Annotated in this window: 100 protein-coding genes and 2 pseudogenes (2 of these 102 only partly in view); 49 read left to right on the forward strand and 53 right to left on the reverse strand. The window is 71.7% G+C overall.

What is annotated here, in order from left to right; genetic code table 11:
- Window positions 1-419 carry the 3' portion of a PepSY domain-containing protein gene (locus ACFYV1_RS25340; protein WP_389397865.1) on the forward strand. The gene continues 352 nt to the left of window position 1, outside the view, so only the last 419 of its 771 coding nucleotides appear in the window; its start codon lies off the left edge, out of view; the stop codon is at window positions 417-419.
- A 269-nt stretch (window positions 420-688) separates the two neighbouring features.
- Entirely contained in the window at window positions 689-1,939 is a 1,251-nt protein-coding gene (locus ACFYV1_RS25345; protein ID WP_389397866.1) for a D-alanyl-D-alanine carboxypeptidase family protein, read from the forward strand.
- Between the two features lie 264 nt (window positions 1,940-2,203).
- Here the strand turns inward: ACFYV1_RS25345 and ACFYV1_RS25350 are convergent.
- Window positions 2,204-2,383: pseudogene (locus ACFYV1_RS25350) on the reverse strand (aldehyde dehydrogenase (NADP(+))); the annotation flags it as partial.
- A 108-nt stretch (window positions 2,384-2,491) separates the two neighbouring features.
- Between ACFYV1_RS25350 and ACFYV1_RS25355 the strand changes: the two are divergent.
- From ACFYV1_RS25355 to ACFYV1_RS25365, 3 genes are all read left to right on the forward strand, one after another.
- A complete protein-coding gene (locus ACFYV1_RS25355; RefSeq protein WP_389397867.1) occupies window positions 2,492-3,652 on the forward strand; it encodes a mandelate racemase/muconate lactonizing enzyme family protein in 1,161 nt (386 codons plus the stop codon).
- Entirely contained in the window at window positions 3,649-4,677 is a 1,029-nt protein-coding gene (locus ACFYV1_RS25360; protein ID WP_389397868.1) for a zinc-binding dehydrogenase, read from the forward strand. Before ACFYV1_RS25355 ends, ACFYV1_RS25360 begins: the two co-directional genes overlap by 4 nt.
- Window positions 4,678-4,786: 109 nt before the next feature.
- Complete coding sequence (locus ACFYV1_RS25365) at window positions 4,787-5,752, forward strand: hypothetical protein (RefSeq protein ID WP_389397869.1); 966 nt, start codon at window positions 4,787-4,789, stop codon at window positions 5,750-5,752.
- Window positions 5,753-5,869: 117 nt separating this feature from the next.
- Here ACFYV1_RS25365 and ACFYV1_RS25370 read toward each other — a convergent pair whose 3' ends face one another.
- From ACFYV1_RS25370 to ACFYV1_RS25400, 7 genes are all read right to left on the reverse strand, one after another.
- Entirely contained in the window at window positions 5,870-6,763 is an 894-nt protein-coding gene (locus ACFYV1_RS25370) for a carbohydrate ABC transporter permease (RefSeq protein ID WP_389397870.1), read from the reverse strand.
- Window positions 6,760-7,722 carry a carbohydrate ABC transporter permease gene (locus tag ACFYV1_RS25375; protein WP_389397871.1) on the reverse strand — a complete coding sequence of 321 codons (963 nt, stop codon included), beginning with the start codon at window positions 7,720-7,722 and terminating at the stop codon, window positions 6,760-6,762. Before ACFYV1_RS25375 ends, ACFYV1_RS25370 begins: the two co-directional genes overlap by 4 nt.
- Window positions 7,719-9,059 carry an extracellular solute-binding protein gene (locus ACFYV1_RS25380; protein ID WP_389397872.1) on the reverse strand — a complete coding sequence of 447 codons (1,341 nt, stop codon included), beginning with the start codon at window positions 9,057-9,059 and terminating at the stop codon, window positions 7,719-7,721. Before ACFYV1_RS25380 ends, ACFYV1_RS25375 begins: the two co-directional genes overlap by 4 nt.
- 241 nt (window positions 9,060-9,300) lie before the next feature.
- Entirely contained in the window at window positions 9,301-10,830 is a 1,530-nt protein-coding gene (locus ACFYV1_RS25385; protein ID WP_389397873.1) for an alpha-N-arabinofuranosidase, read from the reverse strand.
- 22 nt (window positions 10,831-10,852) lie between these two features.
- Window positions 10,853-10,984, reverse strand: coding sequence for a hypothetical protein (locus tag ACFYV1_RS25390; RefSeq protein ID WP_389397874.1), 132 nt, complete (start codon window positions 10,982-10,984; stop codon window positions 10,853-10,855).
- A gap of 253 nt (window positions 10,985-11,237) precedes the next feature.
- A complete protein-coding gene (locus tag ACFYV1_RS25395) occupies window positions 11,238-12,089 on the reverse strand; it encodes an SMP-30/gluconolactonase/LRE family protein (RefSeq protein ID WP_389397875.1) in 852 nt (283 codons plus the stop codon).
- Complete coding sequence (locus tag ACFYV1_RS25400) at window positions 12,086-12,856, reverse strand: IclR family transcriptional regulator (RefSeq protein WP_389397876.1); 771 nt, start codon at window positions 12,854-12,856, stop codon at window positions 12,086-12,088. The genes ACFYV1_RS25395 and ACFYV1_RS25400 overlap by 4 nt, the downstream gene beginning before the upstream one ends.
- Before the next feature lie 191 nt (window positions 12,857-13,047).
- Here ACFYV1_RS25400 and ACFYV1_RS25405 point away from each other — a divergent pair, with 191 nt between their 5' ends.
- From ACFYV1_RS25405 to mmsB, 4 genes are read left to right on the forward strand one after another with little or no spacing between them, the layout of a single operon-like run.
- The gene (locus tag ACFYV1_RS25405) at window positions 13,048-14,109 is read left to right on the forward strand and encodes a hypothetical protein (RefSeq protein WP_389397877.1); all 1,062 of its coding nucleotides are present in this window, start codon (window positions 13,048-13,050) and stop codon (window positions 14,107-14,109) included.
- Window positions 14,109-15,221 carry a multiple monosaccharide ABC transporter substrate-binding protein gene (gene chvE, locus ACFYV1_RS25410; RefSeq protein ID WP_389397878.1) on the forward strand — a complete coding sequence of 371 codons (1,113 nt, stop codon included), beginning with the start codon at window positions 14,109-14,111 and terminating at the stop codon, window positions 15,219-15,221. The genes ACFYV1_RS25405 and chvE overlap by 1 nt, the downstream gene beginning before the upstream one ends.
- A gap of 26 nt (window positions 15,222-15,247) precedes the next feature.
- Window positions 15,248-16,774: a multiple monosaccharide ABC transporter ATP-binding protein gene (gene mmsA / locus ACFYV1_RS25415; protein WP_389398009.1), complete on the forward strand. Its 1,527-nt coding sequence runs from the start codon at window positions 15,248-15,250 to the stop codon at window positions 16,772-16,774.
- Between the two features lie 5 nt (window positions 16,775-16,779).
- Window positions 16,780-18,018, forward strand: coding sequence for a multiple monosaccharide ABC transporter permease (gene mmsB, locus ACFYV1_RS25420; RefSeq protein WP_389397879.1), 1,239 nt, complete (start codon window positions 16,780-16,782; stop codon window positions 18,016-18,018).
- 100 nt (window positions 18,019-18,118) lie between these two features.
- On the opposite strand, the gene ACFYV1_RS25425 is transcribed toward mmsB, so the two are convergent.
- Window positions 18,119-19,297, reverse strand: coding sequence for an aldose epimerase family protein (locus tag ACFYV1_RS25425; RefSeq protein WP_389397880.1), 1,179 nt, complete (start codon window positions 19,295-19,297; stop codon window positions 18,119-18,121).
- 216 nt (window positions 19,298-19,513) lie between these two features.
- Here ACFYV1_RS25425 and ACFYV1_RS25430 point away from each other — a divergent pair, with 216 nt between their 5' ends.
- Window positions 19,514-22,123 (forward strand): alpha-L-arabinofuranosidase C-terminal domain-containing protein, encoded by a 2,610-nt coding sequence (locus ACFYV1_RS25430; protein ID WP_389397881.1) that lies wholly within the window; start codon window positions 19,514-19,516, stop codon window positions 22,121-22,123.
- 134 nt (window positions 22,124-22,257) lie between these two features.
- Here ACFYV1_RS25430 and ACFYV1_RS25435 read toward each other — a convergent pair whose 3' ends face one another.
- A complete protein-coding gene (locus ACFYV1_RS25435) occupies window positions 22,258-23,448 on the reverse strand; it encodes an MFS transporter (RefSeq protein WP_389398010.1) in 1,191 nt (396 codons plus the stop codon).
- A gap of 198 nt (window positions 23,449-23,646) precedes the next feature.
- Between ACFYV1_RS25435 and ACFYV1_RS25440 the strand changes: the two genes are divergently transcribed.
- Window positions 23,647-24,420 (forward strand): AraC family transcriptional regulator, encoded by a 774-nt coding sequence (locus tag ACFYV1_RS25440; RefSeq protein WP_389397882.1) that lies wholly within the window; start codon window positions 23,647-23,649, stop codon window positions 24,418-24,420.
- On the opposite strand, the gene ACFYV1_RS25445 is transcribed toward ACFYV1_RS25440, so the two are convergent.
- Together ACFYV1_RS25445 and ACFYV1_RS25450 are read right to left on the reverse strand one after the other, a co-directional pair.
- On the reverse strand, window positions 24,421-26,913 hold the full coding sequence (locus ACFYV1_RS25445; RefSeq protein ID WP_389397883.1) for a SpoIIE family protein phosphatase: 2,493 nt from the start codon (window positions 26,911-26,913) through the stop codon (window positions 24,421-24,423).
- Entirely contained in the window at window positions 26,910-30,410 is a 3,501-nt protein-coding gene (locus tag ACFYV1_RS25450; RefSeq protein WP_389397884.1) for a HAMP domain-containing protein, read from the reverse strand. The genes ACFYV1_RS25445 and ACFYV1_RS25450 overlap by 4 nt, the downstream gene beginning before the upstream one ends.
- Before the next feature lie 339 nt (window positions 30,411-30,749).
- Here ACFYV1_RS25450 and ACFYV1_RS25455 point away from each other — a divergent pair, with 339 nt between their 5' ends.
- Window positions 30,750-31,217, forward strand: coding sequence for a MarR family winged helix-turn-helix transcriptional regulator (locus ACFYV1_RS25455; RefSeq protein WP_389397885.1), 468 nt, complete (start codon window positions 30,750-30,752; stop codon window positions 31,215-31,217).
- A gap of 96 nt (window positions 31,218-31,313) precedes the next feature.
- On the opposite strand, the gene ACFYV1_RS25460 is transcribed toward ACFYV1_RS25455, so the two are convergent.
- Entirely contained in the window at window positions 31,314-31,736 is a 423-nt protein-coding gene (locus ACFYV1_RS25460) for an ATP-binding protein (RefSeq protein WP_389397886.1), read from the reverse strand.
- Window positions 31,737-32,122: 386 nt separating this feature from the next.
- Between ACFYV1_RS25460 and ACFYV1_RS25465 the strand changes: the two genes are divergently transcribed.
- On the forward strand, window positions 32,123-32,656 hold the full coding sequence (locus tag ACFYV1_RS25465) for a MarR family winged helix-turn-helix transcriptional regulator (RefSeq protein ID WP_389397887.1): 534 nt from the start codon (window positions 32,123-32,125) through the stop codon (window positions 32,654-32,656).
- 78 nt (window positions 32,657-32,734) lie between these two features.
- Here ACFYV1_RS25465 and ACFYV1_RS25470 read toward each other — a convergent pair whose 3' ends face one another.
- From ACFYV1_RS25470 to ACFYV1_RS25490, 5 genes are all read right to left on the reverse strand, one after another.
- Window positions 32,735-33,613, reverse strand: a complete 879-nt coding sequence (locus ACFYV1_RS25470; RefSeq protein WP_389397888.1) for a SigB/SigF/SigG family RNA polymerase sigma factor — start codon at window positions 33,611-33,613, stop codon at window positions 32,735-32,737.
- Between the two features lie 262 nt (window positions 33,614-33,875).
- Window positions 33,876-34,046, reverse strand: coding sequence for a hydrophobic protein (locus ACFYV1_RS25475; protein ID WP_389397889.1), 171 nt, complete (start codon window positions 34,044-34,046; stop codon window positions 33,876-33,878).
- 126 nt (window positions 34,047-34,172) lie between these two features.
- The gene (locus ACFYV1_RS25480; RefSeq protein WP_389397890.1) at window positions 34,173-35,360 is read right to left on the reverse strand and encodes a PP2C family protein-serine/threonine phosphatase; all 1,188 of its coding nucleotides are present in this window, start codon (window positions 35,358-35,360) and stop codon (window positions 34,173-34,175) included.
- A gap of 308 nt (window positions 35,361-35,668) precedes the next feature.
- Complete coding sequence (locus ACFYV1_RS25485) at window positions 35,669-36,538, reverse strand: class II glutamine amidotransferase (protein ID WP_389397891.1); 870 nt, start codon at window positions 36,536-36,538, stop codon at window positions 35,669-35,671.
- Between the two features lie 171 nt (window positions 36,539-36,709).
- Complete coding sequence (locus ACFYV1_RS25490) at window positions 36,710-38,800, reverse strand: SpoIIE family protein phosphatase (RefSeq protein ID WP_389397892.1); 2,091 nt, start codon at window positions 38,798-38,800, stop codon at window positions 36,710-36,712.
- A 210-nt stretch (window positions 38,801-39,010) separates the two neighbouring features.
- Here ACFYV1_RS25490 and ACFYV1_RS25495 point away from each other — a divergent pair, with 210 nt between their 5' ends.
- Both ACFYV1_RS25495 and ACFYV1_RS25500 read left to right on the forward strand, forming a co-directional pair.
- On the forward strand, window positions 39,011-39,484 hold the full coding sequence (locus ACFYV1_RS25495) for a carboxymuconolactone decarboxylase family protein (RefSeq protein ID WP_389397893.1): 474 nt from the start codon (window positions 39,011-39,013) through the stop codon (window positions 39,482-39,484).
- 264 nt (window positions 39,485-39,748) lie between these two features.
- The gene (locus tag ACFYV1_RS25500; RefSeq protein WP_389397894.1) at window positions 39,749-41,137 is read left to right on the forward strand and encodes an MFS transporter; all 1,389 of its coding nucleotides are present in this window, start codon (window positions 39,749-39,751) and stop codon (window positions 41,135-41,137) included.
- Between the two features lie 134 nt (window positions 41,138-41,271).
- Here ACFYV1_RS25500 and ACFYV1_RS25505 read toward each other — a convergent pair whose 3' ends face one another.
- The 4 genes from ACFYV1_RS25505 to lnt all read right to left on the reverse strand — a co-directional run bounded on the left by ACFYV1_RS25505 (window position 41,272) and on the right by lnt (window position 46,495).
- Window positions 41,272-43,236 carry a helix-turn-helix domain-containing protein gene (locus ACFYV1_RS25505; RefSeq protein ID WP_389397895.1) on the reverse strand — a complete coding sequence of 655 codons (1,965 nt, stop codon included), beginning with the start codon at window positions 43,234-43,236 and terminating at the stop codon, window positions 41,272-41,274.
- A 70-nt stretch (window positions 43,237-43,306) separates the two neighbouring features.
- Window positions 43,307-44,128, reverse strand: coding sequence for a 3-hydroxybutyrate dehydrogenase (locus ACFYV1_RS25510; protein ID WP_389397896.1), 822 nt, complete (start codon window positions 44,126-44,128; stop codon window positions 43,307-43,309).
- Between the two features lie 55 nt (window positions 44,129-44,183).
- Complete coding sequence (locus tag ACFYV1_RS25515; protein WP_389397897.1) at window positions 44,184-44,672, reverse strand: NUDIX domain-containing protein; 489 nt, start codon at window positions 44,670-44,672, stop codon at window positions 44,184-44,186.
- 200 nt (window positions 44,673-44,872) lie between these two features.
- Window positions 44,873-46,495: an apolipoprotein N-acyltransferase gene (lnt, locus tag ACFYV1_RS25520; protein ID WP_389397898.1), complete on the reverse strand. Its 1,623-nt coding sequence runs from the start codon at window positions 46,493-46,495 to the stop codon at window positions 44,873-44,875.
- 240 nt (window positions 46,496-46,735) lie between these two features.
- Between lnt and ACFYV1_RS25525 the strand changes: the two genes are divergently transcribed.
- Window positions 46,736-47,764: an O-antigen ligase family protein gene (locus ACFYV1_RS25525; RefSeq protein ID WP_389397899.1), complete on the forward strand. Its 1,029-nt coding sequence runs from the start codon at window positions 46,736-46,738 to the stop codon at window positions 47,762-47,764.
- A 95-nt stretch (window positions 47,765-47,859) separates the two neighbouring features.
- Here ACFYV1_RS25525 and ACFYV1_RS25530 read toward each other — a convergent pair whose 3' ends face one another.
- On the reverse strand, window positions 47,860-48,420 hold the full coding sequence (locus ACFYV1_RS25530) for a hypothetical protein (protein ID WP_389397900.1): 561 nt from the start codon (window positions 48,418-48,420) through the stop codon (window positions 47,860-47,862).
- A gap of 166 nt (window positions 48,421-48,586) precedes the next feature.
- Window positions 48,587-49,372: a glutamate racemase gene (locus tag ACFYV1_RS25535; RefSeq protein ID WP_389397901.1), complete on the reverse strand. Its 786-nt coding sequence runs from the start codon at window positions 49,370-49,372 to the stop codon at window positions 48,587-48,589.
- A 58-nt stretch (window positions 49,373-49,430) separates the two neighbouring features.
- Here ACFYV1_RS25535 and ACFYV1_RS25540 point away from each other — a divergent pair, with 58 nt between their 5' ends.
- On the forward strand, window positions 49,431-50,603 hold the full coding sequence (locus tag ACFYV1_RS25540; protein WP_389397902.1) for a glycosyltransferase: 1,173 nt from the start codon (window positions 49,431-49,433) through the stop codon (window positions 50,601-50,603).
- A 49-nt stretch (window positions 50,604-50,652) separates the two neighbouring features.
- Here ACFYV1_RS25540 and ACFYV1_RS25545 read toward each other — a convergent pair whose 3' ends face one another.
- On the reverse strand, window positions 50,653-51,957 hold the full coding sequence (locus ACFYV1_RS25545) for a TerD family protein (RefSeq protein WP_389397903.1): 1,305 nt from the start codon (window positions 51,955-51,957) through the stop codon (window positions 50,653-50,655).
- Between the two features lie 251 nt (window positions 51,958-52,208).
- Here ACFYV1_RS25545 and ACFYV1_RS25550 point away from each other — a divergent pair, with 251 nt between their 5' ends.
- From ACFYV1_RS25550 to ACFYV1_RS25560, 3 genes are all read left to right on the forward strand, one after another.
- The gene (locus tag ACFYV1_RS25550; RefSeq protein WP_389397904.1) at window positions 52,209-52,661 is read left to right on the forward strand and encodes a DUF6643 family protein; all 453 of its coding nucleotides are present in this window, start codon (window positions 52,209-52,211) and stop codon (window positions 52,659-52,661) included.
- Between the two features lie 201 nt (window positions 52,662-52,862).
- Complete coding sequence (locus ACFYV1_RS25555) at window positions 52,863-53,471, forward strand: hypothetical protein (protein WP_389397905.1); 609 nt, start codon at window positions 52,863-52,865, stop codon at window positions 53,469-53,471.
- Between the two features lie 164 nt (window positions 53,472-53,635).
- Window positions 53,636-56,047 carry a right-handed parallel beta-helix repeat-containing protein gene (locus ACFYV1_RS25560; RefSeq protein WP_389397906.1) on the forward strand — a complete coding sequence of 804 codons (2,412 nt, stop codon included), beginning with the start codon at window positions 53,636-53,638 and terminating at the stop codon, window positions 56,045-56,047.
- Here the strand turns inward: ACFYV1_RS25560 and ACFYV1_RS25565 are convergent.
- Entirely contained in the window at window positions 56,017-58,533 is a 2,517-nt protein-coding gene (locus ACFYV1_RS25565; protein WP_389397907.1) for a hypothetical protein, read from the reverse strand. The two genes, ACFYV1_RS25560 and ACFYV1_RS25565, sit on opposite strands and share 31 nt — an antisense overlap.
- 220 nt (window positions 58,534-58,753) lie before the next feature.
- Here ACFYV1_RS25565 and ACFYV1_RS25570 point away from each other — a divergent pair, with 220 nt between their 5' ends.
- The 3 genes from ACFYV1_RS25570 (at window position 58,754) to ACFYV1_RS25580 (ending at window position 60,649) form a co-directional block, all read left to right on the forward strand.
- Window positions 58,754-59,599, forward strand: a complete 846-nt coding sequence (locus tag ACFYV1_RS25570; RefSeq protein WP_389397908.1) for a DeoR/GlpR family DNA-binding transcription regulator — start codon at window positions 58,754-58,756, stop codon at window positions 59,597-59,599.
- A gap of 7 nt (window positions 59,600-59,606) precedes the next feature.
- Window positions 59,607-60,053, forward strand: coding sequence for an SRPBCC family protein (locus ACFYV1_RS25575; protein ID WP_389397909.1), 447 nt, complete (start codon window positions 59,607-59,609; stop codon window positions 60,051-60,053).
- Between the two features lie 113 nt (window positions 60,054-60,166).
- Window positions 60,167-60,649 (forward strand): SRPBCC family protein, encoded by a 483-nt coding sequence (locus tag ACFYV1_RS25580; protein ID WP_389397910.1) that lies wholly within the window; start codon window positions 60,167-60,169, stop codon window positions 60,647-60,649.
- Between the two features lie 22 nt (window positions 60,650-60,671).
- Here ACFYV1_RS25580 and ACFYV1_RS25585 read toward each other — a convergent pair whose 3' ends face one another.
- A complete protein-coding gene (locus tag ACFYV1_RS25585; protein WP_389397911.1) occupies window positions 60,672-61,808 on the reverse strand; it encodes a PLP-dependent cysteine synthase family protein in 1,137 nt (378 codons plus the stop codon).
- 193 nt (window positions 61,809-62,001) lie between these two features.
- On the opposite strand from ACFYV1_RS25585, the gene ACFYV1_RS25590 reads away from it, so the two are divergent.
- Both ACFYV1_RS25590 and ACFYV1_RS25595 read left to right on the forward strand, forming a co-directional pair.
- Window positions 62,002-62,328: a hypothetical protein gene (locus ACFYV1_RS25590; RefSeq protein WP_389397912.1), complete on the forward strand. Its 327-nt coding sequence runs from the start codon at window positions 62,002-62,004 to the stop codon at window positions 62,326-62,328.
- Window positions 62,329-62,669: 341 nt separating this feature from the next.
- On the forward strand, window positions 62,670-63,206 hold the full coding sequence (locus tag ACFYV1_RS25595) for an ATP-binding protein (protein ID WP_389397913.1): 537 nt from the start codon (window positions 62,670-62,672) through the stop codon (window positions 63,204-63,206).
- Between the two features lie 19 nt (window positions 63,207-63,225).
- Here the strand turns inward: ACFYV1_RS25595 and ACFYV1_RS25600 are convergent, their stop codons facing one another.
- The 3 genes from ACFYV1_RS25600 to ACFYV1_RS25610 are packed head-to-tail and all read right to left on the reverse strand — an operon-like array spanning window position 63,226 to window position 66,850.
- The gene (locus ACFYV1_RS25600; RefSeq protein WP_389397914.1) at window positions 63,226-65,796 is read right to left on the reverse strand and encodes an ABC transporter permease; all 2,571 of its coding nucleotides are present in this window, start codon (window positions 65,794-65,796) and stop codon (window positions 63,226-63,228) included.
- Window positions 65,793-66,569, reverse strand: a complete 777-nt coding sequence (locus tag ACFYV1_RS25605) for an ABC transporter ATP-binding protein (RefSeq protein WP_389397915.1) — start codon at window positions 66,567-66,569, stop codon at window positions 65,793-65,795. Before ACFYV1_RS25605 ends, ACFYV1_RS25600 begins: the two co-directional genes overlap by 4 nt.
- Window positions 66,566-66,850: an SHOCT domain-containing protein gene (locus tag ACFYV1_RS25610; protein ID WP_389397916.1), complete on the reverse strand. Its 285-nt coding sequence runs from the start codon at window positions 66,848-66,850 to the stop codon at window positions 66,566-66,568. Before ACFYV1_RS25610 ends, ACFYV1_RS25605 begins: the two co-directional genes overlap by 4 nt.
- A gap of 167 nt (window positions 66,851-67,017) precedes the next feature.
- Between ACFYV1_RS25610 and ACFYV1_RS25615 the strand changes: the two genes are divergently transcribed.
- Both ACFYV1_RS25615 and ACFYV1_RS25620 read left to right on the forward strand, forming a co-directional pair.
- Window positions 67,018-67,605, forward strand: a complete 588-nt coding sequence (locus ACFYV1_RS25615; protein ID WP_389397917.1) for a TetR/AcrR family transcriptional regulator — start codon at window positions 67,018-67,020, stop codon at window positions 67,603-67,605.
- A gap of 7 nt (window positions 67,606-67,612) precedes the next feature.
- Window positions 67,613-68,194, forward strand: a complete 582-nt coding sequence (locus ACFYV1_RS25620) for a DUF4865 family protein (protein WP_389397918.1) — start codon at window positions 67,613-67,615, stop codon at window positions 68,192-68,194.
- 43 nt (window positions 68,195-68,237) lie between these two features.
- Here the strand turns inward: ACFYV1_RS25620 and ACFYV1_RS25625 are convergent, their stop codons facing one another.
- Together ACFYV1_RS25625 and ACFYV1_RS25630 are read right to left on the reverse strand one after the other, a co-directional pair.
- Entirely contained in the window at window positions 68,238-69,065 is an 828-nt protein-coding gene (locus ACFYV1_RS25625; RefSeq protein ID WP_389397919.1) for a YhjD/YihY/BrkB family envelope integrity protein, read from the reverse strand.
- Between the two features lie 80 nt (window positions 69,066-69,145).
- Window positions 69,146-70,363, reverse strand: a complete 1,218-nt coding sequence (locus tag ACFYV1_RS25630; protein WP_389397920.1) for an ROK family protein — start codon at window positions 70,361-70,363, stop codon at window positions 69,146-69,148.
- Window positions 70,364-70,496: 133 nt separating this feature from the next.
- Here ACFYV1_RS25630 and ACFYV1_RS25635 point away from each other — a divergent pair, with 133 nt between their 5' ends.
- Both ACFYV1_RS25635 and ACFYV1_RS25640 read left to right on the forward strand, forming a co-directional pair.
- Window positions 70,497-71,801 carry an MFS transporter gene (locus ACFYV1_RS25635; RefSeq protein ID WP_389397921.1) on the forward strand — a complete coding sequence of 435 codons (1,305 nt, stop codon included), beginning with the start codon at window positions 70,497-70,499 and terminating at the stop codon, window positions 71,799-71,801.
- Window positions 71,756-72,130: an SCO4225 family membrane protein gene (locus ACFYV1_RS25640; RefSeq protein ID WP_389397922.1), complete on the forward strand. Its 375-nt coding sequence runs from the start codon at window positions 71,756-71,758 to the stop codon at window positions 72,128-72,130. Before ACFYV1_RS25635 ends, ACFYV1_RS25640 begins: the two co-directional genes overlap by 46 nt.
- A 142-nt stretch (window positions 72,131-72,272) precedes the next feature.
- Here the strand turns inward: ACFYV1_RS25640 and ACFYV1_RS25645 are convergent, their stop codons facing one another.
- Window positions 72,273-72,683, reverse strand: a complete 411-nt coding sequence (locus tag ACFYV1_RS25645) for a MarR family winged helix-turn-helix transcriptional regulator (protein WP_389397923.1) — start codon at window positions 72,681-72,683, stop codon at window positions 72,273-72,275.
- A gap of 87 nt (window positions 72,684-72,770) precedes the next feature.
- Between ACFYV1_RS25645 and ACFYV1_RS25650 the strand changes: the two genes are divergently transcribed.
- Window positions 72,771-74,249 (forward strand): MFS transporter, encoded by a 1,479-nt coding sequence (locus tag ACFYV1_RS25650; RefSeq protein WP_389397924.1) that lies wholly within the window; start codon window positions 72,771-72,773, stop codon window positions 74,247-74,249.
- A 64-nt stretch (window positions 74,250-74,313) separates the two neighbouring features.
- On the forward strand, window positions 74,314-74,589 hold the full coding sequence (locus ACFYV1_RS25655) for a DUF6332 family protein (protein ID WP_389397925.1): 276 nt from the start codon (window positions 74,314-74,316) through the stop codon (window positions 74,587-74,589).
- On the opposite strand, the gene ACFYV1_RS25660 is transcribed toward ACFYV1_RS25655, so the two are convergent.
- The 3 genes from ACFYV1_RS25660 to ACFYV1_RS25670 form a co-directional block, all read right to left on the reverse strand.
- Window positions 74,550-75,215, reverse strand: a complete 666-nt coding sequence (locus ACFYV1_RS25660; RefSeq protein ID WP_389397926.1) for a response regulator — start codon at window positions 75,213-75,215, stop codon at window positions 74,550-74,552. The genes ACFYV1_RS25655 and ACFYV1_RS25660 overlap by 40 nt on opposite strands.
- On the reverse strand, window positions 75,212-76,516 hold the full coding sequence (locus ACFYV1_RS25665) for a sensor histidine kinase (RefSeq protein ID WP_389397927.1): 1,305 nt from the start codon (window positions 76,514-76,516) through the stop codon (window positions 75,212-75,214). The genes ACFYV1_RS25660 and ACFYV1_RS25665 overlap by 4 nt, the downstream gene beginning before the upstream one ends.
- Window positions 76,517-76,997: 481 nt before the next feature.
- Window positions 76,998-78,242, reverse strand: coding sequence for a geranylgeranyl reductase family protein (locus ACFYV1_RS25670; RefSeq protein WP_389397928.1), 1,245 nt, complete (start codon window positions 78,240-78,242; stop codon window positions 76,998-77,000).
- A 146-nt stretch (window positions 78,243-78,388) separates the two neighbouring features.
- Between ACFYV1_RS25670 and ACFYV1_RS25675 the strand changes: the two genes are divergently transcribed.
- Entirely contained in the window at window positions 78,389-79,753 is a 1,365-nt protein-coding gene (locus ACFYV1_RS25675) for a dipeptidase (protein ID WP_389397929.1), read from the forward strand.
- A gap of 67 nt (window positions 79,754-79,820) precedes the next feature.
- Window positions 79,821-80,531 (forward strand): MBL fold metallo-hydrolase, encoded by a 711-nt coding sequence (locus ACFYV1_RS25680; RefSeq protein ID WP_389397930.1) that lies wholly within the window; start codon window positions 79,821-79,823, stop codon window positions 80,529-80,531.
- On the opposite strand, the gene ACFYV1_RS25685 is transcribed toward ACFYV1_RS25680, so the two are convergent.
- On the reverse strand, window positions 80,500-81,537 hold the full coding sequence (locus tag ACFYV1_RS25685; RefSeq protein ID WP_389397931.1) for an NUDIX domain-containing protein: 1,038 nt from the start codon (window positions 81,535-81,537) through the stop codon (window positions 80,500-80,502). The genes ACFYV1_RS25680 and ACFYV1_RS25685 overlap by 32 nt on opposite strands.
- Before the next feature lie 159 nt (window positions 81,538-81,696).
- Here ACFYV1_RS25685 and ACFYV1_RS25690 point away from each other — a divergent pair, with 159 nt between their 5' ends.
- The gene (locus ACFYV1_RS25690) at window positions 81,697-81,876 is read left to right on the forward strand and encodes a hypothetical protein (protein WP_389397932.1); all 180 of its coding nucleotides are present in this window, start codon (window positions 81,697-81,699) and stop codon (window positions 81,874-81,876) included.
- A gap of 81 nt (window positions 81,877-81,957) precedes the next feature.
- Window positions 81,958-82,851, forward strand: a complete 894-nt coding sequence (locus ACFYV1_RS25695) for a sigma-70 family RNA polymerase sigma factor (RefSeq protein ID WP_389397933.1) — start codon at window positions 81,958-81,960, stop codon at window positions 82,849-82,851.
- Window positions 82,852-83,200: 349 nt separating this feature from the next.
- On the opposite strand, the gene ACFYV1_RS25700 is transcribed toward ACFYV1_RS25695, so the two are convergent.
- On the reverse strand, window positions 83,201-84,160 hold the full coding sequence (locus tag ACFYV1_RS25700; protein ID WP_389397934.1) for an ROK family protein: 960 nt from the start codon (window positions 84,158-84,160) through the stop codon (window positions 83,201-83,203).
- Between the two features lie 226 nt (window positions 84,161-84,386).
- On the opposite strand from ACFYV1_RS25700, the gene ACFYV1_RS25705 reads away from it, so the two are divergent.
- Complete coding sequence (locus ACFYV1_RS25705; protein WP_389397935.1) at window positions 84,387-85,367, forward strand: LacI family DNA-binding transcriptional regulator; 981 nt, start codon at window positions 84,387-84,389, stop codon at window positions 85,365-85,367.
- Between the two features lie 85 nt (window positions 85,368-85,452).
- On the opposite strand, the gene ACFYV1_RS25710 is transcribed toward ACFYV1_RS25705, so the two are convergent.
- The 6 genes from ACFYV1_RS25710 to ACFYV1_RS25735 form a co-directional block, all read right to left on the reverse strand.
- Entirely contained in the window at window positions 85,453-87,300 is a 1,848-nt protein-coding gene (locus ACFYV1_RS25710; RefSeq protein WP_389397936.1) for a protein kinase, read from the reverse strand.
- 75 nt (window positions 87,301-87,375) lie between these two features.
- Window positions 87,376-88,665: a DUF6986 family protein gene (locus tag ACFYV1_RS25715; protein WP_389397937.1), complete on the reverse strand. Its 1,290-nt coding sequence runs from the start codon at window positions 88,663-88,665 to the stop codon at window positions 87,376-87,378.
- A 173-nt stretch (window positions 88,666-88,838) separates the two neighbouring features.
- The gene (locus ACFYV1_RS25720) at window positions 88,839-89,801 is read right to left on the reverse strand and encodes an electron transfer flavoprotein subunit alpha/FixB family protein (protein WP_389397938.1); all 963 of its coding nucleotides are present in this window, start codon (window positions 89,799-89,801) and stop codon (window positions 88,839-88,841) included.
- A 56-nt stretch (window positions 89,802-89,857) separates the two neighbouring features.
- On the reverse strand, window positions 89,858-90,643 hold the full coding sequence (locus ACFYV1_RS25725) for an electron transfer flavoprotein subunit beta/FixA family protein (protein WP_389397939.1): 786 nt from the start codon (window positions 90,641-90,643) through the stop codon (window positions 89,858-89,860).
- A 194-nt stretch (window positions 90,644-90,837) separates the two neighbouring features.
- The gene (locus ACFYV1_RS25730; RefSeq protein ID WP_389397940.1) at window positions 90,838-91,344 is read right to left on the reverse strand and encodes a flavin reductase family protein; all 507 of its coding nucleotides are present in this window, start codon (window positions 91,342-91,344) and stop codon (window positions 90,838-90,840) included.
- 207 nt (window positions 91,345-91,551) lie between these two features.
- Window positions 91,552-91,902: a TlpA family protein disulfide reductase gene (locus tag ACFYV1_RS25735; protein WP_389397941.1), complete on the reverse strand. Its 351-nt coding sequence runs from the start codon at window positions 91,900-91,902 to the stop codon at window positions 91,552-91,554.
- Between the two features lie 256 nt (window positions 91,903-92,158).
- Here ACFYV1_RS25735 and ACFYV1_RS25740 point away from each other — a divergent pair, with 256 nt between their 5' ends.
- Window positions 92,159-92,881 (forward strand): lysophospholipid acyltransferase family protein, encoded by a 723-nt coding sequence (locus ACFYV1_RS25740; protein ID WP_389397942.1) that lies wholly within the window; start codon window positions 92,159-92,161, stop codon window positions 92,879-92,881.
- A 172-nt stretch (window positions 92,882-93,053) separates the two neighbouring features.
- Here ACFYV1_RS25740 and ACFYV1_RS25745 read toward each other — a convergent pair whose 3' ends face one another.
- The 5 genes and pseudogenes from ACFYV1_RS25745 to ACFYV1_RS25765 all read right to left on the reverse strand — a co-directional run bounded on the left by ACFYV1_RS25745 (window position 93,054) and on the right by ACFYV1_RS25765 (window position 97,414).
- Window positions 93,054-93,749 carry a B3/4 domain-containing protein gene (locus ACFYV1_RS25745; RefSeq protein ID WP_389397943.1) on the reverse strand — a complete coding sequence of 232 codons (696 nt, stop codon included), beginning with the start codon at window positions 93,747-93,749 and terminating at the stop codon, window positions 93,054-93,056.
- 21 nt (window positions 93,750-93,770) lie between these two features.
- Window positions 93,771-93,944 (reverse strand): annotated as a pseudogene (locus tag ACFYV1_RS25750) (transglutaminase); the annotation flags it as partial.
- A gap of 232 nt (window positions 93,945-94,176) precedes the next feature.
- Complete coding sequence (locus tag ACFYV1_RS25755) at window positions 94,177-95,256, reverse strand: threonine aldolase family protein (RefSeq protein ID WP_389397944.1); 1,080 nt, start codon at window positions 95,254-95,256, stop codon at window positions 94,177-94,179.
- Complete coding sequence (locus ACFYV1_RS25760) at window positions 95,235-96,020, reverse strand: SDR family NAD(P)-dependent oxidoreductase (protein ID WP_389397945.1); 786 nt, start codon at window positions 96,018-96,020, stop codon at window positions 95,235-95,237. Before ACFYV1_RS25760 ends, ACFYV1_RS25755 begins: the two co-directional genes overlap by 22 nt.
- Window positions 96,017-97,414 (reverse strand): DUF6421 family protein, encoded by a 1,398-nt coding sequence (locus tag ACFYV1_RS25765; RefSeq protein WP_389397946.1) that lies wholly within the window; start codon window positions 97,412-97,414, stop codon window positions 96,017-96,019. The genes ACFYV1_RS25760 and ACFYV1_RS25765 overlap by 4 nt, the downstream gene beginning before the upstream one ends.
- Window positions 97,415-97,811: 397 nt before the next feature.
- On the opposite strand from ACFYV1_RS25765, the gene ACFYV1_RS25770 reads away from it, so the two are divergent.
- Window positions 97,812-98,495 carry a glycerophosphodiester phosphodiesterase gene (locus ACFYV1_RS25770; protein WP_389397947.1) on the forward strand — a complete coding sequence of 228 codons (684 nt, stop codon included), beginning with the start codon at window positions 97,812-97,814 and terminating at the stop codon, window positions 98,493-98,495.
- Window positions 98,496-98,546: 51 nt separating this feature from the next.
- Here ACFYV1_RS25770 and ACFYV1_RS25775 read toward each other — a convergent pair whose 3' ends face one another.
- The gene (locus tag ACFYV1_RS25775; RefSeq protein ID WP_389397948.1) at window positions 98,547-99,104 is read right to left on the reverse strand and encodes a GNAT family N-acetyltransferase; all 558 of its coding nucleotides are present in this window, start codon (window positions 99,102-99,104) and stop codon (window positions 98,547-98,549) included.
- 198 nt (window positions 99,105-99,302) lie between these two features.
- Between ACFYV1_RS25775 and ACFYV1_RS25780 the strand changes: the two genes are divergently transcribed.
- The 5 genes from ACFYV1_RS25780 to ACFYV1_RS25800 all read left to right on the forward strand — a co-directional run bounded on the left by ACFYV1_RS25780 (window position 99,303) and on the right by ACFYV1_RS25800 (window position 103,321).
- Window positions 99,303-99,851: a DUF5134 domain-containing protein gene (locus tag ACFYV1_RS25780; RefSeq protein WP_389397949.1), complete on the forward strand. Its 549-nt coding sequence runs from the start codon at window positions 99,303-99,305 to the stop codon at window positions 99,849-99,851.
- A 145-nt stretch (window positions 99,852-99,996) separates the two neighbouring features.
- Window positions 99,997-100,932: a M56 family metallopeptidase gene (locus tag ACFYV1_RS25785; RefSeq protein ID WP_389397950.1), complete on the forward strand. Its 936-nt coding sequence runs from the start codon at window positions 99,997-99,999 to the stop codon at window positions 100,930-100,932.
- 137 nt (window positions 100,933-101,069) lie between these two features.
- Window positions 101,070-101,720, forward strand: a complete 651-nt coding sequence (locus ACFYV1_RS25790) for a phosphatase PAP2 family protein (RefSeq protein ID WP_389397951.1) — start codon at window positions 101,070-101,072, stop codon at window positions 101,718-101,720.
- A gap of 19 nt (window positions 101,721-101,739) precedes the next feature.
- Window positions 101,740-102,453 carry an HAD family hydrolase gene (locus ACFYV1_RS25795; protein ID WP_389397952.1) on the forward strand — a complete coding sequence of 238 codons (714 nt, stop codon included), beginning with the start codon at window positions 101,740-101,742 and terminating at the stop codon, window positions 102,451-102,453.
- 217 nt (window positions 102,454-102,670) lie between these two features.
- Window positions 102,671-103,321 carry a TetR/AcrR family transcriptional regulator gene (locus ACFYV1_RS25800; protein WP_389397953.1) on the forward strand — a complete coding sequence of 217 codons (651 nt, stop codon included), beginning with the start codon at window positions 102,671-102,673 and terminating at the stop codon, window positions 103,319-103,321.
- Here the strand turns inward: ACFYV1_RS25800 and ACFYV1_RS25805 are convergent.
- The gene (locus ACFYV1_RS25805; RefSeq protein WP_389397954.1) at window positions 103,300-104,820 is read right to left on the reverse strand and encodes an LVIVD repeat-containing protein; all 1,521 of its coding nucleotides are present in this window, start codon (window positions 104,818-104,820) and stop codon (window positions 103,300-103,302) included. The two genes, ACFYV1_RS25800 and ACFYV1_RS25805, sit on opposite strands and share 22 nt — an antisense overlap.
- Before the next feature lie 181 nt (window positions 104,821-105,001).
- Here ACFYV1_RS25805 and ACFYV1_RS25810 point away from each other — a divergent pair, with 181 nt between their 5' ends.
- Together ACFYV1_RS25810 and ACFYV1_RS25815 are read left to right on the forward strand one after the other, a co-directional pair.
- Window positions 105,002-105,673 (forward strand): DUF305 domain-containing protein, encoded by a 672-nt coding sequence (locus tag ACFYV1_RS25810; protein ID WP_389397955.1) that lies wholly within the window; start codon window positions 105,002-105,004, stop codon window positions 105,671-105,673.
- Between the two features lie 168 nt (window positions 105,674-105,841).
- Window positions 105,842-107,221 (forward strand): FAD-dependent oxidoreductase, encoded by a 1,380-nt coding sequence (locus ACFYV1_RS25815; RefSeq protein WP_389397956.1) that lies wholly within the window; start codon window positions 105,842-105,844, stop codon window positions 107,219-107,221.
- 122 nt (window positions 107,222-107,343) lie between these two features.
- On the opposite strand, the gene ACFYV1_RS25820 is transcribed toward ACFYV1_RS25815, so the two are convergent.
- Window positions 107,344-108,261 (reverse strand): RNA polymerase sigma-70 factor, encoded by a 918-nt coding sequence (locus ACFYV1_RS25820; RefSeq protein ID WP_389398011.1) that lies wholly within the window; start codon window positions 108,259-108,261, stop codon window positions 107,344-107,346.
- Between the two features lie 196 nt (window positions 108,262-108,457).
- On the opposite strand from ACFYV1_RS25820, the gene ACFYV1_RS25825 reads away from it, so the two are divergent.
- Window positions 108,458-108,937 (forward strand): carboxymuconolactone decarboxylase family protein, encoded by a 480-nt coding sequence (locus ACFYV1_RS25825; RefSeq protein ID WP_389397957.1) that lies wholly within the window; start codon window positions 108,458-108,460, stop codon window positions 108,935-108,937.
- 303 nt (window positions 108,938-109,240) lie between these two features.
- Here ACFYV1_RS25825 and ACFYV1_RS25830 read toward each other — a convergent pair whose 3' ends face one another.
- Window positions 109,241-109,594, reverse strand: a complete 354-nt coding sequence (locus ACFYV1_RS25830) for an ArsR/SmtB family transcription factor (RefSeq protein WP_389397958.1) — start codon at window positions 109,592-109,594, stop codon at window positions 109,241-109,243.
- A 155-nt stretch (window positions 109,595-109,749) separates the two neighbouring features.
- On the opposite strand from ACFYV1_RS25830, the gene ACFYV1_RS25835 reads away from it, so the two are divergent.
- The 3 genes from ACFYV1_RS25835 to ACFYV1_RS25845 form a co-directional block, all read left to right on the forward strand.
- Window positions 109,750-110,829: an NADH:flavin oxidoreductase/NADH oxidase gene (locus ACFYV1_RS25835; protein ID WP_389397959.1), complete on the forward strand. Its 1,080-nt coding sequence runs from the start codon at window positions 109,750-109,752 to the stop codon at window positions 110,827-110,829.
- Window positions 110,830-111,033: 204 nt separating this feature from the next.
- Window positions 111,034-112,119 carry a WD40/YVTN/BNR-like repeat-containing protein gene (locus ACFYV1_RS25840; protein ID WP_389397960.1) on the forward strand — a complete coding sequence of 362 codons (1,086 nt, stop codon included), beginning with the start codon at window positions 111,034-111,036 and terminating at the stop codon, window positions 112,117-112,119.
- A 121-nt stretch (window positions 112,120-112,240) separates the two neighbouring features.
- Window positions 112,241-112,797, forward strand: partial view of a uracil-DNA glycosylase gene (locus tag ACFYV1_RS25845; protein ID WP_389397961.1) — the 5' portion only. The gene runs 121 nt beyond the window's last position; only the first 557 of its 678 coding nucleotides appear in the window; its start codon is at window positions 112,241-112,243; its stop codon lies beyond the right edge, outside the window.

The raw sequence follows: 112,797 nt of genomic DNA on the forward strand, positions 1-112,797 counted from the left end.
TGGTCGAGATCGAGCTGACACGGTACGAGAGCGGCGCCACGGCCAGCCCCGCCCCGAGTCCGGGCAGCCCCGAATGGGCCGCCGAAGTCGCCACCCAGGACGGCACCGTCCACATGGTGCATGTGGACGCGGTCTCCGGGAAGGTGCTGCGGTCCGAGCCCGACTCCGACCAGTCCGCCGACGAGAAGCGACAGGTCGCCGACCAGCTGGGCAAGGCCAAGGTCACGTCCGAGCAGGCCGTGAAGACGGCGACCGGGAAGAAGCAGGGAACGGTCACCGCCGTCCAGCTCGACAAGGACGACTCGGGCAAGACGATCTGGTCGGTCGACGTCGTCACCGAGGACGACTGGAACAAGACCACCTACGACGTGGACGCGGCAGGCGGCAAGATCCTGCGCGAGCAGGTGGACCGCGACTGACACCGCAGCAGAACGCCCCTGTCTCCGACCGGAGGCAGGGGCTTTCCCGTGTGGCGGCGACCCGCGGTGAGACGGCCGACCGCCTCCGCCCCAGCCCGCGGCGAAGATCACCACGGTGGTGACCGGGCCGGGGGCGGCACCGGAAGCCGGGACAGCGGGGCGGCGGGCGCGGCGGCGGCGGTCGGTGACAGAGCTTTGCCGCAGCCGCGGCTTGCGCCGGTCGGCTCAGCGGACCTGCGCGCCCCCGCAGCCGTTCCTACGCTGGCCGAATGATCATCAGATTTACTGCACGGATGGCTTGTTGTTGCCTGGCGGCCGTCGCCGCGGGCGCCTTCGGTCTCCTTCCCGCCTCCGCCGTTCCGCTGGACGACCCCGCCCCCCGGCCGGGCTCCGTCGACGCGTCGCTGCTGCAACAGCCCGGGACACACGCCGGATCGCTCCACGGTGCGCCGGAACTTCCCGACGACGTCTCCGCCCTGTCATGGCTGGTCGCGGACGCCGACACCGGTGACGTGCTGGCCGCGCACGACGCGCACCGCCGACTGCCGCCCGCCAGCACCATCAAGACGCTCTTCGCCGTCACGGCGCTGCCGCGCCTGTCGGACGCCCCACCGCACACGGTCACCGAGGAGGAGCTCGCGACCGTCGGCGAGGGGAGCAGCCGGGTCGGCATCGCCGCCGGCCGTACCTACACGGTCGACGACCTGTGGCGGGGCGTCTTCCTCAGCTCCGGCAACGACGCCGTGCACGTACTCGCCGAGATGAACGGCGGCTGGGCCGCCACCGCCGAGCAGATGCAGGTGAAGGCCCGCGCGCTGGGCGCGTTCGACACCCATGTCGTCTCCCCCGACGGCTACGACGAACCCGGCCAGGTCTCCTCCGCGTACGACCTGGCGGTGTTCGGACGGGCCGGCCTCGAGAACCGTCGGTTCGCCTCGTACGTGGCAACCGCCGAGGCGCAGTTCCCGGGCGGCACAGCCGACGACGGAACCCCCACCTGGACATACGGCATCCAGAACACCAACCGGCTGCTGACGGGCGCGAACGGGGTGAAGAAGTATCCGGGGATCATCGGCGTCAAGAACGGTTACACCTCCCACGCCGGCAACACGCTGATCGCCGCCGCGGAACGCGACGGGCGGACGCTGATCGTGACCGTGATGAATCCTCAGGAGGGCGGCGGTCACGCGGTGTACGAGGAGGCCCGATCGTTGCTGGACTGGGGCTTCGCCTCGGTGGGCCGTGCCGAACCCGTGGGGTCGCTGGCTCCTCCCGTCGTGCGGAGCGCCCCGGCGGCGGGCCCCGGGCCCCTGCCCCTCAGCGCCACACCCCTCGCGCACACGGCTCGAACCGGGACGCCTCAGGCCGCGGAGCCCGGTCGGCCGGGCGCTGTGGCCGCGGAAGCGGGATCGGGAATCGCGTACGCCTGGGTGGGAGCGTTCGTGGGCACGGCCGGTGCGGCGGCGTACCTCGTACTGCGGCTGCGCCGCGGCCCTCGTCGGCCGGGCTCGCCCTTCTGAACACGTCGCCGCGCACGCGGCCGGCTCCGCGGTCCCGGCGCGCGCCGGGACCGCACGGCTGTCGGTGGCGGACGTCGTGCCCGATCCGCCCCGATGTCGAGGGATTCCGGCAGGTCCCGGCTCACCGGCCGCCGTGACGACCGGACATGAGGGGTGACGGGCCGCTGAGCCGCGAGCGGGTCGGTGGGCGCGGCCGCCGTGTGCTGCCCCGATGCCGCCCGGGACACATGACCATCGCCGATCCGCGGGGCGTCGGTGCTGCGGTCGGCCGTTGAGGAGCCGTGGAAGGGCGTGCGGGTTGTCGTCGTGGAGCTCCGGTGGGAGCAGTGGTGGGGGTGTGTTCTGGTAGGTGACGGGGCGGAGCCGGCGTTCGACGGCAGTGGTGCCGACGGAGGTGGAGCTGGAGGTGATGGCGGGGTAGGGGCCGCCGTGGTGCTGGGCGGGGCGGGGCAACGGCGACGCCCCCATTGACACGGCTCGACGCACGTCCTTACTGTCGCGGCAGGATTTCGAACGGCTGTCGAGATATCGAACATGACTGGAGCAACTGCCTTGCGCATCACGGGAATCAGCACACACGTGATCGGAACCCCCTGGCGGAATCTCACCTACGTCCAGGTCCATACCGACGAGGGACTCACCGGCATCGGCGAGACCCGCATGCTGGGTCACACCGACGCCCTCGTCGGCTACCTGCGCGAGGCGGAGGCGAACCACATCGCGGGGTCCGACCCGTTCGCGGTCGAGGACCTGGTGCGCCGCATGAAGTACGGCGACTACGGCCGCGCCGGCGAGATCGTCATGTCGGGCATCGCCTGCGTGGAGATGGCGTGCTGGGACATCAAGGGCAAGGCGCTCGGTGTCCCGGTCTGGCAGCTGCTCGGGGGCAGGGTCCACGACCGGGTCAAGGCGTACGCCAACGGCTGGTACACCACCGAGCGGACGCCGGAGGCGTACCACAAGGCCGCACGTGCGGTCATGGAGCGCGGCTACCGGGCACTGAAGATCGACCCGTTCGGCACCGGCCACTACGAGCTGTCGCACGAGGAGACGCTGTACTCGGTGTCGCTGATCGAGGCGGTCCGGGACGCGATCGGGCCCGACGCCGAGCTCATGCTGGAGATGCACGGCCGCTTCTCCCCCTCCACCGCCGTACGGCTCGCGAGTGAACTCGCCCCGTTCCGGCCCGCCTGGCTCGAGGAGCCCGTGCCGCCGGAGAACCTCAAGGCACTGGCGAAGGTGGCCGGCAAGGTCGACATGCCGATCGCCACCGGCGAACGCATCCACGACCGCATCGAGTTCCGCGAGCTGTTCGAGTCTCAGGCCGCGGACATCCTCCAGCCGGACGTCGGCCACATAGGCGGCATCCTGGAGACCCGCAAGCTCGCCGCCACGGCGGAGACCCACTACATGCTCGTCGCGCCGCACAACGTCGGCGGGCCCGTGCTGACGGCCGCATCACTCCAGGTCGGCTTCTCCACGCCGAACTTCAAGATCCTCGAGCACTTCAACGACTTCGCCGACGCTGAGATCAAGAAGGTCGTCAAGGGTGCGCCACAGGTCGTGGACGGGTACTTCGAGCTGTCCCACGAGCCCGGCCTCGGGGTGGAGCTCGACACCGACGCCGCCGCCGAATTCCCGCAGCAGCAGGCCAGGTTCGACCTGTGGGCCGAGGGCTGGGAGAAGCGCGACCCGACGGGGAAGAAGGCGTGACCGCCGGCGAGGCGGACCTGCCCCGGGAGGTCGTGCTCGACGGTCCCGGACGATTCCGGACCGCCGGACACACGCCGCGGCCGCCCGGCCCCGGCGAGGCTCAGGTCCGCGTCGCCGCGGTGGGCATCTGCGGCAGCGACCGGGAGGTGTTCCAGGGCAACCGGCCCAAGGGCTACGTCCGCTATCCCGTCGTTCCGGGACACGAGTGGTCGGGCACGGTCGCCGCCGTCGGTGACGGCGTACCGGACTCCCTCGTCGGCCGGAAGGTCGTCGGCGAGGGCTTCCGCAACTGCCAGGTCTGCGAACGCTGTCACGCGGGCGAGACCACCCTGTGCGGCGCCGGGTACGACGAGACGGGCTTCACCCGGCCCGGGGCGATGGCCGCGACCCTCACCCTCCCCGCCCGGCTGCTGCACCTGCTGCCGGAGGGCGCCGACCTGACGGCCGCCGCCCTGCTCGAGCCCGCGGCCTGTGTCGCCGCCGCGGCGCTGAAGGCGGATGTCCGTCCCGGTCAGCGGGTCGCCGTCGTGGGCACCGGCACCCTCGGCATGCTCACGGCGCAGCTGCTGAGTGCCTGCTCCCCCGCCGAACTGCTGATGGTCGGCATCCGGTCCGACCTCGCCGACACCGCCCGAGCCTTCGGGGCGACGCACTACCGCACAGTTGAAGAGCTACCGCTGCCCGGCGAGTTCGACGTCGTCGTCGAGGCCGCCGGGGCGGCGTCGGCCGCCCGCACCTCGGCCGGCCTGCTGCGGCGCGGCGGCCGCCTGGTCCTCACCGGCATTCCCGCGCCGGGCGCCCTGGGGCTGGATCCGACCGATCTCGTGGTGCGCCAACTGGACGTGCGGACCGTGTTCGGCGCGACACCGGCCGCCTGGGCGCACGCCGTGCGCGCCTTCTCCGCCGGGCTGCTGACGCCGCTGCCGCTGGTCACCCATGAACTGACGCTCGACCGGTTCGAAGAGGGCATCGCCCTCGTGGGCTCCGGCGACCCCCGCGTCGGGAAGGTACTGCTGCGCCCCTGAGCCGCGGCCCCGCCGGGGAGGCCCGGCGGCGATCGGCGCCGTACCGGCCCGCGCGCGCAACATCGAACGTAATTCGATATTTCGAACACCTTTCAGTCGGAGGAGATCCATGTCCCCGTCCTCACAGCCCCGCCGCCCCGGCGAACCCGCCCTGGCCGCCCTCGGGTTCACCGGCCCGGCGACCGACCCCGCCGACACGTCGCCGCATTCCTTCCCCGATGGCGGCCGCTGGCGGGTGGAGATCCCCTCCGTCGAGGGCCCGGAGGCGCTGGCCGCCGTGCTCAAGGAATCGACCCGGCTCGACGTGCCCGTCCACCGCATCAGCCAGGGCAGCGGTGTCTGGATGCTCGGCGACGACGAGATCACCGAGATGGTGGAGTCCGCGGCCGAACGAGGCATCGAGCTCTGCCTGTTCACCGGGCCCCGAGGCACCTGGGACATCGGCGGCTCCACGCGTACCGACTCACGCGGCGGTGGCCTCCGCGCCCGCGGGCACGACGCGGTCGCCGGCTGCGTGGAGGACGCCCTGCGCGCCACGGAACTCGGCGTCCGGTGCCTGCTCGTCGCCGACGAGGGGGTGCTGTGGACACTGCACCGGGCCCGGTCGCAGGGCCTGCTCCCCGGCGACACCACGCTGAAGGTCTCCGCGCTCATCGGCCCCGTCAACCCCGCCGCGTACGCCGTGTACGAGCGCCTCGGCGCGGACTCCGTCAACGTGCCCAGCGACCTGACGCCGGCGCACCTCACCGAGATCCGGCGGGTGAGCCGCGCGCCGATGGACTTGTACGTCGAGGCGCCGGACGACCTCGGCGGCTACGTCCGGATGTACGAGATCGCCGAACTGATCCGGCGCGGCGCACCTCTCTACCTCAAGTTCGGTCTCGCCAAGGCACCGTCGGTCTACCCGTCCGGGCTGCATCTGCGCGAGACGGTCCTGAGCACCGCCCGCGAGCGGGTGCGGCGTGGCAGGCTCGCGCTCGACCTGCTGGCCCGGCACGGCGCCGACGAGGCGATGTCGCCGCTCGGCTCACGGCTGCCGGGCGACCTGAACCGCTTCGAGGACGCCACCGCCTGATTGGCGCCGCCTGACAACCGCCGCCTGACAACCGCCGCCTGATTGCCGCCGACACGCGCACGCGGAGGCCGGGGCGCACCCATCGCGGGTGCGCCCCGGCCCTGTGTGCGCAAAAGGCTACTGGCCGGAGAGGCCCGTGTGCGCGATCCCGCGCACGATCTGCCGCTGGAAGAGCATGAACACGATCAGCAGGGGCAGCCCGGCGACGACCAGCGCCGCCATGATCTGCGCGTAGCGGACACCGAACGAGGACTGCACGCTGACCAGGCCGACGGGCAGTGTCATCCCGCCCGGGTCCGTGGTTACCAGGAACGGCCACAGGAAGTTGTTCCAGGTGGAGATGAACGTGAAGATCGCGACGGCGGCGAGCACCGGCCGGGACAACGGCATCACGATCGTCCAGAACACCCGCCAGCGCCCCGCACCGTCGACGAAGGCCGCCTCCTCCAGTTCCCGGGGCACCCCCTGGAAGAACTTCACCAGGATGAAGACCATGGCCGGCACGGCGACCTGAGGCAGGATCACGCCCCAGTAGGTGTCGACGAGCCCGAGCTGCACCATCTCGGTGAACAGCGGCGCGATCAGCACCTGCGGCGGCACCATGATGCCCGCGAGCACCAGCCCGTAGAGCGTCCTGCGCCCGCGGAAGTCGGTGCGGGTGAAACCGTACGCGGCCATCGCACAGGTCAGGACGGTCAGTACGGTCGTCATGAGGGAGACGTACACGGAGTTCATCATCCAGCGCAGCACATCGCCGGACTCCCAGACCTTGGCGTACGCCTCGAACGTGATGCTCGAGCCGATCCACTCGAGCGGGGTCCTGGTCGTCTCCGCCTCCGGCTTCAGCGAGGTCGCGACCGCCCAGGCGAGCGGGACGAGCCAGGCGGCCGCGAGAAGCAGGGCGATCACCAGCAGTGCGATCCGGCCGCCGTTCCAGCGCGGCTCGCGGCCGCCGGCGCCGTCTGCGGAGGGGCCCGCGGCGGGGACCTTGACGGTGGTGGAACCGCTCACTTCGCGGCCTCCTCGGTTCGGCGCCGGGACAGCATCGGCTGCACCAGGGAGACGATCAGAATCAGTGCGAAGAAGATGTAGGAGACGGCCGAGGCGTAGCCGATGCGGTAGCCGGTGAACCCCTGCTGGTAGACGTACTGCAGGATCGGCCGGGTGGAGTCGTCGGGGCCGCCGCCGGTCATGATGTAGACCTGGTCGAAGATCTTCAGCGAGGCGAGGACCTGGAGGACCACCACCAGGCCCGTGGTGCGGCGCAGCAGCGGCAGCGTGATGTGCCACAGCCGCTGCCAGGACCCGGCGCCGTCCAGTTCGGCGGCCTCGTAGAGGTGGGCCGGGACGGCCTGCAGAGCGGCCAGGTAGAGCAGGAAGTTGAAGCCGACGGTCCACCAGACCGTGGTCGCCACTACGGAGAGCATCGCGTAGCGCTCCTCGCTGAGCCAGCCGATGCCCGGCTCCAGCCCGACGGAGGCGAGCATCTGGTCGGCGAGCCCGAAGCCGGACGGGAAGATCATCTGCGCGAAGAGCAGACAGACGACTCCGGACGGCAGAAGGAACGGTGCGAACCAGCTGAGCCGCCACAGCCACTGCACCACCCGCAGCTGGTGCGAGAGCAGCGCCAGGCCCAGCCCCACGAGGACGAGCGGGACGGTGGAGAGCACGGTGAACCAGACGGTGTTCCACAGCGAGGACCAGACATCCGGGTCGGCGAAGGCCTCGGCGTAGTTGGCGAGACCGACGAACTCGCCGCCGGTACCGGTGATGTTCTCGCTCGTGAGGCTCATACCGAGGCCCGAGAGCAGCGGCCACAGCAGGAACATCGCGTACACGAGCAGGAACGGGGCGACGAACACCAGGCCGTGCTCGGTCCATCCGCGGCGGACGGTAAGGACCGGCGGTCGGTCGGCTGCGGTGCGGCGCTTCGCCACCGATGGCGGCGGTGCCGCGGTGGTGGTGGTCATGACGCGACTCCGGGAAGGGGGTTGCGGGTGTCGAGGAGGGTTCCAAGGCGGGCCCTGGCCTCCGTCAGGGCGCCGCGCGGGCTGCGGGATCCGGTGAGGACACCCGAGAAGACGGCGCCGAGTTCGATCCACATGCGGGAGGCGGATCCGGCGAACCAGGCGGGTTCGTCGAGCGCCACGTCGTCGATGACGCCGCGGTACTCGGACTGCGGCTTCAGGGCGAGGTAGGCGGGATCCTTCAGCACCGGTCGGTAGGCGGGCACATGGCCGCCCTCGGCCCAGGCGACGGAGTGGCGCAGCATCCAGGCGACGAGGGTGTGCGCGGCCTCGTCGGCCGGACCGCCGCGGCCGGCCTGGTGCGGCAGGACGAAGGCGTGGCAGTCGGCCTGGGCGGTGGGCCGGCCGAACAGGGCGGGGACGCGGGTCATGGAGAACGGGATCCCGCCGGTCCGGAAGGTGCTGATCTCCCATTCACCGTTGAGGTGGAAGGCCGTCTTCCCGCCGTTGAAGATGCCGACGGAGGCTCCGTAGTCGGCGCGGCGCACCATCAACCCCTCCTCCGCGAGCGAGGCCAGATACGTCAGGACGCGCAGCGCCTTCGCGTCGTCGAGGGCGAGACTCCTGCCGTCGTCGGAGAGCACCTTGCCGCCGGTCTGGGAGTAGAACGTGGCGAACAGCCGCCAGGGGGTGATGCAGTCGGGGCCGAGGGTCTCCGTCACCAGGCCGGGCAGACCGGTCGCCTTCTTCGCGGCACGCAGTGCGTCGGCGAAGTCCTCGGCCCCGGTGACGGCTCTGAGCCTGCCGCCGGTCATGAGTCCGGCCTTCTCGCACACCTCGGTCTGGTAGTAGAGCACCATGGGATGGGTGTCGAACGGCACGGCGTACTGCTTGCCGGCCACCTGGCCGCGTCGCCAGATCTCGGGCGGGAAGTCCTGCTCACGCACCCCCAGGTCGGCGAGCAGGTCCAGGTCGAAGGGGTCCAGGAGCCGGCCGGGGGCGAAGCCCGCGAGCCGGGCGAGGTGGAGCACGGCCAGTTCGGGAGCGCGTCCGCCCGCGCCCGCCATGCCGAGCTTGGTGTAGTAGGGGGCGCCCCACTGGAGGGTCACGGCTTCCAGGCCGATGTCCGCGTGCTCGGCGCGGAAGTCCTCGAGCATGGCCCGCATGTTGACCCCGTCGCCACCGCCGAACAGGTGCCAGAACCGCAGGCGGGTCTGTCCGGGACCGGTGGCGGCGGACGGCGCGGCGCATCCGGACAGCGGGCCCGGACAGGCGGCGCCGGCCAGGGCACCGACGCCGCCGGCGAGGGCTCGGCGCCGGGTGAGAAGGGGAGGTTGCATGGCGGCTCGTCTCTGCGGGAGGTCGGTCGTCGACCGGGGTCACGGGAGGTACGGAGCAAGTGGAGCTACGGGGTGTGCGGGGCGTTCCGGGGCGGGCGCGGCGTTCCGGGGCGTTCCGGGGCGGGCGGAGGGTTCCGGGGCGTGCGGAGCGGGCGGAGGGTTCCGGGGGTAGCCGCCCGGCCCCGGTTCTCCGGGCGACCGGGGGCGGGTGGCGGCTTCGGTGGAAGCCCTCGGGGGGCCGTCAGGCCCCGGCGGCCAGGCGGATCACGTTCCACGACAGGGGCTCGAGGGTCACCTCGAGGACTCCTCCGGTGATCCGGGCGCCCCTGCCTGCGTGCGGCACCACACGCTCGGGTTCCGCCAGGGTGTTGCGGGCGTCCGGGTCGGCGTCGGCGAGCACGCTGTGCTCCACGACACGGCTCACGTCCAGTCCGGACAGCGTGACGTGGAGCGGCAGCGGCTCGTTCCGCCCGCGGTTGACGGCGAAGACGGTGACGGTGCCGCTCTCCGGGTCCCGTACGGCGGTGGCGTGCAGCAGCGGCACCTCTCCGTACGCGGCCGTCTCGTACGTCGGCGACTCGGCCCGTACGTCGAGGACTTCACCGCGCCCGTGGCGTGCGGCCTGGGCGAAGGGGAAGAACGTCGTCTGCCGCCAGGCGGGGCCGCCGGGCTCTGTCATGATCGGGGCGATCACGTTGACGAGCTGGGCGAGACAGGCGACCGTGACCCGGTCGGCGTGCCGGAGCAGGGCGATCAGCAGCGAGCCGAAGACGACGGCGTCGGTGACGCTGTAGTTGTCCTCGAGCAGTCGCGGGGCCTCGGGCCAGTCCAGCGGGTCGGCCTCGGACTCGGCCTGGAACCGCTTCTGGTACCAGACGTTCCACTCGTCGAAGGAGAGCTGGATCCTCTTCTTCGACTTCAGCCGGGCGCCGATGTGGTCGCAGGTGGCGACCACGTTCTCGATGAAGGACTCCATGTCGACGGCCGACGCGAGGAACGAGTCGCGGTCGCCGTCGAGTTCCTCGTAGTAGGCGTGCAGCGAGATGTGGTCGACCAGGTCGTACGCCTCCGTCAGGACCGTCGCCTCCCAGGCCGCGAAGGTGGGCATCGCCTGGCTGGAGCTGCCGCAGGCCACCAGCTCGACCGCGGGGTCGAGCTGGCGCATCGCCCTGGCCGTCTCCGCCGCCAGCCGGCCGTACTCCTCCGCAGTCTTGTGGCCGGTCTGCCACGGCCCGTCCATCTCGTTGCCGAGGCACCACAGGCGGATGCCGAACGGGTCCTTGTCGCCGTGTGCGATGCGCAGGTCCGACAGTTCGGTGCCGGACGGGTGGTTGGCGTACTCCTGGAGCCGGATCGCCTCCGCCACCGCGCGCGTACCGAGGTTCACGGCCATCATCGGCTCGGCCTCGGGGCCGAGCTTCTTGAGGAAGCCGATGAACTCGCTCAGCCCGAACCGGTTGGTCTCGGTGGACCGCCAGGCGAGATCGAGGCGGCGCGGCCGCTCCTCGACCGGGCCGACGGAGTCCTCCCAGCGGTAGCCGGAGACGAAGTTGCCGCCCGGGTAGCGGATCGCGGTGACGCCGAGTTCGCGGACCAGGTCCAGGACGTCGGTCCGCAGCCCCGCCTCGTCGGCGGCCGGGTGGCCGGGCTCGAAGATGCCGGTGTACACGCAGCGGCCCAAGTGCTCGACGAACGAGCCGAAGAGACGGGGATTCACCTCGCCCACGGTGAAGGCGGGGTCGAGCGTGAAGCGGGCATTGCTGTCGGGCATGGTGTCCTTCCGGGGGCGGGCGTCAGGGGGTGACGACGGGCCAGCCGTCATCGCCCCAGCTCAGGGTGCTGAGGCCGAGTTTGGGCACGCCGTTGTCCGCGCCGTCGTAGTAGTGGTAGGCGAGGACGTCGCGGCCGCCACGGTCGCGGAACACGGACTGGCCGCCGGTGCTTCCGGCGTCCGGACGGCGCGGCGTTCATGAAGGGCGGCTCCTTCATTCGGCGGGGAGGCGGAAGCGGGAGCAGCCACGCCATGTTCGACATACCGGCGCACGCTCGCCACTTCGAACGGGACCGTAGACGCGGGGCGACGCGCCGTCAACGACTTTCGCTGAAATCACGAACGTCGTTCGATATCACGAACAAACCGCGTCAGTGACTGCCATTCGGCGGGCCCGCCGCCCCCGTTCAGCCCGCGAAGGCGGGCTGCGGCAACCCCTGGCCGGCATCGGGGAGCACCAGCAGGGAACCCGACAGCGGGTGCGGCGCGGCCAGTCCCGCAGAGGCCGAGGTGATGTAGAGATCGGCGAGGGCCGGACCGCCGAAGGCACAGGCGGTGGGCCGGAGCACCGGAAGCGGAACCACTCGGTCCAGAACTCCCCGCGGTGTGTAACGGCGCACCGCGCCGCCGTCCCACAGAGCCACCCAGACGCACCCGTCCGCGTCGACGGCGAGGCCGTCGGGGAAGCCCGCACCCGGTTCGACGACGGTCAGCGGCCGCCGGTTGACCGGAAGCACGTCGCCCGGGCGCACGTCGAACACGTCGATGCGGCGGGTCGGCGAGTCGATGTAGTACATCCGGCTGCCGTCGGGGCTCCACCCGGTGCCGTTGCTGACGGCGACATCGGTCAGTATCCCGGTCGTCGTGCCGTCCGGCGCGATCCGGGTGAGTGTCCCGCCCGCGGGCGCCTCGTCGTAGCGCATGGTCCCCGCCCACAACGAGCCGTCCGGGGCGACCGCGGCGTCGTTGCCGCGCCGCCCCTCGACCGGCTCGCGGTGCAGCCACCGGAACGCGCCGTCGCCGTCGTACACCCCCACTCCGTCACGGAGGTTGACCACCACTCCCCCTCCCGCGCGGGGCTTGGCCGCTCCGACGTGCTGACCCGCGTCCATGACGGTGCGCCGACCGGTGGCGGGATCGTAGGTGTGGACGCGGGAGGAGAGGATGTCGACCCACACGAGCCGGCCTGCCGCACCGTCCCAGGTGGGGCCCTCACCCAGTGCGGCCTCGTGCCGCACTGCCGTCTCCACGCCCGTCACGGCGCCCGGTGCCCGAGCCGCTCGGAGAGGGCCGCGGCCCCCTTGCCGGCCAGCGGCCGCAGTTCCGCGAGCCGCTCCTCGCTCCAGCGGATCATCGGCACGGAGATGGACAGCGCCGCCACGACCCGTCCCGAGCGGTCGCGCACCGGTGCGGCGACACAGCTGACGTCGGCGTTCGACTCGCGCTGTTCCAGGGCGACACCGGCCGCCCGCACGGTGGCGAGTTCGGAGCGCAGCACGGCCGGGTCGGTGATGCTGTTGGATGTCATGGCCACCAGCTCGGTGCCGGGTGCGAAGCGGCTGTCGAGCTCCTCCTCCGGGAGGGAGGCCAGCAGCATCTTGCCGACGGCGGTGCAGTGCGCGGGCAGGCTCCGCCCCGCCGCGGAGACCATGCGGACGGCGTGCGTGGAGTCGACCTTGGCGACGTAGAGGACCTGGGAGCCGTCAAGGATCGCGACGTGGACGGTCTCCCCGCAGGTCTGGGCGACGGAGCGGGCGACCTCCTGGCCCTCCCGGGCGAGGTCCAGCTGCTCCGCGTACCGGCTGCCCAGCTGGTACGGACGGACGCCGAGCCGGTAGCGCCCGGGCTGGCCCTCCACGGGCACGAGGTAGGACCTGGCCGTGAGGGTGGTGATGAGTTCGTGCACAGTGGTGCGCGGCAGTTGGAGCCTGCGGACGATGTCGGGCGCCGACATCGTCCCGTCGCCGTCGAGGAAGAGCTCCAGAATGTCCAGAGCCCGGGTGACGGCGGGCACATGACGTCCCACGACTTCCCCCTTGTTCGATATTTCAACGCTTGACCGACAGGGCGAACAGTCTATCGCCGCACCGTCCGCCCGGTAAGGGCTCAGGAATCTCCTTCCCGGCCGGTCCGAACCATTGACACCCGCACACCCGGCTCCTTAACTTCAGCGCAGAATCTCGAACGCCGTCCGACATATCGAACATAGAGGTGCTCGTGACCCCTTCCACCGCACCGGCCCGCGACCGGCGCCGCCCCGGTGAAGCGGCACTCGCCGCACTCGGTCTGGCCGCTCCCGCCGAGAACCCGGCGGACGCCTCTGCGCACCGCTTCCCCGACGGTGGCAGCTGGCGCACCGAGATCCCCTCGTGCGAGGGCCCGGAGGTGCTCGCCGTCGTACTGGAGGAGGCGGCCCGGCTGAACCTGCCGATCCACCGCATCAGCCAGGGCAGCGGCGTGTGGATGCTCACCGACGACGAGATCACCGAGATGGTCGGGGCGAGCGCCGAACGCGGCATCGAACTGTGCCTTTTCACCGGGCCGCGCGGCAGCTGGGACATCGGCGCGTCGACCCGTACCGCGTCCGGCGGTTCGGGTCTGCGCGCCCGTGGCCACGACGCGCTGGCCGGCTGCGTCGAGGACGCGCTGCGCGCGACCTCCCTAGGCGTACGGTGCCTGCTGGTCGCGGACGAGGGCGTGCTCTGGACCCTGCACCGGCTGCGCGGGCAGGGCGTGCTGCCGGCCGGCACGACGTTCAAGGTCTCCGCGCTCGTGGGTCCGGTCAACCCGGCCGCGTACGCGGTCCATGAACGGCTCGGCGCCGATTCCGTCAACGTCCCCTCCGACCTGACGCTCACTCACCTCACGGAGATCCGCCGGGTCAGCGGCGCGCCGATGGACCTCTACATCGAGGCGCCGGACGATCTCGGCGGCTATGTACGGATGTACGAGACCGCCGAGATCATCCGGCGCGGCGCCCCGCTCTACCTCAAGTTCGGACTGAGCCGGGCCCCCGGTTTCTACCCGTACGGCGCCCACATGAGGGACACGATGCTGGCGTCGGCACGCGAACGCGTCAGGCGGGGACGGCTCGCGCTCGACCTGCTGGCCCGTCATGGCGCCGACGGCGGGATGTCACCGCTCGGCTCCCGCCTCCCCGGACCCCTGCACCGCTTCCCGGTCGCCGACCTGCCCACGACCGAGCCGCACGCCGCCCCGCACGCCGATCTGCCCGCCGATCTGCCCGTTGACCAGCCGACGACCGACCAGAAGGACTGATGATGACTCTCAACCGCCGCACCACGGTCACCGCCGCCGTCGCCGCCACGCTCGCACTGTCCCTCGCCGCCTGCGGCCAGAACAGCGAGGGCGGCAGCAAGCAGGAACAGAAGGGCGGCAAGGGCTCCACCATCGGCATAGCGATGCCGACCAAGTCGTCGGAGCGCTGGATCGCCGACGGCAGCAACATGGCCGCCGAGTTCAAGAAGCTCGGCTACAAGACGGATCTGCAGTACGGCGAGGACGACGTCGACCAGCAGGTCTCCCAGATCGAGAACATGATCACCAAGGGTGTCGACGTCCTCGTCGTCGCCGCCATCGACGGCCGTGCCCTGAGCGACGTGCTGCGGCAGGCGGGCGAACAGGGCATCGAGGTGATCTCCTACGACCGGCTCGTCCTCGGCAGCGACGACGTCGACTACTACGCGTCGTTCGACAACGAGAAGGTCGGGCAGCTCCAGGCCGACTACATCGTCGACAAGCTGGGACTGAAGAACGGCGGCGCCGGGGAACCCGCCACCATCGAGCTGTTCGCCGGCTCCCCCGACGACAACAACACCCGCTTCTTCTTCCAGGGCGCGTGGAAGGTGCTGAAGCCGTACATCGACAAGAAGCAGCTGGTCGTCCGCAGCGGCCAGACCCGGCTGGAGCAGATCACCACCCTCCGCTGGGACGGCGGCACCGCGCAGAAGCGCATGGACGACCTGCTGACCGGTTCGTACTCCTCCGAGGCCGTGGACGCGGTGCTCTCGCCGTACGACGGGATCTCGATCGGCATCCTCTCGGCGCTCAAGTCGGACGGCTACGGCACCGCGGCCAAGCCGTACCCGGTCGTCACCGGGCAGGACGCGGAGGTCGCCTCCGTCAAGTCCATCATCGCCGGGCAACAGACCCAGACCGTCTACAAGGACACCCGGGCGCTCGCCAAGCAGGCCGTGCAGATGGCCGATGCCGTACTGAACGACAGGAAGCCCGAGGTCAACGACACGACCACCTACGACAACGAGAAGAAGGTCGTGCCCGCCTTCCTTCTCGACCCGGTGAGCGTCGACGCCTCCAACTACCGCAAGGTGCTGGTCGACTCCGGCTACATCAAGGCGAGCGACCTGTGACCGGTACGCCCCGGCCGATCCTCGAGATGCGCTCGATCGGCAAGTCGTTCCCCGGCGTGCGCGCGCTGTCCGACGTGACGCTGACCGTGGCGCCCGGTGAGGTGCACGCCGTCTGCGGGGAGAACGGCGCCGGGAAGTCGACGCTGATGAAGGTGCTCAGCGGCGTGCACCCGCACGGCAGTTACGAGGGGGACATCCTCTTCCAGGGCCGGACGTGCGCGTTCAGGGACATCCGGGCGAGCGAGGACCGCGGCATCGTCATCATCCACCAGGAGCTCGCCCTGGTGCCGTACCTGTCCATCGCCGAGAACATCTTCCTCGGCAACGAGCACGCCCGGCGCGGCATCATCAGCTGGAACGAGACCCTGCGCCACGCCGCCGCCCTGCTCAAGCGGGTCGGCCTCGACGAGCACCCGCAGACCCGCGTCGCGGACATCGGTGTCGGCAAACAGCAGCTGGTGGAGATCGCCAAGGCGCTCTCCAAGAAGGTCGAGCTGCTGATCCTCGACGAGCCGACCGCCGCCCTGAACGACGAGGACAGCGCCAAACTTCTCGCCCTGATCAAGGAGTTGAAGGAGCAGGGCATCACCTCGATCATCATCTCGCACAAGCTGGGCGAGATCGCCGAGGTCGCCGACTCCGTCACCGTCATCCGCGACGGCCGCACCGTCGAGACCCTCGACGTCAGGGACGAGTTGACGACGGAGGACCGCATCATCCGGGGCATGGTGGGCCGCGACCTGGACCACCGGTTCCCCGAGCGCACTCCGTGGACCGGCGACGCCGGCGCCCACCCGGCGCTGGAGATACGCGACTGGACCGTCCATCACCCGATCGACCAGCAGCGCAAGGTCGTCGACCAGGTGTCGGTGAACGTCCGGCGGGGCGAGATCGTCGGCATCGCCGGACTGATGGGCGCCGGCCGCACGGAGCTGGCCATGAGCGTCTTCGGCCGCTCCTACGGCCGCAACATCAGCGGAACGGTGCTCAAGGACGGCCACGAGATCCACACCCGCACGGTCCCGGAAGCGGTCGGGCACGGCATCGCCTACGTCACGGAGGACCGCAAGCACTACGGGCTCAACCTCATCGACTCCATCGGCCGGAACATCACCATGAGCGCCCTGTCCAAGGTCTCCCGGCGGGGCATCGTGGACGAGCACGCCGAGCGCCGGGTCGCGGAGTCGTACCGCACCAGCATGAACATCAAGGCGCCGACGGTCTTCGAGCAGGTCGGCCGGCTCTCCGGCGGCAATCAGCAGAAGGTCGTCCTCAGCAAATGGATCTTCGCCGGTCCCGATGTGCTGATCCTCGACGAACCCACCCGCGGCATCGACGTCGGCGCCAAGTTCGAGATCTACACCGTCATCGACCGGCTCGCCGCCGAGGGCAAGGCCGTCGTCTTCATCTCCTCGGAGCTCCCCGAGCTGCTCGGTATGTGCGACCGCATCTACACGATGTCCGCCGGCCGCCTCACGGGAGAGGTGCCGCGCGGTGAGGCGACCCAAGAAGTCCTCATGCGCCACATGACCAACACCAGCGACAAGAGGTAACAGAAATGGGTCCGGTCACCACCGACGCCAAGAACAGCCCGCCCAGCCCCGCGCCGCCGGCCGCACGCTCCTCGACGAAGTCGCTCCTGATGGACGCCGCACGCCGCAACATGCGGCAGTACGGGATGCTCGTCGCCCTGGCCTTCATCGTCGTGCTGTTCGAGATATGGACCGACGGCGTCCTGCTGATGCCGAACAACGTCACCAACCTGGTCCTGCAGAACAGTTACATCCTGGTCCTCGGCATCGGCATGATGATCGTCATCATCTCGGGCCACATCGACCTGTCGGTCGGCTCGCTGGCCGCCTTCGTCTCCGCGGCGTGCGCCGTGATGATGGTCGAGCACGACGTGCCGTGGCCGGCGGCCCTGGTGCTCGCCCTCGTGGTCGGGGCGGCGGCGGGTGCCTGGCAGGGCTTCTGGATCGCGTACGTCGGCATCCCCTCGTTCATCGTCACACTGGCGGGCATGCTGCTGTTCCGGGGCGGCACCCAGATCCTGCTGGGCAGCCGCTCGCTCGGCCCGTTCCCCGAGGGGTTCCAGAAGATCTCCACCGGTTACCTGCCGGAGGTCGGGCCGGTCACCAACTACCACAACCTCACCCTGCTGCTGGGGCTCGCGCTCCTCGCATTCGCCCTGTGGCAGGAGGTCCGCGACCGTCGCCGGCAGCAGAAGTACGACCTCGACGTGCTGCCCCGTGGTCTGTTCCTCGCCAAGTGCGCCGCTCTCGCGGCCGCCGTCCTCGCCTTCACACTGACCCTCGCCAGCTACCGCGGCGCCCCGGTCGTACTGCTGCTCCTCGCCGCGCTGCTCGTCGGCTTCGGCTTCGTCATGCGCAACGCGGTCGTGGGACGCCATGTGTACGCCCTCGGCGGCAACCAGGCGGCGGCCAAGCTGTCGGGCGTGAAGGACAAGCGCGTCACGTTCCTCGTGTTCGTCAACATGGGGGTACTGGCGGCGCTGGCCGGCGTCGTCTACGCGGCACGCCTCAACGCCGGTGTGCCGCAGGCCGGTGTGAACTTCGAACTGGAGGCCATCGCGGCCGCGTTCATCGGCGGCGCGTCGATGAGCGGCGGCGTCGGGACGGTGCTCGGCGCGGTCATCGGCGGTCTGGTCCTCGGCGTGCTCAACAACGGCATGTCACTCGTGGGCATCGGCAGCGACTACCAGCAGGTCATCAAGGGCCTGGTGCTGCTGGCCGCGGTCGGGTTCGACGTGTGGAACAAGCGCAAGGTCGGTTCCTGACGCCCCGCGGTGCCGCCGGTCCGGAGGATCTCCGGGCCGGCGGCGCGGTGCGTGGCGGGCCGGCCGGCGCCGACCGGTTCGTGCCCGCACCCATCGGCCGTCAGAGGGTTCCGAAGGAGTGCACCGTGGAGGAGCGGTAGGTCTGTCCCGGGCGCAGCACCGTCGAGGGAAATCCGCGCTGGTTGGGCGAGTCGGGGAAGTGCTGGGTCTCGAGGCAGAAGCCGTCACCCTGCCGGTAGACGCGTCCGGAGGTGCCCTTGAGGGTGCCGTCGAGGAAGTTGCCGCTGTAGAACTGCACGCCCGGTTCGGTGGTGGCGATGCGCATGGTCCGCCCGGACGCTGGGTCGGACACGGCGATCACCCGCTCCGGAGAACCGGTGACACCCTTGTCGAGCACGAAGTTGTGGTCGTAGCCCTGCCCCAGCAGGATCTGCTCGTGTCCGTCGCGCAGGTCGTCACCGATCCGCTTGCCGTGCCGGAAGTCGAAGGGGGTCCGTGAGACGCGCGCCCGCTCGCCGGTCGGGATGAGCGTGGCGTCGACGGGGGTGTAGCGGGAGGCGTCGATGCGCAGCGTGTGGTCGTGGATCGAGCCGCTTCCCTCCCCGGCCAGGTTGAAGTACGTGTGGTTGGTGAGGTTGACGACGGTGGGCCTGTCGGTCGTCGCCTCGTAGTCGACGCGGAAGTCGCCGCGCGAGGTGAGGACGTAGTCCACCCGGATCGTCAGTGTGCCGGGATAGCCCATCTCCCCGTCGGGGCTCACGCGGCGCAGGGTGAGCCCGGTGTCGGTGCCGTGCCGGTACGGCACGACGTCCCATACGCGCTTGTCGAAGCCCTGGTCCCCACCGTGCAGGCTGTTGGGCCCGTCGTTCGCCGGAAGGCGGTGGGTGGTCCCGTCGAGGGAGAACCGCGCGCCTGCTATCCGGTTTCCGTACCGGCCGATCAGGGCGCCGAAGTAGGGGCTCTTGGCGACGTAATCGGCCAGATCGGCGAAGCCCAGTGAGACGTTGGCCGGCCGCCCCCGGCGGTCGGGGATCTCGAGTGCCTGGACGATGCCGCCGTACGACAGGACGCGCAGGCGGGTTCCGCCGTTGGACAGTGTCCACCGGTCGACGCGGGTGCCGTCGCCCAGTGTTCCGAAGTGCTCCCGTACCGGATCGCGCGGGCCGGTGGGCGGCGCGGCCGTGGGTCCGGTGGCCGCATGCGCCGCTGTCGTCGACCCGGTCGCGGCGGCCGCCGCGACCGCGGCCGCTGCCAGAACCGCGCGTCTGCTGGTCGTCATGGGTCTCGTGCTCCTCGCCGACCGCCCGAATACGGTCTGTTCGATATTTCGGACAATGTTCGGAATGGTGGCGCAAGTCAACGGCCGGACCCTCACCGATGTCAACAGCTCACGCAGACAGGCGTCTTGACGCACCGAGACCGGCTCCCCCATGCTCGCCATGCGCAATTTCGCACAACGTTCGATATCCCGAACGCATTGTCCTCAGGAGAGCCCATGGCACCCCGCCCGACAAGCACACGCGCGCCCTCCCGACGCCCGTCGACGAAGCCGTGGTCACGGCTCTGCGCGGGTGCCCTGCTCGCGTGCACCCTCGGCGGCGGCCCGGCAACCGCCTCGGACGTGCCTGCCGCGCCCGTCGCGCCCGCCGTGCCCGCCGCGCCCGTCACCGACTACACCCTCACCGTCGATCCGTCCGACCGCGGCCCGTCGATCGACGACACGATGTACGGCGTCTTCTACGAGGACATCAACCGCGCCGCCGACGGCGGGCTGTACGCCGAACTCGTGCAGAACCGGTCCTTCGAGTACGACCGCGCGGACAACGCCTCCTACACGCCTCTGACATCGTGGGCCACGACCGGCACCGGCACCGCCGAGGTCGTCGACGACGAGGGCCGCCTGAACGAGAACAACCGGCGCTATCTGCGGGCGACGCTCGGCGCCCCCGGCACCGACCCGGCAGCGGTCCGGCTCACCAACAGCGGCTACAACTCCGGTATGGCCGTACGGGCCGGGCAGCGGTACGACTTCTCGGTGTGGGCGCGCACCGACCTCGCCACCGGAACACCGCTGAGGGTCACGCTGGACGACACGGCGGGAACGCTCGCCGAGCCGCTGGCCGTCCAGGTCGAAGGCGACCGCTGGACCAGGTACACGGGCACCCTGACCGCGAGCCGCACCAGCACCGAGGGACGGCTCAGCGTCGGCGCCGGCGGCACCGGAACCCTCCGGCTCGACATGGTCTCGCTCTTCCCCCGCAACACGTTCAAGAACCGGCCCAACGGTATGCGCGACGACCTCGCCCGGAAGATCGCCGCGCTGGAACCCGGCTTCCTGCGCTTTCCCGGCGGCTGTCTCGTCAACACCGGAAGCCACGAGGCCTACGAGGCACCCGACTGGGAGCGCAGCCGTTCCTACCAGTGGAAGGAGACCATCGGGCCCGTCGAGCAGCGCGCGACCAACTCCAACTTCTGGGGCTACAACCAGTCCTACGGCATCGGGTACTACGAGTACTTCCAGTTCGCCGAGGACATCGGCGCCATGCCCCTGCCCGTCGTCCCCGCGCTGGTCACCGGCTGCGGCCAGAACCGGGCCACCGACGACCCCGGGCTGCTGCGGCGTCACATCCAGGACACCCTCGACCTGATCGAGTTCGCCAACGGGCCGGCGACCTCGCCGTGGGGCGCCCGGCGGGCCGCGATGGGCCACCCGAAGCCGTTCGGTCTCACCCATCTCGCGGTCGGCAACGAGGAGAACCTGCCCGACGAGTACCTCGCGCGCTTCATCCGCTTCCGCGACGCCATCGAGGACCGGTACCCCGACCTCACCGTCATCAGCAACTCGGGACCCGACGACACGGGTGCGGTGTTCGACCGCGCGTGGGAGCTCAACCGGGCGGCCGGCGTCGACATGGTCGACGAGCACTACTACAACGGCCCGGAGTGGTTCCTGAAGAACAACGACCGGTACGACTCGTACGACCGTGAAGGCCCGGAGGTGTTCCTCGGCGAGTACGCCTCGCGGGACAACCGCTTCCGCAACGCCCTCGCCGAAGCCGCGTTCATGACCGGCCTCGAACGCAACGCGGACATCGTCAAGATGGCCTCCTACGCACCGCTGCTCGCCAACGAGGACTACGTGCAGTGGCGGCCGAACATGATCTGGTTCGACAACCACCGGTCGTGGGGCTCGGCCGACTACGAGACGCAGAAACTGTTCATGAACAACGTCGGCGACCATGTCGTGCCCAGCGAGGCGTCCGGCACCCCTGCGGCCGAGGCCGGCATCACCGGTGCCGTCGGACTGTCGACCTGGGCGACCAGCGCCTCGTACGACGACGTCTCCGTCACCTCCGCCGACGGCCGCACCCTCCTTCGGGACGACTTCTCCGGCACCGACTCCCAGTGGACCAGGGCGACCGGCCGCGGCTCCTGGCAGATCGCGGACGGGGCGTTCCTCCAGTCCGACGCCACGGCCGAGGACACCATGGTCACCGCCGGCGACGCGCGGTGGCAGAACTACGACCTGCGGGTGAAGGCCACCAAGAAGTCGGGCCGTGAGGGCTTCCTGGTCGCCTTCGGCGTCCAGGACACCGGCAACCACTACTGGTGGAACCTGGGCGGCTGGGGCAACACCCGTTCCGCCGTCGAGCAGGCCGACCACGGCGCGAAAACGGTCGTGATCGAGGACGGCACGACGATCACCACGGACCGGGAGTACGACCTGCGGGTACAGATCCGCGGCCGGCAGGTGACCCTGTTCCTGGACGGCAAGGAGTGGGGAAGCTTCACGGACGAACCCGCGGAGCCGTTCCGCCAGGTGGTGACGTACGACCGGGGCGCCGGTGAACTCGTCGTCAAGGTCGTCAACGCGCAGGACGCGGCGGCCCGGACCCGTATCGACCTCGGCCGCCGGACCACCGTCTCACCGGTCGCGCGGCTGACGACGCTCGCCGGGAACCCGGACGCGGTCAACACCGCGTCCGCGACACCGATCAGGCCCGAGCGGTCGACGCTGCGCGGCGTGGACAACACCTTCGGCCACACCTTCCCGCCGAACTCCGTGACCTTCATGCGGATCAAGGCCGTGACGCCCGGCTCCTGACCTGACGCGACGCCACGAGGCGGTGGCGGAGCGGCGGCCGGACACGGCCGAGGGGGCGGGCCCGGACGGGCCCGCCCCCGCCGCGCGGTACGCAGGGCACCGGACCCGGCACACCACGGAGCGGCGCGCCGCGATCAGCGCCCGGCGCGCCCGACCGCGCCGGCCTCACGGCCGCGACGCCGTACGGGCGGGCCGGGCTCAGGAAGACTACGGACCAGCAGCCATCCCACCGCGGGCAGCACGATCAGCGGGGTGAGAGCGATCTGCAGTGTCGACATGTCGGCCGCCACCCCGATGAACGGGCCGGCCACCCCGCCCGCGCTCACCGTCAGCCCCAGGGTGATGCCCGAGGCGGTGCCGGCCCTGGTGGGCAGGTAGTCCTGACCGAGTGTCACCTGAAGGGAGAAGGGCACGTAGAGGGCGGCGGACGTGAGGGCGACGCACACGTGGAACAGAGGGCCGGGCACGAACACCACCCCCGCGACGGCGAATCCCGCCAGCGCGTACGCCCGGCGCACCACGGTCACCCGGCCCCAGCGGTCGGCGAGGGCGCCGCCCGCCACCGTGCCGATCGCGCCTCCCGCGTACAGCACGAAGAGGGCCGCCGCGCCGGCGGCCGCGCCGCCGCCGGTGCGCTGCGGCGCGTACAGGGCCACGAACGTGCTCAGGCCGACGAAGACGACGGACCTGCACACGATCGCGGAGGCGAGGCGTACGAAGGACCGGCGGTCGTCGACGGCGGGCGCCTCCGCCGCCGCGGCCTGCCGCGCCGGCCCCCGTACCGCCCGCAGCGCGATCAGGCACAGCACGCAGCCCGTCACGGCCGGGGCGATCAGCAGCGGGGTGGCCCGCAGACCTCCGAGGGCGACGACAGCGGCGACCGCCGCCGGTGCCACGGCGAAGCCGATGTTGCCGCCGAGGGAGAACCAGCCCATCGCGGTGTTGCTGCCGTCCGACGCGGCGCGCGCCACCCGGGCCGCCTCCGGGTGGTACGCGGCGACGCCGATTCCGGAGACGGCGACGAAGGCCAGGGTCACGGCGTACGAACCGCCCACGCCGCTCAGGGCGATGCCCGCTCCTGCGACGAGTGTGCTCGTGGGCAGCAGCCAGGGCAGTGCCCACCGGTCGGTCAGGGCGCCGAACAGCGGCTGCACCACCGACGACAGCAGCGACGCGGCCAGCACGATGCCGGAGACGGCGGCGTACGAGTAGGCCCGCTCGGCGACGAACCAGGGCACCAGTGCGGCCACCGTGCCCTGGTAGACGTCGACACATCCGTGTCCGACCGACAGCAGGGCGACGGTCCGGCGTCTCCGGGTGGTCAAAAGCGCGTCGGCCGGGGGTGGTGGAGCCTCGGGCACGGGAACCTCCGGCGCCAGAGCCTCTGGCGCGGGCGCCTTCGAGGCGGCGGCGGCCCCGGCGGTGTACTGAACGACGGACTGGTCATCGCGGTCGTGGTCCTGGTTCACGGATCGATCGTCGCGTCCGGCGCCCCTGTCCCGCTTCCGATAAATTGCCAAGTGATGCCGAACATCCGCCATGAGCCCGTCGCCCCGACCCGAACCCGCCCGCTCGCCGCGGGCGCGAGCATCGACGCGCACCGCCACGACGACCACCAGATCGTCTACGCGGCCACCGGCGTCCTCGCCGTCACGACCGACGCGGGCGTCTGGATCGCTCCCGCGAACCGGGCCATCTGGGTCCCCGCCTCGACGGTGCACGCCCACCGCGCCCACGGCCGGCTCGAGCTGCACACGGTGGGGCTGCCCGCCGCCGACGGCCCGCCCGGATTCGACACCCCCGCCGTCCTGTCGGTCGGGCCGCTGCTGCGCGAGCTGATCATCGCGAGCACCCGCCCGCCACTGGACGACACACCCGAACGCCGTCGGTTGCGGGCCGTTCTGCTGGACCAGCTGCGGGTGGCGTCCCGGCAGCCCCACCATCTGCCCGCGCCCAGCGACTCCCGGCTGGCGAAGGTGTGCGACGTACTGCGACGCGACCCGGCCGACGACCGGACGCTGGCGGAGCTCAGCACCGAGGCCGGGGCGAGCGAGCGGACCCTGACCCGGCTGTTCCGCTCCGACCTCGGTATGACGTTCCCTCAGTGGCGGACCCAGCTGCGCCTGCACCACGCGCTGGTGTGGCTCGCCGAGGACATGCCGGTGACGGCGGTCGCCCACCGGTGCGGCTGGTCGTCGACGAGCGCCTTCATCGACGTCTTCCGCCGCGCGTTCGGCCGCACCCCGGGTGCGCACCGGGAGCGGCCGGGAGGCGGGGACGACCGCCCCGGCGGGTGATCAGGACACCTGGATGCCGATGAGACAGGTGTCGTCGTCGGTGTCCGACTTGCTGTGCGTGAGCAACCGGTCCAGACGGCGGTCGAGGGTGGCGGCCGGGGTCCGGGCCGAGGTGAGCAGCTGGGACAGCGAGTCGTGGACGGCGGTGTCCCTGCGCTCGACGAGACCGTCGGTGTACATCAGCAGCGTGTCGTCCGGCTCGAGCTGGACCTCGCCCTCCTGGTACCGGGCGTCCGCCATGGCGCCGAGGAGCAGTCCGCCGAGCAGCGGCAGGGTGTCGGCCTGCTGTCCGCGCACGAGCACGGGAGGAAGGTGCCCCGCCCTGGCCCAGCGCAGGACGCGGGTCTGCGGGTCGTACAGTCCGCACACGGCGGTGGCGGTGACCTGTTCGGTGAGGTGGTGGGCCACGATGTTCAGCCAGGACAGCAGCTGGCCGGGGCCCGCGCCGGTGACGGCGAGGCCGCGCAGCGCGTTGCGCAGGACCACCATCCCGGTCGCGGCCTTGATGCCGTGGCCCGCGATGTCGCCGACGCAGAGCAGTATCCGACCCGACGGCAGGACGACGGCGTCGTACCAGTCGCCTCCCACCAGCGACTCGGCCTCCGCCGGCCGGTACCGGACGGCGACCTGGAGTCCCGGGGCGTCGAGGGGGTTGCGGGTCGGCGGCATGATGGCGTGCTGGAGTTGCAGCGCCAGCCGGTTGCGTTCGGCCGACTCCTGTTCGGTGTGGGCGAGTTGGTCGCGGGTGGCGGCGAGGGCCACCTCGGTCCAGTGCTGGGAGGAGATGTCCTGGTAGGCGCCGCGCAGGGCCAGCAGGCGGTCGGCCGCGTCGAGGACCGGTTCCGCGATGACCCGGATGTGGCGGGTCACCCCGTCGGGACGCTGGAGACGGAACGCCGTCGACGCGGGCCTGCGGTGGTGGAGCACGGTCCGCAGGAACCGGCCGATGGCGACGGTGTCGTCGGAGTGCGCGTGATCGGCGAGGTCGTGCAGCGACACGGGCTCCTCCGTGACGGCACGTCCGTACAGGTCGAAGAGCTGTCCGTTCCAGGTGATGTCACCCGTGAGGAGGTTCTCCTCGAAGCCGCCGATGCGTCCGAGGCGCTGGGCGTGCTGGAGCAGGCTGGCGAGCCGCGCGGTCTCGTCCTCGACACGCCAGATGAGCAGGACGCTGGCGCCGTGCCGGCTGATGCTGAGGTCGGCGACGGACGCGAGCGGGACCTGGTCGACGAGCGCGGTGAGTGTCATGCGCTGTGCGCGGAAGGGCTCGCCGGTGGCGTAGACGCGTTCGATCTTCCCGAAGAGCTCGCTGTCACCGGCCGCCATCGGGTACGCCTCCAGCAGGAGTGCCCCGCTGACGGCGCCGCGGGGGCGCCCGGCGGGGTCCACGAAGCTGCTGTTGACATGGCGGACACGGAAGTCGGTGAGGTGGCCTTCCGCGTCGACGTGCGGTGTGAGCACCAGAGCGGGGTCGTACAACCCGTCGGCCAGGTCCACGAGTTCGGACACGTCGGCCGGCTCCCGAACGGCGGCCGGTTCCGCGCCGCCCGCGGGGAGACTGTCGAGCGTGTGCGCGCACAGCTCGGCCAGGGCCTCGATCTGGCGGGCGACCGCCGGTGACCGGGGGGCCGGCTGCTGCGGCCAGCAGATCTCGAGCACGCCGAGGATCCGGCCGCCGGTACCCGCGGGCAGGGCGACACGACCGCCGCCGGGGCACTGTTTCTGCCCGATGGAGGGCAGTTCGGCCTCGGCCGGGGACGCGAACCATACGGCTCGCCGCTCGCCGAGCGCCTGGCGGGCGACGGTCGCGACGCCGGGCGGCACGTATCGCCAGCGTCCTGCCTCGTCGGTGCTGAAACCGGCGTGGCCGCGCAGGGTGAGGGACGAGTCGGAGCCCGCGGTCCAGATCGCCACGGCCGTCGCGCCCAGCGGGGCGAGGGCGTGCTCGAGCAGGGACTCGGCGACGGCCTGGGTGTCGTCGGCGGCCAGCGCGGCGCTCTCCGCGGTGCGCAGCCGTACAGAGACGGACGAACCGGTGTCCTCGCCGGTGCCCGGCCCGCCGTTCATCTGCCGGACGAACTCGCCCGCGGCTTCGGCGACCTGGTCGTGCGCGGCCTGGTTGATGATGTCCGCCGCCAGCTCCAGCTGCGACAGGTGGGCCTGGTCGGCGAGTTCGGCGAGCTGGCGCGCGGCCTGCGCCGGTCCGCACCGCAGCCGCTCGATCATGATGCCCTTGGCGAGCTCGACCAGCGCCCGGCCGTCGGCCGCGGCGTGCGCGGCCCTTACCTCCGCGCGCAGTCTCTCCACCGTCGCCGCCAGTCGGCCGACGGAGGACGTCTGGTGCGACCCCGCCGCCGTCGTGGTGATCACTGTCCGTGCGGCCGTGTCCGGGGAGGACACGACCGGGGCGGTGGACGCCTGGTCCTGGTGCCGGCGTGGAGCCGGTACCAGTTCCTCGCCTTCCTGCCCGCCCACTTCTTCGGGGAGGGTCATGACACCACCGCGCCGTCGCCCGAGGCCGGGATCAGCCAGCGGCGGACGCAGGCGATGAGGTCGTCGGCGTCGACCGGCTTGGTGACGTAGTCGCTGGCGCCGGAGGCGAGGCTCTTCTCCCGGTCGCCGGGCATGGCCTTCGCCGTGACCGTGATGATGGGCAGGTCCGCGTACGCGGGCATCCGCCTGATCTCGGCTGTCGCGGCGTACCCGTCCAGCTCGGGCATCATCACGTCCATCAGGATGAGGGAGATGTCCGGGTGCTCCGCGAGGGCCTCGATTCCCTTGCGGCCGTTCTCCGCGTGCAGGACCCGGATGCCGTGCAGTTCCAGGATGCCGCTGAGCGCGAAGAGGTTGCGCGCGTCGTCGTCGACGACGAGGACGGTGCGGCCGTGGAGGGAGTTGTCCACGCTCCGGGGCGTCTGCGGACGGGTCTCCTCGCCGCGCAGCAGGGGCACGACGTCGCCGGGCTGATCGGCGGACAGGTGCAGCGCGATCCGTTCCCGCAGTTCGTCCAGGCTGGAAAGGAGTTCCAGCGGCCGCTTCCGGGCACGCGCCTCGAGAGTCCGCTCGTCCGCCGCGTCGAGGCGGCGGTTGTTGTGCGCCAGTACGGGTACGGTGCGCAGCGCGGCGTCACCGTCCATGGCGTCCAGGAAGTGCAGCGCCTCGCTGTTCGCCATGTCGAGCTCGAGGACCACGCAGTGGAACGGCGCGGCGGCCAGCGCCTGTGCCGCCTCCTGCGGCCCGACCGCCGCGACCAGTTCGATGTCGTCGCGGTCTCCCAGCTCGTGACCGGTGAGCTCGGCCACCGCGCTCTCGGCGACGAGGGACAGCAGCCCGCGCGGCCGCTCCTCGATCACCAGCAGCCGGCGCGGCCCTCGTACCTCGGCGTCCCCGCCGTTCTGGCGGCGGGTGTCGGACGGCTCGCCGGAGTGCGGGGCGGCACCAGCGGCGGGTCCCGCATGTCCGTCGTCGGTGTGGTGGTCGTGGAAGTCGGCGCGGGCCACGGGCAGGTACAGCGTGAAGGTGCTGCCACGGCCGGGCGTGCTCCTGGCGGTGAGCGCGCCGCCCAGCAGGTGCGCGATCTCCCGGCTGATGGACAGCCCCAGCCCTGTGCCGCCGTACTTGCGGCTGGTGGTGCCGTCCGCCTGCTGGAAGGCTCCGAAGATCACTTCGAGCTGCTGCTCCGCGATGCCGATACCGGTGTCCTCCACGCGGAAGGCGACCACGGCACCACCGCGGTGGACGGAGGGGGGCAGCTCGCCGTCGGCGGCCGGCTCGATGCGCACCTTCACGCTGCCGCGCTCGGTGAACTTGACCGCGTTGGAGATCAGGTTGCGCAGGACCTGGCGCAGCCGGGAGTCGTCGGTGAGCAGGTCGACCGGCACGCCGGGCGCCGTGTCGATGGTGAAGTCGAGGCTCTTCTGCGTGGTCAGCGGACGGAAGGTGGCCTCGACGTAGTCGAGGAGCTGCCGGATCGGCACCCGCTCCGGGTTGATGTCCATCTTGCCCGCCTCGACCTTGGACAGGTCGAGGATGTCGTTGATCAGCTGGAGCAGGTCGGAGCCCGCCGAGTGGATGATGCCCGCGTACTCGACCTGTTTGGCGGTGAGGTTGCGGGTCGGGTTCTGCGCGAGCAACTGGGCGAGGATGAGCAGGCTGTTGAGCGGGGTCCGCAGCTCGTGGCTCATGTTCGCCAGGAATTCGGACTTGTACTTGGAGGCGAGCGACAGCTGCTGGGCGCGGTCCTCGAGCTCCTGGCGCGCCTGCTCGATCTCGAGGTTCTTGCCCTCGATGTCGCTGTTCTGGGCGGCCAGCAGGGCGGCCTTCTCCTCCAGCTCCGCGTTGGAGCGCTGCAGTTCCTCCTGCTGTACCTGCAACTCCTCCGAACGGGACTGGAGTTCACCGGCCAGACGCTGCGATTCGCCGAGCAGTTCGTCGGTCCGGGCGTTGGCGACGATGGTGTTGACGTTTCCGCCCACCGTCTCCATGAGCTGTTCGAGGAAGTCCCGGTGGATGGGGGTGAAGGCGGTGAAGGAGGCCAGTTCGATGACGCCGAGGATCTGGTCGTCGACGACGATCGGCAGGACGATCAGGCTGCCGGGCGTCGCCCGGCCGAGCCCCGTGGAGATGCTCACGTAATCGGCGGGGACGCCGTCCGCCTCGATGGTCCGGCGGCTGCGGGCCGCCTGGCCGACCAGGGACTCGCCCAGCTTGAAGCGGTCGTGGCCGGTGCTGCCGGCGGGCCGCCCGTAGGAGCCCACACGCCGCAGTTCGGTGCCGTCCGGGGTCTCCTCCGCGAGGTAGAACGCACCGTACTGGGCAGAGACGAGCGGGGTCAGCTCGTCCATGACGAGCTCGGCGACGTGGGCCAGGTCGCGGTGTCCCTGCATCAGGCCGGAGATCAGGGCGAGGCTGGACTTCAGCCAGTCCTGTTCCTGGTTGGCACGGGTCGTCGCCCGCAGCGAGCCGACCATCGCGTTGATGTTGTCCTTGAGTTCGGCGACCTCACCGGAGGCGTCCACGGTGATCGACCGGGTCAGGTCGCCCTCCGCGACGGCGCTGGCGACCTCCCCGATCGCCCGCACCTGGCGGGTGAGATTGCCTGCCAGCTCGTTGACGTTCTCGGTGAGGCGCTTCCAGGTGCCTGCGACGCTCGGCACCCGTGCCTGGCCGCCGAGGCGGCCTTCGGTTCCGACCTCCCGGGCCACCCGGGTCACCTCGTCGGCGAACGACGACAGCTGATCGACCATCGTGTTGATGGTCGTCTTGAGCTCCAGGATCTCGCCCCGCGCTGTCACCGTGATCTTCTGCGACAGGTCGCCCTGCGCCACGGCCGTCGCCACCTGCGCGATGGACCGCACCTGGCCGGTGAGATTGCCGGCCATCGAGTTCACGGAGTCGGTCAGATCACGCCACGTCCCCGAGACGCCCTTGACGTCGGCCTGGCCGCCGAGGTTGCCCTCGGTTCCGACCTCCCGGGCCACCCGGGTCACCTCGTCGGCGAACGACGACAGCTGATCGACCATCGTGTTGATGGTCTCCTTCAGTTCCAGGATCTCGCCCTGGGCGGTCACCGTGATCTTCTGCGACAGGTCGCCCCGCGCCACGGCCGTGGTGACCTGGGCGATGTTGCGGACCTGAGCGGTGAGGTTGCCGGCCATCGCGTTGACCGAGTCGGTCAGATCCGCCCAGGTGCCGGAGACACCGGGGATGTCCGCCTGACCGCCCAGGGTGCCCTCGGTTCCGACCTCCCGGGCCACCCGGGTCACCTCGGAGGTGAACAGCGACAGCTGGTCGACCATGCCGTTGAACACGGTCGCGATCTCGCCGAGCAGCCCGTCCGCCTCGTCGGGCAGCCGGGTGCCGAAGTCGCCGTCGCGCACCGCGGTGAGCCCGGCCAGCAGCTGCCGCAGTTCCGGCTCACCCACCTTGCCCGCGCCCCGCGCACGCGAGCGCTGCACCGGATTCGAGCTCTCGGCAGAAGTCTCAGGCATGCCCATTCCTCGTCCACCCCTCGCCGGACGCCCCGCCGCAGCGGCGCCGTCACCGCGCGCCCTGACCGGGGATCGCCCCCACGACGTCTCATCACTCGGTACGACCGTTGTCGTACGGCAAAATACGTCGCAGAGTACCCCGGCCAAAGGCGCACGGGAAAGCGGCGTCTTCACGAGTAGGCTTCCGCCGTGCCGTGCTGTGCCGCGCGGCGGCGCCGGCGTCACCGGCTCCGGCGCACGGCCGCCCGTCCCCGCCGAGCAAGCCCCCGGCCGAGCCCCATCAGGACCCGGCCACGTCCGACCGAGCCCGTCAGCAAGCCGTCCCGGAGTCTTTGCCTCATGCCCACCAGCCCCGCATCGCTCCCGCCTCGTACCAGCGAAGCAGCACGCGCGGCAGGTGACGTGATCGAAGTGCTGGAAGTGATCTGGGAACGCGGTCGGGACACGGCGTCGACGCAGGTGTCCGGCTCCCAGCTTCGGGTGCTGTACGCCCTCGAACGCCGGGAGGGCATCAATCTGCGGACGCTGGGCGAGATGCTGAGGGCCGCCCCTCCGTCGGTGAGCCGCCTGTGCGACCGGCTCCAGAGCCTGGGGTTCGTGGAACGCTCCGCGAGCCCGGCGAGCCGACGGGAACTCGAGCTGCGCCTGAGCGCGCTCGGGAAGTCGTATCTGCGGGAGTTGCGTGAGAAGCGGGAACGGGAGCTGACAGAGGCGCTTGACGCGATGCCAGGTGCACGGCGCGCGGCGCTGCTGCAGGGGCTGCGCGGCCTGGGGAGGCTCCTGAGAGATCCCGGCGGCGGGCGTTGACCGACGGGCGTTGGACCGACGGGGGCGTTGGACCGACAGCGGGCGTTGGACCGACGGGGGCGTTGGACCGACGGCGGGCGTTGACCGACGGGTGCGTCAGACCGACGGTCCAGGCTCGGGGAACAGGCAGGGCGGCCGGACGTCACCCCGGCGTTCCCGGCCCTGGGCAAAGGACCAGACCGCGCGGACGGTCTTGCCCCCCGAGTTGGGAAGAACCTCGACACGGTCGGCCAGTTGCTGCACGATCTGCCAGCCCCGGCCGCCCACCGCGCCCGCGTCGGGTGTCCTCGCGGCGGGCGGGGCCCAGCTGGCGTCCTCCACGTCCACGACCAGCTGCCGACGTTGCACGCCGACCCGCAGTCGCCACCAGCCGACCGTGTGCTTGACGGCATTGGTGACCAGCTCGGACACCACCAGCACCACGTCGTCCACCGCCGGTTCCCCGCCCGCCTGCCCGACGAATTCCGAAGTGGCGCGACGCGCATCGCCGATGTCCGCTTCCGCTGACGTAATGATCATCACGCGTTGTCCTCCTTTTCCGCTGAGGTGTGTCCGCATCCGGCGGCTCGATCCCCCCTTTCTCACAGCCTGCTCTGCAACTCGCGTTCCCCTGTTCCGGTGCATGACACCAAGGGCGTGAAATCGTCGACCACGGCCTTCCCGGATACCGGCGGAGGGGCCGAAAAATGTGGATCGTGAATTTCCGAATACGGAATCGGGCGCTCTCGAGCCGCGGTCGGGAGGGTTTTGCGCATGGGGCCCACGGCCACGACATGGCGCAAAGATATGGTTGTCGTGCGGAGAGCCTCCTGAGCACCGCCGGCGCAGGCCGGCGACGGGGCTGCGCTCCGCGCAGGGAGCGCGGCACAGGGCCGGCGCCACGAACCGAGGATTCCTGATACGGAGTGTCATCAGACAAGGACGCGAACCCGGCGTCCTCCCGTCCCCCGCGGCAGGACGCCGGGGCAGCGGGAACGACGGGAGCGGCGCGCGAGCTCATCGAACTCCTGGAGGTGCTCTGGGAGCGCGGAAAGGACATGGCGCCGCCGGCCCCCGTGTCGGCCTCCCAGTTGCGGGTGCTCTACAGCCTCGATCACGAGGAGGGGATCAATCTCCGCACTCTGGGCGAGCTGCTGGACGCCGCCCCGCCGTCCGTGAGCAGGCTGTGCGACCGGCTCGAAGCCCTCGGATTCGTGCAGAGGCTCCCGCACCCGAGCAGCCGGCGAGAACTGGAACTGCATCTGACCGGTCGGGGCAGGGCTTATCTGGGCGACCTGAGGGCCAGACGCCAGGAGGCGCTGCGGGAAGTGATCGCCGCGATGGCGCCCTCGGAGCGGAAGGCCCTCCTGGAGGGGCTGACGAGCTTCCACGAGGCGGTGGACGAAGTGGGTCCCGCACCGTGGCGCAAACCTCCGCCCGGCGACGCGCAGTCCGCCTGACGCCGACGTCAGGCGGACTGGCGGGGGGACCGATCCGCAGGCCGCGGCGTCTCCGGGCTCTGAGGGCTCTGAGGGCTCTCAGTTGAGCATCTGCTCGCGCAGCCTGGTGAGAGTGCGGCTCAGCAGGCGTGAGACCTGCATCTGCGAAATGCCCAGCCGCTCCCCGATCTCCGCCTGCTTGAGCTCGTCATAGAAGCGGAGCCGGAGGATCAGCCGGTCCCGGTCGTCGAGCTCCTCGATCATCGGCTTCAGCGCCTGCAGGTCGTCGACCAGGCCCAGCGCGGGGTCCAGGTCACCGAAGCGCTCCGCGAACGGGGCCTCGGCGCTCTCGCCGCCCTCGGAGTTCGGCACGTCGAACGAGCTCGCCACATAGCCGTTCATGGCGACGAGGCCCTCCGAGACCTCTTCCACGGGCAGGTCCAGGTGCTCCGCAAGCTCCTTCGCCGTCGGGGCCCGGTGCAGCGTGCCGGAGAGCTCGTTCGCCGCCTGCACGAGTTCGAGCCGGAGTTCCTGGAGCCGGCGCGGGACGTGCACCGCCCAGCTGGTGTCCCGGAAGAAGCGCTTGATCTCCCCGAGGATGTACGGGACGGCGAAGGTCGCGAACTCGACCTCCCGGCTGAGGTCGAACCGGTCGATGGCCTTGATCAGTCCGATGGTGCCGACCTGCACGATGTCCTCGTCGGGCTCGGCGCGATTTCGGAACCGCCGCGCGACATACCGGACCAGGGAGATGTTCATCTCGATCAGCGTGTTGCGTGCGTACTGGTACTCCCGCGTGCCTTCCTCGAGGTGCCGCAGCCTGTCGAGGAACAGCGCGGAGAGCCTGCGCGCGTCCGCGGGCGCCACCTCGGAAGCTTCGTCGACATGCGGCAACCGGGTCCCGCCCGCGTCGCCGAAGGGGTGTTCCTCCTCGCCCCGCTCCGTCAGCCGCTGCTGGATCGGTGCCGCGGTGGCCATGACGTCTCCTCTGTTCGTACGTACGCCGTCGTGGACCTTCCTTCCCCGACAACAGTTTCCCTAACGCAAGAATTCTCGCCTCCGTGCGGCGGCGCAGAGGGCGCAAGGGGAGGTCGGGAGGTCGCGGGAAAGAGCCGGGACGACGGGCGGGGCGGACCGGAACTCGGTTCCGGTCCGCCCCGCCCGTCGTTCGCGGGAATCGCCCCATGAGGCCGCCGCGAGGACACTGCTCAGCCACCTCCAGCCGCCTGGTGGCGGATTCCTACCAGCGGTACCAGCGACTCCTTCGGCCGCCTGAAGCCGCAGGCCGAATCACGAATCCCAGCAACCACACCACGAGTACGATCACGGCGATCCACCAGAGCGCCTTGAGCGCGAATCCGGCCCCGAAAAGGATGAGGGCAAGCAGTAGAACGACAAACAGGGGAACCATTCTCATCACCTCCGGAATTCCGTATGCCCCGACCCCGAATGGGCATTCATATTATGCGAGCTGTTTCTCGGAACGGACTCCGGGTAACCGCGTTCGCCCGCCCCGGAGCTGAACGGCGGTCGCCGTTCAGCTCCGGGGCTCCCCGGCGTCGGGCCGTCCGTGCCAGTCGAGGCAGACCACCAGTGCGTCGTCGTCGAGCGGAACCTCCCCGTGATGCCCGGCGAGCTCGTGCAGCACTGCGCCGGGAACCTGGGTGGGCGGCAGAAGCCTGGTGCCCGTCAGCGAGCGCGCCAACGCCCGCTCGCCGTAACGGACTCCGGCGGGTGAAGCCGCGTCGTACACCCCGTCGCTGCTGATGAGCAGCCGGTCGCCCGGGCGCACCGTGAAGCGCTGGGGCGTGTACACGGTGTCCTCGAACATGCCCAGCGGCAGCTGCTGCTCGAAGGGGATCCGGTCGACGGTTCCTTCGCGCAGCCGCCACAGCCGGGGAGAGCCGGCGTCGATCGCCTCCACCTCACCGGTGGCCATGTCGAAACGGAGCAGCAGAACGGCGACGTGGAGTCGGCCCCGGTACTGGGCGTGGACGGCCTGGTCGGCCAGCATCGCCTGTCCCTGGAGGTCGAGACCGGCGCGTCTGGCGTTGCGCAGCGCGTTGACGGCGAGGTTGGTGAGCAGGGCGGCCTCGATGCCCTCCCCCATACCGTTGGTGACGGTGAGCGCCAAGTGATCAGCGGAGGCGGACCAGTCGTAGTTGTCGCCGAAGATGGCGTACGCGGGTTCGAGATGCGCGCCGAGCGAGAACTCGGGACGGGAGCAGGAACTGCCGGGCAGCAGTTGCCACTGCATCTCCGCCGCCAGAGTGAGCCGCGATGCCCGCCGGGCCAGGTCGTAGAGATCGGTGTCGCGCTCCGCGACCAGGATCTCGTGGCCCAGGACCTCGCAGATGTGCTGCATCCCGGCCAGGACCGTCGCGGTGCAGGCGTCCTCCGGCAGCGTCACCGACAGCACCCCCATCCGCCCGCCGCGGACCGTGACCGGGAGGTGCGCCTCGACCGACCCGTGCTCCGCGCCCTTTGTGACGACGGGCTCCTGTGCGCCGAACGCGCGGCCCTGCGGACTGCCGTTGACGGGCACCGGCTCCGAGGAGGAAGGCACGGACTCCACGGCTTGAAGACTGCGCATGGCGTAGTCGGCGAGCCTCAGCTGCGTCCGCCGCGCACCGTAGTAGTCGGCGAACGCGTCTGTCACGACATCGACCAGGGTGTGGGGCGCGGCCGTGCGCAGCGCCTTCTCGACAGCGGCGAATTTCTCCACGTCATCCCATATCTCGTTCGGGCCGGCGACCGGAAGCCGGCAGTGCCGCGGCCACGGCCGCGGCAGGTGTTCCCTGCTCCCGGGGCCGGCCCCACGCCCGGTCTCCAGGCTACGCCGCGCACCCGTGCGGTTCCGGGATCTGTTGCCCTCGGGTCGGCCACGTACTCCCGGCCGCCGCCACGGACCGGCGTGATCACTTACGCTGATCGCCGTCGCGGGGAGCGGCGGGTCACTCCGCGGCGTACGCACGCTCCTGACCGCGCACCACCGGGCTCGCGCCCGGCGGCGCCCAGTGGGCGCGCGCTGCGTCAGCGCGGGGCGGGCTGTCTGATCTCGCCGTCGGACGACAGCGGCACGAAGGACCGCACGAAGTCCGGGCCCGAGTCCGGACCGACCACGCCCCAACTGCTCTCCGGGAACTTGTTCCAGGCTCCCGGCAGCCCGCTGAGCGGCTCGGACACGACGAGGCGGGTCTCGCCGGAGAGCCCTTCCAGGAACTCCAGATCGGGATGCAGTGCGCGCAGGGTGTCGACATCGGCGCTGTAGTACAGCGAACGTGAGCGGCGCTCGCTGGAGTAGCGGAAGGCCCACAGCTGTTCCCCGTCGGTCACCGCGACGGTCATTTGGAGCGGATTGTCCACGCCGTGCCGGCGGCCGAGCTCCTCCACATGGCCTGCCATGCGGGCCACGGCGGTCGGCGGGTCCTGGTCCAGGCCGAAGGTGAGCGCCAGGAAGAACATCACCTCGGAGTCGGTCGAACCCTCGATGTCCGCGAAGAGGGACGGGTCGATGACCAGACAGAGGTCACGGCGCAGCCGGTGGAAGTCGGCGATAGCGCCGTTGTGCATCCACAACCACCTTCCGTGCCGGAACGGGTGGCAGTTCGTCTGCTGGATGGCAGAGCCCGTCGACGCCCGGATGTGGGCGAAGAAGAGGTGGGAGCGGATGTGGGCCGAGATCTCGCGGAGATTGCGGTTGCTCCACGCGGGCCCGGTCTCCCGGATGACGGCCGGGGTCTCGTTGTCCCTCGCGTACCAGCCGATGCCGAAGCCGTCGCCGTTGGTGGTCTCGACCCCCATCCGGGAGTGCAGGCTCTGGTCGATGAGGGAGTGCGCCGGGCGGTAGAGCAGGGAATCGAGGAGGACCGGCGTTCCCGTGTATGCCACCCATCGGCACATCTGGGCTCCTCCCGTGTCCCCGCCGCCGGCCGCGGCACGCGCTCGGATTCCCATCATCACGCGCCGTACGGCGTGATCGCCACGCGGCCGGTCACGGGTGCCCCGGCGGGAACCGGGTCGCGACCGCCCGCGACCCGGGTGCCCGGGCAGGGCCCGAACGGGTCCCGAGGGTCACCTACCGGCACCCGCTCCGGCACCGGCACCGGCACCGTCTACGCGCTGGACGGCGAGCAGGGCGACATCGTCGATCCGCTCCGGAGCGTCGCGGCGTGCGAGGAAGTCCACCAGTTCCCCGAGGTCCGTTCCCGGCTCTCCCGGTCTCCGCCAGCGGTGGATGTCGTCGATCATGTCGCTCACGCACGCGTCGATGTCGGCGTCCCTGCGCTCCACCAGGCCGTCGGTGAACAGCACGAGCGCTTCGTCGGCGTCCATGCCCGTCACGTTCGAGGGGAACTCGGCCGCGGGATCGACGCCCAGCGGCGGGCCGCCCGCCAGGACGATCTCGCTGACCTCGCCCCGGCGGATGCGCAACGGGTGGAGGTGTCCGGCTCTCGCGCCGTGCAGGGTGCCGCCCTTCGGGTCGAGCACGAGATACGTGCAGGTGGCGAAGCGATCCGTGTCGAGGTCGCAGAGCACCCGGTTGACCTGCCCCAGCAGGGCGCCGGGAGGCAGTCCCGCCTCGGCACACGCCCGCAGCGCGACCCTCAGTTGCCCCATGACGGCGGACGCGTGGGCGTCATGGCCCTGGACATCGCCGATCACGAGCGCCGCTGTCCCGTCCCTGAGAGGGAGGACGTCGTACCAGTCGCCTCCGATGTGCATGCCCTGTGTGCCGGGCAGGTAGCGGGAGTGCACCTTGAGCGAGTCCAGCGCCGGCAGGTGACGAGGCAGCATCGCCTTCTGCAGATCGGTGGCACGCTGGTGCTCCGTGTCGAACAGCCGGGCGCGTTCCAGGCTCTGGGTGAGAATGACGGCGACGGCCGTGTAGAACGTACGCTCCCCGGCATCGAAGGTCCGCGGCCCGGCGAAGGCGATGAGGCAGGCGCCGGTGATGCGGTCCGTGGACCCCAGGGACAGGACGACCCACGACCGTGGCGGCACGTCGCCGGAGGCCGCCAGTTCGGCAAACCCCAACCCCCTGTGCCGACTGAGGTCCTCGATGAAGAGTGCCTGCTCCTGAAGGGCGGCCAGGGCCATGACGGCGTGCGCGGGTTCACGCAGGTGCGACAGGGCAGGGGCCACGGCGGTCTCGCCGACGATGGTCAGCCGGCCGGCTTCCTCCAGGCCGAGGACGAGGTTCTCCGCGCCCAGGGACGGCCGTGCGAGTTGGGTCATGACCCTGGTGACGTCCTGAACCGTGATCGCCTGGGACAGCGCCCGTGTGAGCGTGAAGAGGAACGAGTCACGCGAACTGTCCGCGGAGACCGGGCCGCCCGCCGGACGGTCGACTTCCGTCCCCGTCCCCATCACCAGCCCGAGCGCCCGGACGGGCGTCCCCTGACTGTCCATGATCACGCGGCCGAACTCCGCCACCGAGTGCACCGTCCCGTCGGGATGCCGGACACGGTAGGCGAGGTGGTACCGGCCGGCGTCCGCGGCCGGCCCGTGCGCCCTGGCGGTGGTCGCCTCCTCCGTGACCCGGGCGATCGCCGCCTGCAGAACGGGGACGTCGTCGGGGTGCAGCATGGCGAAGAACGTCTCGCCCTTGCCGTCGAACGTCGATGGATCCACCCCGTAGACGGCGCACGTCCGCTCGTCCCAGTACACGTTGTCGGCCGAGAAGTCCCACGCGAAGACACCGGCGCGAGCCGCTTGCGCGGCCTCGCCGAGCCTTGTGTCGCCCACCGGTTCCGCCAGCGCGTGGGCGCAGCACTCCGCGAGCACGTCCAGGGCCTGCGGGAGGTCGTGCCAGTCGCCGTCCTCGTCGGCGTTTTCGAAGGACACGGCCAGGGCGCCCCACGCCTTGCCCGCGCAGGGCAGGGGCAGCACGTGCGTCTGCCGCCCGTCGGCGGTGAGCAGCGTGCGCCGTCCGGTGCGCAGGACCTCGCGGACGGCTTCGAGCCGGTGGTCACCGTCGCCGTCGTCCGGTTCAGCCGGATGGCGGTCGAGGCCGGCCTCGCCCGGTGTGTAGAGGAAGGTCCTTCCGGCAGGGAGGCGGCAGGCACTCCCGTCGTCGGCCGTCAGGACGTCCAGGAGCGCGTGGGGCCCTCGGCAGCGCATCACGCGCGCGAGCAGATCCAGGAGGCCCGCGGGTTCGGCCATGGGCGCGCACACCTTCCGGAAGTCCGGGAAATCGGATGAACCGTCCCAATTCTAGGAAGAGGGTCGGACATCCACTTCCGCTGGGACTCGTCAGGGCGGCACGGAGTGCGCACAGCCGGTGAGACGCACGTCACATTCACCCGTGTCACACCGAGCCGACTCGTTCCGTCAAAGGTGTGCAGCCACTCACAACGACAGAGGGAGCACACCATGGAAGCCCGTTTGAACCTCTTCGCCGCCCCGGCCGCGGGCAACGTCCTCAAGCATTTCGTCGCGGCGGGCAAGGCGCTGGCGGAATCGACGCTGCCGGTCGCGACACAGGAGCTGGTGAAGATCCGGGCGAGTCAGATCAACGGGTGCGGCTTCTGCCTCGACATGCACACCAAGGAGGCCGCCGCCGCCGGAGAGACCTCGACGCGCCTCAACATGATCGCGGCGTGGCGGGAGGCCACTCTCTTCACCGAGGCCGAGCGCGCCGCACTGGAGCTCGCCGAGCAGGGCACCCGGATCGCCGACGCGGCCGGCGGTGTGACCGACGAGGCGTGGGCGGACGCCGCCAAGCACTACGACGAGGAGCAACTGACCGCCCTGACGTTCCTGATCGCCCTCATCAACTCCTTCAACCGGATGAACGTCATCCTCCAGCAGCCCGCCGGCGACTACCAGCCCGGCCAGTTCGGATAACCGCCACGGCCGGCCGCGCCGGGGCTGCCGCCGTCCGCGGCGGCAGCAGCCCCGGCCCGGGCGCCCCGCCGAGTCGGCCGATGCCGGGGACAGGGAGCACGCGACCACTCGCGGCTCCCACGACGCACAGCACCGCCCCCATGGTGAGCACACGCACTCCGGCACCCAGAACTATGGTGTCCCACCACATACGCCCTTGACCTGCGTCTTCCTACGGTGTGGCGACACGGAAACGTCCCCGCCAACTGTCCGGAAGTGGTGTACATGGCCGCCCCAGAAACCGCTCCACCTGCGCCGAGCTCGCTGAAGCGCATCGTCGCCGCGAGCCTCATCGGCACGACCATCGAGTGGTACGACTTCTTCCTCTACGGCTCGGCCGCCGCGCTGGTCTTCAACAAGCTGTTCTTCCCCGACTCGGACCCGCTGGTCGGAACCCTGCTCTCGTTCCTGACGTACGCGGTCGGGTTCGCCGCGCGGCCGATCGGCGCGCTCGTGTTCGGACACTACGGGGACCGGCTGGGGCGCAAGAAGCTGCTGGTGCTCAGCCTGCTGCTGATGGGCGGCGCTACCTTCGCGATCGGTCTCCTGCCGACACACGCCACGATCGGCTCCGCCGCTCCGATCCTGCTGACCGTACTGCGCCTCGTGCAGGGCTTCGCCCTCGGCGGCGAATGGGGCGGTGCGGTGCTGCTGGTTTCCGAGCACGGCGACGCCAAGAGGCGCGGCTTCTGGGCGTCCTGGCCGCAGACCGGCGCGCCGGCGGGGCAGTTGCTCGCCACCGGTGTGCTGTCCGCGCTCACCGCGCTCCTCTCGGACGCCGCCTTCACCTCATGGGGCTGGCGCATTCCGTTCCTGCTGTCCGGTGTACTGGTGATCGTCGGCTTGTGGATTCGTCTCTCTGTCGACGAATCTCCGGTCTTCAAGGCCGCGCTGGCGCAGGCGGAGCAGCGCAAGGCCGAGGCCGGCCAGGTGGAGAAGATGCCGCTCGTCGCCGTGCTGCGTCACCACTGGCGGGACGTGCTCATCGCCATGGGCGCGCGGATGGCGGAGAACATCAGCTACTACGTGGTCACCGCGTTCATCCTCGTCTATGCCACGACCGCCGTGGAGTTGAGCAAGCAGACCGCGCTGAACGCCGTCCTCATCGCCTCCGCCGTGCACTTCGCCGTGATTCCGCTGTGGGGTGCGCTGTCCGACCGCATCGGCCGCCGGCCGGTGTATCTGATCGGGGCGATCGGCGTGGGAGCCTGGATGTTCCCGTTCTTCGCGCTCATCGACACCGCGAGCTTCGGCTCCCTGCTGCTCGCCGTCACGGTCGGGCTGGTGCTGCACGGTGCGATGTACGCGCCGCAGGCCGCGTTCTTCTCCGAGATGTTCGCGACACGCATGCGCTACTCGGGCGCCTCCATCGGCGCGCAGTTCTCCTCGGTCGCGGCCGGGGCGCCGGCTCCGCTCATCGCGACGGCCCTGCTGGCGGACTACGACTCGTCGACACCGATCGCCCTGTACGTCATCGCCGCCGCACTGCTCACCGTGGTGGCCGTCGTCTGCGCACGGGAGACCAGGGACACCGACCTGACAGCCGTGGAGGCGGGTGCGGCACCGGCCGGCGACGCCCCCGCGACGGACAAGGCGGACGCACCGGTCGTCTGATCACGGACGGCACGATCACAGAGCTCGGCACGATCACGGAGCCGCGCGGACTCCCGGGGGGTCCGCGCGGCTCTGCGCGTGCCGGGCACGGCACGGGGGCGGGGCCTTGCGCCGGTACGGAGCCGGTGGGGCGTTCAGGAACCGACCGACGCCGACATCGCGTGCAGCCGCAGCGCCAGTTGGATCTCGAGCGACCTCGCCGGCGACTGCCAGTCCGGGCCGAGCAGCCGGCCGATGCGCTCGAGCCGCTGGGCCACGGTGTTCACATGGACGTGCAGGTCGTCCTTGGTGCGGGCCGGGCTCATGCCGCTGGCGAAATAGGCGGCCAGGGTGCCGACCAGGTCGGTGCCGCGCCGCAGGTCGTAGTCGACGATCTCCCCGATCGTGCGGTGCACGAAGCCGTCGACGTCCCCGGGGTCGGCGAGCAGCAGCCCGAGGAAGCCGAGGTCCTGCGCCGCCGCACCCTCCCCGGAGCGTCCGAGGAGCCGCAGGGCGTCGAGGCAACGGCGGGCCTGGGCGTACGCGTCGGCCACCGGGGCGGGGTTCTCCGCCGGGGCGGCGACCGGGGAGGAGGCGCCGACCGTGACCGGCTCGCGCAGTGCTCCGGTGAGGTGCCGCGCGGTCTGGCGCGCGAGGTCGGCCGCGTTGTCGTCGGGGCCGAGGGGCAGCAGCAGGACCGTGCCTCCGTCACGGGCCGCGGCGAGACCGGAGCGGGTCGCGGCCAGGTGCGAGGCCGCGGACCACAGTCGCCGGCGGTCCGCCGTCTCCCGCGCGCTCACGTCGCGGCGCGCGGGGGTGCCAGTGGCCCGGTCCGGCCTCTGACGGGCGGCCGGGGCGGTCCCGGTGGCCGCCTCGGAGCGTGTGGCGGCTTCTCCCGAGGGCCCGTCGATACGGGCGGCGAGCACCACGTGGGGGACGTCCAGGTCCGCGCGGAGCCGCGCTGCGCGCTCGCGCAGCAGTCGCGGGTCGCGGCCTGGGGCGTCGAGCAGATCGTCGAGCAGTTCGCCCCGTACGCGCTGTTCCGCGTCGTGGGCGGACCGTCGGGCGAGCAGGAGCAGGGAGGTGACCATCGCGGCGCGTTCCAGGGTGCGCCGGCCCGCGGGGTCGAGTTCGGGGTGGCCGTGCAGGACGAGCGAGCCGAAGGTCTCACCGCCGGCGGCGACGGCGGCGACCCAGTCGCCGCCGTGCCGTGTGGCATGGCCGCCCGCCGCGGCGGTGTCGGGGCCGTTCTCGGTGAACTCGACCGTGCCGTCGAGGACTTCGGAGAGCGCGGCGGCGACGTCCTGGACGCCTCCGCCGCGCAGTACCAGTTCGGTGAGGCGGTCGTGAACGTCGGACGCCCGCTCGAGGACACCGCTGTGGTCCTGGATGATCGCGTTGGCACGTTCGAGGTCGGCGAGCGCGGAGCGGGTCTCCGCGAGGAGGTTCGCGGTGTCGATGGCGACGGCCGCGTGCGCCGCGAACGAGGCGAGCAGCGCGACCTGCTCCCGTTCGAAGACCCTGGCCCGCCGGTCGGCCGCGAACAGGACGCCGATGACCTGGCTGCCGAGCATCAGGGGCACGCCGAGGATGGCGACGAGCCCTTCGTCCCTGACGGCGGCGTCGATGGTTCCGGTGTGCTCGAAGCGCGCGTCGTCGAAGTAGCTGTCGGTGACGTAAGGCCGGGCGGTCTGGGCGACGAGGCCGCCGAGCCCTTCGCCCATGCCGAGCCTGACCTGCTGGAAGCGCGCCGACACCGACCCTTCCGTGACCCGCATGTAGGTGTCGCCCGCGGCCGGGTCGTTGAGACTGAGGTAGGCGACCTCGGTGCCCAGCAGCGAGCGGGCGCGCTGCACGATCGCCCGGAGCACCGCGTCGAGATCGCGCAGCCCTGCGAGGTCGTGCGCGGTCTCGAAGAGGGCGGAGAGCTCCGCCTCGCGGCGCCGCCGGCCTTCCAGCTCCGCCCGCACCCGCAGCGCCAGTTGCTTGGCGTGTTCGAGCGAGGCCAGCTCCTGTGGCCCGGCGCCGTCGGCGCGGGCGAGGAGAAGCGGCCTGTCGTACGCCTCCGCGGCGGCGCCGCGGGCGAGGAGCTCCAGGTAGGCGGCTTGATCGTGGGACATGGACACAGGATTACCTGTCGTACGGGCGGTCGCACCAGCCCTGTGGACAACGGAACGTCGTGCCGGGTCGTCAGTGAGCGGTCCATCCGCCGTCGAGGGTCAGCGAGGTGCCGGTGATGAAGGACGCCTGCGGCGAGCACAGGTACAGAGCGGCCTCCGCCACGTCCTCCGGCTCGATGAGGCGCTTGATCGCGGAGTCCTTGAGGAGGACTTCGGTGAGGACCTGGTCCTCCGGCAGGTCGTGCGCCGCGGCCTGGTCGGCGATCTGCTTCTCGACCAGTGGGGTGCGCACATAGCCGGGGTTGACGCAGACGGACGTCACCCCGTGCGGTCCTCCCTCGAGCGCGGCCGTCTTGGAGAGACCTTCGAGGCCGTGTTTGGCCGCCACATAGGCACACTTGTAGGCGGAGGCGCGCAGGCCGTGCACGGACGAGATGTTGACGATTCGGCCCCAGCCCTGCGCGTACATGTGCGGCAACGCGCCCCTGATCAGCCGGAACGGCGCCTCCAGCATCACCGTGAGGACGGTGTGGAAGACGTCGGGCGGGAATTCCTCGATGGGGCGGACCAGTTGCAGTCCGGCGTTGTTGACGAGGATGTCCGTGCCGGCCGCCACCGCCTCCGCGGCGTCGAGGTCGGTCAGGTCGAGCAGATGAGGTTCCACGGCCCCGGCGAGTCCCGCGCTGTGGCCGGCGAGCGCGGCCAGCCCCTCGGCGTCCCGGTCGACGGCTCTGACCTTCGCCCCCGCGGCCGCGAGCCGGAGCGCGCAGGCGCGTCCGATGCCACCCGCGGCACCGGTGACGAGGGCGGTACGGCCGCCGAGATCGAGGGATACGGAGGGCGCCGGGGCTGCGGAACCTGGCGTGCCGGGCGGTGTGGTGGGCGCGGTCATGTCCGGCACCCTAGGCAGCGAACATCCGACGACCGATGTGGTCACAGCCCATACTTCACCGCCCTGTGGTGGGTTGGAACCATGCTGGTCCCTCGGTGAGGGCGTGCTTGATCCGGAAAGTGGCGAAGTCCTGGAGCTCCGGCAGCGAGTCGATGGTGAACCAGCCCACTTCGAGGGACTCGTCATCGTTGACGCGCGCCTCGGCGGCGCCGGCCACGGCCCGGCAGCGCATGGTGATGTCCATGTACTGGCACACGTCGCCGTTGGGGTAGGTGACGGGTCTGGGCAGCGCCTGGACGAGGACGACCCGCTCGGCGGTGCAGCGTACGGCGGTCTCCTCGTACACCTCGCGCTCGGCCGTCATGGCCGGTTCCTCACCCGGCTCCGGGATGCCGCCGATGATCGACCAGTTGCCCGTGTCCACGCGCCTGCCCAGCAGCACCCGTCCGTGGTCGTCGAAGACGATGGCGCTGACACCTGGCAGCAGCAGCAGTTGGTGTCCGGCGGTCGCCCTGATGGCGCGGATGAAGTCGGGAGTAGCCATGCCCCGGACCCTAACGGGCCCGGTCCCAAGGGCAGAACCCGCTCACCGTCCGGCCCGGCCGAACCGCCTCCACGCCCCGGCCTCGGACCGGCCCGCCGAACCGCCTCCACGCCCCGGCCGCACCACGGTCGGGCCGAGCCCTCACGGCCGCACCGCCCGGCCGGCCGAACCGTCTCGCCGCTCGGGACCGGTCGCGCCGGTCAGGCGGACCCGGTCGCCGCCCCGGCAGTGGTACGCCGCCGCTTCCGAGCCCGTACGGCGCCGATGGCGACGGCGGTCAGGCCGCCCGCCGCGAGCAGCACCAGGGCCAGCTCGGGCGCGCTGCCCATCCGGGTCGCGGGCGTGAGCGACGAACGCAGCGGCACCTCCGCGACCAGCGCGTCGGGCGTGAACATCGCCGTCTCCTGGACGATCTCCCCGTCGGGCATGATCACGGCGCTGACGCCGCTGGTGACGGGGACGACGACGGTCCGGCTGTGCTCCACGGCCCGCACCCGGGACATCGCCAGCTGCTGGTAGGTCATCTCGCTGCGACCGAAGGTGGCGTTGTTGCTCGGTACGGAGATGAGTTGCGCCCCGTTGGTGACGGTGTCGCGCGCCGCGTCGTCGAAGGCGGCCTCGAAGCAGGTGACGAGACCGACCTCGGTGCCTGCCAGGTCGAAGACCCCGACCTCGTGCCCCGGCCCGAAGTCGCGGCTGACCCGGTCGACGTCCGAGTTGAAGATCCGTACGAGGGACCGCATCGGGATGTACTCGCCGAACGGCTGGACGTGGCGCTTGTCGTAGGTGTCGACGGGCCCCTGCTCCGGGTCCCACTCGATCAGGGTGTTGCGGAGACTGCCCGTCTCCGGGGTGAGCACGGCGCCCACGACGGTCGGCACGCCGATGGCCCTGACCGCGTCGTCGATCACCTGACGGGCGTCCGCGTTGCGGTAGGGGTCGAGGTCGGAGGAGTTCTCCGGCCACAGCACGAAGTCGGGCTGTGGTTCCCTGCCCGCCGCCACGTCCGCGGCGAGCTGCTCGGTGCGGTTCGCGTGGTTGTCGAGGACGGCGCGGCGCTGGGCGTTGAAGTCGAGCCCGAGCCGGGGGACGTTGCCCTGGATCGCGGCGACCGTCGCGGTGCCGTCCTCCGCCGAGGAGTCGACGAGGGGCCGGGAGGCGAGGGCCGCGACGACGGGCAGGAGCAGGGCGAGAAGCGCGGCGGCCGCGGCACCGCGCGGGACGTGGCCGGTGCGGCGGCGGGCGTGCGCCTGCCGGGCGGTCTCGTAGAGTCCGAATCCGCAGAGCACGACCGCGAAGCCGAGCACGGGCGTGCCCCCGAGCGCGGCGAGCGGCAGGAAGAACCCGTCCGCCTGTCCGAAGGCGATCTTTCCCCAGGGGAAGCCGCCGAAGGGGACGCGGGCACGCGCCGCCTCGCCGGCGATCCAGACGGCCGCGCCCCACACGGGCCAGCCGGGCAGGCGTGAGACGGCGGAGATGCCCATGGCCGAGAAGGCCACGAACAGTGCCTCCGCCGCGACCAGCGCCAGCCACGGCACCGGGCCCACTTCCTCACCGGTCCAGACGAGCAGCGGGAGCAGGAAGCCGAGACCCGCGAGGTATCCGAGCCCGAACGCGGACCGCGGGCGGCGGCCGCGCAGGGTCCAGCCGAGCAGGGCGAACGCCGGGAAGGCCAGCCACCACAGGGGGCGCGGCGGGAAGCTCGCGAAGAGCAGCGCGCCGCCGAGCACGGCGGCCCCCGGACGTGCGAACCGCCGCAGCAGCGGCTGTGCTTTCGCGGAGGCGGGGCCGGCGGTGTCGACGGAGGTCATGGTGGCGCTCACCCGGCGGAGTCTACGGCGGCGGCCTGTGGGCGGCGCAGGCGAGTCGCCCCACCCCGCCGCAACGTTTCTTCCGGATTCCGCCGCACATCACGGAAACGCCCGTTAACGTGTGCGCCAGTCCCGCGCGGCCGAACCGTTTCAGGTCGGTTCCGGCCGGTTCGCCGTGGCTGCCTGCGACACCCGGCAGCCCCGCACCGGCCGCCGCTGTGCGCGGGGTCCGTCACGGTGGGGGACGACGGTATGGGTGAAGAGGGCGGTCCGCACAGGGGCCGGGAGCGTGGGCGGGCTCCGGACGCGGCCGGTGTCCTCGTTCTGACCTGCTGCGCCGTGTGGTCGCTGGTCAGCGCGGCCGGCCGGGAGGGCAGGCCGGAGGGCGTCCTGCTCGCCGTGTTCGCCGTCACCGCCGGGTACGCGTGCGGACGGATCTCCGGTTCCCTGCTGCCGGTGGGCGCCTTCGCCGTCACCGCGCCCGCCGCGCTCGCCCTCGCGGTCGCGTCCCGTGACGGGATGCCCGGGGCCACCGCCGGCGCGGGCGCTCCGCCGGGCCACGCGGGCGCGGTCGCCGCGCTTCTGGTGCTCGCCGCGGGTGCGGCCTGCTGCGCCGCCGCCGCGGCCCGCGCCACCGGTGCGCGGGCGACGCTGCGGATTCTCGCGCTCGGCGTGGCCGGCGCCGCACCCCTGATCGCGTCGCAGGCCGCCTTCCTGGCCTGTCTGACCGTGCTGGTGAGCGCGCTCGTCGTGGTCCGGATGCGTCGACGCATCGCGGTTCTCGTGGCGACGGCACTCGTGACGGGGCTCGCGGCGGGCACGTCGTGGGCGGTGGCCGAGGAGGCGCTGCCGGCGGGCCTCGCCGCGTCGGTGGAGGCACCGCTCACCGCGAACCGGGTGGCGCTGTGGCGGGACGCGGTCGCGCTCGCGGAACAGGACCCGCTCCGCGGCGTGGGTCCGGCGCGCTTCGCGCTGCTCAGCCCCACGTCCGTCCAGTCGCCCCGAGCCGACGGCAAGCCGCATTCGGCGCCGCTGCAGCAGGCGGCGGAACAGGGGGTGGTCGGGGTGGCGCTGCTCGCGGCGGCCTTCGGCTGGATCCTGCACGGACTGTGGCGCTCGGCCCGGCCGACACCCGTGGTGCTGAGCGCGGCCGCGGCGCTCGCCGTCCTCGCGGTGCTCGCCTGTGTGGGCAACGTGCTGAGTTTCGCCCCGGTGACGGCCGGGGCGGGGCTGCTCGCGGGCCTGGCGACGGCACGCGTACCCGGCGAGGAGGAGACGTAGGGGCATCGCGTTCGGATCGTCGGAATCACCGGTCCCGGTCCGGGGGTGCCGTCAGCCCGCGCCCGCGGCCCGGTCGAAACCATCGCGGCGGCCGCTCAGGCCCTGGCCGCTCCGTCCGACTCCCGCTCCCCCAGCCTGGCGCGGATGACCCGTACCGCGGTCGCCGCGTCGTCGACGGTCACCGTGAATCTGCCGCCGTCGCCCAAGGTCACCGTCAGGCCCTCTCCGCGCCGTACGACCACCGCGGTGCCCTGCTCGGGACGCCAGCGGCAGCCCCAGCCTCCCCACTGGCGTGGTGTCACCCGGGGGACGAAGTCCGCGTCGACCACGTGCGAGAGGGGAATGTGGCGCCGTGGCACACCGATGTGACCGCAGCGCACGTCCACCGCGTACCTGTCGACCCTGACCGCCACATGGACGAACGCGAGCGTCCCGTAAAGGATCATGAGGCCGGCCGCGAGGCAGCCGATGACCGCCATCAGCATCGCGGCGATCCCGGTGGTCCAGGTGGCGTCGACGGCCAGCTTGACGCCGAGCGCCAGGCAGGCGGCACCGGCCACCGCCAGCAACCACTGCATGCGGTTGGTCGCGCGGCCGGTCCAGACCTCCGGAAGGGGATCCGGACGGCGCCCCTCATGGTGCAAGTGGTGCCTCATGTCTAGGACAGTACCCACCATCCCGGCAATGAGCACTACTGCCGCATACGACGGAAACAAGGGCACAACCGGCCGGATCATCCACGGACTCGCCCGGTGCGGGACGCAACCGGACATGTGCCCGGCCAGGGGTCACAGGCGGCAGCGGGGGAGGAACGGCAGGGCGTCAGCGCACCGGTGTCACGGCGGGCAGCAGACGGCCTTCCGCATAGTTGAGCGCCTCCGCCGGAAGAGCTGACTCCCTCCCGCTGAGCAGCACCGTCAGCCGGTTGCCGGGCACCGCGCCGGGGGCGGGCGGCAGCCCGATCCGGCGCAGTGCCTGCGCGGCCACGGCCTCGGCCGACCCGTGCAGGACCAGCGGCGGCATGTCCGGCTGCTGGATCGCGGCCCGGATCCGCTCGGCGACCAGTTCGTAATGGGTGCACCCGAGGACGACGGCACGTACGTCTCGCGGGGTGAGCGCGGCCGCCGCGGCCACGGCCCGGTCGATCGCGCTCTCGTCGGCCTGCTCCACGGCGTCGGCGAGACCGGGGCAGGGCACCGCTGTCACGTCGACGGAACCGGCGAACTCCTCGATCAGGCGGCGCTGGTACGGGCTGCCGGTGGTCGCCGGGGTGGCCCAGATCGCGATCGGCCCGCCGCCCGCCGCGGCCGGCTTGATCGCGGGGACGGTACCGATGACGGGAACGCCGGGCTCCAGCTCGGCCCTGAGCGCGGGCAGGGCGTGCACGGTGGCGGTGTTGCAGGCGACGATCAGCGCGTCGGGACGGTGGGCGGCCGCCGCCCTGGCCACGGCCAGCGCGCGCCCGGCGATACCCTCCGGCGTACGAGGTCCCCAGGGCATCCCGTCGGGGTCGCCGGACAGCACCAGCTCCGCGTCGGGGCGCAGCGTGCGCACAGCGGCGGCCGCCGGGAGCAGGCCGATACCTGAGTCGATGAGCGCGATCTTCACCCGGTCACCATAGTCGACCGCCGTCGCCGAGCGGTCTGCGTGCGGCAGACTGCGGCGGATGAGCGCGCTTGCCTGGATCGCCGTGGGATCGCTGACCGCCTGGGGTTGGCTGCTGCTCTGCCAGGGCTTCTTCTGGCGGACCGACCAGCGGCTGCCGCACCGTGAGAGCCCCGCCGAGTGGCCGGACATCGCCGTGGTGGTGCCGGCGCGGGACGAGGCCGATGCACTGCCCATGAGCCTGCCGACGCTGCTCTCGCAGGACTATCCGGGTCGGGCGGAGATCGTGCTCGTCGACGACAGCAGCGGTGACGGGACGGGGGAGGTCGCCCGGTCGCTCGCCGAGCGGCACGGGGGGCTGCCCCTGCGGCTGGTGCGACCCGGTGAGCCCGGTCCGGGCTGGACCGGGAAGCTGTGGGCGCTTCGGCACGGCATCGAGGCCGCGAGGGAGGGCGATCCCGAGTTCCTCCTGCTGACCGATGCCGACATCGCGCACGCGCCGGACAGCCTGCGGGAGTTGGTCGCCGCCGCGCGGACCGGCGGTCTGGATCTCGTGTCGCAGATGGCCCGGCTGCGAGTGGCGAGCGGCTGGGAGCGGCTGGTGGTGCCCGCGTTCGTGTACTTCTTCTCTCAGCTCTATCCGTTCCGCCGGATCAACAAAGCGGCGGCGAGGACCACTGCCGCCGCGGGCGGGTGCGTACTGCTGCGGACCGGGACCGCGGTGCGTGCCGGCGTTCCCGACTCGATCCGGCAGGCGGTGATCGACGACGTCGCCCTGGCACGCGCCGTGCGCCGGGTGGGCGGATCGGTCTGGCTCGGGCTCGCCGACCGTGTCGACAGCGTGCGTCCCTATCCACGGCTCGGTGACCTGTGGCGGATGGTGTCGCGCAGCGCCTACGCGCAGCTGCGGCACAACCCGGCGCTGCTGGCTGGCACCGTTGCCGGGCTCCTCCTCGTGTACGTCGTCCCGCCGACGGCCCTGGCGGTCGGGCTGCTCGCGGATGACGCGCCTGCCGTGCGGGCCGGGGCGGCCGCCTGGGCGGTGATGACGGGCACGTACCTGCCGATGCTGCGCTACTACCGGCAGCCGTGGTTCCTGGCGCCGACGCTGCCGTTCACCGCGGCGCTCTACCTCCTGATGACGGTCGACTCCGCGGTGCAGCACTACCGGGGGCGGGGGGCGGCGTGGAAGGGGCGGACGTACGCCCGCCCGGAGGCCGCGGGCGACGCCTGAACGGCGCGCCCGCCGCGGCCCCAGGACGGTGGGCGCCGGGCCGACCGCCCTACTTCCGGCCGGGAGTCCAGTTCATGCCCCACCCGTACGCCTGGTCGATCGTGCGCTGCGGGCTGACGCCGCGCTCGGGGACCAGGAAGCGGGCCTCGCGCTGCACGACGAGGTCGGAGCCGGTGTTTGTGATCAGCGCGAGGGCGCAGACCCTGGAGGGGACGGTGCACTCGCCGAGCGAGAAGTCGATCGGTGCCCCGTGCTGCGGCTGGAGGGTCACCGTCGCGTCGAGGTCGGCGAAGCTGCGGGCCCCCTCGTAGATGGTCACGAAGATGACGATGCGGCGGATGTCCTGGCGGTGGTCGAGGTTGACGGTGAGGTTCTCGCCCGGCGTTCCGCCCGTGCGGTCGTCCCCGTCGAGGTGAATGAAGGGGGGCCGGTTCAGCGCGCCGAAGGCGTTCCCGAGAGCCTGGACCACGCCCTTGCGGCCGTCGGAGAGTTCGTAGAGCGCGCACAGGTCGAGGTCCAGGTCACCGTGCACGGCGACCGCACGGCCGAGCTTCGCGCCCCAGCCCTTGAACTGTTTGCGCACCTGCCAGCTGAGGTTCACACGCATCGCGCCGGAGGTGCCGCCCTGCTTGGTGAGGGAGACGGCCGGCGTCTCCTTGGTCAGCGTCACCTTGGTGAGGCGTACCGGCGCGGACGGCGCAGACGCTGCGGTCGGCGGTGGGAACGAAGGCGGTGCGGAGGGCGGCATCACCGGGGCGGAGGGCGCAGGCGCGACCGCGGGAGCCGCGGGAGCGGCGACCGCCGGAGCCGGAGGGACCAAGGACTGCTGCGGTTCGTCGACCGTGATGCCGAAGTCCGTGGCGAGACCCTCGAGTCCGGTCCCGTAGCCCTGTCCCACCGCGCGGAACTTCCACGCGCCCTGGCGCCGGTAGAGCTCGCCGAGCACGAAGGCCGTCTCGACCGTGGCGTCCTGGCTGTCGTACCGGGCGATCTCCGCGCCGGAGGCGGCGTCGAGGACCCGGATGTGGAGTCCGGGGACCTGACCGAAGGCGCCCCCGTCCGCCGAAGCGGCCAGCACGACCCGCTCGATCGCGCTCTCGACCCGCTCGAGATCGACCGTGACCACGTCGGTCACGGTGCCGGCGGCCGTCTGCCTGCCCTCGTGCCGTACCGCTCCGGAGGCGTGCGTCGGCTGGTTGTAGAAGACGAAGTCGCTGTCGGAGCGGACCTTTCCCGACGCGAGGAGGAGCGCCGACGCGTCCACGTCGGGCACCCCCGGTCCCGACTGCCAGCCGAGCTCGACGCGCACGCTTCGCGCCGCTACCGGAGTGTTGGCTCCTTTAAGCATGGACATGCTCGCCCCCATCGCGATTCGGCGCGTCCGGAAGTTCATTCATCGTCAACCTATTCCGCATACGTCCCCCACACGGGGGCCGACCCGTCGGTAACCCTCTCTCAGCTTGCCCTTTACGTGAACACGAGACTCAACGTGGACCGATTTGGGCAAATTCGCTCACTTTGGCGAACCGTCGTCACTCACAGCTCCCGAAACAACCCTCTTATCGGTCTCCCCAACCAGCACATCGTGGGCTTAACTTATGTGCCATGACCTCCCCCCGCGCCACCTATGGCGGCGGTTACTACTCCGCGCCGGCGTTTCCCGACACCCCGATCTACGACTCCCTGGTCGCGGAGCGGGGCACCCCTCAGATCGCTCCGATCCGAGTGCCCGCCGCTTACGACACCGGCAACAGCTACCTGCCGGCGCTCCCCGCGGCACTGCCCGCCCTCCCGGCGGCACCCTCCCAACAGGCCCCCGCATACGGTTACCCGCATCAGATGCAGCAGCCGATGCCGCTGCAGCAGGCGCCTGCCCCGTACATCCCGCAGCAGACGAGCGCGCCCCGCGGCTATCCGGGCACGCAGTACCAGCCCCAGCCCAGCCGGCCGGTCTCCACCGGCTACGAGGCCATGCGGCCCGCGGCGGCGCGCCCGGCTCCGGCGCCCTCCCCCTACGAGGATCCGTACAACCGCCCCTACCAGGGCCGGGGATACTGAGCGACGGCGGCCCGTCCGAAGTGCGCTCCGGCGCGGGGGAACGAACGGGCCGCCGCTCAGCTTCTTGATCACACAGCGCGACCGTCCCGCCCTCTCCGAGCCTGACCGGCCATGCCTTTCACCCGTTGTGGGAGTTTCCCTCCGTCCGGGAACACATCGTGGTGGCAGGCTCGTTGGACACGCGGGAAGGGGGTGTGGACCGTGCGCGCAGCCACAGGTGTCTGGCGCTGGCGGCACAACCCGCTGCGCCGTGCGACGGATCTGCTGGAGGCATGGCTGGCGGTCGTCACCGCCCTGCTCATCATCACGACCGCTCCGGCCGTCGGCCGACTCAGCGGCGCGCTCGCGGAGGAGTCCCTGCGCCAGTCGGTCCGCGCCCAGCGGCTGCAGCACCACGTCACGACGGCCACGGTGACCGGGCCCAGGACATCGCCCCGGCCGGTCGCCTTCGATCCCGAGAGCGCGGTGGCGGACGAGCGCCGCGGAGCGGTCCCGGCCAAGTGGACCTCACCCGACGGCAGTCCGCGCACCGGCACCGTCGTCACGAACCTGCCGTCGGCACGCCCCGGCGACACCTTCCCGGTGTGGACGGACAGTTCAGGCCGAATAGTGGCGCGTCCGATGGCCGCCGCCACCGCGGACGTGCATGCCGCACTCGCCGGTGCCGGTGCCGCACTGGCCTGGGCCGTCCTCGTCGAAGGCGCCAGGCGGCTGGTCCTGCGGCAGCTCGTGCGCCGCAGACACGCGGCCCTGGACCGGGCCTGGGCGGCCGTGGGTCCGGACTGGGGCCGGGCCGGCGCGGGAAGCTGACCTGCCCCGTCCCGTCAACTCCCGCTCCCCTCGCGCGCTACGGTGGGGCCACCCCTGAAGGACGTGTCCGGCCCGGTCCGCCGGACAGAACCCGAGGGGCCGGGAGGCGTCCCCCTCAGAGGCGCGACGTTGCACCGATCACGAGGTGGGGGCAGAGCAGCACGATGGCACAGGGCACGGTCCAGGTGACGCACACCGGAACATCGCGTTGGCGGCGCCGCACAGGCGAGTACCCCTCCCTCGCCGCTGCTCTGGAGGCCGCCGGCGACGGGGACATCCTCACCGTGGCCCCCGGCACGTACCGCGAGAATCTGGTCGTCCAGCGCGCGGTGACGCTGCGCGGACCGGAGGGCGCCGTCGGCTCCGTGCGTATCGCGCCGGCCGACGGAGTGCCCCTGACGGTACGTGCCTCCGCCACCGTGCAGGACCTTCATGTGGAGGGCCAGGACTCGGCCGCGCCCGCGCTGCTCGTGGAGGACGGCACCCCGGAGCTCACGGGGCTGCGTATCGTCACCCGGTCCGCCGTCGGCCTCGAGGTCCGCGGCAGCGCGCGGCCCACGGTCCGCCGCTGCACCGTCGACAATCCGGCGGGCGTCGGGATCGGCGTACTGGACGGGGCGGGCGGTGTGTTCGAGGACTGCGAGGTGGTGTCCGCCGGCCAGTCCGGCGTGTCGGTGCGCGGAGGGGCGCATCCGCGACTCGAGCGCTGCCGGGTGCATCACGCTTCCGGCGCCGGCCTGAGCGTCACCGGTGAGGGCAGCGGCCTCGAGGCCATCGGCTGCGAGGTGTACGAGATCAAGGGCACGGGCGTCCAGGTCGCGTCCCGCGCCGGTGCGCATCTGACCGACTCGTCGGTGCACCGCACCTCGTCCGACGGTGTCACTCTCGACACCGACGCCGTCCTCACCCTCTCCGACTGCGACATCCACGACATACCGGAGAACGCGATCGACCTGCGCTCCCGGTCGGTGCTGACGCTCACCCGGTCGACGGTGCGCCGCTTCGGCCGCAACGGCCTGTCCGTGTGGGACCCGGGGACCCGGGTGGACGCCAACCGGTGCGAGATCCACGACAGCACGGGCGACTACCCCGCGGTCTGGGTCAGTGACGGCGCGACGGCGGTCCTCGACTCGTGCCGGGTGCACGACGTGCCCGACGCCCTGTTCGTCCTGGACCGCGGCTCACGCGTCGATGTCGTCGACAGCGACCTGTCGCAGGTCCGCAACACGGCCGTGTCGGTGAGCGACGGCGCGACGGCTCAGCTCGACGACTGCCGTATCCGCGAGGTCTCCACGGGCGCCTGGTTCCGCGACCACGGCAGCGGCGGCACGCTGAACGGCTGCACGGTCGACGCCGCGCAGACGGGCGTGATCGTCACCAAGGGCGCCGACCCGGTGATCGAGCGGTGCACGGTCACCTCCCCCGCCGAGGCCGGTTTCTACGTGTCGGCGGAGGGCCGCGGGACCTTCCGTGGCTGCCGGGTCACGGGCAGCGGCGGCTACGGCTTCCATGTGATGGACGGCTGCCGCACGACGCTGAGCCGCTGCCGCACCGAGCGTTGCGCCCGCGGCGGTTACGAGTTCGGTGAGGAGGAGGGCCCGGTCGTCGAGGACTGCACCAGCGACGAGAGCGGTATCGCGCGTCCGGGAGCGGAGCGGGCCACGGCCGTGGTGACGGAGACCAGGACGACGACCGGCCTGCTGTCCGCCGTCCCGGCGCAGACCGCCCAGTCCCCCGCCGCACCGACCCCGGCGGAGGACCCGGCCCGCGACTCCGGCGCGGTCCTCGGTGAACTGGACGCCCTGGTCGGCCTGGACAGCGTCAAGCGCGAGGTCCGCACGCTCACCAACATGATCGAGGTCGGCCGCCGCCGCCAGGAGGCAGGGCTCAAGGCCGCCTCCGTGCGCCGCCATCTGGTCTTCACCGGCTCCCCCGGCACCGGAAAGACGACGGTCGCCCGGCTGTACGGCGAGATCCTCGCCTCCCTCGGGGTGCTCGAGCGGGGGCACCTGGTCGAGGTCTCCCGGGTGGACCTGGTCGGCGAGCACATCGGCTCGACCGCCATCCGCACCCAGGAGGCGTTCGACCGGGCGCGCGGCGGTGTGCTCTTCATCGACGAGGCGTACGCGCTGTCCCCCGAGGACTCGGGCCGCGACTTCGGCAAGGAGGCCATCGACACCCTGGTGAAGCTGATGGAGGACCACCGGGACGCGGTCGTGGTCATCGTGGCCGGCTACACGGCCGAGATGCAGCGCTTCCTCGCGGTCAACCCCGGTGTGGCGTCCCGTTTCTCACGCACCATCACCTTCAGCGACTACGACCCCGAGGAACTGCTGCGGATCGTCGAGCAGCAGGCACAGGAGAACGAGTACCGCCTCGCGCAGGGCACCGCGGAGGGCCTGTTGAAGTACTTCACCGCACTGCCCAAGGGGCCCGCCTTCGGCAACGGTCGCACCGCTCGCCAGACGTTCGAGTCGATGGTGGAACGCCATGCGGTGCGGGTCGCCGAGCTCGCGGAGACGAGCACCGACGACCTCACCCTTCTCTACACGGAGGACCTGCCGGAACTGCCCTGACTCTGCCGCGGGACGAGTGGCGTCAGCCGGTCGAGCAGGGCGGCGCGCTCCTGGGCGAACAGCGGATCGGCCTGGTAGTCGGAATGCCCGAGGATCGGCTCCGGCAGCGGATGGCGCTCCGAACGCCCGTACACCACCGGGTCCTTGAGTGCCGCACGGTCGACGTCGGCCGGGTCCTCGCAGTCGGCGGGTCCGCTGTGCGGCCCTTCGCCGGCGATCAGCATCGGCCCGCCGATCGGGTCCGTGCGCCGCCACAGGTTGCGCCAGCAGTCGACCTCGCTGCTGAGCTGAAGCAGCGCCTTCGGCCCGAAGTACGCCGGGAACCACCGGCCGTAGAGGCGCTCGAGGGGTGATCCGTAGGTCAGGAGCGCCACCCTTCTGCGGGTGGCCGCGGGCAGCTGCCACACGGCGGCCGCGGCCAGCACGCTGCCCTGCGAGTGGCCGGAGATCACGAGCCGGCCGCCGGTCCGCGCGGTCCAGGTGCACATCCGCCAGGTCAGGTCGGGGACGGCGCGCTCCGCGTAGCAGGGCGGCGCGAAGGGATGGGCGGCGCGCGGCCAGAAGGTGCCCACGTCCCACAGGATGCCGATGGTGCGGCGGGCCGAGGCGTCGCGGTACGCGCGGCGGCCCATGGTGACGAACAGTATGAAGCCGAAGCCGATGAGCCACGATCCCAGCGCCTGGGCGGTCTCCGCGGCCGACTCGGCGGCTCCCGTACCGAAGGCACGGCCGGGCACCTCGCCGCTCAGCCAGGCGCCGCAGACGGCCCCGGCGCCGAGCAGCAGGGTCGCGCCGGAGACGATGCCCACCATGAGCGGTGCGACGTCGGTGAGCGCGGCACGGGCGCGGGTGCCCGCGATCCGGCGGGTGCGCACCGGGTCGCGACGGCCCGCGCCGGGGTCCCCGTCGAAGTACTCGGCCTCGACCTCCGGTGCGAGGCGGCGGGCGGTGAACCATGTCCGTACGAGGAGTACCAGGGCGGGGAGCAGCAGCACTGCCAGCAGGACGGGAATGACGGACGCCTGCCAGCTCAGCAGGACCGGGGGGCCCGGGATGGTTCCCTCACCGTCCATACCGGGAGTTCCCGGTCCGTCGAGCCAGTCGGCGACGCGCTGCGCCACACCTCCGGTCATCACCCCGCCGAGCGCGCACGCGAGCATCGCGACCGCGGGTCCGCCGAGCCCGTGCAGCACGGCACGCGGGTGGCGCGCCCGCCGGTGCAGCAGCCAGGCGGCCACGGCGAGCGCGACGACGAACAGCCCCTGGGCGAGCACGATGACGCGGAAGGTGACCTCTCCCGGCAGGGTGGCGCTCGACTCCCAGCCGGGACGTGACCAGGAGGCGTAGAGCAGCGACAGCGCGAGGAGCACCAGGGCCGCCCCCGGCAGGCAGCGCACGACGGCGCGGTCGAGGCGGGCGTCGATCCGCCGCTCGCTGCGGCCCCGGCGGCAGACCACCCACACCACGGCGGCCGCCCCTGCCACCAACGCGCCCTCCAGCAGCACCCCGCAGGTCCTCGACAGGGCGCTTCCCGCGGCGCGGTCGTGGCGGGCGGCCGCTCCGGCGACCGCGGCGGCGACGGTGAGGAATCCTGCCGCGGTGTGGGCGGCACGCAGGCGCGCGACGAGCCGGCGGCCGTACCAGAAGCCGGGCCTGCCCAGCGCGGGACGTAAGACCGGCGCCTGCCGCTCCGCAAACTCGTCGGGACCGCAGCCGGGCACTCCGAAGGCGTCGCGTTCGCCGTCCTCGTCCCCGTGCCCGTCCGCGTCCTCTTCCCCGGCTCCGTCCCCGTCCCCGTCCGTGGCCCCGTCCCCGTCCTCATCGTCGTCGTCGACAACGAGGACGCCGTCGCCCCCGGTCGGCGGACGCTGGGACTCGTACGCGCTCCAGGTCCGGTTGGACAGGTACCAGAGCAGCGAGACCAGTGCGGCGGGCACGGCCGCCGCGAGCGCCAGGCGGCGCCCCGGCTGGGACCACCAGCCGCCCTGCGCACTGGACATGAAACCGAGCCACGACCTGTCGCCGCTGCACTGCGCCGAGCCGGCGCACTGCCACGCCAGCAGGTCCAGCGCGACCTCGCAGGCCGCGGCCGTCAGCAGCACGGTCAGGCTCAGGGCGACCATGCGCACAAGCGCCCCGTACAGACGGGTGGTCCCGCGCCTGCCCTTGGCCCTGGGCCGCATCCAGTGCGCGAGATTGACGACCATGAAGGGGAGCAGCAGGAGCCAGAGCGCGCGAGCACCGTTGCCGGAGGTGAGGTTGGACCAGCAGTACGCCTCGGGAATGGGACGGTCGCGGTACTCGCCTGGCCGCTGCTCCGCATCCACGTCGTCGGTGCGGCGGTACACGGCGGCCTTCTCGTCGCCGGTTATCCGCACGGTCCGGGGATCGTCGAGCATTTCCTGCGGCGTGGCTCCGCCGACGCCGTGGACGAGCAGTTCGAGCGCGGGCCCGCCGCTCTGCGGCACCTGGGTGGCAGGGGGCACTGCGGTGACTCCCTCTTCAGTCGGGGGGAACGGAACGGGATCGGCCGGGCGGTGCAACCGGGCGGCGACGACAGAATCGCGGATCACGGCCATCACCGCGCCGCTCTCACGGAATCTCCCCGACCCCGCCCGGCAATACGCGTGCGAGGATGAGAAGCCTTGGCCACATCCCGGCGGGACGACGTGGCCGATCGACGACCCGGAAGGACCGGCCCCGGCGGTGAGCGACAACCAGAACCTGCTCGCGGAGCAGCGGCGTGCTCTGATCCTCGACGAGGTGCGCAGGCGAGGCGGGGTGCGGGTCAACGAACTCACCCGCAGGCTCAATGTCTCCGACATGACCGTCCGTCGCGATCTGGACGCTCTCGCCCGGCAGGGTGTCGTGGAGAAGGTGCACGGCGGTGCGGTGCCCGTCGCGGAGACGAGCACCCACGAGCCGGGGTTCGAGGCGAAGTCGGCGCTCGAACTGAGCGCGAAGGAGGACATCGCCCGGGCGGCGGCACGGCTGGTGGTGGCCGGAAGCGCGATCGCCCTGTCCGGAGGGACGACGACGTACGCGCTCGCGCATCATCTGCTGGAGGTTCCGGACCTGACCGTCGTCACCAACTCGGTACGGGTGGCCGACGTGTTCCATGCCGCCCAGCGGACCGGGGCGGCGGGCGCGCGGCGTCCGGGGGATGCGACGGTGGTGCTCACCGGCGGGATGCGCACACCGTCGGACTCGCTGGTGGGACCGGTGGCCGACCAGGCGATCCGCTCGCTGCACTTCGATGTGCTCTTCCTCGGTGTGCACGGCATCTCGGTGGAGGCCGGTCTGTCGACTCCGAATCTCGCGGAGGCGGAGACGAACCGCCGGCTCGTGCGGGCCGCACGCCGGGTGGTGGTGGTCGCGGACCACACCAAGTGGGGGACCGTGGGCCTGAGTTCGTTCGCCGAGTTGTCGGACGTCGACACCCTGGTGACCGATGCCGGGCTGCCGGCCGCGGCCCGCGAGGAGATCGCGGAGCATCTGCCCGGGCTGGTGGTGGCGGGCGAGCCGGAGTCCGCTGACGAGCAGGAAGACTGAGCCGGGCGTGAGCGTGTTCCGTATCGGGCGGACCACCGGCCTGGACGCCGGGGAGTGCTGGCTGCGGGTCACCGACTGGCCGGCCCACGCGGCCGGGGTGCCCTTGACGGCCGTCGTTGTGCGGAGCCCGTCGCCCACCGGGGTGGGCACTGTGTTCACCGCGCGCAGCACGCTGGGCCCCTTGGGCTTCGACGACCCGATGGAAGTCGTCGTCTGGGAGCCGCCGTCGGCCGGCCGCGCGGGTCGCTGCCGGCTCGAGAAGCGCGGCCGGGTGATCACCGGGTGGGCCGAGATCGAGGTGCACGCGAGGGACGCGGGCTCCGTGGTGCTGTGGGTGGAGGAGCTGCGGATCCGGTTCGTGCCGGGAGCGCTGGACCCTCTGGTGGCGCGGGTCGGCCGGCGGGTGTTCGGCCGTGCGCTCGACGGACTGCTCCGCGCGGAGACCCACCGCTGAGGGCGCGTGGGACCGGCTCTGCGGGAACCTGCCGCCGAGGGGCGGACAGCGCGGCGGGCGGCCGGCTATGGTGTGCGCTCCGATCCGGTCCACCGCCGTTGGAGGTCAGCGCCATGGCACGTCAACTCCGTTCCGTCGGCCTGGAGTTCGTGGAGAGCGCCCCGCTGCGCCTGGTCTTCTCCGCACACGTAGCGGCGGCCCCGCGGACTCTGTACGCGGCGCTCGCCGACGATGTGGCCGGCTGGCCGGACTGGTTCACCGCGGTGACCGCGGCTCGGCCCGTGGACGACGGCGCGGGCCGGGAGATCAGGCTCAAGGGCGGCACCGTCTTCACCGAGACCGTTCTCGCCAGGGAGCCGGACATCCGCTACGCGTACCGCGTCGACCAGACCAACGCCCCCGGCCTGCGAGCCCTGCTGGAGGAGTGGCGGATCACCCCCGCGGCCACGGGCACACGGGTGCAGTGGACGTTCGCGGCGGACGGCCCGGCGCCGCTGCGGGTCGCGCTGCGGCTCGGACGGCCGGGCCTGGGGCGCGCCTTCAGGGACGCGGTACGCAATCTGGACCGCCGGCTGGCCCGGCCGGCGGACCGCTGACACGCGGTGGGCCGAGCCGTGCTCAGCAGCGCCAGAGACCTCCGGCGAGGAACTCGTCGATCACCTGTGCGTACGGGCGGATGTCGAGCCCCTGCGCCGCGAGCCAGGTGTCGGAGTAGTACTTGTCGAGGTAGCGGTCCCCCGGATCGCAGATCAGGGTGACGACGCTGCCCTTCTCCCCCGCGGCCACCATCTCGGCGACGATCTTCAGCGCGCTCCACAGTCCGGTGCCGGTCGAGCCGCCCGCCTTGCGCCCGATAGCGCCCTCCAGCGCGCGTACCGCGGCGACGCTGGCGGCGTCGGGCACCTTCATCATCCGGTCGACTGCCCCGGGCACGAAGCTGGGTTCCATACGGGGCCGGCCGATGCCCTCGATGCGGGAGCCGCAGTCGCTGCTCGCCTGCGGGTCACCGTGCGTCCAGCCGTCGAAGAAACAGGAGTTCTCCGGGTCGGGGACGCAGATCCGGGTGTCGTGCTGCATGTAGTGCACGTACCGGGCGATGGTCGCGGACGTGCCTCCGGTACCGGCCGTCGCGACGATCCAGGCCGGCTCCGGATAGCGCTCGAGCCGGAGTTGCTGGTAGATCGACTCGGCGATGTTGTTGTTGCCGCGCCAGTCGGTCGCCCGTTCCGCGTAGGTGAACTGGTCCATGTAGTGGCCGCCGGTCCGCTCGGCGAGAGCGGCGGACTCGTCGTACATCTTCCGGGAGTCGTCCACGAAGTGGCACTGCCCGCCGTGGAACTCGATCAGCCGGATCTTCTCCGCGCTCGTGGTGCGCGGCATGACGGCGACGAAGGGCACGCCGATCAGCTTGGCGAAGTAGGCCTCGGACACGGCGGTCGAGCCGCTCGACGCCTCGATCACGGGCTTGCCGGGTCTGATCCAGCCGTTGCAGAGCCCGTAGAGGAACAGCGAGCGTGCCAGACGGTGCTTGAGGCTGCCGGTGGGATGGGTGGACTCGTCCTTGAGGTAGAGGTCGATGCCCCACTCCTCTGGCAGCGGGAAGCGCAGCAGGTGTGTGTCGGCCGAGCGGTTGGCGTCGGCCTGGACCTTCCGTACGGCTTCTTTCAGCCATGCCCGGTAGTGCGGATCGCTGCGGTCGACGTCGACGGTCGCGACCGCGCCACCGGGAGCCGCCTGCTCCCCCGTGCTGTTCATGCTGGGCCCTTCCTTCGCGGTCATGTGGTGCGGCCGTCCGGCACCACTCGCAACAGTAAGCCCCTCACCTGCGTAAACGTTCGCTTTGGGTATCCATAGGCGTCGCTTGTGGCGTGACGGTGCGGGGCGTACTGGCATGTGCGGCACGAGTTGTGCACACTTTCAGGAGGAAAGCTGCGAAGGGGGCGGACAGATGTCCATGGCAGAGCCGGAGTTCAGCGCCACGGGTGTGCGTATCGAACGCTGGCCCCGCTCGCTCACCCGTTCCGGACAGGTGCTGATCAAGGACGGCAGGCTGGCGCTGATGACCAGTTACGGCCGGGTGATCGAGAGCGCCCCGGTGCGCGCGGTCACGGCGGGACGGCCGTGGTTCGCCGGCAAGGAGAGCACGGTGGCGACGCTGAACGGCAAAAGGTACCGGCTGACCATGGGCCAGCGCAGTCGGCGGCCGGAGCGCGGGCGGGCCCTGGCCGGACGTTTCCTGGAGGCGGTGCGCGGCGCGGGCGGTTCCCGGCACTGAGGTCGGCGAAGGGCGCCACTGCCCGACGACGCAACAACCCCCGAAGACGCACCATCCCGACGAGCGACACCACCGGCCCGGGCAACACCACTGGCCGCGGGGCGGGCGTCGAGGCCAGAGGCGGTATCGAGTCGTGCAGGGGGCTCCGGCCGTACGCCGCCGTTCGCGTACGGGCTCGGCGAGTTGCGGGCGGGAGGGCGGTGGTTCACGCTGGAACCACATCACTCAGGGTACATCGGCGGTCACGCTGTGATCCAGCCCCGCCGGTCTGATCAGCAGGTCGGCCGCCTGCTGGATCGCTTTACTCGTCTTCTTCCGGACTATTTCGGGGAGTCGCAGCCGTGATCAGCCAGCCAAGCAGGCACTGCACGGTGGAGCTCCAGGCCCTGCCGTCGCGGATCGGTCAGGTCCGCAGAATCATCTCGGCGCAACTGCGCTACTGGCATCTCGATCCTCTGATCGACCATGCGGCGCTCGGCGTCACCGAGTTGCTGACCAATGTCCACCGGCACGCACAGCCGGACAAGATGTGCACGGTCGACGTCGAGCTGCTCCTCGACCGGCTCACCGTCTCCGTGCACGACCACGACCCACGTCTGCCGACGGTCCGGGACCCCGGCATGTCCGCCACCTCCGGGCGCGGGCTCGCGCTGGTGGCGGCCGTGAGCGAGAGCTGGGGCGCGAGGCCCCAGGGCGAGACGGGGAAGGTCGTCTGGTTCACCCTTCCGGCCGTCTCCCCCGCCGTCGCCCTGCCCGAGTACCGGGCGGTGTACGGGGCGACGACCATCGGCCTGTTCGCCGGGACGCCCGAGACCGAGACGGTGCGGGTCGGCCCGGAGGCGGAGACGGCCGGAGCCCGGTCGGCCGTCGCCGGCTGACCGGGCGGGCCGGGGAACATCAGTCCCCGGCGACGGCTCGCAGTACGTCGAGACGCGCCGCGCGGCGGGCGGGACGTCTGCCCGCGACCGCTCCTGCCAGGAGTCCGACCGCGGCGACCACGAGGAGCTGCACCGGCGGCACGGCGAACGCGAAGGCCGTGTCGCCCGAGCCCTCGGAAGCCCTCACGAGCACCCAGCCCAGCAGCGCGCCGAGCACCAGACCGCCGGCGGTGCCGTACGCGGCGACCAGGACGGACTCCCAGCGCACCATGGCTCGCAGCTGGGTCCTGGTCTGACCGACGGCGCGCAACAGTCCGAGCTCGCGGGTGCGTTCGTGGACGGCGAGGGTGAGGGCGTTGGCGATGCCGAGGAGCGCGATCACCACCGCGAGCGCGAGCAGCGCGTAGACGAGGGTCAGCATCATGTCGATGGCTCCGGCGGCGCTGCGCGCGTAGTCGTCCCGGGTCTGCACCTCCGGGTCGCCCAGGCCCGCCGCGGCCGCCTCGACCGCCGCCTTGCCGTCGGCGGTGCTCACACCGTCCTCGAAGGTGACGGAGACAAGGCTGTCGGAGTCCTGACCGCGGTGCGGGGCCCATGCCTCGCGGGTGATGACGTAGTCGCCGGCCAGCTCCGACTCCTCGTACACGGCGCGGACGGTGAACGTCTGCCGGGTGCCGTCGGTGAAGGTCAGCCCGGCGGTGGAACCCGGCTTCCAGCCGTGCTCGTCCGCCTCGGTCTCCGCGACGGCGATGCCGTCCCCGCCCAGCGAGGCGAGAGTGCCCTGGACGTCGCCGAGCTCGAACCCGTCGGCGAGGGCTGCCGGGTCGGTGACCGTCAGACTGCGGCCGGCGCCGTCGACCTCGGCGACGCCTCGGCCGAGTCCGACCGCGGTGCGCACCTCGGGGAGTTCCGCGAGCGCCGGTGCCAGCTTCGGGCTCAGTCCGCTGCCGCCCGCTCCGAACGCCGGCGCGCTCACCGCGACGTCGCCCGCGAAGGACCGGGAGACCGTGCGGTCCATGGTCGCCTTGAGGGAGGCTCCGAAGACGGTGAAGAGGGAGACGACCGCGACGCCGATCATCAGCGCGGCCGCCGTCGACGCGGTGCGCCGGGGGCTGCGCAGGGCGTTGCGCCTGGCCAGGGAGCCGGTGACGCCGCGCAGACGGTCCAGCGGCCCGCCCAGGATCCGCACCGCCCGGCCGGCCGCGACGGGTCCGAGTGTCACGAACGCGGCGAGGACCAGCGCGGCACCGGTCGCGGCGAGTGCGAGGGAGGGGGTGGCCAGCACGCCGGCGAGGACGACGGCGACACCGGTGAGCATCACGGCACCGCCCCCGTACGCCCGCTTCCCCGATGCGGCCGAGTCGTCCACGGTGCTCTCGCGCAGGGCCGCCAGTGGCGCGGTGCGGCCGGCGCGCAGGGCGGGGATCAGCGCTGAGGCGAGGCAGACGAGCACGCCCACGGCGAGCGGCAGCAGCAGGGAGACGCCGCTGACCACCAGCGCGCCGTCGGGGAACGGGAAGCCGACGGCCGGGAACAGCGCCTGCATGCCGGCAGCCACGCCGATGCCGGCAAGCAGCCCCACGGCACAGGCGGCGAGGGCGACGACCGCCGCCTCGACCAGTGTCGACCCGACGATCTGGCGGCGGGAGGCGCCCAGCGCCCGCAGCAGCGCGTTCTCCCGGGTGCGCTGGGCGATCACGATGGCGAAGGTGTTGTGGATCGAGAAGGTCGCGACGAACAGCACGATGCCGGAGAAGACCAGCAGCAGTGTGGTGAACAGGCCCAGGAACCGGCCGGAGATCATCTCCCGGTTCTCCTCGGTTGACTGAGCCCCCGTGATGGCCTCGACACCGGCGGGGAGTACCGGCGCGAGGGCGTCGACGAGTTCCTGCTGGGTGGTGTCCGGACCTGCCCGTACCTGGATGGACGCCGCCTCACCGGGCCGGGAGGTGAGGTACTTCTCGGCGTCGGCGCGGGTCATGCCGGTGAACGTGGCCTGTCCCATGCCGTCCTCGCCGCCGAACGCGGCGAGTCCGACGACGGTGACGCGCACGGGGTCGGGCGTGCGCAGCACGGTGGTGTCGCCGATCTCGAGTCCGCCGCTGTCGGCGGCGCCGCGGTTGACGACGACCTCGCCGGTCGCGGCCGGTGCCCGGCCCTCGGCGAGCCGGTACGGGTTGAGCTGCGGGTCCTGGATCCAGTTGCCGGCGACGGTGGGCGGGCCCTGGCCGCCGATCGGCTCGCCGTCGGAGCCGATGAGCCGGCCGGCGCCCCTGATGTCGGGTTCCGCCGCGGCGACACCGGGCGTCCTCTCGATACGGGACACCAGGTCGGTGCGCACCGGCTGCCGGGTGCCCTGGGCCTCGCCGGAGACCGTGACGACGTTGGAGCCTCGTACGACGGCGTCCGTACCCGCGGTGGCTGTGGCGAACAGGTTGTCGAAACCGGCACGGAGGGTGTCGCCCATGACGAGTGTGCCGGTCAGGAAGGCGACGCCGAGCAGGACGGCGGTGAAGGTTCCCGCGAAGCGGCGTCGGTGGGCGCGCAGGGCGTTGAAGCTGAGGCGCAGGGACGCGCCGGCGCTGGTCATTTCGCCACCTCCTGCCGGGCCGGCGTCGCCGTGTCGAACGCCTTGAGGCGGTCGAGGACCCGGTCGGCGGTCGGCTCGGCCATGCGGTCGACGAGGCGGCCGTCGGCGAGGAAGACGACCTCGTCGGCGTGGGCGGCGGCGACCGGGTCGTGGGTGACCATGACGACGGTGCGACCGGTGCGGCGGACCGTGCCGCCGAGGAGCCGGAGCACCTCCTCCCCGGAACGCGAGTCCAGGTTGCCGGTGGGTTCGTCGGCGAAGACCACGTCGGGGCTGCCGGCGAACGCGCGTGCCACGGCCACTCGCTGCTGCTGGCCGCCGGAGAGCTCGCTCGGCCGGTGGTGAAGCCGGTCCCGCAGGCCGACCGTGTCGATGAGGGCGTCCAGCCCTTGCGCGTCGGGGCGTTCGCCGGAGAGGTCCATGGGGAGGGTGATGTTCTCCGCCACCGTGAGGGTGGGGATCAGGTTGAACGCCTGGAAGACGAAACCGACACGCTCCCGGCGGAGCAGGGTGAGCCTGCGGTCGTCGAGGCCGCCGAGGTCGGTGTCGCCGATGAACGCCGAGCCCGACGTGAGAGTGTCGAGCCCGGCGGCGCAGTGCATGAGTGTCGACTTGCCCGAGCCGGAAGGCCCCATGATCGCGGTGAAGCGGCCGGCCGCGAAGTCGACGCTCACGCCGTCCAGTGCCCTCACCTCGGTGTCTCCGCTGCCGTAGACCTTCACGGCGTCGACGACCCGGGCGGCGGTGCGTGTCCCGTTGACGGCGGAGGTCATGCGGCACCGTCCTTGGAGACGCGGCCGAACTGCTCGTCCAGGACGGACAGCCGTCGCCAGTACTCCTCCTCGTCGATCTCTCCCGCGGCGAAGCGGCGCCCGAGGACGGCGATCGGGGAGCTCTCGGCGATGGGCGGACGTCCGCTCTGCCACCGGGCGGGGCGGCCGCGCCAGATGCCGGTGCGGCGCAGGACGGTGACGGCGCCGACGACGACGGCCGCCCAGATCAGCGGGAAGAGAAGGATCCACGGGCCGGGCCCGTCGTAGGCGAATGTGTTCATCTCGGTTCAGCTCCTCGGTGGTTTCACTCCTGTTTCGCTGCTTCCGAGAGTCCCGCCGGCAGGGGGTCCGAGTCGTCGTACGGCCAGCGGCAGTGCGGATACGTCCTGGGGAGTACGCGGACGGGGCGTGGCTGCTTCCCATGCCGATGGATTCTGTACCTACTGGTATGTACAGTGTTGCCGTGAGCACCTCGGAGCGGTTGATCGAAGCCACGCGCGAACTGCTGTGGGAACGCGGCTACGTGGGCACCAGCCCCAAGGCGATCCAGCACCTCGCGGGCGCCGGACAGGGCAGCATGTACCACCACTTCGCGGGCAAGCCCGACCTCGCGCTGGCCGCCGTCCGGCGCACCGCGCAGGAGCTGCGGGCGGCCGCGGGGGCGTCGCTCGACGGGCCGGGCACCGCGTACGAGCGCATCGAGGCCTATCTGCTGCGCGAGCGGGACGTGCTGCGCGGCTGCCCCGTCGGCCGGCTGACCATGGACCCGGACGTCGTCGCGGACGACACGCTGCGCGCGCCGGTCGAGGAGACGCTCGACTGGCTGCGGGACCGGCTCTCGGCGATCGTCCGGGAAGGCCGGGCGAAGGGCGAGTTGCGGCCGGACCTGGCGCCCGCCGAGATCGCTGCGACGATCGTGGCGACCGTCCAGGGCGGCTACGTACTGGCCCGCGCCTCCGGTTCGACGGCCGCCTTCGACGCGGGGGTCAGGGGGCTGCTCTCACTGCTCGGACCGTCAACGACAGAAGAGGGCTGAGAAGACCGTGCACGCCATGCAGTACGAGATCACCCTGCCCGCGGACTACGACATGAACATCATCCGCGAGCGGGTCGCCACGCGGGGGCACCTCCTCGACGACTTCCCCGGCCTCGGGCTCAAGGCCTACCTGATGCGCGAACGGGGCGCGGACTCGCCGGTGAACCAGTACGCGCCGCTGTATCTGTGGACGGCGCCGGAAGGCATGAACGATTTCCTGTGGGGGCGGGGATTCGCGGGAGTCGTCGATGACTTCGGGCGGCCGGACGTGCAGCACTGGACGGGGCTCGCCTTCCACGAGGGCCGTTCGGCGTCGTCCCGCGCGCAAACCGCGATTCGGCGCCGCCGGCGCGTCCCCGCGGGTGTACTGCCGGGGCCGGTCGTCGAGGAGGCTCTGGCGGAGACCGGCCGGCTCGCGGCGCTCGACGGCGCGGTCTGCGCGGCGCTCGCGATCGACCCGCGCAACTGGGAACTGCTGTACGTCACGCTGTGGGACCACGACTCCCCCGAAGCCGCCGGTGACTGGTACCAGGTCCTTCACCTCTCGCAGCCGGAACGCTCCGCACTGCGCCCGGGCAGGCACTGGTGAGCCGTCATCACGCCCGGTGCCGGTGGTCCGGCGCCTGCGCTTGCTACCGCTCCCTCGACATCTGACGTCCGGTCCACACCTCGTGCCCGATGCGGCCCGCGATCGCCCCGCCGTAGACGACCACTCCGACGCCGACCAGCCATGACTGGACCACCAGTACCGTGCCGAACGGACCGTAGGTCACCGCGTTCGAGGCGATGAGCGGGGAGAAGACCAACTGGGAGAAGCCTCTCAGCCCGGCCAGGGCGACGGCGGTCGCCACCGCGCCGGGCAGCAGGGCCCGCCAGCGGACCCGTCCGCAGAGCAGCACCCGCTGGGAGGCCCAGAAGAACAGCACCGTGCCGGACACGTCGCCGATCGCTCCTATGACGTCCGACATCGTGGAATCGCCGGGCAGCGGCGTGCTCACGAAGACCATGAGGTAGACGATGAGCATCGCCAGCCACACCACATGGCGCCACATGGTGTGCCAGCGGGCGGCCGGAAGGTCCCAGACCTTCTCGTAGGTGGTCTGCACCGCGGAGCCGAAGGTGAGTCCGAAGACGACGAGAGCGGCGATGCCGAATGCAGTGGTGCGCTGCAGGGCCTGCCCCGGCATGCCGAACAGCCGCTCGACCTCGTCCTGGGAGGATTCCGCGATCCCCAGTGCCTGGCTCAGCCAGCGGGCGAACCCCTGGCCGCTGGTCGGGTCGGTGGCCGCGACGACGATGAGCAGCGGTACGAGCGTCACGAAGCCGAGCGCGGCGAAGCCCATGGCGCGGTGCAGCAGTTCGAGGTCGCGGGCCAGGCTCCAGCCGACCCCGACCGGTGACCCGGCCAGCCCGCGCCACAGGCGCAGGAGGAGGTGCGGGCGGGCGGGCTCGGTGCTCACACGTCGTGGCCTACCCGCCAGAGCCCCGCGGGCCGCCGCCGATGCCCCCGGACGGGTGGTCCGGGGGCGGGCCCGGTTCGTCAGGTGAGCGCGCCGAGAGGGTCGTCCAGGACCGGCTGCCACGCCAGTTCCGCAGCCCCGACAAGGCTGTTGTGGTCGAGAGTGCAGGCCAGGATGGGGACTCCGCCGCTGCTGCGGCCCCACAGGCTGCGGTCGGCGACGACGGCACGCAGCCGGTCCGGGTCGGCGTCGAGCAGTTCGCGGTGGAGCCCGCCCAGGATGATGCGGTCCGGGTTGAGGATGTTGACGAGGCCCGCGAGTCCCAGGCCCAGGCGGTCGACGAGTTCCTCCGCGGCACCTCGTACGTGGGGGTCGTCGTACTCCTCGCGGAGCAGGTCCCGCGCCCGCTGGAGCAGGGAGACCTCGGGGCCGGGGGTGCGGCCCGCGGCCGTCAGGAAGGCGAGCGGGTCGGTCTCGACGTCGAGGCAGCCGCGACTGCCGCAGTGGCAGGGGCGGCCCTCGGGATTGACTGTGAGGTGGCCGACCTCCAGCGCGAGTCCGGAGCTTCCGCTGTGCAGGCGCCCGTCTAGGACCAGGGCGCCGCCGACACCGCGGTGCCCGGTGGCGACGCACAGCAGGTGCTGGGCGCCACGGCCGGCGCCGTGGCGGTGCTCGGCGAGCGCGGCGAGGTTGACGTCGTTGCCCGCGAAGGCGGGACCGGCGATGCCCGCCGCGCCGACGCGCTCGGCGAAGATGTCCCGCACCGGGGCACCGGCGGCCCAGGCGAGGTGGAGCGGATTGAGCGCGGTGCCCTCGGGTTCGGCGACCGCGGACGGGACCGCGAGTCCGGCGCCGACGCAGCGTCGGCCGCTGCGCCGCAGCAGGTCGGCGCCCGCGTCGACGACTTCCCCGAGGACCTGGGCGGGGTCGGCCTGGACGGTGACGCAGCCGGGGGCGGTGGCGACGATCCGTCCGCCGAGCCCGACGAGCGCGGCGCGGAATCCGTCGGCGTGCACCTGCGCGGCGAGGACCACGGGGCCGCTGTCGTCGACGGAGAGGCGGTGGGAGGGCCGGCCCTGCGAGCCGGCGGCCGCGCCGGGCCTGGAGTCGACGCGGATCAGGCCGAGCGCTTCCAGTTCCGCGGCGACGGCGCCCGCGGTGGCGCGGGTGACGCCGAGTTCGGCGGTGAGCACGGCACGCGTGGGCGCACGTCCGGTGTGAACCAGTTCCAGGGCGGGGCCGAGCGCGCTGCGGCCCCTCTCCAGTCTCGTCCGGGTGGACGTCGCCTTGCCGTTCATGAAGGCGAGTCTCCCATGATCGGAGAGGTGCGAGCGCTGCTGCACGGGGAATCCGGCCGCCTTGTCCAGCCGCCTTGTGCCGCCTTGTCCAGCCGCCTTGTACGGAGCGGGCCATAACCTCTATCCTGAGTTTGTGCCGCTACTAAACAAACTCGGGTCGGCCACAACGGAGGGACCCGGCGGAGACCCCGCCCTCGCCCCCCTGTCCCGCCTCCGCACCGCCCTCACCGTCTTCTTCGCCCTCGACGGCTTCCTCTTCGCCGGCTGGGTCGTCCGCATCCCCGCCATCAAGGAGCAGACCGGATCGTCCGCGAGCGACCTCGGCCTCGCCCTGCTCGGGGTGTCGGCCGGGGCCGTCGTGACGATGACCCTCACCGGACGGCTCTGCCGCCGCTTCGGCAGTCATCCGGTCACGGTCGCCAGTGCCGTACTGCTCGCCCTGAGCATGGCGCTGCCGCCTCTGACGCACTCCGCCCTCGCGCTCGGTGCGGTGCTGCTCGTCTTCGGGGCCGCCTACGGCGGCATCAACGTCGCGATGAACAGCGCCGCCGTCGATCTGGTGGGTGCGATGCGACGACCCGTCATGCCGTCGTTCCACGCGGCCTTCAGCCTCGGCGGGATGCTCGGCGCCGGCCTCGGCGGTCTGGTCGCGGGCGGCCTGTCCCCCACCGTCCACCTGATGACGCTCACCGGCCTCGGTCTCGTGGTCACCGCCGCGGCCGGCCCCGTACTCCTGCGCCATCACGCGCCGACGGCTCGGGCCGACGCCGCACCGACGGCGCCGCGCCGCCTCGAGGGCCGCACCCGCAAACTCGTCCTGCTCTTCGGCGTGATCGCGCTGTGCACCGCGTACGGCGAGGGCGCCATGGCCGACTGGAGCGCGCTGCACCTGGAGCAGGACCTGCACGCCCATCCGGGACTCGCCGCCGCGGGGTACTCGCTGTTCGCGCTCACCATGACCGTCGGACGGCTCAGCGGCACGCTGCTGCTGGAACGGTTCGGCCAGACCCGCACGCTCGTCCTTGGCGGAGCGACTGCCGCCGCGGGCATGCTGATCGGCGCGCTCGCACCCTCCGTGTGGGCCGCGCTGGCCGGCTTCGCCGTCGCCGGTCTCGGCCTGGCGAACATCTTTCCCGTGGCGGTCGGCTGGGCCGGCGAGCTCGCCGGCCCCGGCGGTGTGGCCGCCGCCTCGACCCTCGGCTACGGCGGCATGCTGCTCGGCCCGCCGGCCATCGGTTTCCTCGCCGAATGGTTCTCCCTGCCCGTGGCCCTGACCACGGTGGCGGCCCTGGCGGCCGGCGCCGCGGTGATCGCGTACGGCGCCAGGGATGCGGCCGCCCCCAGGGCGGTTGAGCAGCCGTACTCGGGCGACGCCGCGCGAGCCGCCGCAGCATGGAATCACCACGAGTCCGGGGAGAGGCCCCGCGCGCACGACTGACCGCACTCGCACGACTGACGTTCGGCAACCGGCCCGCCCAGGTCCATCCGGGACTGGTCGTCGTCGCGGCGGTGCACATCGCGATCGACACGGCGTTCGTGCACCACGAGGACGCGTGGTTCGCCGGGGTGTGGCTCTTGCTGTCGGCCGCTCCCACGATCTTCGGCTTCATGGCCGTCGGCATGCTCCTCGGCGGCGCGTTCGCCGAGTCCGCGGCGTTCCTCCACCCGGCACGGGTCCTGTCGGTGCTCCTCCAGGCGCTCGCGCTCTGGCTCTTCACCCGCCTGCTGACCGGTCAGGGACGCGCCGCCCGCCCGCGCGGAGCCTGAGCGGCGGGCCGCGGGGCATCGGCGGGCTCAGGCGGGGCAGCCCGGCAGGCTCAGTGCGGCGGCCCGGCGAGCTCAGGCGCGGCAGCCCGGCGGGCTCGGGCAGGTCAGCGCCACGGCTCAGGCAGGTCAGGTGCCCCGCGGCTCAGGTGCGGCCGCCCGGCAGCATCCGTGACAGCACCGCACGCTGGACCGGCTTCACCACCGCGTGACGCGCGCGGCCTTCCTCGGTGAGCGCCACCCGCACACCACGCCGGTCCTCCGCGCACATGCCGCGGGTGACCAGCCCTTCCTTCTCCAGCCGGGCGATCAGACGGGAGAGCGCGCTCTGGCTGAGATGGACCCGGCCCGCGAGTTCCTGGATCCGGTACGAGCAGTCGCCCGGCTCTGCGTCCTGCGCCCGCATCTCCGCGAGCACGTCGAGCACCTCGAAGTCGCTGGCGCCGAGCCCGAACTCGTGCAGCTCCCGGTCGAGTTCGCACATGGTGCGGGCGTGGAGCGTGAGGACGTCCCGCCACTCCTCCGCGAGCTCCCGCTCGGACTTCACAGCAGCCATGACCGCACGTTAGCAGAAAAGCCGCACTTTGTTGCACTGGAATTAAATGCGCTTGCAGTCAATGCATGTGCATGTAATGTGCTGCGCATGACCTCTCCGCTCAACGTCCCCTCCACCCAGGACCGCTGGAGCCCGCGACTGTGGGGCACGCTCCTGGTGCTCTGCGCAGCGATGTTCCTCGACGCCCTCGACGTGTCCATGGTCGGTGTGGCCCTGCCCTCGATCGCCACCGACCTCGGTCTGTCCACCTCGACCCTGCAGTGGATCGTCAGCGGCTACATCCTGGGCTACGGCGGCCTTCTGCTGCTCGGCGGCCGCGCGGCCGACCTGCTGGGACGCCGCCGGGTGTTCCTCGTCGCTCTCGCCGTGTTCGCCCTCGCCTCCCTCCTCGGCGGGCTCGTCGACTCCGGGCCGCTGCTGATCGCCAGCCGGTTCGTCAAGGGCCTGAGCGCGGCCTTCACCGCACCCGCCGGCCTCTCGATCATCACCACGACCTTCAAGGAGGGCCCTCAGCGCAACCGCGCCCTCTCCATCTACACCACCTGCGCCGCCACCGGCTTCTCCATGGGCCTCGTGCTCTCCGGGCTGCTCACCGAGGTCAGCTGGCGTCTGACCATGCTGCTGCCCGCACCCATCGCGCTCATCGCCCTCGTGGCCGGCATCCGGCTGATCCCGCGCAGCAGCCGCGAGGACTCCGGCAAGGGCTACGACCTCCCCGGCGCCGTCACCGGCACCGCCTCCATGCTGCTGCTCGTCTTCACGGTGGTCCAGGCCCCCGAGGTCGGCTGGACGTCGGCGCAGACGCTGCTGTCCTTCGCCGCTGCCGCGATCGTGCTGTTCCTCTTCGTGGGCATCGAGCGACGCAGCTCCCACCCGCTCATCCGGCTGGGGGTACTGCGCTCCGGAAGCCAGATCCGGGCGAACCTGGGCGCCGCGTTCTTCTTCGGCTCGTACGTCGGTTTCCAGTTCCTCGTCACGCAGTACATGCAGTCGCTGCTCGGCTGGTCCGCGCTCGAGACCGCGCTCGCCTTCCTCCCGGCAGGCGCTCTGGTGGCCCTGTCCGCCACGAAGATCGGTTCCGTCGTCGACCGGTTCGGCACACCCCGGGTGATCGCCACCGGCTTCGCCCTGCTGGTCGTCGCGTACGCGCTGTTCCTGCGGATCGATCTCGACCCGACGTACGCCGCGGTGATCCTTCCGTCGATGCTGCTGCTGGGCGCGGCGTGCGCCCTGGTCTTCCCCTCGCTCAACATCCAGGCCACCAGCGGCGTCGACGACAACGAGCAGGGCATGGTCTCCGGCCTGCTGAACACCTCGATCCAGGTCGGCGGAGCCGTCTTCCTCGCCGTCGTCACCGCGGTGATCACCGCGGGCGGCGAGACGGGCGGCTCACCGCAGGAGGTGCTCGACAGTTTCCGGCCCGGCCTGGTGGTGGTCACCGTGGTCGCGGCGGCAGGGCTGCTCATCACCCTGACGGGTCTGCGCACGGGCCGCCGGCGCGAGAGCGTCGTGGTCGCGAAGTCCGTGCCGGACCGGGAGTCCGAGCGCGTGACCGTCGGCGACTGACCTCACGGGGGCCGCGGCCGGCGGGCGTCTTGCCCGCCGGCCGCGGCCTTGTGACACTGCGTCCATGGGGCGACGCACACAGGACGACCGGGACGCCGTGACGGTCGAGATCGGCTACGCGCTGATCAGCGCGGCAGTGGCGGGAGCACTGGTCTTCGGGGCGGTGGCCGGGCCGAAGCTGATGTTCGCCATGCCGTACGCGCTCGAGCGCGGACTCCTGGTCGCGGGCGTCGCGACGGGCACGGTCGTCTTCGTCCTGCGGGTGGTGGCCGTGCTGTGGCGGTTCGGGCGCGGGGCGGCTCAGCCCAGCCAGCCGGGCCGCACCAGGCCCGACTCGTAAGCCAGTACGACCAGTTGGGCCCGGTCACGGGCACCGAGCTTGACCATCGTGCGGCTCACGTGCGTCTTGGCGGTGAGCGGACTGACGACCAGCCGCCGGGCGATCTCGTCGTTCGACAGCCCGATGCCGACCAGGGCCATCACCTCCCGCTCGCGTTCCGTGAGCTCCCCGAGGCCCTCCGCCTCGGCGGGTCCCTTGGAGCGGGCCGCGAACTCGGCGATCAGACGGCGGGTCACGCCCGGCGACAGCAACGCGTCGCCCTCCACGACGGCCCGCACCGCGCGCAGCAGTTCGTCCGGCTCGGTGTCCTTCACGAGGAAACCCGACGCACCGGAGCGGATGGCCTCGAAGACGTACTCGTCGAGCTCGAACGTGGTGAGCATGACCACCTTCACGCCGGCCAGCCGTTCGTCCCCGGTGATGCGCCGGGTGGCGGCCAGACCGTCGAGCAGTGGCATCCGGATGTCCATCAGTACGACGTCGGGGCGCAGTTCGCCCACCACACGCACAGCCTCCTCGCCGTCGGACGCCTCGCCCGCCACCTCGATGTCCTGCTGGGCCGCGAGCAGGGCCCGGAATCCGGCCCTGACCAGCATCTGGTCGTCGGCGAGCACTACACGGATCACATCGTCTCCCTGGGCTGCACGGGCAGTTCGGCACGGACCCGGAAACCGCCGTCCGGCCGCGGACCCGCCTCGATGGTGCCACCCAGCGCACCGGCACGCTCCCGCATACCGACGAGTCCGTTGCCGCTGCCGCCGGCGTCCGAACCGGTCGCGGGCCCTTCGTCGTCGACCTGGAGGGCGAGCCGGCCCGGCGAGTGCACGATCCGTACGCGGGCGGTGCGCGAGCCGGAATGCCGTACGACGTTGGTCAGCGCCTCCTGGACGATCCGGAAGGCGGCCAGGTCGGTGCCGGGTGCGAGTGCCGCCGGCTCGCCCGCGGTCTCCACGTCGACAGTGAGGCCGGTGCTCGCGGCCTGCTCCACCAGCTCCGGGAGCCGCGCCAGCCCGGGCGCGGGGGCGCGGGGCGCGTCGCCGGGGGTGCGCAGGGTGTCGAGGACCTGGCGCACCTCGCCGAGGGCCTCCTTGCTCGCTGCCTTGATCGTGGTCAGGGCCGTGCGGGCCTGCTCGGGGTCCGAGTCGAGCAGCGCGAGGCCGACGCCCGCCTGGACGTTGATGACCGAGATCGAGTGCGCGAGGACGTCGTGGAGCTCGCGGGCGATCCGCAGCCGTTCCTCGTCCGCACGCCGCTTCTCGGCGGCGGCCCGTTCGGCACGTTCCCTCGCCCAGACCTCGCGCCTCACCCGCACCACCTCGGACACGGCCACGATCGCGGCCACCCACGCGGTGATGAACACCTCCTGGCCCCAGGGCGCGGCCCGGTCACCGGCCGGCGGCAGATACGCGTAGAGCCAGTGCGAGACCAGCAGATGGCCCGCCCACAGCAGCCCGACGGCCCACCAGACGGCATGCCGGTGACCCGCGACGATCGCGGCGAAGACGGCGACGGCGACGGTCAGGAAGATCGGCCCGTACGGGTAGCCCGCGGCGAAGTACACGAGCGCGGTGGCGCAGACGCCGAACACGGCGGCGACGGGACGCCTCTTGCGCAGCAGGAGCAGCGCGGGGCCCGCGAGCAGCAGGACGCGGGCGAGGACGTCGAGGGGCTCGCGGGTGTCCTGCTGGCCCTCGGCTGCGAAGCCCGTACCGACCATGACGAACACGGCGAGGGCCAGGGTCGAGATCCACGGGATACGCGGACTGTCCTGCCGGTCCGCGAGTGCCCGCATCCACGGCGGGCCGCCGGGGGACCACGGCGGCCCCGACGGCCCTCTCCGGTCACGGGGCGGCCGGTCCCGTGACCACGGTGGCCCGCTCCGTGACCGGGGCGGACCGTCGCCGTTGCCGGTGTGCTGCTGTTCCATGCGGCCACGCTAGACCGGCGCGGTGCGCGCGGGCGTCAGCCGTGCGTGGCGATCACGCGTACTTCCTGGGGAGTACGGGACGGGTGGCGGCGGGCTCCGGGAACCGGGCGCGGACGGCGGCCGACGGATCGTGACTCTCAGCGGGCAGGCGGCGCAGCGGGCGCGGGGGCCACCGTGCGACACGGCCCGCGAGCCGCATGGTGACGGGCAGCGGGACGGCCCTGATCAGGCGGTGTCGACCAGGATCGTCAGGCCGGCGGCGGAGTTCATGCCGCGTGTCGATCGAAGAGGCCGCCACGACGAGCGCGTCCACGAACCGGTGGGCCCGGTGGCTCTCCGGCCGCTGCGGGAACGGCAGGTGGGGCTGCTGATGCCGGTGCCCGCCGCCTGGAAGCGGCGCGGGTACCCGGCAGGCAGCAGCGCGGCCCCCGGTACCGCAGCGGGCCGGGCGGCGCACCGCCCGGCCGCCCGGCCGGGAACGTCAGGGCGCCGTCTGCGACGCCCGCTTGTCCAGTACGTCCAGCGCGCGGCGCGCAAGCGGATGCGTGCGCACCAGGCCGGCCAGGGTCGAAGAACCGCGGGTGATGTCCGCGAAGGCCGTCCACGCCGGACGGAACCCGGTCAGCAGGGCGTGCAGCAGCCCGGGCCGCCGCTGGAAGACGTTGAGCATCCGCTGCCCGACGGCCATCTCGACCCCGAGCCCGGACTTGACGGCGAACGCGTAGTTCAGCGCCTGCCTGCGCGCGTCCACGGCGTCGTGTGCCTCGGCGATGCGCACCGCCCACTCCCCCGCGAGCCGGCCGGAGCGCAGCGCGAAGGAGATGCCTTCCCTGGTCCACGGTTCGAGCAGCCCGGCGGCGTCGCCGCACACCAGCACCCGGCCCCGTGACAGCGGCGAGTCGTCGCTGCGGCAGCGCGTGAGGTGGCCGGAGGAGATCGCGGGCTCGAAACCGGCGAGGCCCAGCCGGGCGATGAAGTCCTCCAGATACCGCTTGGTCGCGGCGCCTTCGCCACGGGCCGAGATCACGCCGACCGTGAGGGTCTGCCCCTTCGGGAAGACCCAGCCGTAACTGCCGGGCATCGGCCCCCAGTCGATGAGCACCCGGCCCGCCCAGTCCTCCGCCACCGTCTCCGGCACCGGGATCTCGGCCTCCAGCCCGAGATCGACCTGGTCGAGCTTCACGCCGACATGGGCGCCTATCCGGCCGGCGCTGCCGTCGGCGCCGACGACGGCGCGCGTCAGGACCGTCTCCCCGTCGGACAGCACCACGGCGACCGTGCGCCGGTCCGGCACGGCCGGCCCGTGCTGTTCGACCCGGGACACGGCCACGCCGGTGCGCAGCACCGCCCCGGCCTTCTGCGCGTGCTCGACGAGCCCCGCGTCGAACTCCGGGCGGTTGATGAGCCCGAAGAGCATCCGCCTGGAGCGGCGGGTGCGGGCCAGCCTGCCGTTGAGGGAGAAGGTGACGGCGTGCACCCTGTCGCGCAGCGGGAGTTCGAAGCCCGGTGGCAGGCTGTCGCGGGACGGGCCGATGATTCCCCCGCCGCATGTCTTGTAGCGCGGTAGCTCGGCCTTCTCCAGCAGCAGCACCCTGCGGCCCGTCACCGCGGCCGCGTAGGCCGCCGACGCTCCCGCGGGGCCCGCCCCGACCACGACGACGTCCCACTCGGGGTCGCCAAGCTCATGTGCCGCCTCTGCTCCGGTGGCATCGTTCTCGCTGCTCACGATGTACTTCTGCTCCCGATCCGACCTGTGGCTCAAGCTCTCGACGGCATCCTACGGCGCGGCCGGCCACCACCCACTGTGGGAGGATCGACCACACATTCGCCGTACACATATCGCACAACGTCGTGCCCATGAGGAGCGTGCCCATGACCGCCGTACCGATCGCCGAGACCGTCGCGTCGCTGATGCCGCGCGCCAAGGCGGAGCTCGCCGAGCTTGTGGCGTTCCAGTCGGTGGCGGACCCCGCGCAGTTCCCCAGGAGCGAGTGCGAGGCGGCGGCCGCCTGGGTGGCGGGGGCGCTCGGCGCGGAGGGCTTCACGGACGTGGCCGTCCTCGACACTCCCGACGGCACCCAGTCCGTCTACGGTTTCCTGCCCGGACCGGTCGGCGCCCCGACCGTGCTGCTGTACGCGCACTACGACGTGCAGCCGCCCCTGGACGAGACGGCCTGGGTGTCGCCGCCGTTCGAGCTGACCGAGCGCGACGGACGCTGGTACGGACGCGGGGCCGCCGACTGCAAGGGCGGCTTCATCATGCACCTGCTCGCGCTGCGCGCCCTCAAGGCGAACGGCGGGGTGCCGGTGAACATCAAGGTGATCGTGGAGGGTTCGGAGGAGCAGGGCACCGGCGGCCTCGAGCAGTACGCGGAGGCCCACCCCGAGCTGCTGACCGCGGACGCCGTCGTCATCGGCGACACGGGCAACTTCCGTGTGGGTCTGCCGACGGTCACTGCCACCCTGCGCGGGATGACCCTGGTGCGGGTGCGGATCGACGCCCTCGAGGGGAACCTGCACTCCGGGCAGTTCGGCGGGGCGGCCCCGGACGCGCTGGCCGCGCTCATCCGCGTACTGGACTCGCTGCGCGCCGAGGACGGCTCGACGACCGTGGACGGCCTCGAGGCGGACGCGTCGTGGGACGGCATCGCGTACCCGGAGGAGGACTTCCGGCGCGACGCCAAGGTGCTCGACGGTGTCGGACTGATCGGCGACGGCACGGTCGCGGACCGTATCTGGGCCCGTCCTGCCGTCACCGTGCTCGGTATCGACTGCCCGCCCGTGGTCGGTGCCACGCCGTCCGTGCAGGCGTCCGCCCGGGCGCTGATCAGCCTGCGGGTCCCGCCGGGCCAGGACGCGGCGGCGGCGACGAAGCTGCTGGGCGCGCACCTGGAGGCGCACACGCCCTGGGGCGCCCGGGTGGCGGTGGAGCAGATCGGTCAGGGGCAGGCGTTCCAGGCGGATGTGGCGAGCCCGGCGTACACGTCGATGGCCGACGCGATGCGTGTGGCGTACCCGGGTGAGGAGATGCAGGCCGCCGGCATGGGCGGCTCGATCCCGCTGTGCAGCACGCTCGCCGCGCTGTACCCGGACGCCGAGATCCTGCTGATCGGTCTGAGCGAGCCGGAGGCCCGGATCCACGCCGTCAACGAGAGCGTGTCGCCGCAGGAGCTGGAGCGGATGTCCGTGGCCGAGGCGCTGTTCCTCGTCAACTACGCGGCTTCCAACCAGGGCTGAGAACCGGCGCGTCTGCCGAGAGCAGAGATCCGTGCGGCGGGCCTGCGTGTCTGCGTAGGTTCGCCGTATGGATCTCGTCCGGGTGACGCCCGAGTTGCACATGTTCCGCTTCCCGATCGGCCAGGCGTACGTGTGGCGGGACGGTGACGATCTCACCCTCGTGGACGCCGGGCACGCGGGCGCCGCGCCGCTGATCGAGCAGGGGCTGAGGGACGCGGGAGCGGACCCGTCCCGTATCCGCCGGATCGTGCTGACCCACTGCCACCGTGACCATGTGGGTGCCGCCGGGGAGTTGGCGGAGCGGTACGGAGCCGAGGTGCTGGCGCACCGCCTGGACGCGCCGGTCGTCCGTGGCGAGAAGCCGGTCCCCGAGCCCGTGCTGCTGGACTGGGAGATCCCGTTGTACGAGCACGGGCTGACCGTGCCGCCCGCGCCGCCCACCCCCGTGGACCGTGAGCTGGAGGACGGCGACGTCCTGGACTTCGGGGGTGGTGCGCTGGTGGTCCACTCGCCCGGCCACACCGACGGGTCGATCGGTCTTCATCTGCCCGACCACGGCGTGCTGTTCACAGGCGACTGCGTGGCCGGTGTCGGAGAGGTGATGCTGGGGGTGTTCAACGTCGACCGGCCGGCCGCCCGGGCGTCGATGCGACGGCTCGCCTCGCTCGCTCCGTCCACGGTCTGCTTCGGACACGGCGACCCGCTCACCGAGGACGCCGCCGCGGTGCTGGCCGCCGCGGCGGACGTCAGGGAACCGGGATCCCCGCTTCCAGGTTGAGGACCGTTCCGCGCTCGCGGGCCCGCAGGGCCCAGCGCAGCCGCTCGTAGCGGGCGGGCGGGAGCAGCGCGGCCGCCTCGTCCTCCGCGGCGAACCTCCAGCCGCGCAGTTCGGAGTCGGGCAGCAGGACGCGTCCCGCCTCGCCGCCGGGAAGCCGCCCGCCGTCGAACAGCAGGCGCAGCCCGCCGAAGCCGGGCGGCTTCGGCGGTTCCCAGTCGACGACCAGGAGGCGGGGCACGTCGGGCAGTTCGATGCCGAGTTCCTCCACGACCTCCCGCATTCCCCCGCGGGCAGGCGCCTCACCGCTTTCCACGACTCCGCCGGGGAACTCCCAGCCCGGCTTGTAGGTCGGGTCGACGAGGAGCACCCTGTCGTGTTCGTCGAAGATCAGCACACCGGCGGCCAGGGTCTCGGCGGTCGGCTCGGGCGTCTGGACGATGTCGGCGGCGGGGGCGGCGCCCGTGCGCACGGCGTCCGCGACGGCGAGAGCGGCCGAGCGGGTGTCGAGGCGGCTGTTGTCGATCACGTGCGCGTCGCGGACGAGCCAGTCACGGGCGGCCTGGTAGCGCTCGATGTTCCCGAAGGCCCACTGCCGGGTCCGCTCGCTCTCCTCCGGGTCGTCCGGGAGTGCTTCACGGGCGTGTATTCGTTCGCGCAAAATCGTTTCATCAGGTGCCAGAAGCACATGCCGGACCGCTATTCGGCGGGCGGCGAGACCGCCGAAGATCTCGTCGCGGTACTCCTGGCGCAACAGGGTCATCGGCGCCACCAGTACGCCGCCGAGCTCGGCGAGCAACGCGGCGGCGGTGTCCACGACGAGCCGTCGCCAGATCGGCAGGTCCTGGTAGTCGCCGACCTCCGCCAGCCGCTTGGCCGGCAGCAGATGACGCATGCCCGCGCCGATCAGTTCCGGGTCGAACAGTGTGCTGTTCGGGATCAGGTCGATCAGTTCGCGTGCGGTACTGCTCTTGCCCGCTCCGAACGCACCGTTGATCCAGACGATCACGGGTCCCCCTCTTCCGTAGCCCACAGTGGATTGCCCGCAACACCCTGCCACGCAAACCAGGTACCGGAACGGGTTGACCGATCAGCCGCCCCAACTGTGGCCGGGCCGTGACACCGGCGGGTGATCGTCGTTGGAGCGGAAGAGACGAGGGAGTGCGTCATGCGCCGCACGGTGTTGGAGAAGTTTCCCGCGGGCGATCCGAGGGGCAGTCGGCAGGCTGAGGAGTACGCCCGCCACCGCAGGAACGAGGGAGTGGCGGCGGAGGTCGTGATGGACCTGGAGTCGGACGCGTTCCTGGTCGTGGTCCCCCAGCAGCAGAGTTCGGAGCGCGCCTGGTGAGCCGTCGGGCCGGCCGGTGTCACATCCGGAGCCCCGCGGGTGTCTACTTCCTTGACACGCCGCGAGGAAGGAATGTGACCAGTGGGCGCTTGGCCGGTGGAACGCTTCGAGGAACACCGCTCCCGGCTACGGGCGGTGGCCTATCGGATGCTCGGCTCGGCGAGCGAGGCCGACGACGCCGTCCAGGAGGCCTGGCTGCGTGTCGACCGGGCCGACACAAGCAGCATCGAGAACCCCGCCGGGTGGCTGACCACGGTGGTGGCCCGGGTGTGTCTGAACATGCTCCGGGCCCGCGAGGGACGGCGCGAGCAGCCGCTCGCCGAGGACCGGCGCGCTGAACCCCGCGCAGCCCCGGCGGGTCATGAGGAGCCCGGTGACCCCGAGCAGGAGGCGCTGCTGGCCGACTCGGTCGGCCTCGCGCTGCTGGTGGTGCTCGACACGCTCTCACCGGCCGAACGGCTCGCGTTCGTGCTCCACGACATGTTCGCCGTGCCCTTCGACGAGATCGGCCCGATGATCGAGCGTTCCCCCACGGCGGCCAGGCAGCTGGCCAGCCGCGCCCGGCGCCGGGTCAGGGGAACGGCCCCGGCACCGGACCCGGATCAGACGCGTCGCCGCCGAGTCGTCGAGGCATTCCTCGCCGCGGCACGCGGCGGGGACTTCGAGGCGCTCGTCGCGGTGCTCGATCCGGACGTGGTCTTCCGGGCCGACGCGGCCGTCGGCCCGGCTCCGGAACCCGTCGTACGCCGCGGTGCCCAGGCGGTGGCCAGGGGCGCGTCGGCTGCGGCGCAGCGGGCCCGCTTCACCGAGCCGGCCCTGCTGAACGGGGCGGTCGGACTCGTGATGGCCCCGCGGGGACAGTTGTTCCTCGTCATCGACTTCACGATCGTGGACGACCGGATCACCGGGATCGACATCATCGCGGACCCGGACCGCCTCGACCGGATCGACATCGCGGTGCTGGAACCGATGTGACGGGCGGTCGGCCGCCAGGACGGACGCCCGGCGGCTGACGTGTCACGGGGGCGCGGAGACCCACCGGACGGGCCCGAGCCCGACCGGGACAGGACGGGAGGGGACGGGACGGGAGGGGACGGGACGGGACGACGGACGGAAGGGCAGGCGACGGGAAGCGGTTCGGCACCGCGCCCGAGGGCCGTGCCGGCCGCGTTCATGCCGTACGCCCGCGGACTGCTCCGCGCCCCCGGGGGGCCCGCGGCGTACGGAGATGCTCGCCGAGGCCGACAGCAACGTCCCGGCGGGTCGGCACGCCGCACCGCATAGATCACCGAGGCCTTCTTCCGTCTGGCCTCCGACGCGGCGTTCAGCCGCGTCCCGCCGGCACCGGCCGGTCGCCGCGGGCCGGCGTCACCGCGGCCGCCGCGCCCACCAGGCCGGCGTCGGTGCCGGTCATGGCAGGCGCCACGGTCAGCCGCTTGACGAAGGAGAGCGTGGCGTAGTCACGCAGCGCGCGCCGCAACGGGGCGAAGAGGATCTCGCCCGCGCCGGCCACTCCCCCGCCGACCACGGCGATCTCGATCTCGACGAGAGTCGCCGTCGCGGCGATCCCCGCGGCGAGCGCCTGTGCCGCGCGCTCGTACGAGGCGGTGGCGACCGGATCGCCGGCGCGCGCGGCTGCAGCGACGGCAGCGGCGGTGGTGTCCCCGCCGGGGCCCGGCCGCCATCCGTTCTCCAGCGCCCTGCGGGCGATGTTCGGCCCGCTGGCGATGCGTTCGACGCAGCCTCGCCCGCCGCACGGGCACAGGTCGCCGTCCAGGTCCACGCTGATGTGGCCGATGTGGCCCGCGTTGCCCGTCGGCCCGGGGTACGGCTTGCCGCCGAGCACCAGTCCGCCGCCGACGCCGGTGGACACGACCATGCCCAGGGCGTTGTCGTAGCCGCGGGCGGCGCCCTGCCAGTGTTCGGCCGCCGTCATGGCGACGCCGTCGCCGACGAGGGTGATCGGCAGACCGCCCACGGACCGGGACACCCGGTCGACGAGCGGAAAGCCGCGCCAGCCCGGCACGTTGACCGGGCTGACCGTACCGGAGGAGGCGTCGACGGGGCCGGCGCTGCCGATGCCGAGCGCCGTGGCCCGCGGCCACAGGGGCGAGGATGTCAGCTCGGCGAGGACGCTCTCGACCGCGTGCATCACCGTCTCGCCGTCGTCCTGGGCCGGTGTCGGGCGCTGGGCGCGAAGGAGAATCGCGCCGTTGCCGTCCACCAGGGCTCCGGCGATCTTGGTGCCACCGATGTCGAGAGCGGCGACGAGGCTGTTATGCATCGGTACGGGATCCCCCGGGAGCTGTCGGACCTGCGGTTTCCATAACAGTCTCCATTCCCCTGACAACGTTGTCCAGGGCCTATGCTCGACGCCACACGCTACATATAAGAAGAACGCGACCGCCGAGACCCAGACAGGACAGCGCACTGTGGCCGATTCGACCCGTCCCCCGACACCTCCGGGCGGCCCTCGCGGCCCCGAGCCCCGCTACGGGACCCGGCCCACCATGAAGGATGTCGCCGCACGGGCGGGCGTCGGACTCAAGACGGTGTCGCGTGTGGTCAACGGCGAACCGGGGGTCACACCGGACACCGAACGGCGCGTGCAGGAGGCGATCGAGTCCCTCGGCTTCCGCCGCAACGACAGCGCCCGCGTGCTCCGCAAGGGCCGCACCGCCTCCATCGGCCTCGTACTGGAGGACCTCGCCGACCCGTTCTACGGTCCGCTGAGCCGCGCCGTCGAGGAGGTCGCCCGCGCCCACGGCGCGCTGCTCATCAACGGTTCGAGCGCCGAGGACCCGGAACGCGAGCAGGAGTTGGTGCTGGCCCTGTGCGCGCGCAGGGTGGACGGGCTGATCGTGATTCCGGCGGGGGACGACCACCGCTACCTGGAGCCCGAGATCAAGGCCGGCGTGGCCACCGTGTTCGTCGACCGGCCGGCCGGCCGGATCGACGCCGACGTGGTCCTCTCCGACAGCTTCGGCGGGGCACGGGCGGGAGTGGCCCATCTGATCGCGCACGGCCACCGCCGGATCGCGTTCATCGGCGACCAGCCGCGCATCCACACCGCGGTGGAGCGCCTGCGCGGCTACCGGGCCGCCATGGCTGACGCCGGGCTCGAGATCGACGACTCGTGGGTGGCACTGGGTTCGACCGCCCCCGAACGGGTGCGGGAGGCCGTGACGGCCGTGCTGGCGGGGCCGGAGCCGGTCACCGCCGTCTTCGCGGGCAACAACCGGGTGACGGTGACGGCGGTACGGGCCCTCGCGGGCCTCGAGCGGCCCGTCGCCCTCGTCGGGTTCGACGACATCGAGCTCGCGGACCTGCTCGGCATCACCGTCATAGCCCAGGACGCCGCGACGCTGGGGCGCACCGCGGCGGAGCGGCTGTTCCGCCGGCTCGACGGCGTGAACGACGAGCCGGCCCAGCTGGCACTGCGCACGGTGCTGATCCCGCGCGGCTCCGGCGAGATCCCGCCCTCCGCGTGAGCGGGAACCGGCTGCCGGAAGACCGAGCGCCGGGAAGGAGCCGACTGCCGGGGATCCGGCCGCCCGTGCGGCGGCCGAGGCCCCCTCAGCAGACCGGAAGACCGGGCACCGCCCGGTCGTTGTCGCCACCCTGGATGTAGACGTCGCTCACCCAGACGTTGCGGTTGCCGCTGTCGTCGTCCGTCTTCGCCCACCAGACGTTCGTCCACTGGCCGGAGGTCTCCCGGCGGCCCAGATTCGCCTGGCAGTAGAAATAGTTGGTGCCCGCGTTCAGGACGCCGACCCGGGCGCCGCCGTCGTCGTAGGAGTCGACGGTCTTCCAGACCTGGCAGTTGTACTTGCCGCCGCCGATGGGATGGCACGCGGGCGCGGGCTCCTCACCGCCGGTGCCGCCGCTGCTGCCGCCCGTCGTGCCGGCTCCCCCGTCGGTGCCGTCCGTACCGCCGGAAGTGCCGGTACCACCAGTGCCGGATCCGCCCGTGGAGGCGCCGGATCCGGACGTCGCGGAGTCACCGCCGGCGGCGGGCCGCTCGGAGGCCGGTGACGGCTTCTTCTCTCCGTCCTCGCCCTTGCCCTCGTCGTCGGGCCGGGTGCCGGGGTTCTGCTGCTGTTCGCCGGTGGGGCTCGTTCCCGGGGTGTCCCCGGAGGGGCTCGCCGCGGCCGACGGGGTACCGGACGCGCCGGCCGCGAGTTCCCCGGTCGTGCCGTCGCCCTTGTCGAGAAGTACGTACGTCACGCCGCCGCCGGCGAGCAGCACCGCGGCGACGGCGGCCGCGACCGCCGCCCGGCCCCCGCCCCGCCCGGCCGCCCGCGACCGCCCCTGCCCGGAACCTGCGGACGTCGGCGGGAGGCCGGTCCCGTCGCCGGGTCCCGCCATGTGGCCGGCCGCCCCCGGCACCGGTGCCCCATGCGCCGGCGTCCCGTGGCCGCCCGTCCCCACCGGCGCGCCCTGGGTGTTCCCCACCACTCCCTGCGCCATCGGGCCGAAGCCCTGCGGCTCGTACGGTGCCGCGTCGAGCACCGTCGGCACCCTGGTGGCGCGCTCCGGCGCCACAGCCGGCGCGGGGCCGTGCGGCACGGTGTGTCCGGCGGGGTCCTCCCCGCCCGCGACGGCGGACAGCATGCGCGCCGCCGTGTCGGCGTCGGGGCGCTGCGACGGGTCCTTGTGCATCAGCTGCCGCATCACCGGCCCGAGCGGCCCCGCCCGCCCGGACTCCGGCAGGGGCTCGGAGACGATCGCGGTGAGCGTCGACCAGGTGGACGTGCGGCGGAACGGTGAGGAGCCCTCGACGGCCGCGTACAGGGTGGCTCCGAGGGCCCATACGTCGGAGGCCGGACCGGGCTCGTTCCCCTGGGCGCGCTCGGGCGCCAGGTAGTCGAGCGAGCCGACGATCTCACCGCTGCGGGTCAGATGGGTGGTCGAGCCGTCACCGGGGTCGTCCATGGCGGCGATCCCGAAGTCGGTGAGCACGACACGTCCGGAGCGGTCGAGCAGGACGTTGCCCGGCTTGACGTCCCGGTGCAGCACTCCGGCACGGTGGGCGGCCGCGAGCGCCTCCATCACCCTGGCCCCGATGCCCGCGGCCTCGCGCGGGTCCATGACCCCTCGCGTGGCGAGGACATCGTCGAGCGAGGGCCCGTCGACGAGTTCCATCACGATGACGGGACGGCCGTCGTGCTCCGCGACGTCGTGGACGGCGATGACGCCTGCGTGGCGGACCCGCGCGGCGGCCCGGGCCTCGCGCTGCATCCGTACGGTGAGGTCGGCGAGTTCCGGTGCCGAGGAGTCGGTGTAGGTACGCAGCTCCTTGACGGCGACCTCGCGCCCGAGCACCTCGTCGTATGCCCGCCAGACGACTCCCATGCCGCCGCGGCCCAGTTGTTCCACCAGGCGATAGCGCCCGGCCAGTTGCTCGTTCTCCCCCGTTGACACCGCTGCCCCGCTCCTCGGATCCCTATGTGACGGATCACAAGACTAGAGGGACAGCGGCGCCCCGAAGACCAGCTGTCACCCGGCTGTTGCGGTCAGGTCGCCGCGCCTCGGGCGGGCGAAACCGTCGAGATCCGCGCGCGTGAGGCCGGTCAGCCGGGCGACCTCCGCGGTGTCGAGGGCACCGCAGTCGATGCCGCGCAGCAGGTAGGAACTGAGGGCCTTGGCGGTGGCGGGTTCGTCCATGACGTCGCCGCCCGCGTGGCCGGCGTAGGCGGCGAGGCGGGCCGCCGCCTGCTCGAAGCCCTCGCGGTAGAAGGCGAACACGGCGGCGTAGCGGGTGGGCAGATGGCCGGGGTGCATGTCCCAGCCCTGGTAGTACGCGCGGGCAAGGGCGCGGCGGGTGAGGCCGTAGTGGAGTCGCCAGGCGTCGTGGACCTGCTCACTCGGGCCGACGGGGAGCACGTTGGTCGAGCCGTCGCACACGCGTACGCCGGTGCCTGCCGCGGCGACCTGCATGACGGCCTTGGCGTGGTCCGCGGCGGGGTGGTCACTGGCCTGGTGGGCGGCGCTGACGCCGAGGCAGGCGCTGTAGTCGAAGGTGCCGTAGTGGAGGCCGGTGGCCCGTCCCTCCGCCGCGTCGATCATGCGGGCGACGGTGGCGGTGCCGTCGGCGCCGAGGATGGACTGGCTGGTCTCGATCTGGATCTCGAAACCGATACGGCCGGGCTCCAGGCCGCGGGCCTTCTCGAACTCCTCCAGCAGCCGCACCATCGCGGTGATCTGCTCGGGACAGGTGACCTTGGGGAGGGTGAGCACGAGCCCGCGGGGCAGGCCACCGGCCTCCATCAGGCCGGTGAGGAAGATGTCGAGGGTCCGGATGCCGCGGTCGCGTACGGCGGCTTCCATGCACTTCATCCGGATGCCCATCCAGGGCGCGGCGGTGCCCTGTTGGTACGCCTCGCTGACCAGTCGCGCGGCGCGGGCGGCATCGGCGTCCTCGTCGGCCCCGCTGTAGCCGTCCTCGAAGTCGATCCGCAGATCCTCCACGGGCTCGCGCTCGAGCTTGGCCCGCACGCGGGTGTGGACGGGCTCCGCGAGCTCGTCGGCGAGGCCGAGGACCCGGGCGAGGGAGGCGGCGTCGGGGGCGTGCTCGTCGAGGGACGCGAGTGCCCGGTCACCCCAGGAGCGGACGGTGTCCGCCGCGAACGCGTCGCCCGGTACGTAGACGGTGTGGACGGGCTGACGGGTGCCGGGGTCTCCCGGGTACCGGCGGGCGAGCTCGGCGTCCACCGGTGCGAGGGAGGCGCTGATGCCCTCGCTGACCGCGCCGGCGAGGCTCGTCGCCACCTTCTCCTGCTGACCCATGTCCCGCACCCTCCGTCAACTCCTCGACGCTGTTGCCTTCCGACCAGCGGAATCAACATTCTGTTGAATGAAATTAACGGTCCCGGCAGAGCCGCGTCAATGGTCCCCCGCAACGGGCCGGGGCCGCGCGGTGAAGATCACCGCGCGGCCCCGGGCCCGGAAGATGGTGCCGATCAGCCCTTGCGGGCCTTGACCTCTTCGGTGAGCTGCGGGACGACCTCGAAGAGGTCGCCGACGATGCCGTAGTCGACGAGGTCGAAGATCGGGGCCTCGGCGTCCTTGTTGACGGCGACGATGGTCTTCGAGGTCTGCATGCCCGCGCGGTGCTGGATCGCGCCGGAGATGCCGGAGGCGATGTACAGCTGCGGGGAGACCGACTTGCCGGTCTGGCCGACCTGGTTGGTGTGCGGGTACCAGCCCGCGTCGACCGCGGCGCGCGAGGCGCCGACGGCCGCACCGAGGGAGTCGGCGAGGGCCTCGATGATGGCGAAGTTCTCGGCGCCGTTGACGCCGCGGCCGCCGGAGACCACGATCGCGGCCTCGGTCAGCTCCGGACGGCCGGTCGACTCGCGCGGGGTGCGCGCGACGACCTTGGTGCCGCTCGCCTGCTCGGAGAAGGACACCGTCAGGGCCTCGACCGCACCGGCGGCCGGGGCGGCCTCCACGGCGGCACTGTTCGGCTTGACCGTGATGACCGGGGTGCCCTTGGTGATGCGGGACTTGGTGGTGAAGGAGGCGGCGAACGCGGACTGCGTCGCGACCGGGCCCTCGTCGCCGGCCTCGAGGTCGACGGCGTCGGTGATGATGCCGGAGCCGATACGGACCGCGAGACGGGCCGCGATCTCCTTGCCCTCGGCGGAGGACGGGACGAGCACGGCGGCCGGGGAGACGGCCTCGTACGCGGCCTGCAGCGCGTCCACCTTGGGGACGACGAGGTACTCGGCGAACTCGGGGGCGTCGGCCGTGAGGACCTTCACCGCGCCGTGCTCTGCGAGCGCGGCAGCGGTGTCGGACGCGCCGGAGCCGAGCGCGAGCGCGACCGGGTCGCCGATTCGGCGGGCCAGCGTCAGCAGCTCCAGGGTGGGCTTGCGGACGGCGCCGTCCACGTGGTCGACGTAGACGAGAACTTCAGCCATGGGACTTCTTCTCTCCTGCTTGCGAAGTACGAAGGGGGCGGTGGGTGGCCGAAGCCTTAGATGAACTTCTGGCTCGCGAGGAACTCCGCGAGCTGCTTGCCGCCCTCGCCCTCGTCCTTGACGATCGTGCCGGCGGTGCGGGCCGGACGCTCCGCGGCCGAGTCGACCTTGGTCCAGGCGCCCTCGAGGCCGACCTCTTCGGCGTCGATCTCGAGGTCCTCGAGGTCCAGGGACTCCACCGGCTTCTTCTTGGCGGCCATGATGCCCTTGAAGGACGGGTAACGCGCCTCGCCCGACTGGTCCGTCACGGACACGACGGCAGGCAGCGACGCCTCGAGCTGCTCGGACGCGGTGTCGCCGTCACGGCGGCCCTTGACGGTGCCGTCCTCGACGGAGACCTCGGAGAGCAGCGTGACCTGCGGGACGCCCAGACGCTCGGCCAGGATCGCCGGCAGCACACCCATGGTGCCGTCGGTGGAGGCCATACCGGCGATGACCAGGTCGTAGCCGGTCTTCTCGATCGCCTTGGCCAGCACCAGCGAGGTGCCCATGACGTCGGTGCCGTGCAGGTCGTCGTCCTCGACGTGAACGGCCTTGTCCGCGCCCATCGACAGCGCCTTGCGCAGCGCGTCCTTGGCGTCCTCGGGACCGACGGTCAGCACGGTGACCTCGGCATCGTCCGCCTCGTCCGCGATCTGAAGCGCCTGCTCGACCGCGTACTCATCCAGCTCCGACAGCAGGCCGTCGACGTCGTCGCGGTCGACGGTCAGGTCATCGGCGAAGTGCCGGTCGCCGGTGGCGTCGGGCACGTACTTCACACAGACAACGATCCTCAGGCTCACGCCGGCTCTCCTACTGCATCGTCTCTACTGGACTGCCTTGTGAACGCAGCATAGGCGTCCGATGGGGCGGATCCCGGTCGGGGCGGCCCGCGCTCCGAACGAAATATTACTCGTCAGTACACCGAGCATATGCCCGCTAAGCAAGCGCTTTGAACTGTGACCTTGACAACGGAATGAACCGCTGCACCGCGCCGTCAGTCCCGTAGCGCGGTGAAGCGTCCCTGGTGGTAGAGCAGTGGCCTGCCGCCGCCCGCCGGATCGCCGACCACCGCCTCCGCGATCACGATCCGATGGTCCCCCGCAGGTACCCGCGCAACGACACGGCACACCATCCAGGCGAGCACGCCGTCCAGCACCGGCACTCCCTCAGGTCCGGCACGCCAGTCGGTGGGCGGCGCGAACCTGTCGGCACCGCTGCGCGCGAAGGTGGCCGCCAGCTCCTGCTGGTGCTCGCCGAGTATGTGCACCCCGACGAACCCGGCCTCGGCGACCACCGGCCAGCTGGACGAGCCGGTCCCCACACCGAAGGAGACCAGCGGCGGATCCGCGGCGACGGAGGTGAGCGAGGTCGCGGTGAATCCGACCGGGCGCGGCCCGCCCGCGGTGATCACCGCGACGCCGGCGGCATGCTGCCGGAAGACGGAGCGCAGGAGGTCGGGAGAGGCGAGCTGAGCGGTGCCGAGATCGGGCGAGGCCGTCATCGAGGCTTCCTTCTGCGGGTGCGAACTGGGAGCGCTTGAAGCGCCCTAGGCGACTGCGGCTGGACGGGCAGCCTGACAGCGCGAGCTCGCGTTACGGGCGAGGTCGACATGAAGCCGCCCGTGGAGAAGGATTTCTGGAGGCACGGGGACCAGCCTGGCGATACTTGGCGTGCACAGTCAAGTGCGCACCGGCAGGTGCGATCAGGGTCACGGGTGTCCGATCGCCCGTCCGAGCGCGGCGATGACGTCGGCCTTGCGGGGTGCGCCGGCGGCTCTGGTGACGATCCGCCCGCCGGCGTCGAGGACCAGCACCGTCGGCGTACTCACGATGCCGAGTTCGCGGACGAGCGCGAGCCGCTCCTCGGCGTCGAGCTCGACATGGACGACGCCGTCGACCATCCCCGCGACGTCGGCGAGGGTGCGCCGGGTGGCCCGGCAGGGCTGGCAGAAGGCAGTGGAGAACTGCACCAGGGTGGCCCGCTCCCCGAGCTCCGCGCTCAGCTCCCGTTCGCCGAGCGGCCGTTCCGCTTCCTGTTCCCGCTGTTCCTGCCCGCGCACCCTCGCACCCTCCGTCGTCGCGCCGTGCGATTCACTTCCCCGAACTGCAGCGTTCACGGCGCGGCCGTGATTCCCGGTCGTGGCACCTGTCGCCGGGTTCCCGCCCATGACGTGACGAGAATCTCGCGCCCACGGAGCGCCAGGGCTGGTCAGCACGGCGCACATGGGGCACGATCGGCCCAAAGCCGAAAACCTACGGCTGCGTAACTTCCGCCGGGCGAACCCTCCCCGGGCACGACGAAAGGGTCCTCCCCCCATGGCAGAGCTCGTCTATCGGCCGGTCATCGGCGCCGCTCTCACGATGTTCAAGGCGCTCGACCTGAAGATCGACACTCAGGGGTCGGAGAACATTCCGCGTACCGGTGGGGCGGTGCTGGTCAGCAATCACATCAGCTATCTGGACTTCGTCTTCACGGGCCTCGGCGCGCTGCCGCAGAAGCGTCTGGTGCGCTTCATGGCGAAGGAGTCGGTGTTCCGGCACAAGATCTCCGGCCCGCTGATGCGGGGCATGAAGCACATCCCGGTGGACCGCGAGCAGGGCGAGGCCGCCTACACGCACGCCCTGGAGTCGCTGCGCTCGGGCGAGATCGTCGGCGTCTTCCCCGAGGCGACCATCTCGCAGTCGTTCACACTGAAGTCGTTCAAGTCGGGTGCCGCACGGCTCGCGCAGGAGGCGGGTGTGCCGCTGATCCCGATGGCTCTCTGGGGTACGCAGCGGGTGTGGACCAAGGGACGGCCGCGCAACTTCAAGCGCTCCCACATCCCGGTGACGATCCGCGTCGGCGAGCCCGTCGAGGCGCCCGCCGACCAGTACGCGGGTGCGATCACGCGGCGACTGCGCGAGCGCGTCCAGGAACTGCTCGAGGCGGCGCAGCGTGCGTACCCGGTGCGTCCGAAGGACGCGTCCGACACCTGGTGGGTGCCGGCGCATCTGGGCGGCACGGCGCCGACGCCGGCCGAGGTGCGCGAGGCTCGCTAGGTGTGTCGTCCCGGCGGGCTTTGCCCCGTCGCGGCACCAGTCCTGTGACCGCACTCGTCACCCGGGCGATGCGTCGGCGCCGCGACAGCAGCCGGCCGGCGGCGGTGGGTGGACGGATGCCGGGTCAGAACCACTACGGCAGCGCTCGGCGCGGATGAGCGCGTCGACCGAGTTACGGCCGAGGCGGGTGGACGGCGATCCGTACTCCCGGACTCGACTTCTCGAGCGCTTCGGCGAGTTCGGCGGCCGCGGCCTCGATCCCGCCGTTCACCGCCGGACCCATGCCCTCGAGCAGGAACAGCGCGTTCACCGTCTTCTCCGTCAGGCGGGTGCGCACGCCCTGGCGCCAGTTCCAGCGCCGGCAGGTGACGCCTTCGTCGTCGCACCAGACCACCTCGCCGGGCTCGGGACGCTCGACGCTCTCCTCACCGCCCGCCGTGGTGGTGAAGGGTTCCGCCCCGGTGGCCCGGACGAGCTTCATCCCGCCCCTGACGCGGTCGGCGTCCTCCCCGCCGACGGGGATCAGATGGGCGACGCTGATGGCGTTGTAGAGGTCGACCAGGGCATTGATCCGGGGCAGCCCGCCGTCGGCGAGCGCCCGCCTGGCGAGCGCCTCCGCGGAGTTGCGGGTGCGGGAGGGCTTGGCGCCGAACGCCGTGTACGCCTCGCGCCAGGCGCTCATGTGCGGGTCCTCGTGCGGCGCACGTCCGGCGAGGCGGGCCTCGAGACGGCGGGCGGCGTCGTCGAGGAGCGCCGAACTGTCATTGCTGCTCGGGCCGTTGACGAGTCCGTACGCCTCGACGGCGACATGGGTGAAGCCGGGTGCGAGGGCACGCACCTCGTCGGACACGGTGAGCTGAAGAGTCATTGCCTGCTTGCCTCGAACTGTTCAGAGTGCGGTCGGGAGCGTCTTCCACAGATACGCGCGGTCGGGAGCCTGCTGCAGAGCCCGCAGAACCGCAGGGTGCGGTCCATCATAGAGTACTGGATAGTCCAGCTCATTGGACTCGACGTCCGGCACCCAGGCCAGCCGCTCACCGTCGAGGGAGAACCGGGCGCCGACGCGACCTCGCGAACCAGCGGGTGATGATGATCGACAGCCTCATCGGCCGCCAGACAGGCGGAAAGATCGGGGTTGTGCTGGATGAGATCCATGGCGCGCGAGCACAGAAATGCGACCGACCACCAGTCAATGACTTTTCGGTCGGCCGCATATCCATACGAGCGGTGAGCGACGCTGATGCCGTGCCCGGCAGGCTCTGCTCCCAGAAGGGCAAAGCCGCCGGGAGGGGCCACTAGCGCGCCATCTCCTCCTTCAGCGCCTGTACGAAGGAGTCCACGTCGTCCTCCGTCGTGTCGAACGAGCACATCCAGCGCACGTCGCCGGCGGCCTCGTCCCAGAAGTAGAACCGGAAGCGTTTCTGCAACCGCTCGCTCACGTCGTGGGGCAGCCGGGCGAAGACCGCGTTCGCCTGCACCTCGTGAAGGATCTCGACGCCGTCGACCGCGCGCACACCCTCAGCGAGCCGCTTGGCCATCGCGTTGGAATGGCGGGCGTTGCGCAGCCACAGGTCCTTGGCCAGCAGTGCCTCCAGCTGCACGGAGACGAACCGCATCTTGGACGCGAGCTGCATGGACAGCTTGCGCAGGTGCTTCATGTGGCTGACCGCGTCCGGGTTCAGGACGACGACCGCCTCACCGAAGAGCATGCCGTTCTTGGTGCCCCCGAACGTCAGCACATCGACACCGGCGGCATTGGTGAACGCCCGCATGGGGACGTTCAGCGAGGCCGCGGCGTTGGATATCCGCGCTCCGTCGAGGTGGACCTTCATCCCGTGGGAGTGCGCGTGCGCGGTGATCGCACGGATCTCGTCCACGGTGTAGACGGTGCCCAACTCGGTGTTCTGGGTGATCGACACGACCTGCGGCATGGCGCGGTGCTCGTCGTCGAAGCCCCACGCCTGCCGGTCGATGAGCTCCGGGGTGAGCTTGCCGTCCGGCGTCGGCACGGTGAGCAGCTTCAGCCCGCCCATCCGCTCCGGCGCGCCGCCCTCGTCGACGTTGATGTGCGCCGACTCGGCGCAGATCACCGCGCCCCAGCGGTCGGTGAGTGCCTGCAGCGCGGTGACGTTGGCGCCGGTGCCGTTGAAGACCGGGAAGGCCTCGGCAGTGGGGCCGAAATGGCTGTGCATGACGCGCTGGAGGTGATCGGTGTACTCGTCCTCCCCGTAGGCCACCTGGTGACCGCCGTTGGCGAGCGCGAGCGCCGCGAGGACCTCCGGGTGGGCCCCCGCGTAGTTGTCGCTCGCGAACCCGCGCACGGACGGGTCGTGGTGGCGCCGGGCGTCGGTCTTCACGGTTTGGGGGTCAGCCACAGACGCTGTCCATTCACTTCCGGGGCGGGCCGGTCCCAGACTCCGGCGATGGCCTCGGCCAGTTCCGTCACGTCGGTGAAGCCCGCGAACTTCGCGTTCGGTCGCTCGGCGCGCATCGCGTCGTGCACCAGTGCCTTGACGACCAGGATCGCAGCCGCGCTCGTCGGGCCCTGCTCGCCCCCCTCCTTGCGGAAGGCGTCGGCCAGCGCGAGCGTCCAGGCCTCCGCGGCCGCCTTGGAGGCGGCGTAGGCCGCGTTGCCGGCGGTCGGCTTGCTGGCGCCGGCCGCGCTGATCAGCAGATAGCGGCCCTTGTCACTGCGCAGCAGACCGTCGTGGAAGGCCAGCGAGGTGTGCTGCACGGTGCGGATGAGCAGCTTCTCCAGCAGTTCCCAGTCCGCCGGGTCGGTCTCGGCGAAGGAGGCGCTGCCGCGCCAGCCGCCCACCAGGTGGACCAGCCCGTCGATCCGGCCGAACTCCTTCTCCGTCTTGTCGGCCCACTCCCGGGCCGCGCCCAGGTCGAGGAGGTCGACGGTGTCGCCGGTGACGGTGGCGCCGCCGTGCGCGTACCTGGCGGCGTCCACGGCCTCGGCGAGGCGCTGCGGGTCGGCGTCGGAGGCGACGACGACGGCGCCCGCCTCAGCCAGCCTGAGGAGGGTGGCCCGGCCGGCCGGTCCGGCCGCGCCCGCCACCGCGATCACTGCGCCTTCCAGGGCACCGTTGCCGTTGCTGTCCATGGTCGTCGCCTCCTGGGTGCTGGAGCTCATGCGGCCACTCCCGGAGCGGAAGCCGCGGTGATCCCCTTGGTGGAGGCGATCACGTTCTTCAGCTTCTTGGAGAGCGCCTCATAGAACATGCTCAGCGGAAACTCGTCGGGAAGCACATCATCCACGAGTTTGCGGGGCGGCTGGGACAGATCGAGGGCGTCGGGGCCCTTGGCCCAGCGCGATCCCGGGTGCGGGGCGAGGTAGGTGGAGACCAGTTCGTACGCGGCGAACCAGTGGACCAGCTTCGGGCGGTCGATGCCCTCGCGGTAGAGCTGCTCGATCTCGCCGCACAGCTGGTTGGTGACCTGCGGGGCGCGGTCCCAGTCGATCTTCAGCGTGTTGTCGGTCCAGCGCACCACGTCGTGCTTGTGCAGGTACGCGAAGAGGAGCTGGCCGCCGAGACCGTCGTAGTTGCGGACCCGGTCGCCGGAGACCGGGAATCGGAACATCCGGTCGAAGAGCACCGTGTACTGCACGTCGCGACCGTGCCGGTTGCCCTCGGCCTCCAGCTTCACGGCCTCCTTGAAGGCGGTGAGGTCGCAGCGCAGCTCCTCCAGGCCGTACATCCAGAACGGCTGGCGCTGCTTGATCATGAACGGGTCGAAGGGCAGGTCGCCATGGCTGTGGGTACGGTCGTGGACCATGTCCCAGAGCACGAAGGCCTGCTCGCAGCGCTTCTGGTCGGCGACCATCTCGCGGATGTCCTCGGGCAGTTCGAGGCCGAGGACACGGACCGCCTCGTCCGTGACGGCACGGAAGCGGGCGGCCTCACGGTCGCAGAAGATGCCGCCCCAGGTGAAGCGCTCGGGCGCCTCGCGCACGGCGATGGTCTCGGGGAAGAGGACCGCCGAGTTGGTGTCGTAACCGGCGGTGAAGTCCTCGAAGGTGATGCCGCAGAAGAGCGGGTTGTCGTAGCGGGTGCGCTCGAGCTCTGAGAGCCACTCGGGCCACACCATCTTGAGGACGACCGCCTCGAAGTTGCGGTCCGGATTCCCGTTCTGCGTGTACATGGGGAAGACGACCAGGTGCTGCAGCCCGTCCTCACGGCCGGCGGCCGGGTGGAAGGCGAGCAGCGAGTCCAGGAAGTCCGGCACCTCGAAGCCTGCGTCGGCCCACTTGCGCAGGTCGGCGACGAGGGCCCGGTGGTAGGCGTCGTCGTGCGGAAGCAGCGGGGAGAGATCCCGCACCGCGGCGATCACCTGCTCGACCGCGGCTTTCGCCGCCGAGCGGTCGGGCGCGCCCTCGGCCTCGAAGTCGATCGAACCGTCCTTGGACTGCCAGGGGCGGATCTGTTCGACGGCGTTCTTGAGCGATGGCCAGCTCGGGTGGTCGACCACCCGCCCGGCACGGGATATGCCCCCTGCGGCCATGTCCTGCACAAGAATTTCCGTCATGTCACTTCCTCCACAGGAGAACCTCGCGTCAAGACACCGTATCCATCCGCGGTTCTCCCCCACAAGTGGCGACGAGGGAAATTATCCTGCGCACCCCCCTGATCACCGCATTTTTTGCGGTGACGGACGTGTGCGGAGGCTGCATCGGCACTCCGGTCGCCGACGCGGGACGAGCCGCGTCAAGCCGCCGGGGGACGCGCCCACGCGCGAGTGACACGGTCGGGCGTCCGGGCACCCCGCCGGGGTCCGGTGGGGCGCGGAGGGCATCGCGGAGCGGCTTCAGGACACCCCGCTCGCGGACGGTTCCCTCTTCCGGAGGGGCCGTTAGGCTGCGTCGGTACCGCCGGGCCCCAGGCTGTGCCCCGCGGGAGCCGCCGTCGACGGAAGCGAGAGAATCTTGACTTTCCTCACCATCGGTCATCGCGGGGTCATGGGCGTCGAGCCGGAGAACACCCTGCGTTCCTTCGTCCGCGCCGAGCAGTCCGGCATGGACGCCATCGAACTCGATCTCCATCTGAGCAAGGACGGCGCGCTCGCCGTCATGCACGACGCCGAAGTGGACCGCACGACCGACGGGAGCGGCGCCATCGCCGAGATGACGCTCGCCGAGCTGCGCCAGCTCGACGCGGGTGGGGGCGAGCGGGTGCCGGTGTTCGAGGAGGTCCTCGACGCGGTGCGGTCCCCGCTCCAGGCGGAGATCAAGGACGCGGCCGCGGCGCGCGCCCTGGCCGAGGTGATGCGCAGGCGCGACCTGGTGCCGCGCGTCGAGGTGTCGTCCTTCCAGGACGACGCGATCGCCGAGATCTCGGCGCTGGTGCCGGGCGTGCGCACGGTGCTGGTCGCCAGCCACTGGGGCGCCGACATCGTGGACAGGGCGAAGGCGGTCGGCGCCCAGGGCCTGGCCCTGAACATCCGCAGGCTGACGCTCGAGACGGTCGAACGGGCGCACGCCGAACAACTGCGGGTGATCGGCTGGGTTGTCAACACCCAGGATCATCTGCGGCTGGTGCGCGCCCTCGAGCTCGACGGCGCGACCACCGACTTCCCGGAGATCCGCCGCACCGGCCGCTTCACCGCCTGACAGCCGCCCCGCTCCCGGGGGAACCCCGGCGCGGGCCCTGCACCACGGGCATCAGACGAAGTCCTTCACCAGCAGCTCGAAAGCAAGATCGTCGCGCTGCGGGATGCCGAAGCGTTCGTCGCCGTACGGGAACGGGGTCATCCGGCCCGTACGGCGGTAACCGCGGCGCTCGTACCAGGCGATCAGGTCCTCGCGCACCGAGATCACCGTCATGTGCATTCCGCTCACGCCCCACGCCTCGCGGACTCGGCGCTCCGCCTCCGCGATGATCCGGCGGCCGAGACCGGCGCCCTGGAGCTCCGGCCGGACCGCGAACATGCCGAAGTAGGCGACCTCACCCCGGTGCTCGAGCTGGCAGCAGGCGACCGGCGCCCCGTCGCGCTCGACGACCATCAGACGGCTGCCGGGACCGGTGATCACCTCGAGCACGCCCTGCGGGTCGGTGCGCTGTCCGGAGAGGATGTCCGCCTCGGTCGTCCACCCCTGGCGGCTCGAGTCCCCGCGGTAGGCCGACTCGATCAGCCGGACGAGCACCGGCACGTCGGCGTCTACCGCGTAGCGGTAGGTGAGGACGATCTCGCCGGAGTCCTGGGGCGGGGCGGTGTCCATGGGTGGCTCTCCGTTCCACTGCGTGCGGTTGAGGCCGAGACTAACCCGCTTGGCCGACGAGCCTCGGTCCGGATCCGTTCCCGCGGCTCGCGCCACCTCGCGCCCCCTTGTACCCCTGTGCGCTCGCGTACGGAGCCGGGCGGCGGGCATCGACAACCTGGAGCGACGCCGAACGCCGCGCGAAGGGGGAGGTACGCCGTGCACGGACCAGCGATGTCCGGCTGGCTGCTCATGGCGCTCTGCACCACGACGGGTCTGTACTGCCTGGTCGGCATGCGTGGTTGCCCCGGACCGGCCAGAGAGGCGGCCGGCGGCGAGGCGCTGATGAGCCTCGGGATGGCCGCGATGGCCGTGCCCACCACCGTCTTCACCCCGCCGGGCCGGCACTGGGTGGCGTACGCGGTCGTCTTCGGCGCGGCGGCGGTACGCGCGGTGTGGCCGGGCCGGGGCGGATGCCATCTGCACCATCTCGTCGGGTGCCTCGCGATGATCTACATGGCTGCGGCGATGGCCGTCGGCGGCGCGCACGGCGCGCACTCGGGCGGGGGCGTCCCGGTGGTCACCGGGGCGCTGCTCGTCTACTTCGCCGTGTACGTGCTCCGTTCCGGGACCCGGCTGGTGCCGCTCGCCGCCGCCGGGGGCACGGCCGTCGCCGCAGCCGTGCCGTCCGGGTCGCGGCCCGAGCTGGTGCCGGCCTGCCGTGTCTCGATGGCGATCGCCATGCTCGCGATGCTGCTGGCCCTCTGACCCGGCCCCGCCCGAGGAGGTCACGAACCGTGGCGTTTCGAGCCGTGGCGGGTTTCGAACCGTGGCGGGTTGGGAACCGTGGCGTGCGTCACTTGACGCGCGCGGGCATACCCGTGGGTAGTCCCACGCTCATAGGCTGCTGTCCATGATGGTCTCGCTCGCGCTGCTCACGCTCGGCGCACTGGCCGCCGTCGTCGCCCCGCGCCTCGTGTCGCGTGCCGACTGGCCGGAGCGCGAGCCTGTCGTGGCCCTCTGGGTCTGGCAGTGCGTGGTCGCCGCGGTGCTGATGTCCTTCGCGCTCTCGATGACGTTCAGCGCCGCCGGTGCCTGGCAGTTCGTACGGGGGCACGTCTTCGCCTCCGCGCCGAACGGTGTCGTCGAGGCGTACGCGCTCGGCCCGAACGGGCCGTGGTCCGCGGTGCTCGCCGTGGTCCTCGCCTGCGGCGGTCTGTGGACCGGGGCCATGCTGGCGAGGGAGATCCACGGGGCGCACACCCGGCGCAAGCGGCAGCGGGCCGAACTGCTCGTGCGTTCGCCCCTGATGCCTGACGAGATTCCCGGCAGCGGGCCCCTGGTCGTCCTGGAGGCGGAACGGCCCGACGCGTGGTGGCTGCCGGGGTCCACTCCCCGACTGGTCGTCACAACGGCCGCGCTGCGGCGTCTGAAAGGACGTCAGCTCGATGCGGTACTGGCCCACGAACAGGGGCACGCACGCGCCCGGCACGACTGGCTGCTGCACTGCTCCGCCGCGCTGGCCAACGGCTTTCCGCAGATTCCGGTGTTCGCGGCGTTCCGCGACGAGATGCACCGGCTGGTCGAACTCGCGGCGGACGATGTCGCCTCTCGGCGCTTCGGCCGGCTGACGATCGCCCTGGCACTGGTCGAACTGAACGAGGAGCGCGGGGTGTTCGGCCCGTGCCCCGCACCCGGCGCCCAGCTGCCGCAGCGGGTGAACCGTCTGCTGACGCCGTCGCCGCGGCTCACGCCGGCGCGTCGGCTGCGGCTGACGGCGGCCGCGGCTCTGGTGCCGGTGGTTCCGCTGCTGGTGGCGTTCGGGCCGGGACTGCGCGCGCTGGGATAGCCCCGCGGCCGAGGAGACGGCAGGATCTGTTCATGTCCTCCCCCGGCTCCGCGGACCCCCGCTCCACAGACCCCCGCTCCACAGACCCCCGCTCCACAGACTCCAGGCCCTCCGGGCCGCGCCCGTCCGGCGGGCCCATGGCCCCGGTCACCGCCATGTCCGCCCGTGCCTGTGCCGTCTCCGCGGGCCTGGCCACCCTTCTGCTGGTGGCGGTCGCGCTCACGTGGTCCCCGCTCATGGCCTTCGACCGGAGCGTCGTGCACGCGTTGCACGAATCCGCGGTGGACGAACCGACGTTCACCCACGTCAACCGCGTACTGACGGACTGGGTGTGGGATCCGTGGACGATGCGCCTGCTGGCAGCCGCGGCCTTCCTGTGGCTGTGGACGCGCGGGGAGCGCCTCCTGGCCGCGTGGGTGGCCGCCGCCTCGCTCCTCGGGGCGGGCCTCCAGCAGGGCCTGAAGGCACTGCTGGCCCGCGAGAGGCCCCAGTGGCCGGATCCGGTCGACTCGGCGAACTACGCCGCCTTTCCGTCGGGGCACGCGATGACCGCCGTGCTCACCTGCGGGCTGCTGCTCTGGCTGTGCAGGCGGCACGGCGCCACCGGGCGGGCCTGGGGCTGGTGCGTCGCGGCCGCGGCCCTCTCCGTCGCCGGGGTGGGCTTCACCCGGATCTACCTGGGCGTGCACTGGCCCTCCGACGTGGTCGGCGGCTGGCTACTCGGCGCGTGTGTCGTGGCTCTCACCACGGCCTCGTACCGGAGAGTGGCCTTGTCCCGCGCGGCCTGACCAGCCGAGTATCGGGGCCATGACGATCAAGACGGTGCTCTTCGACTTCTCCGGGACGCTCTTCCGTGTCGAATCGGCCCGCGACTGGCTGCGGGCCGTGCTGCGGGAGCGTGGAACGGCCGTGCCCGAGAGCGAACTGGAGCAGCTCGGCGGGGCACTGGAGAGTGCCGGCGCGCTGCCGGGCGGTCATCCACCCCGGCGGGTGCCTCCTCACCTGACCGGAGCGTGGGCGGTGCGGGACACCGACATGGACCTGCACCGGGCGGCGTACACGGGTCTGGCGCGCGAGGTGGCCCTGCCGGACGAGGGCCTCTACGACGCGCTCTACGACCGCCACATGACGCCCGCGGCGTGGCGGCCCTACGCCGACACCGCCGAGGTCCTGCGCGGTCTGCGGGAGCGCGGCACAGCGGTCGGCGTGGTCAGCAACATCGGCTGGGACCTGCGGCCGGTCTTCCGGGCCCATGGCATCGACGAGCTGGTCGACACGTACACGCTGTCGTTCGAGCACGGCGTGCAGAAGCCGGACGCCCGGCTGTTCCGCTCGGCGTGCGAAGGGCTGGCGAGCGATCCGCGGGAGGTGCTGATGGTGGGTGACGACCGTCGCGCCGACGGCGGAGCGGCACAGCTGGGGTGCGCCGTCCACTTCGTGGATCATCTGCCGGTCCACGAACGGCCCGCGGGACTGCGCCCGGTACTCGGGCTCGTCGACCGCCGGCGGACAGCGCAGTAGAGCCGATCGCAGCGGACCGGATCCGGTGACCCGAGCAGAGGTGCGGATCCGGACAACGGATCCGGTGACCGGAAGCCACTGGACAAAGCCACCCGGACCGGACGATCCCCCGCGTCGCCCGGTCCGGACAGCACCACCCGCGACCCCGGCCCCGAAGGCCGGGCAGCGGGACGCGCCGAGTATACTGGCTGAGAGCCAGTCAACGCAGGAGTCAAGCATGTCCCCGCGAAGCGCATCGGTCAATGAAGAGCTTCGTCGGCGTTCTCGCCAGCGGCTTCTGCAGGCGACCGTGGAGCTGGTCGACGAGTACGGCTACGAGGCCACGACGCTCGGCGCCATCGCCGATCGGGCGGGCACCGCCCGCGGTCTCGTCTCGTACTACTTCCCGGGCAAGCGGCAGCTGCTGCAGTCGGCCGTGCACCGTCTGATGCATCTCACGCTCGAGGCGGCGCTGACGCGGGAACCGCGCCCCGACGACGGCAGGGAGCTGATGGCCCGGGCCATCGACGCGATCCTGGGTCTGGCGGCCGACCACCCGGTGGTGATGCGCACCCACATGGGGGGAATCCTGCAGGCGGACGGCTTCGTCCAGTGCCCCGAGCAGCAACGGCTCGCCGCCCTGCTCAAGGACACCGTGGAGCGCTACGGATCGCGGAACGTCGACACCGACTACCCGCTGCTCCGTGCGCTGTTGATGGGCGCGGTCTTCGCGGTGCTGCTGCCCGGCGCGCCGATGCCCCACGCGCGGCTGCGCGCGGAGCTCTTCCAGCGTTACGGACTGGACTGGGAGTCCGGTGTGCCGCCGGGCGGTTCCCCGCCCGACGGCACACCGGGACGCTTTCCGGATCAGTCGTCGAAGCGGCCGTGACGGTCGAAGTAGTCGGGCTGTGTCTGCACGTTGAGCTCGTGCATCCGTACCCTCTTGCCGGCGTCGGTGCGCCGGTCACTGATCTTCAGGACGTCGAAGCCCTTGGCGATGTCGTTCGAGTAGATGTAGCCGTTGTAGTAGTACGCGGACCACGAACCACCGGTGGCGATCGTGGTGTCGCTGAGCGGACCGCGCTCGAAGTAGCCGATCTCCTTGGGCTTCGAGGAGTCGGTGAAGTCCCAGACCGAGACCCCGCCCTGGTACCAGGCCTGGACCATGATGTCGCGGCCCTTCACCGGGATCAGCGAGCCGTTGTGGGCCACGCAGTTCTCGGTGTCCGCCTGGTGGCGCGGGATCTTGTAGTAGCTGCGGAAGACCAGCTCGCGCCGGTCGCCCTTGCCGACGATGTCGTAGATGCCGTCGGCGCCGCGGTTCGGACCGATCTCGGCGTTGCAGGTCGCCGAGCCACCGCCGCCGAGCTCGTCGGTGAAGACGACCTTGTTCGCGGTCTGGTTGAAGGTCGCCGAGTGCCAGAAGGCGAAGTTGACGTTGTCCTGGACCCGGTCGATGACCTTCGGCTCCTCCGGGTTCTTGATGTCGAAGAGGATGCCGTCACCCATGCAGGCGCCCGCGGCCAGGTCCTTGGAGGGCAGCACGGTGATGTCGTGGCAGCCGGTGGTCTTCGAGACGCCCGGGTTGGTGGGCGGGCCGGGGTTGCCGCCGCCGTCGTGCCCCTCGCCGGGGAAGAGCACCGGGAAGCTCACGACCGCCGACTCCTCGGGGGCGTCGCGCGGCACCTTGATGACGGAGATCCCGTCGTGCGGCGGCTGGCAGTCGGGGAACGCGTCGTTCGGCGAGTACGAGGAGACGTACACGTAGACGTTCCCGCCGTCCGGCACCAGCGTGTGGGTGTGCGAACCGCACGCCGTCTCGACCGCGGCGACGTACTTCGGGTTGCGCTTGTCGCTGATGTCGAAGACCTTCATGCCCTCCCAGGACGACTTCTCCCTCGCCGACTGGGTGGTGCTGTTGCACGAGTTGTCGCTGCGCGAGGAGTCGGTGGACAGGAAGAGCAGATCACCGGAGACGCTGATGTCGTTCTGCGATCCCGGGCACAGGACCTGGGAAACGGTCCTGGGGCTCTTGGGGTTGCTGATGTCGAAGATCCGGAAGCCGTCGTAGTTGCCTGCGAAGGCGTACCGCCCCTGGAACGCGAGGTCGGAGTTGGTGCCGGACAGCGCGTCCTTGGGGATGTTCGTCAGGTGCTCGATGTTGTCGCTGTGGACGACCTCGTTCACCGCGGGTATCTCGCCGTTACGGATCGCCGACCTGGTATCTTCCGCCTGGCCTGCGGAAACCTTTTCCCGGGCGGGCGCGTCACCCGGGTCGGGGATGGCGGCCGCCGGTCCCGCTGCCAGCATGGTGGCAAGCAGTCCGGCCGCGGCAGCCGCGACTCCCAGTCGTCTGCGCCGCACTCGGGTGGTGTGCAACAGGATCACTGCGTCCTCCCCTAACAGCCGTTCTTGGTTGAACGGTTCACGGACCCCGGCAGTATGTTCCCTAGCATGCACATCTCAACAGATGGCAACCACGAAGAAATCAAGGTTTCCGATCAGTGAGACGTGTGCAGTAAGTGAGGGCAGCCCCGGGAGGGGCCCGAGTTCTCCCCAGGAGGTCACCGTGTTGAACCGCTCCCGGACCGCGCGGGTCCGCCGGACGGCCGCGGCCGCGGCGGCCGCCGTGGCCGTACTGGCCCTGGGTGCCTGCGAGTCGGGCTCCGACGGCCCGGCCAAGGCGGACGGCGCCGGCGGGCCCTCCGTGGTGGCGCCCGGGAAGCCCGGCGAGCCGGCGAGGACGCTGTCCGCGGAGGAGGCGGCGAAGGCCGCGCCCGACGACAGCCCCAACTCCGCCGACTTCGACTACGCGCGAATGATGATCGAACACCACGAGCAGGCCTTGCTGATGACCTCCCTCGTCCCCGGCCGCGCCGAGTCGACGCCGGTGAAGCGGCTCGCGGAACGCATAGCCGCGGCGCAGCGGCCCGAGATCGACGCGATGCGCGGCTGGCTGACGAACAACGGCGGGGACAAGAAGCCCGGCGGACACGGACACGGACACGACCACGGCTCGATGCCCGGGATGGCCACCGACGCCCAACTGAAGCAGCTGCGGGAGGCCGACGGGAGCGCCTTCGACCAGCTCTTCCTGAAGCTCATGATCACCCACCACCAGGGGGCGGTCACGATGGCCGCCGACGTGCTCTCCGACGGGAACAACGTCCAGGTGGAGGAGATGGCCAACGACGTGATCGCACAGCAGACCTCGGAGATCGGCCGGATGCGCGACATGTGAGGCCCCGCGGGGGCGCCGGGCCGGCCATGGGGGCCGGGCACGGCTGGGCCGGGACCGTGCCACGGGGACCCGTCAGGGCGGCACGCCGGTGGCCCGCGCCGCGCGAGACTCCCCAGATGGGCACTCCGGTGGGATGCTGGACTTCTCCCTGCGGGAAGGAGCACCGCCGTGCTTCGCGTCGCCGTCGTCGGATCGGGCCCGAGCGGGGTCTACGCCGCACAGGCCCTCGTCGGGCAGTCGGCCGTGCCCGACGTCCGGGTGCACATCCTGGACCGCCTCCCCTGCCCGTACGGCCTCGTGCGCTACGGCGTGGCACCGGACCACGAGAAGATCAAATCGCTGCAGAACAACCTGCGCGCGGTACTCGAGGACGACCGGATCGACTTCCTGGGCAATGTCGAGGTCGGCGCGCACGGGCTCGGTCCGCGGCGGCTGCTGGAGCTGTACCACGCGGTGGTGTACTGCGTGGGGGCGGCCAGAGACCGCAAGCTCGGCATCCCCGGCGAGGATCTGCCCGGCAGCCACTCGGCCACCGATTTCGTCTCGTGGTACAGCGCCCATCCCGACGCCCTGCCGGACGCCTTCGCCCTCGGTGCGCGGAGCGCCGTCGTCATCGGCGTCGGCAATGTGGCCGTGGACGTCGCGCGCATCCTGGCGCGCGGCGCCGACGAATTGCGCGGGACGGACGTCCCGGAGATCGCACTGGGCGCGCTGGCGGCCAGCAGGGTGCGCGACGTGCACATGGTGGGCAGGCGCGGACCGTCAGGAGCCAAGTTCACCACCAAGGAACTGCGCGAACTGGGCGCACTGCCCTCCGCCGACGTACTGGTGGACCCGGCGGACCTCGCGCTGGAGCCCGCCTACGCCGATCCGGCGGCCGTCCCCGCGATCGTGCGGCGCAACCTCACGGTCGTACGGGAATGGGCCGCCCGGCCGCCGCAGGGCCGGCCGCGCCGCATCCATGTGCGGTTCTTCCTGCGGCCGGTGGAGCTGCTGGAACGCGACGGCCGGGTGGGCGGCGTGCGCTTCGAGCGCACCGTGCCGGACGGCGGTGGCGGGGTGCGCGGCACCGGGACGTACGAGGACGTCGAGGCGCAGTTGGTGCTGCGGGCCGTGGGCTACCGGGGGGTGGCGACGGAAGGGCTGCCGTTCGACGCCGAACGCGGCGTGGTGCCGAACGCCGCGGGCCGCGTTCTGCGGGACGGCAGCTTCTCACCCGGTGAGTACGTGGCCGGGTGGATCAAGCGAGGGCCCACCGGGGTGATCGGCACCAACCGGCCGTGCGCCAAGGAGACGGTGAACTCGCTGCTGGAGGACGCGGCGGCGCTGGGACGGCGGCGGGTGGCCACGGACCCCGAGGCCGAACTGCGGGCGGCGGGTCACCGGCCGGTGAGGTGGCAGGGCTGGCTCGCCATCGAGGAGGCGGAGGCGGCCCTGGGGCGCGCCCTGGGCAGGCCCCCCGTCAAGATCGCGGACTGGGCGGGTCTGCTGGGTGCGGCGCGGGTGCAGGGGACCGGTGCCGGGACGGAGGACGCCGGCGCTCGCTGAAGTCCACGAGCGCACCCACCCCGAGGACTGCGACTGTCCGCTGAGACGCCGCCGCACCCCGGTGGCCGTGTGGGGCGCGCCGGCTTTCTCGTTCTTCTGCTGCCGCCAAGGAGACGCCCGGCTCAGCGGCGCAAGACGGTCTCCCACTCCAGACGCGACAGCTTCCCGGGATTGCGCACGGCGTAGAGCCCGGTGATGAGGCCGTCGTCGATGCGCATCGCCACGACGGTGTCGATCCCGCCGTCGAGTCGGACGATCAGCGCGGGGTCTCCGTTGACCTGTGTCGACTGCAGCGACATCACGGCGGCGATCCTGCCCAGCACGTCGGCCACCCGACCGGCCCCCACGACGGGCGCCAGGGCGGCCTGCACGACTCCGCCGCCGTCGGTCAGCAGGACGACGTCCGGCGCGAGGACGTCCAGCAGGCGTTGCAGATCGCCCGTTTCAACCGCCCGCCGGAACGCCTCGACGGTGCGGCGGGTCTCGTCGGCGGAAGCGGCCCCGCGCGGTCGGCGCGCGGCGACGTGGGCTCGTGCGCGGTGGGCGATCTGCCGGACCGCGGCCGGGCTCTTGTCGACGGCCCGGGCGATCTCGTCGTACCCGAGGTCGAACACCTCCCGCAGCACGAACACCGCCCGCTCGGTCGGGGCGAGCGTCTCCAGCACGAGCAGCATCGCCATCGATACGCTGTCGGCCAGCACGACGTCCTCGGCCACGTCGGGCGCGGTCAGCAGCGGCTCGGGCAGCCAGGGACCGACGTAGGCCTCCTTGCGCCGGCCGAGCGTGCGCAGATGGCTCAGCGCCTGCCGGGTGGTGATCCGGACCAGGTACGCACGCTGATCCCGCACGATGTCGAGATCGACGCCCACCCACCGCAACCAGGTCTCCTGCAGGACGTCCTCGGCATCGGCGGCCGAGCCGAGCATCTCGTACGCAACGGTGAACAGAAGATTGCGGTGGGCGACGAACGCGGAGGTGACGCTGTCCGAGCGGTCGTCACGAGCGACCGGCCCGAGCGCGCCCCTTGTCCCGTCGTTCATGGTTCGGTCGTTCATCACCGTCTCCTGCCCGTTCGCTCTCGACTGCGCCGTACACGAGACGCCGACTGCCACCGCTCTGTGACACCCGCGACGGGTGACGCACGCCACATCACCGGGCCGTCACAAGGATCGGGCCGTCGGCATCTTGTGTTCGTCCGTGCAGCAAGCACGCAACGCCACCAGTGAGGACGGCATCATGGAACCTCGTTTCAACCTGCTCGACAGCCCGACCGCCGCGAAGGTCGCCAAGCGCTTCTACAACACCTCATCGGCCCTGGAAGGGTCGACGCTGCCGAAGTCCCTACGGGAACTGGTGGAGTTGCGGGTCGGCCAGATGAACGGCTGCGGCTTCTGCGTCGACGTCCACACCAAGGAGGCCGCAGCCGCCGGTGAGACCGCGCTTCGGATCAACCTGGTCGCCGCCTGGCGGCACAGCACCGTGTTCACCGAGGCCGAGCGGGCCGCGTTGGCCCTCGCCGAGGAAGGAACCCGGCTCGGCGACCAGGGCGTGTCCGACAAGACATGGGCCGAGGTGCGCGAGCACTACGACAACGACCAGGTCGGTGCGCTGGTCTGCCTGGTGGCCCTGATCAACGCGGCCACCCGGATGAACGTGATCGTGCACAACCCAGAGGGCTCGTACGCGCCCGGCATGTTCGCCGGTGTGACGAGCTGACGGGTAGGCGAACCACGACGCGTCCCAGGACCGTTCGATCCGGGCCGGGCCTGCGCGGCCACGGACGACAGAGGCCGGCACGGGTTCCCTTCTCTCCGCCAAGGTGACCGTCAAACGGCCTACGAGGTGGTGGTGGTCTTCGAGCGACCCGGCCGACCCGGCCGCCGTGGCCCCGTCCGCCGTGGCGGACGTGGGTGAGGATGCGCGCCGCGGCACTCTCGACCGCGGTACACCTGCGGTCGAGAGTGCGACAGCGGTGCGCCGACTGCCGTCGCCCGCCGACGCCGTCGTGGGGCCGGTGGGTCAGGCGTCGGCCGCGAGCCGGCTCTCCTGTCCCTGGGCCGCTTCGAGGACGCGGTCGAGCAGTCCCGGGAACAGGGCCTCGAGGTCGTCCCTCCGCAGGCCGTTCATCTTGGCCGTGCCCTGGTAGGTCTGGCGGATCACGCCGCTTTCGCGCAGCACCCGGAAGTGGTGGGTGGTCGTCGACTTGGTGACGGGCAGCTCGATGTCGGAGCAGCTCAGGGCCCCCTCATCGGCGGCCAGTTCACACACGACGCGCAGCCGCATCGGGTCGGCGAGTGCGTGGAGCACGTTTTCCAGGCGGATCTCGTCGCGGGATGGATGCGCGAGCACTCGGGTGCTGGTCACGGTGGTCACGACGGCTCCGCTTCGTCCGGGGACACCCATGGTACGAGACCCTTCGTAGTTCGTTCACTCTCATGGTTCGACGACTCTCGTAGTTTGACAGATCACGTACTACGATGCCTATCGTACGACTCGTCGCACCGGTCCCGTCCCGAATGGAGTCTCCCGTGAGCGCCTTGTTCCAGCCGTACACCCTGCGGTCGCTGACCATCCCCAACCGTGTCTGGATGGCGCCGATGTGCCAGTACAGCGCCGAGGTCTTCGGTCCGAACGCCGGTGTCGCGGGCGACTGGCACTTCGCCCACTACGCCGCGCGTGCCGCCGGCGGCACGGGCCTGATCCTCCTCGAGGCGACCGCGGTGAGCCCCGAAGGACGGATCAGCCCGGCCGATCTCGGCATCTGGAACGACACCCAGGTCGAGGCCCTCCGCCGCATCACCGCGTTCCTGGAGAGCCAGGGCACCGTACCCGGCATCCAGCTCGCCCATGCCGGCCGCAAGGCGTCGACCGACCGCCCCTGGAACGGCGGCGCACCCGTGGGTCCCGACCAGCACGGCTGGCAGCCGCTCGGGCCCAGCGCCCTGGCCTTCGACGAGGGGCACCCCGTACCCGACGAGCTGACGACCGCCCAGATGGGCGAGATCGTGGGGCAGTTCGCGGACGCCGCCCGCCGCGCACTCGACGCCGGCTTCAAGGTCGCGGAGATCCATGGTGCGCACGGCTACCTGATCGGTGAGTTCCTCTCGCCGCACAGCAACCACCGCACGGACGAGTACGGCGGGTCGTTCGACAACCGTGTGCGGTTCGCGCTGGAGGTCGTCGACACGGTGCGCGCCGTGTGGCCCGACGAACTGCCGCTGTTCTTCCGTATCTCGGCCACCGACTGGCTGGCGGAGGCGGGCTGGACTTTGGACGACACCGTCCGGTTCGCCGCGCTGCTCAAGGAGCACGGCGTGGACCTCCTCGACGTGTCGAGCGGCGGCAACGCCGCCCGCGTGCAGATCCCGACGGGCCCCGGGTACCAGGTTCCGTTCGCCGCGCGCGTGAAGGCGGAGACGGACCTCCCGGTCGCCGCGGTCGGGCTGATCACGGAAGCGGCGCAGGCCGAGAAGATCCTGGCGAACGGCGAGGCCGACGCCGTACTGCTCGGCCGTGAACTGCTGCGCAACCCCTCCTGGGCCCGGCACGCCGCGCGCACGCTCGGCGGCGAGGTCCACGTGCCGCCGCAGTACCACCGTTCCGTCTGACGCGGCCGTCGGGGCAGCGGCGGAACACGGGCGGAGCGCCGCGGGAACACCGGCGGGCCGGGCACCGATGAGTTCCGGCCCGCCGGGCGGTCTGCACTTCCAATGCCGGGCCGACCTGCACGAAGAGCGTCCTGCGGGCCACTGTCAGTGGTCGGGTGCAGACTGGCCCATGACCAGACAAAGGCGTCGTGGAGGTAGCGGGTCATGTCCGAAGTACTTCTGACCGTGGGTACACGCAAAGGACTCTTCATCGGCCGCAGGAGCGGCGGCACATGGGAGTTCAGCGAGCCGCATTTCAACGCGCAGGCCGTCTACTCGATCGGCATCGACACCCGCCGGGCCGTACCCCGGCTGCTGGTCGGCGGGGACAGCGCGCACTGGGGCCCGTCCGTCTTCCACTCCGACGATCTGGGCACGACCTGGGTCGAGCCGGAGAAGCCGGCGGTCAAATTCCCCAAGGACACGGGGGCGTCTCTGGAGCGTGTCTGGCAGCTGCACCCGGCCTCGGAGGCCGACCCCGACGTGGTCTACGCGGGCACGGAGCCGGCGGCACTCTTCCGCTCCGAGAACGGCGGCGAGAGCTTCGAGCTGGTCCGGCCCCTGTGGGAGCACCCGACCCGCTCCCAGTGGGTGCCCGGCGGCGGCGGTGAAGCCGTCCACACCGTGGTCACCGATCCCCGCGACCCCCGGGCCGTGACGGTCGCCGTGTCCACCGCCGGGGTGTTCCGCTCGCGCGACGGCGGGGAGAGCTGGTCGCCGTCCAACCAGGGCGTGTCGGCGGTCTTCCTGCCCGACCCGAACCCGGAGTTCGGCCAGTGCGTCCACAAGATCGCACAGGACGCCGTCGACCCGGACCGCCTCTATCTGCAGAACCACTGGGGCGTGTTCCGCAGCGACGACGCCGGGGCGAAGTGGACCGACATCGGGGCCGGACTGCCGTCCGACTTCGGCTTCGCCATGGCCGCACACCCGCACCGCGCGAACACGGCCTACGTCTTCCCGATCACCGCCGACGCGGACCGTGTCCCGGCCGAGCGGCGCTGCCGGGTCTACCGCACCGACGACGCCGGCGAGACCTGGCAGGCACTGTCGGCCGGCCTGCCCGAGGGCGAGCACTTCGGCACGGTGCTCAGGGACGCCCTGTGCACGGACGACGCGGACCCGGCGGGCGTCTACTTCGGCAACCGCAACGGCGAGGTGTACGCGAGCGCGGACGACGGCGAGAGCTGGGAGCTCCTCGCGTCCCATCTTCCGGACGTGCTGTGTGTGAGGGCGGCCGTCCTGAAGTGAGGCGAAGGGACCTCTTCGTGCACGCGCTGACGGACCCGCCCCATAGGATGCTGCCGCCGTACAGGTGACCCGGCGACAGCCGGTGCCTCGACAGACGACCAGCTCCTGGAGACAATCGCCCGTGACAGCACGACCGTTGAAGGAAATCGTCGAGGCGGGGTGGGCCGACGCGCTCGCCCCCGTCGCCGAACGGATCGCCGCCATGGGCGACTTCCTGCGTGCGGAGATCGCCGCCGGGCGCACCTACCTGCCGGCCGGGCAGCATGTGCTGCGTGCGTTCCAGCAGCCGTTCGACGAGGTGCGGGTCCTGATCGTGGGACAGGACCCCTACCCCACCCCCGGCCACGCCGTGGGTCTCAGCTTCTCGGTGGCGCCCGAGGTGCAGCCGTGGCCGCCCAGCCTGGACAACATCTTCCGTGAGATGCACTCCGACCTGGGTCACCCCCGGCCCTCCAACGGCGACCTCACGCCCTGGACCGGCCAGGGCGTGCTGCTGCTGAACAGGGCGCTCACCACAGCGCCCAGGAAGCCCGGGGCCCACCGCGGCCAGGGGTGGGAAGAGGTGACCGAGCAGGCGATCCGGGCTCTCGCCGCACGGGGCAAGCCGCTGGTGTCCGTGCTGTGGGGACGCGACGCACGCAACCTGCGGCCGCTGCTCGGGGACCTGCCGGCCATCGA

It is taken from the genome of Streptomyces sp. NPDC003023 (assembly GCF_042888225.1).
Classification (GTDB): domain Bacteria; phylum Actinomycetota; class Actinomycetes; order Streptomycetales; family Streptomycetaceae; genus Streptomyces.

Excerpts from the sequence above, each read along its gene's own strand:
- ACFYV1_RS25790 (WP_389397951.1), top strand. The coding sequence starts at position 101,070 with ATGGCCCCGGTCACCGCCATGTCCGCCCGTGCCTGTGCCGTCTCCGCG.
- ACFYV1_RS25785 (WP_389397950.1), top strand. The coding sequence starts at position 99,997 with ATGATGGTCTCGCTCGCGCTGCTCACGCTCGGCGCACTGGCCGCCGTC.
- mmsB (WP_389397879.1), top strand. The coding sequence starts at position 16,780 with ATGGGTCCGGTCACCACCGACGCCAAGAACAGCCCGCCCAGCCCCGCG.
- ACFYV1_RS25740 (WP_389397942.1), top strand. The coding sequence starts at position 92,159 with ATGGCAGAGCTCGTCTATCGGCCGGTCATCGGCGCCGCTCTCACGATG.
- ACFYV1_RS25475 (WP_389397889.1), bottom strand. The coding sequence starts at position 34,046 with ATGGTTCCCCTGTTTGTCGTTCTACTGCTTGCCCTCATCCTTTTCGGG.
- ACFYV1_RS25840 (WP_389397960.1), top strand. The coding sequence starts at position 111,034 with ATGTCCGAAGTACTTCTGACCGTGGGTACACGCAAAGGACTCTTCATC.
- ACFYV1_RS25590 (WP_389397912.1), top strand. The coding sequence starts at position 62,002 with ATGTCCATGGCAGAGCCGGAGTTCAGCGCCACGGGTGTGCGTATCGAA.
- ACFYV1_RS25700 (WP_389397934.1), bottom strand. The coding sequence starts at position 84,160 with ATGCATAACAGCCTCGTCGCCGCTCTCGACATCGGTGGCACCAAGATC.
- ACFYV1_RS25760 (WP_389397945.1), bottom strand. The coding sequence starts at position 96,020 with ATGAGCTCCAGCACCCAGGAGGCGACGACCATGGACAGCAACGGCAAC.
- ACFYV1_RS25745 (WP_389397943.1), bottom strand. The coding sequence starts at position 93,749 with ATGACTCTTCAGCTCACCGTGTCCGACGAGGTGCGTGCCCTCGCACCC.
- ACFYV1_RS25470 (WP_389397888.1), bottom strand. The coding sequence starts at position 33,613 with ATGGCCACCGCGGCACCGATCCAGCAGCGGCTGACGGAGCGGGGCGAG.
- ACFYV1_RS25510 (WP_389397896.1), bottom strand. The coding sequence starts at position 44,128 with ATGACCGCGCCCACCACACCGCCCGGCACGCCAGGTTCCGCAGCCCCG.
- ACFYV1_RS25455 (WP_389397885.1), top strand. The coding sequence starts at position 30,750 with ATGCCCACCAGCCCCGCATCGCTCCCGCCTCGTACCAGCGAAGCAGCA.
- ACFYV1_RS25800 (WP_389397953.1), top strand. The coding sequence starts at position 102,671 with ATGTCCCCGCGAAGCGCATCGGTCAATGAAGAGCTTCGTCGGCGTTCT.
- ACFYV1_RS25795 (WP_389397952.1), top strand. The coding sequence starts at position 101,740 with ATGACGATCAAGACGGTGCTCTTCGACTTCTCCGGGACGCTCTTCCGT.
- ACFYV1_RS25530 (WP_389397900.1), bottom strand. The coding sequence starts at position 48,420 with ATGAGGCACCACTTGCACCATGAGGGGCGCCGTCCGGATCCCCTTCCG.
- ACFYV1_RS25525 (WP_389397899.1), top strand. The coding sequence starts at position 46,736 with ATGGGTGAAGAGGGCGGTCCGCACAGGGGCCGGGAGCGTGGGCGGGCT.
- ACFYV1_RS25690 (WP_389397932.1), top strand. The coding sequence starts at position 81,697 with ATGCGCCGCACGGTGTTGGAGAAGTTTCCCGCGGGCGATCCGAGGGGC.
- ACFYV1_RS25765 (WP_389397946.1), bottom strand. The coding sequence starts at position 97,414 with ATGACGGAAATTCTTGTGCAGGACATGGCCGCAGGGGGCATATCCCGT.
- ACFYV1_RS25375 (WP_389397871.1), bottom strand. The coding sequence starts at position 7,722 with ATGACCACCACCACCGCGGCACCGCCGCCATCGGTGGCGAAGCGCCGC.
- ACFYV1_RS25440 (WP_389397882.1), top strand. The coding sequence starts at position 23,647 with ATGCCGAACATCCGCCATGAGCCCGTCGCCCCGACCCGAACCCGCCCG.
- ACFYV1_RS25680 (WP_389397930.1), top strand. The coding sequence starts at position 79,821 with ATGGATCTCGTCCGGGTGACGCCCGAGTTGCACATGTTCCGCTTCCCG.
- ACFYV1_RS25545 (WP_389397903.1), bottom strand. The coding sequence starts at position 51,957 with ATGTCCATGCTTAAAGGAGCCAACACTCCGGTAGCGGCGCGAAGCGTG.
- ACFYV1_RS25675 (WP_389397929.1), top strand. The coding sequence starts at position 78,389 with ATGACCGCCGTACCGATCGCCGAGACCGTCGCGTCGCTGATGCCGCGC.
- ACFYV1_RS25585 (WP_389397911.1), bottom strand. The coding sequence starts at position 61,808 with ATGAACAGCACGGGGGAGCAGGCGGCTCCCGGTGGCGCGGTCGCGACC.
- ACFYV1_RS25490 (WP_389397892.1), bottom strand. The coding sequence starts at position 38,800 with ATGGCCGAACCCGCGGGCCTCCTGGATCTGCTCGCGCGCGTGATGCGC.
- ACFYV1_RS25345 (WP_389397866.1), top strand. The coding sequence starts at position 689 with ATGATCATCAGATTTACTGCACGGATGGCTTGTTGTTGCCTGGCGGCC.
- ACFYV1_RS25385 (WP_389397873.1), bottom strand. The coding sequence starts at position 10,830 with ATGCCCGACAGCAATGCCCGCTTCACGCTCGACCCCGCCTTCACCGTG.
- ACFYV1_RS25380 (WP_389397872.1), bottom strand. The coding sequence starts at position 9,059 with ATGCAACCTCCCCTTCTCACCCGGCGCCGAGCCCTCGCCGGCGGCGTC.
- ACFYV1_RS25640 (WP_389397922.1), top strand. The coding sequence starts at position 71,756 with ATGGAATCACCACGAGTCCGGGGAGAGGCCCCGCGCGCACGACTGACC.
- ACFYV1_RS25485 (WP_389397891.1), bottom strand. The coding sequence starts at position 36,538 with ATGTGCCGATGGGTGGCATACACGGGAACGCCGGTCCTCCTCGATTCC.
- ACFYV1_RS25615 (WP_389397917.1), top strand. The coding sequence starts at position 67,018 with ATGTACAGTGTTGCCGTGAGCACCTCGGAGCGGTTGATCGAAGCCACG.
- ACFYV1_RS25450 (WP_389397884.1), bottom strand. The coding sequence starts at position 30,410 with ATGCCTGAGACTTCTGCCGAGAGCTCGAATCCGGTGCAGCGCTCGCGT.
- ACFYV1_RS25445 (WP_389397883.1), bottom strand. The coding sequence starts at position 26,913 with ATGACCCTCCCCGAAGAAGTGGGCGGGCAGGAAGGCGAGGAACTGGTA.
- ACFYV1_RS25515 (WP_389397897.1), bottom strand. The coding sequence starts at position 44,672 with ATGGCTACTCCCGACTTCATCCGCGCCATCAGGGCGACCGCCGGACAC.
- ACFYV1_RS25715 (WP_389397937.1), bottom strand. The coding sequence starts at position 88,665 with ATGGGTCAGCAGGAGAAGGTGGCGACGAGCCTCGCCGGCGCGGTCAGC.
- ACFYV1_RS25605 (WP_389397915.1), bottom strand. The coding sequence starts at position 66,569 with ATGACCTCCGCCGTCAACGGGACACGCACCGCCGCCCGGGTCGTCGAC.
- ACFYV1_RS25500 (WP_389397894.1), top strand. The coding sequence starts at position 39,749 with ATGGCCGCCCCAGAAACCGCTCCACCTGCGCCGAGCTCGCTGAAGCGC.
- ACFYV1_RS25705 (WP_389397935.1), top strand. The coding sequence starts at position 84,387 with ATGAAGGATGTCGCCGCACGGGCGGGCGTCGGACTCAAGACGGTGTCG.
- ACFYV1_RS25730 (WP_389397940.1), bottom strand. The coding sequence starts at position 91,344 with ATGACGGCCTCGCCCGATCTCGGCACCGCTCAGCTCGCCTCTCCCGAC.
- ACFYV1_RS25650 (WP_389397924.1), top strand. The coding sequence starts at position 72,771 with ATGACCTCTCCGCTCAACGTCCCCTCCACCCAGGACCGCTGGAGCCCG.
- ACFYV1_RS25550 (WP_389397904.1), top strand. The coding sequence starts at position 52,209 with ATGACCTCCCCCCGCGCCACCTATGGCGGCGGTTACTACTCCGCGCCG.
- ACFYV1_RS25560 (WP_389397906.1), top strand. The coding sequence starts at position 53,636 with ATGGCACAGGGCACGGTCCAGGTGACGCACACCGGAACATCGCGTTGG.
- ACFYV1_RS25430 (WP_389397881.1), top strand. The coding sequence starts at position 19,514 with ATGGCACCCCGCCCGACAAGCACACGCGCGCCCTCCCGACGCCCGTCG.
- ACFYV1_RS25505 (WP_389397895.1), bottom strand. The coding sequence starts at position 43,236 with ATGTCCCACGATCAAGCCGCCTACCTGGAGCTCCTCGCCCGCGGCGCC.
- ACFYV1_RS25775 (WP_389397948.1), bottom strand. The coding sequence starts at position 99,104 with ATGGACACCGCCCCGCCCCAGGACTCCGGCGAGATCGTCCTCACCTAC.
- ACFYV1_RS25600 (WP_389397914.1), bottom strand. The coding sequence starts at position 65,796 with ATGACCAGCGCCGGCGCGTCCCTGCGCCTCAGCTTCAACGCCCTGCGC.
- ACFYV1_RS25630 (WP_389397920.1), bottom strand. The coding sequence starts at position 70,363 with ATGAACGGCAAGGCGACGTCCACCCGGACGAGACTGGAGAGGGGCCGC.
- ACFYV1_RS25610 (WP_389397916.1), bottom strand. The coding sequence starts at position 66,850 with ATGAACACATTCGCCTACGACGGGCCCGGCCCGTGGATCCTTCTCTTC.
- ACFYV1_RS25820 (WP_389398011.1), bottom strand. The coding sequence starts at position 108,261 with ATGAACGACGGGACAAGGGGCGCGCTCGGGCCGGTCGCTCGTGACGAC.
- ACFYV1_RS25645 (WP_389397923.1), bottom strand. The coding sequence starts at position 72,683 with ATGGCTGCTGTGAAGTCCGAGCGGGAGCTCGCGGAGGAGTGGCGGGAC.
- ACFYV1_RS25655 (WP_389397925.1), top strand. The coding sequence starts at position 74,314 with ATGGGGCGACGCACACAGGACGACCGGGACGCCGTGACGGTCGAGATC.
- ACFYV1_RS25540 (WP_389397902.1), top strand. The coding sequence starts at position 49,431 with ATGAGCGCGCTTGCCTGGATCGCCGTGGGATCGCTGACCGCCTGGGGT.
- ACFYV1_RS25665 (WP_389397927.1), bottom strand. The coding sequence starts at position 76,516 with ATGGAACAGCAGCACACCGGCAACGGCGACGGTCCGCCCCGGTCACGG.
- ACFYV1_RS25720 (WP_389397938.1), bottom strand. The coding sequence starts at position 89,801 with ATGGCTGAAGTTCTCGTCTACGTCGACCACGTGGACGGCGCCGTCCGC.
- ACFYV1_RS25580 (WP_389397910.1), top strand. The coding sequence starts at position 60,167 with ATGGCACGTCAACTCCGTTCCGTCGGCCTGGAGTTCGTGGAGAGCGCC.
- ACFYV1_RS25425 (WP_389397880.1), bottom strand. The coding sequence starts at position 19,297 with ATGACGACCAGCAGACGCGCGGTTCTGGCAGCGGCCGCGGTCGCGGCG.
- ACFYV1_RS25495 (WP_389397893.1), top strand. The coding sequence starts at position 39,011 with ATGGAAGCCCGTTTGAACCTCTTCGCCGCCCCGGCCGCGGGCAACGTC.
- ACFYV1_RS25460 (WP_389397886.1), bottom strand. The coding sequence starts at position 31,736 with ATGATCATTACGTCAGCGGAAGCGGACATCGGCGATGCGCGTCGCGCC.
- ACFYV1_RS25825 (WP_389397957.1), top strand. The coding sequence starts at position 108,458 with ATGGAACCTCGTTTCAACCTGCTCGACAGCCCGACCGCCGCGAAGGTC.
- ACFYV1_RS25365 (WP_389397869.1), top strand. The coding sequence starts at position 4,787 with ATGTCCCCGTCCTCACAGCCCCGCCGCCCCGGCGAACCCGCCCTGGCC.
- mmsA (WP_389398009.1), top strand. The coding sequence starts at position 15,248 with ATGCGCTCGATCGGCAAGTCGTTCCCCGGCGTGCGCGCGCTGTCCGAC.
- chvE (WP_389397878.1), top strand. The coding sequence starts at position 14,109 with ATGATGACTCTCAACCGCCGCACCACGGTCACCGCCGCCGTCGCCGCC.